General features: G+C 35.4%; 88 protein-coding genes and 1 riboswitch (2 of these 89 cut by a window edge). Of the genes, 30 read left to right on the top strand and 58 right to left on the bottom strand.

Annotated elements, in window-relative coordinates:
* Positions 1-953 carry the 5' portion of a T9SS type A sorting domain-containing protein gene (locus P2W75_RS15245; RefSeq protein WP_276381126.1) on the bottom strand. It extends 7,300 nt beyond the left edge of the window, so the window shows 953 of its 8,253 coding nt (coding positions 1-953); the start codon lies at positions 951-953; its stop codon lies off the left edge, out of view.
* 34 nt (positions 954-987) lie between these two features.
* Positions 988-7,953 carry a T9SS type A sorting domain-containing protein gene (locus tag P2W75_RS15250; RefSeq protein WP_276381127.1) on the bottom strand — a complete coding sequence of 2,322 codons (6,966 nt, stop codon included), beginning with the start codon at positions 7,951-7,953 and terminating at the stop codon, positions 988-990.
* Positions 7,954-8,309: 356 nt separating this feature from the next.
* On the opposite strand from P2W75_RS15250, the gene P2W75_RS15255 reads away from it, so the two are divergent.
* Together P2W75_RS15255 and P2W75_RS15260 are read left to right on the top strand one after the other, a co-directional pair.
* Positions 8,310-8,897 carry a TetR/AcrR family transcriptional regulator gene (locus P2W75_RS15255; protein WP_276381128.1) on the top strand — a complete coding sequence of 196 codons (588 nt, stop codon included), beginning with the start codon at positions 8,310-8,312 and terminating at the stop codon, positions 8,895-8,897.
* A gap of 69 nt (positions 8,898-8,966) precedes the next feature.
* Entirely contained in the window at positions 8,967-9,773 is an 807-nt protein-coding gene (locus P2W75_RS15260; RefSeq protein ID WP_276381129.1) for an SDR family NAD(P)-dependent oxidoreductase, read from the top strand.
* A 51-nt stretch (positions 9,774-9,824) separates the two neighbouring features.
* Here P2W75_RS15260 and P2W75_RS15265 read toward each other — a convergent pair whose 3' ends face one another.
* From P2W75_RS15265 to P2W75_RS15300, 8 genes are all read right to left on the bottom strand, one after another.
* Positions 9,825-11,444 carry an ATP-binding protein gene (locus P2W75_RS15265; RefSeq protein WP_276381130.1) on the bottom strand — a complete coding sequence of 540 codons (1,620 nt, stop codon included), beginning with the start codon at positions 11,442-11,444 and terminating at the stop codon, positions 9,825-9,827.
* Positions 11,445-11,449: 5 nt separating this feature from the next.
* A complete protein-coding gene (locus P2W75_RS15270; protein WP_276381131.1) occupies positions 11,450-12,463 on the bottom strand; it encodes an ATP-binding protein in 1,014 nt (337 codons plus the stop codon).
* Positions 12,456-12,872: an anti-sigma regulatory factor gene (locus P2W75_RS15275; RefSeq protein WP_207295992.1), complete on the bottom strand. Its 417-nt coding sequence runs from the start codon at positions 12,870-12,872 to the stop codon at positions 12,456-12,458. Before P2W75_RS15275 ends, P2W75_RS15270 begins: the two co-directional genes overlap by 8 nt.
* Entirely contained in the window at positions 12,853-13,251 is a 399-nt protein-coding gene (locus tag P2W75_RS15280) for an STAS domain-containing protein (protein WP_207295991.1), read from the bottom strand. The genes P2W75_RS15275 and P2W75_RS15280 overlap by 20 nt, the downstream gene beginning before the upstream one ends.
* Positions 13,252-13,264: 13 nt before the next feature.
* Positions 13,265-14,107 carry an STAS domain-containing protein gene (locus P2W75_RS15285; protein ID WP_207295990.1) on the bottom strand — a complete coding sequence of 281 codons (843 nt, stop codon included), beginning with the start codon at positions 14,105-14,107 and terminating at the stop codon, positions 13,265-13,267.
* 414 nt (positions 14,108-14,521) lie between these two features.
* Positions 14,522-14,851: a DUF4870 domain-containing protein gene (locus P2W75_RS15290; protein WP_276381132.1), complete on the bottom strand. Its 330-nt coding sequence runs from the start codon at positions 14,849-14,851 to the stop codon at positions 14,522-14,524.
* A gap of 130 nt (positions 14,852-14,981) precedes the next feature.
* Complete coding sequence (locus P2W75_RS15295; RefSeq protein ID WP_276381133.1) at positions 14,982-15,725, bottom strand: LytTR family DNA-binding domain-containing protein; 744 nt, start codon at positions 15,723-15,725, stop codon at positions 14,982-14,984.
* Positions 15,722-17,734, bottom strand: coding sequence for a sensor histidine kinase (locus P2W75_RS15300; protein ID WP_276381134.1), 2,013 nt, complete (start codon positions 17,732-17,734; stop codon positions 15,722-15,724). Before P2W75_RS15300 ends, P2W75_RS15295 begins: the two co-directional genes overlap by 4 nt.
* Positions 17,735-17,981: 247 nt before the next feature.
* Here P2W75_RS15300 and P2W75_RS15305 point away from each other — a divergent pair, with 247 nt between their 5' ends.
* Genes P2W75_RS15305 through P2W75_RS15320 form a run of 4 tightly spaced genes read left to right on the top strand, consistent with a single transcriptional unit; the run spans position 17,982 to position 19,959 of the window.
* Positions 17,982-18,437, top strand: coding sequence for a hypothetical protein (locus tag P2W75_RS15305; RefSeq protein WP_207295986.1), 456 nt, complete (start codon positions 17,982-17,984; stop codon positions 18,435-18,437).
* Positions 18,438-18,479: 42 nt separating this feature from the next.
* Positions 18,480-18,884: a hypothetical protein gene (locus P2W75_RS15310; RefSeq protein ID WP_276381135.1), complete on the top strand. Its 405-nt coding sequence runs from the start codon at positions 18,480-18,482 to the stop codon at positions 18,882-18,884.
* Positions 18,881-19,393 carry a hypothetical protein gene (locus P2W75_RS15315; protein ID WP_207295984.1) on the top strand — a complete coding sequence of 171 codons (513 nt, stop codon included), beginning with the start codon at positions 18,881-18,883 and terminating at the stop codon, positions 19,391-19,393. Before P2W75_RS15310 ends, P2W75_RS15315 begins: the two co-directional genes overlap by 4 nt.
* Before the next feature lie 17 nt (positions 19,394-19,410).
* A complete protein-coding gene (locus P2W75_RS15320; protein ID WP_207295983.1) occupies positions 19,411-19,959 on the top strand; it encodes a hypothetical protein in 549 nt (182 codons plus the stop codon).
* A gap of 177 nt (positions 19,960-20,136) precedes the next feature.
* On the opposite strand, the gene P2W75_RS15325 is transcribed toward P2W75_RS15320, so the two are convergent.
* The 6 genes from P2W75_RS15325 to P2W75_RS15350 form a co-directional block, all read right to left on the bottom strand.
* On the bottom strand, positions 20,137-20,736 hold the full coding sequence (locus P2W75_RS15325) for a murein L,D-transpeptidase catalytic domain-containing protein (protein WP_276381136.1): 600 nt from the start codon (positions 20,734-20,736) through the stop codon (positions 20,137-20,139).
* A gap of 246 nt (positions 20,737-20,982) precedes the next feature.
* Positions 20,983-21,795, bottom strand: a complete 813-nt coding sequence (gene metQ, locus P2W75_RS15330) for a methionine ABC transporter substrate-binding lipoprotein MetQ (protein WP_207295981.1) — start codon at positions 21,793-21,795, stop codon at positions 20,983-20,985.
* A 40-nt stretch (positions 21,796-21,835) separates the two neighbouring features.
* Entirely contained in the window at positions 21,836-22,489 is a 654-nt protein-coding gene (locus tag P2W75_RS15335; RefSeq protein ID WP_276381137.1) for a methionine ABC transporter permease MetI, read from the bottom strand.
* A complete protein-coding gene (gene metN, locus P2W75_RS15340) occupies positions 22,482-23,513 on the bottom strand; it encodes a methionine ABC transporter ATP-binding protein MetN (protein WP_276381138.1) in 1,032 nt (343 codons plus the stop codon). The genes P2W75_RS15335 and metN overlap by 8 nt, the downstream gene beginning before the upstream one ends.
* A 275-nt stretch (positions 23,514-23,788) precedes the next feature.
* Entirely contained in the window at positions 23,789-24,259 is a 471-nt protein-coding gene (locus P2W75_RS15345) for a cupin domain-containing protein (protein ID WP_276381139.1), read from the bottom strand.
* The gene (locus P2W75_RS15350) at positions 24,256-25,254 is read right to left on the bottom strand and encodes an NADP-dependent oxidoreductase (RefSeq protein ID WP_276381140.1); all 999 of its coding nucleotides are present in this window, start codon (positions 25,252-25,254) and stop codon (positions 24,256-24,258) included. Before P2W75_RS15350 ends, P2W75_RS15345 begins: the two co-directional genes overlap by 4 nt.
* Positions 25,255-25,346: 92 nt before the next feature.
* Between P2W75_RS15350 and P2W75_RS15355 the strand changes: the two genes are divergently transcribed.
* Positions 25,347-25,724: a helix-turn-helix domain-containing protein gene (locus tag P2W75_RS15355; protein ID WP_207295976.1), complete on the top strand. Its 378-nt coding sequence runs from the start codon at positions 25,347-25,349 to the stop codon at positions 25,722-25,724.
* Positions 25,725-25,975: 251 nt separating this feature from the next.
* Positions 25,976-27,898, top strand: coding sequence for an RICIN domain-containing protein (locus P2W75_RS15360; protein WP_276381141.1), 1,923 nt, complete (start codon positions 25,976-25,978; stop codon positions 27,896-27,898).
* 106 nt (positions 27,899-28,004) lie between these two features.
* Here P2W75_RS15360 and P2W75_RS15365 read toward each other — a convergent pair whose 3' ends face one another.
* The 8 genes from P2W75_RS15365 to P2W75_RS15400 form a co-directional block, all read right to left on the bottom strand.
* Positions 28,005-29,477 (bottom strand): aminotransferase class V-fold PLP-dependent enzyme, encoded by a 1,473-nt coding sequence (locus P2W75_RS15365; RefSeq protein ID WP_276381142.1) that lies wholly within the window; start codon positions 29,475-29,477, stop codon positions 28,005-28,007.
* 57 nt (positions 29,478-29,534) lie between these two features.
* Positions 29,535-30,524, bottom strand: coding sequence for a TlpA disulfide reductase family protein (locus P2W75_RS15370; protein ID WP_276381143.1), 990 nt, complete (start codon positions 30,522-30,524; stop codon positions 29,535-29,537).
* 241 nt (positions 30,525-30,765) lie between these two features.
* Positions 30,766-30,866: riboswitch (SAM riboswitch) on the bottom strand.
* A gap of 286 nt (positions 30,867-31,152) precedes the next feature.
* Complete coding sequence (locus P2W75_RS15375; RefSeq protein ID WP_276381144.1) at positions 31,153-32,238, bottom strand: nitronate monooxygenase family protein; 1,086 nt, start codon at positions 32,236-32,238, stop codon at positions 31,153-31,155.
* A gap of 12 nt (positions 32,239-32,250) precedes the next feature.
* Complete coding sequence (locus P2W75_RS15380; protein WP_276381145.1) at positions 32,251-32,631, bottom strand: nuclear transport factor 2 family protein; 381 nt, start codon at positions 32,629-32,631, stop codon at positions 32,251-32,253.
* A 73-nt stretch (positions 32,632-32,704) separates the two neighbouring features.
* Positions 32,705-33,439 (bottom strand): SDR family NAD(P)-dependent oxidoreductase, encoded by a 735-nt coding sequence (locus tag P2W75_RS15385; protein WP_276381146.1) that lies wholly within the window; start codon positions 33,437-33,439, stop codon positions 32,705-32,707.
* Between the two features lie 6 nt (positions 33,440-33,445).
* Positions 33,446-33,664, bottom strand: a complete 219-nt coding sequence (locus tag P2W75_RS15390) for a 4-oxalocrotonate tautomerase family protein (RefSeq protein ID WP_207295969.1) — start codon at positions 33,662-33,664, stop codon at positions 33,446-33,448.
* 4 nt (positions 33,665-33,668) lie between these two features.
* Positions 33,669-34,223 carry a YceI family protein gene (locus P2W75_RS15395; RefSeq protein WP_276381147.1) on the bottom strand — a complete coding sequence of 185 codons (555 nt, stop codon included), beginning with the start codon at positions 34,221-34,223 and terminating at the stop codon, positions 33,669-33,671.
* A gap of 366 nt (positions 34,224-34,589) precedes the next feature.
* Positions 34,590-35,162 carry a Crp/Fnr family transcriptional regulator gene (locus P2W75_RS15400; protein ID WP_276381148.1) on the bottom strand — a complete coding sequence of 191 codons (573 nt, stop codon included), beginning with the start codon at positions 35,160-35,162 and terminating at the stop codon, positions 34,590-34,592.
* A gap of 163 nt (positions 35,163-35,325) precedes the next feature.
* Here P2W75_RS15400 and P2W75_RS15405 point away from each other — a divergent pair, with 163 nt between their 5' ends.
* Positions 35,326-35,727 (top strand): DoxX family protein, encoded by a 402-nt coding sequence (locus P2W75_RS15405; RefSeq protein ID WP_276381149.1) that lies wholly within the window; start codon positions 35,326-35,328, stop codon positions 35,725-35,727.
* 169 nt (positions 35,728-35,896) lie between these two features.
* On the opposite strand, the gene P2W75_RS15410 is transcribed toward P2W75_RS15405, so the two are convergent.
* From P2W75_RS15410 to P2W75_RS15440, 7 genes are all read right to left on the bottom strand, one after another.
* Positions 35,897-36,664 (bottom strand): LytTR family DNA-binding domain-containing protein, encoded by a 768-nt coding sequence (locus P2W75_RS15410; RefSeq protein WP_276381150.1) that lies wholly within the window; start codon positions 36,662-36,664, stop codon positions 35,897-35,899.
* A complete protein-coding gene (locus P2W75_RS15415) occupies positions 36,645-37,661 on the bottom strand; it encodes a sensor histidine kinase (protein ID WP_276381151.1) in 1,017 nt (338 codons plus the stop codon). Before P2W75_RS15415 ends, P2W75_RS15410 begins: the two co-directional genes overlap by 20 nt.
* A 578-nt stretch (positions 37,662-38,239) precedes the next feature.
* On the bottom strand, positions 38,240-38,974 hold the full coding sequence (locus P2W75_RS15420) for a thioredoxin family protein (RefSeq protein ID WP_276381152.1): 735 nt from the start codon (positions 38,972-38,974) through the stop codon (positions 38,240-38,242).
* Between the two features lie 91 nt (positions 38,975-39,065).
* On the bottom strand, positions 39,066-39,476 hold the full coding sequence (locus P2W75_RS15425) for an organic hydroperoxide resistance protein (RefSeq protein ID WP_276381153.1): 411 nt from the start codon (positions 39,474-39,476) through the stop codon (positions 39,066-39,068).
* Positions 39,477-39,568: 92 nt separating this feature from the next.
* Positions 39,569-40,588 (bottom strand): alpha/beta fold hydrolase, encoded by a 1,020-nt coding sequence (locus P2W75_RS15430; RefSeq protein WP_276381154.1) that lies wholly within the window; start codon positions 40,586-40,588, stop codon positions 39,569-39,571.
* 283 nt (positions 40,589-40,871) lie between these two features.
* On the bottom strand, positions 40,872-41,285 hold the full coding sequence (locus P2W75_RS15435; protein ID WP_276381155.1) for a cupin domain-containing protein: 414 nt from the start codon (positions 41,283-41,285) through the stop codon (positions 40,872-40,874).
* Between the two features lie 387 nt (positions 41,286-41,672).
* Positions 41,673-42,416 (bottom strand): SDR family NAD(P)-dependent oxidoreductase, encoded by a 744-nt coding sequence (locus tag P2W75_RS15440; RefSeq protein ID WP_276381156.1) that lies wholly within the window; start codon positions 42,414-42,416, stop codon positions 41,673-41,675.
* Positions 42,417-42,746: 330 nt separating this feature from the next.
* Between P2W75_RS15440 and P2W75_RS15445 the strand changes: the two genes are divergently transcribed.
* Positions 42,747-43,100 carry a hypothetical protein gene (locus P2W75_RS15445; protein WP_373921644.1) on the top strand — a complete coding sequence of 118 codons (354 nt, stop codon included), beginning with the start codon at positions 42,747-42,749 and terminating at the stop codon, positions 43,098-43,100.
* Between the two features lie 133 nt (positions 43,101-43,233).
* Here the strand turns inward: P2W75_RS15445 and P2W75_RS15450 are convergent, their stop codons facing one another.
* From P2W75_RS15450 to P2W75_RS15470, 5 genes are all read right to left on the bottom strand, one after another.
* A complete protein-coding gene (locus P2W75_RS15450) occupies positions 43,234-46,113 on the bottom strand; it encodes a type I restriction endonuclease subunit R (protein ID WP_276381157.1) in 2,880 nt (959 codons plus the stop codon).
* Between the two features lie 12 nt (positions 46,114-46,125).
* Positions 46,126-46,368 (bottom strand): hypothetical protein, encoded by a 243-nt coding sequence (locus tag P2W75_RS15455; RefSeq protein WP_276381158.1) that lies wholly within the window; start codon positions 46,366-46,368, stop codon positions 46,126-46,128.
* An 18-nt stretch (positions 46,369-46,386) separates the two neighbouring features.
* Positions 46,387-47,673, bottom strand: a complete 1,287-nt coding sequence (locus P2W75_RS15460) for a restriction endonuclease subunit S (protein WP_276381159.1) — start codon at positions 47,671-47,673, stop codon at positions 46,387-46,389.
* On the bottom strand, positions 47,673-49,235 hold the full coding sequence (locus P2W75_RS15465) for a type I restriction-modification system subunit M (protein WP_276381160.1): 1,563 nt from the start codon (positions 49,233-49,235) through the stop codon (positions 47,673-47,675). The genes P2W75_RS15460 and P2W75_RS15465 overlap by 1 nt, the downstream gene beginning before the upstream one ends.
* Before the next feature lie 202 nt (positions 49,236-49,437).
* Complete coding sequence (locus P2W75_RS15470) at positions 49,438-51,888, bottom strand: hypothetical protein (protein ID WP_276381161.1); 2,451 nt, start codon at positions 51,886-51,888, stop codon at positions 49,438-49,440.
* A gap of 370 nt (positions 51,889-52,258) precedes the next feature.
* Between P2W75_RS15470 and P2W75_RS15475 the strand changes: the two genes are divergently transcribed.
* Together P2W75_RS15475 and P2W75_RS15480 are read left to right on the top strand one after the other, a co-directional pair.
* A complete protein-coding gene (locus P2W75_RS15475) occupies positions 52,259-52,675 on the top strand; it encodes an OsmC family protein (protein WP_276381162.1) in 417 nt (138 codons plus the stop codon).
* A gap of 96 nt (positions 52,676-52,771) precedes the next feature.
* Positions 52,772-53,551 (top strand): alpha/beta hydrolase, encoded by a 780-nt coding sequence (locus P2W75_RS15480; protein WP_276381163.1) that lies wholly within the window; start codon positions 52,772-52,774, stop codon positions 53,549-53,551.
* A gap of 126 nt (positions 53,552-53,677) precedes the next feature.
* On the opposite strand, the gene P2W75_RS15485 is transcribed toward P2W75_RS15480, so the two are convergent.
* The 3 genes from P2W75_RS15485 to P2W75_RS15495 form a co-directional block, all read right to left on the bottom strand.
* Complete coding sequence (locus P2W75_RS15485; RefSeq protein ID WP_276381164.1) at positions 53,678-54,646, bottom strand: hydrogen peroxide-inducible genes activator; 969 nt, start codon at positions 54,644-54,646, stop codon at positions 53,678-53,680.
* 307 nt (positions 54,647-54,953) lie between these two features.
* Positions 54,954-55,436, bottom strand: coding sequence for a MarR family winged helix-turn-helix transcriptional regulator (locus P2W75_RS15490; RefSeq protein WP_207295951.1), 483 nt, complete (start codon positions 55,434-55,436; stop codon positions 54,954-54,956).
* Between the two features lie 2 nt (positions 55,437-55,438).
* Positions 55,439-55,930: a GNAT family N-acetyltransferase gene (locus P2W75_RS15495; protein ID WP_276381165.1), complete on the bottom strand. Its 492-nt coding sequence runs from the start codon at positions 55,928-55,930 to the stop codon at positions 55,439-55,441.
* Positions 55,931-56,098: 168 nt separating this feature from the next.
* Here P2W75_RS15495 and P2W75_RS15500 point away from each other — a divergent pair, with 168 nt between their 5' ends.
* The 9 genes from P2W75_RS15500 (at position 56,099) to P2W75_RS15540 (ending at position 70,743) form a co-directional block, all read left to right on the top strand.
* Positions 56,099-56,446, top strand: a complete 348-nt coding sequence (locus P2W75_RS15500) for a helix-turn-helix domain-containing protein (protein ID WP_207295949.1) — start codon at positions 56,099-56,101, stop codon at positions 56,444-56,446.
* A 309-nt stretch (positions 56,447-56,755) separates the two neighbouring features.
* Entirely contained in the window at positions 56,756-57,001 is a 246-nt protein-coding gene (locus P2W75_RS15505; RefSeq protein ID WP_207295948.1) for a hypothetical protein, read from the top strand.
* Between the two features lie 527 nt (positions 57,002-57,528).
* Complete coding sequence (locus P2W75_RS15510; RefSeq protein ID WP_207295947.1) at positions 57,529-58,071, top strand: phage tail protein; 543 nt, start codon at positions 57,529-57,531, stop codon at positions 58,069-58,071.
* Positions 58,072-58,112: 41 nt separating this feature from the next.
* Positions 58,113-58,652, top strand: a complete 540-nt coding sequence (locus P2W75_RS15515; RefSeq protein ID WP_276381166.1) for a phage tail protein — start codon at positions 58,113-58,115, stop codon at positions 58,650-58,652.
* Between the two features lie 13 nt (positions 58,653-58,665).
* Entirely contained in the window at positions 58,666-59,205 is a 540-nt protein-coding gene (locus P2W75_RS15520; RefSeq protein WP_207295945.1) for a phage tail protein, read from the top strand.
* A 60-nt stretch (positions 59,206-59,265) separates the two neighbouring features.
* Positions 59,266-60,396: an ABC transporter substrate-binding protein gene (locus P2W75_RS15525; protein ID WP_276381167.1), complete on the top strand. Its 1,131-nt coding sequence runs from the start codon at positions 59,266-59,268 to the stop codon at positions 60,394-60,396.
* Positions 60,393-61,331, top strand: a complete 939-nt coding sequence (locus tag P2W75_RS15530) for a formyltransferase family protein (RefSeq protein WP_276381168.1) — start codon at positions 60,393-60,395, stop codon at positions 61,329-61,331. The genes P2W75_RS15525 and P2W75_RS15530 overlap by 4 nt, the downstream gene beginning before the upstream one ends.
* Positions 61,332-61,347: 16 nt before the next feature.
* Positions 61,348-69,849 (top strand): T9SS type A sorting domain-containing protein, encoded by an 8,502-nt coding sequence (locus P2W75_RS15535; RefSeq protein ID WP_276381169.1) that lies wholly within the window; start codon positions 61,348-61,350, stop codon positions 69,847-69,849.
* A 57-nt stretch (positions 69,850-69,906) separates the two neighbouring features.
* Positions 69,907-70,743 carry an outer membrane beta-barrel protein gene (locus tag P2W75_RS15540; protein WP_276381170.1) on the top strand — a complete coding sequence of 279 codons (837 nt, stop codon included), beginning with the start codon at positions 69,907-69,909 and terminating at the stop codon, positions 70,741-70,743.
* Between the two features lie 72 nt (positions 70,744-70,815).
* Here P2W75_RS15540 and P2W75_RS15545 read toward each other — a convergent pair whose 3' ends face one another.
* Complete coding sequence (locus P2W75_RS15545) at positions 70,816-71,025, bottom strand: hypothetical protein (protein WP_276381171.1); 210 nt, start codon at positions 71,023-71,025, stop codon at positions 70,816-70,818.
* Positions 71,026-71,255: 230 nt separating this feature from the next.
* On the opposite strand from P2W75_RS15545, the gene P2W75_RS15550 reads away from it, so the two are divergent.
* Complete coding sequence (locus P2W75_RS15550) at positions 71,256-71,912, top strand: DUF6766 family protein (RefSeq protein WP_276381172.1); 657 nt, start codon at positions 71,256-71,258, stop codon at positions 71,910-71,912.
* Between the two features lie 157 nt (positions 71,913-72,069).
* Here P2W75_RS15550 and P2W75_RS15555 read toward each other — a convergent pair whose 3' ends face one another.
* Complete coding sequence (locus P2W75_RS15555) at positions 72,070-72,423, bottom strand: hypothetical protein (RefSeq protein ID WP_276381173.1); 354 nt, start codon at positions 72,421-72,423, stop codon at positions 72,070-72,072.
* A 195-nt stretch (positions 72,424-72,618) separates the two neighbouring features.
* On the opposite strand from P2W75_RS15555, the gene P2W75_RS15560 reads away from it, so the two are divergent.
* Together P2W75_RS15560 and P2W75_RS15565 are read left to right on the top strand one after the other, a co-directional pair.
* The gene (locus tag P2W75_RS15560) at positions 72,619-74,199 is read left to right on the top strand and encodes an FAD-dependent oxidoreductase (protein ID WP_276381174.1); all 1,581 of its coding nucleotides are present in this window, start codon (positions 72,619-72,621) and stop codon (positions 74,197-74,199) included.
* A gap of 28 nt (positions 74,200-74,227) precedes the next feature.
* A complete protein-coding gene (locus P2W75_RS15565) occupies positions 74,228-74,986 on the top strand; it encodes an SDR family oxidoreductase (protein ID WP_276381175.1) in 759 nt (252 codons plus the stop codon).
* Between the two features lie 4 nt (positions 74,987-74,990).
* On the opposite strand, the gene P2W75_RS15570 is transcribed toward P2W75_RS15565, so the two are convergent.
* Entirely contained in the window at positions 74,991-76,592 is a 1,602-nt protein-coding gene (locus tag P2W75_RS15570) for a Na+/H+ antiporter (RefSeq protein ID WP_276381176.1), read from the bottom strand.
* Positions 76,593-76,780: 188 nt separating this feature from the next.
* Between P2W75_RS15570 and ribB the strand changes: the two genes are divergently transcribed.
* On the top strand, positions 76,781-77,443 hold the full coding sequence (gene ribB / locus P2W75_RS15575) for a 3,4-dihydroxy-2-butanone-4-phosphate synthase (RefSeq protein WP_276381177.1): 663 nt from the start codon (positions 76,781-76,783) through the stop codon (positions 77,441-77,443).
* Positions 77,444-78,013, top strand: a complete 570-nt coding sequence (locus P2W75_RS15580) for a Crp/Fnr family transcriptional regulator (RefSeq protein ID WP_276381178.1) — start codon at positions 77,444-77,446, stop codon at positions 78,011-78,013.
* 205 nt (positions 78,014-78,218) lie between these two features.
* Here the strand turns inward: P2W75_RS15580 and P2W75_RS15585 are convergent, their stop codons facing one another.
* Both P2W75_RS15585 and P2W75_RS15590 read right to left on the bottom strand, forming a co-directional pair.
* Complete coding sequence (locus P2W75_RS15585; protein ID WP_207295931.1) at positions 78,219-79,913, bottom strand: ribonucleoside-diphosphate reductase subunit alpha; 1,695 nt, start codon at positions 79,911-79,913, stop codon at positions 78,219-78,221.
* A 17-nt stretch (positions 79,914-79,930) separates the two neighbouring features.
* Complete coding sequence (locus P2W75_RS15590) at positions 79,931-80,905, bottom strand: ribonucleotide-diphosphate reductase subunit beta (RefSeq protein WP_276381179.1); 975 nt, start codon at positions 80,903-80,905, stop codon at positions 79,931-79,933.
* Between the two features lie 766 nt (positions 80,906-81,671).
* Here P2W75_RS15590 and P2W75_RS15595 point away from each other — a divergent pair.
* From P2W75_RS15595 to P2W75_RS15610, 4 genes are all read left to right on the top strand, one after another.
* A complete protein-coding gene (locus tag P2W75_RS15595; RefSeq protein WP_276381180.1) occupies positions 81,672-83,162 on the top strand; it encodes an ankyrin repeat domain-containing protein in 1,491 nt (496 codons plus the stop codon).
* Positions 83,163-83,297: 135 nt separating this feature from the next.
* Positions 83,298-83,783: a DUF2271 domain-containing protein gene (locus tag P2W75_RS15600; protein WP_276381181.1), complete on the top strand. Its 486-nt coding sequence runs from the start codon at positions 83,298-83,300 to the stop codon at positions 83,781-83,783.
* Positions 83,784-83,810: 27 nt separating this feature from the next.
* Complete coding sequence (locus P2W75_RS15605) at positions 83,811-85,994, top strand: PepSY domain-containing protein (protein ID WP_276381182.1); 2,184 nt, start codon at positions 83,811-83,813, stop codon at positions 85,992-85,994.
* A gap of 61 nt (positions 85,995-86,055) precedes the next feature.
* Positions 86,056-87,033 (top strand): FAD:protein FMN transferase, encoded by a 978-nt coding sequence (locus P2W75_RS15610; protein ID WP_276381183.1) that lies wholly within the window; start codon positions 86,056-86,058, stop codon positions 87,031-87,033.
* Between the two features lie 102 nt (positions 87,034-87,135).
* Here P2W75_RS15610 and P2W75_RS15615 read toward each other — a convergent pair whose 3' ends face one another.
* The 14 genes from P2W75_RS15615 to P2W75_RS15680 all read right to left on the bottom strand — a co-directional run.
* Positions 87,136-88,347 (bottom strand): DUF4272 domain-containing protein, encoded by a 1,212-nt coding sequence (locus P2W75_RS15615; protein WP_276381184.1) that lies wholly within the window; start codon positions 88,345-88,347, stop codon positions 87,136-87,138.
* Between the two features lie 233 nt (positions 88,348-88,580).
* A complete protein-coding gene (locus P2W75_RS15620) occupies positions 88,581-90,980 on the bottom strand; it encodes a sugar-binding domain-containing protein (protein ID WP_276381185.1) in 2,400 nt (799 codons plus the stop codon).
* 348 nt (positions 90,981-91,328) lie between these two features.
* A complete protein-coding gene (locus tag P2W75_RS15625) occupies positions 91,329-94,862 on the bottom strand; it encodes a malectin domain-containing carbohydrate-binding protein (protein ID WP_276381186.1) in 3,534 nt (1,177 codons plus the stop codon).
* Positions 94,863-94,958: 96 nt separating this feature from the next.
* Positions 94,959-97,688, bottom strand: a complete 2,730-nt coding sequence (locus P2W75_RS15630) for a glycoside hydrolase family 20 zincin-like fold domain-containing protein (protein ID WP_276381187.1) — start codon at positions 97,686-97,688, stop codon at positions 94,959-94,961.
* A 153-nt stretch (positions 97,689-97,841) separates the two neighbouring features.
* Complete coding sequence (locus P2W75_RS15635; RefSeq protein WP_276381188.1) at positions 97,842-98,726, bottom strand: sugar phosphate isomerase/epimerase; 885 nt, start codon at positions 98,724-98,726, stop codon at positions 97,842-97,844.
* Positions 98,727-98,935: 209 nt separating this feature from the next.
* Positions 98,936-100,081 carry an exo-alpha-sialidase gene (locus P2W75_RS15640; protein WP_276381189.1) on the bottom strand — a complete coding sequence of 382 codons (1,146 nt, stop codon included), beginning with the start codon at positions 100,079-100,081 and terminating at the stop codon, positions 98,936-98,938.
* Between the two features lie 143 nt (positions 100,082-100,224).
* Positions 100,225-102,975, bottom strand: coding sequence for a glycoside hydrolase family 78 protein (locus tag P2W75_RS15645; protein ID WP_276381190.1), 2,751 nt, complete (start codon positions 102,973-102,975; stop codon positions 100,225-100,227).
* Between the two features lie 162 nt (positions 102,976-103,137).
* Entirely contained in the window at positions 103,138-104,715 is a 1,578-nt protein-coding gene (locus P2W75_RS15650) for a glycosyl hydrolase family 65 protein (RefSeq protein WP_276381191.1), read from the bottom strand.
* A gap of 401 nt (positions 104,716-105,116) precedes the next feature.
* Positions 105,117-107,567 (bottom strand): glycoside hydrolase family 95 protein, encoded by a 2,451-nt coding sequence (locus P2W75_RS15655; RefSeq protein WP_276381192.1) that lies wholly within the window; start codon positions 107,565-107,567, stop codon positions 105,117-105,119.
* A 160-nt stretch (positions 107,568-107,727) separates the two neighbouring features.
* Positions 107,728-109,146 carry an acetylxylan esterase gene (locus P2W75_RS15660; protein WP_276381193.1) on the bottom strand — a complete coding sequence of 473 codons (1,419 nt, stop codon included), beginning with the start codon at positions 109,144-109,146 and terminating at the stop codon, positions 107,728-107,730.
* 203 nt (positions 109,147-109,349) lie between these two features.
* Positions 109,350-112,130: a glycoside hydrolase family 78 protein gene (locus P2W75_RS15665; protein WP_276381194.1), complete on the bottom strand. Its 2,781-nt coding sequence runs from the start codon at positions 112,128-112,130 to the stop codon at positions 109,350-109,352.
* 188 nt (positions 112,131-112,318) lie between these two features.
* Positions 112,319-114,184: a six-hairpin glycosidase gene (locus P2W75_RS15670; RefSeq protein ID WP_276381195.1), complete on the bottom strand. Its 1,866-nt coding sequence runs from the start codon at positions 114,182-114,184 to the stop codon at positions 112,319-112,321.
* A 72-nt stretch (positions 114,185-114,256) separates the two neighbouring features.
* Entirely contained in the window at positions 114,257-115,174 is a 918-nt protein-coding gene (locus tag P2W75_RS15675; RefSeq protein ID WP_276381196.1) for a glycoside hydrolase family 43 protein, read from the bottom strand.
* Between the two features lie 101 nt (positions 115,175-115,275).
* A protein-coding gene (locus tag P2W75_RS15680) for a glycoside hydrolase family 28 protein (protein ID WP_276381197.1) crosses the window boundary here: on the bottom strand, positions 115,276-115,343 show its end. 1,504 nt of this gene lie beyond the right edge of the window; 68 of the gene's 1,572 nt are visible here — the last part of the coding sequence; its start codon lies off the right edge, out of view; the stop codon is at positions 115,276-115,278.

A 115,343-nucleotide genomic window follows, 5' to 3' on the forward strand; every position in this document is an offset into this window, starting at 1 on the left:
TTGTCTGCGCTTCTGTCCCCGCTTTGTGTTAAAGTAGCGCGGATAACTTCTGTTGAATTCTCATCAATCGTTTTTTTATCTAAAACCAAATACAGTTTTTTCTCTAATAGAATACTTCCTGCTGCTGTTACTTTATTATTGGTTTTTAATTCTTCTGGTTCTTTTACAGAAGTATTGGCAATTACATTGATTCTCACTTTTACGTTACCTTCAATTCCTAATACTTTTGGAAGATTAAATACAGCGCTTCGGCTTACAGATTTCTTTTTGTCTAAATCTTCATTATATGAAACGGTACCCAAATTGTATTCGATTCCGGTTTGATCCGAAACAATACTGATTTGCTCAATCCATCCGCCAGAAGCAATACGATCACCAATATTATCAACTGACCATGAAAGGGAAATTTTTCCTTCTGGAGAAATTTTAGATTCGGTTGCAGCAATTCCTGAAACGGTTAAATCCGGAAATTGTGCCGGAGCAATTGTCAATTTTCCATTTACATGGTTTGAACCAATATCTGTTGCATTTTTAGAACTTAAAACTACTCCTGACAAATCTAAATTATGGGTTTGCCCCGAAGTATAATTTAAAGGAATTTCTATCGGAATTTGCAATAAAGTTCCGTTGTTTCCTTTAAAAGGTGTACTGGTCATTGAAAGAATAATAAAGTGATAGTTTCTTGGATTATTCTTTTCAATGTTCACATAAACAGCATGATCGCCTTTTCGGCTTTCGATAATTTTGCTGTCTTTTTCGCTTACGATCAATCCCTGCGGAAGGGTCAATGTAAACTCGGCTCCCACTACTTCATCGGCATTAGCCAAATCTATTGAAATCACCGATTTGTCTCCGGGACCTGCTGACACGTCTAATACTTTTAAACTATTCTGTGCATAGAGAAATGTCCCTAAAAATAGGAAGATAAAGACCAGAAAAGGTTTTATTTTCATTGTTTTTAATTCGTGTGGTATCATTATAAGTCGTTTATTGTATTAACATTTTTCCTTTAAAAGTCACAAGCCCTGATGAAAGCTGGGTTTCTATCGTGTAGATATATACGCCAGATGCCATTTCGTTTCGTTTGAAGGAAAGTTCATGGTTTCCTTCAGACGTTTCAAGATTCGATTGTGTGCGGACTAATCTTCCCTGCGAATCAAAAACTTTTAAGACTGCTTTTGATGCATTTTCCGGTAAATAATATTTGATTACCGTAGTGTCTGTAAATGGATTTGGATAATTTAAAAGAGATGTTATTTTCGCTGCTGGATCATTATCGTCAACTCCTAAGTTTTTCTGCGTTATGGTATAACTTAATTCCTGAGCTTGCTGATTTGAAAGTAAAGCCGAAACAATATTTGTTTTCGAAGACACTTTGGTAATAGCTTGTTTTCCTGAAAGCGAATTATTCATTGAGAATGCAACGATACTCACTTCTCCGTTGCGCTCCCCAACTGAAGCTGTAAAACCAATATCTGAAAGCAATTCTTTAATTTCTGATTTGCTAACGTCTTTTAAACGAATATCAAAACTTGATGCTGAAGCTGACTGATTGTCGATATACAACACATCGTCTTCAATGCTCAATACAACATCTGAAGAACTTTCTAATGTTGGACGTTTGGTATTGGCTGGTTTTTCAAGTGTTCCTGACTGAATTTTATTAATCAAAGCGATAATATCCAATACATTCAGGTTTTGATCTTTATTGATGTTGGCCGCACCAAAGTTGAAAAAGTTTGGTTTTTGACCTAACATATAGTTCAATGATGACTGAATATCCAGAATGTTTACAATTCCGTCTAAATTAGAATCTCCTTCTCTATACGTAATGGTGTACGTTAAAACGCTGTTTCTAGCTGCACCAGCAATTTGTCTCAATTCTAATGTTTGGTTGTTCGGAACATTCCATTCGCTGAAAATACTCGTTAGTTTTAGACCTTCTCCAGAAACGGTTACGGTTTGGAAATAATCTTTCAGCGTCATATTGTACGACTGAGACGTATTGAACAACGAATTGGTATGATCGTAACGATTGATTTTATTGTCTTTTAAGACTGCATTTAGTGTCAAAGGCAATTCTCCTAAATTGATTTTCTGACGATCAATTTTAAAGTTTACTGAAACTGCAAAAGCGGCATCTATTCCTGTTAATGCATTTTCTGAAAGATCAACTGTTTTAAGTTTTGTAATTTTCGAAACACTTTCAGGAATTGATCCTGTTAATTTATTGCGGGTTAAATTTAGGTTTTGCAATTCCGTAAACTTTCCTAATTCTGAAGAAATGTTTCCAGTTAAATTATTATCGGGAAGGTTGATTGAAACAACGTGTCCGTCATTTGTTGTAACACCTTTCCATTTTTTCTCATGCAGATTGTTTGATGAAATGTCCCAAGGTTCTTTCCAACCTGTTCCTCCTGCACTTTGAAAGAAAGCCACTAAAGCATTGTATTCTGCAGCAATTAATGGTGTTTCAGAACCGTCGGCAATTCCTTTAAATTGTAAATAGGTTCCTTGCGATGTTCCGTTTTTCTGCCAAATCGTAATTTTTGCTCCTGCTGGAATGCTTGAAACAGAAATATTGGGGAATGTTATCGCATTGTCAACTGCTGTTGCTTCAGAAATTTTAAAATTGTTTGCTTGCAATTCAAACTGGTATTTACCGCTGTAATCTTGTGCTGCATCGTTATAAGAAGCAATAGCCGGAATATCAACATTTATTTCGTCGCCTTTCAAATATAAATACTCATCTTTTGCAATTACTTGACCTCTTAAGTTTACATACACATTGGCAGCATTATAGGTAAATGGTTTTTCCAACGAATCAAAACCGTTGTTTGATAAATCAATCTGTTCAATGTTTTCAAATTCATTTAAATGTCCCGGAATTGTTCCTTTGTATAAGTTTCCAGAAATAGAGAATTTTTTCAAACCAGAAATGCCATATAAAACCGGAATGGTACCGCTGAATTTATTGGACTGAACGTTTAATGTTTTTAAATTTGTCAGTTTTCCTAAATCTGCTGGAAGCGATCCTTCAATAGCGTTTGATTGAAGATTCAAAGTTTCCAAATATGTCAGGTTTGATAATTCAGCTGGAAGTGTTCCAGATAAATTATTGGCAGCAAGACTTAACGAAACTACGTGCCCTTCTTTTGTTCCAACTCCATACCAGCTAACTTCATGCAGTTTGTTTTGCGAAATATCCCATTTCTGAGTCCACTGTGCTCCGTTTGTGCTGTTGTAGATTTTCTTCAAAATTTCGAATTCTTCGTCGGTTAACGGTTTTCCAAAAACAACTTGCGTGTAATTAATTGAAGTTTGCTGAGCCGTTCCATCATTCTGAACAATTCTAATTTGATCCGTCAATTTAATTCCGTACAAAGCAATATCCTTGAATACTAATTTTCCTTCGGCGTTTGAATAATTCGACGTTTTGTTTACACCATTGATGTAAAGTGTAAAATAGTTTTTGTTATTGATAACTCCTCCATTTGCATTAAACAGGAAAGTCGACATTACCGGAAGGTTGATAACCAATTCGTTCGCTCCCACTTCGATCGTTGGAATGGTAATCGTTTGATATGAAAAATCAACCGTTTTTAAAAGTGGTAAATGTACCAATGCTTCATCGGCATCTTCAATGTTGTTATTATTTAGATATAGTGTTTTTAACGATTGAAGTTTACTCCATGAAGAGGTTATTTTGCCTTTTAATTTCGTATATCTTAAATCAAGCACTTCAAGAGCCTCTAATCCAGAAATAACGTTTAAATCTGTTGTGCTTAAATCTTTTGAATAATTTCCGCCATAAAGTGAAAGGTTTTTCAAATATTTTAAATTGCCAAAAGATGCCGGAATCGCTCCCGAAACATTGTAATTGTTATTCAGGTTCAATCCTGTTACGTGTCCGTTTTGGATACTTACTCCGTACCAAGCGCCTTCGTGCAAATTATTAGTCGAAACATTCCATTTGTTGTTCCAGCTGGCTCCGTTCATGGCGTTGTAGAAATCAACTAAAGCCTGATATTCAGCATCTGAAACTTTTGGCTGATCTACTTTTACATTGGTAAAATAAACTCTTGAATCGTACGATGATTGTCCTGCATTATCATAATCTTGATACAAATACAATTCATCTCCGGTTCGCAAAGAAGCCAGATAATCTGCTGGAATGGTAATCGTTCCGTCGCCTGCTACTCTAAGTGTGTTTCCTACTTGGTTTCCATTAATAAATAATCGAAACGGTCTTTGTGCCGAAAAATCATTTAATGCTCTGTTGTAAAGCATTGAATTTGGAAGGTTGCTTACTTTTACATCTACACCTTCGTATAAAAAGTTTTCTACACTGATATTTTGAGAGGTTATTTCTAATGAAACCTGATTTGACAATAATCCTTTAATATCTGAAACTTTATTGTACGAAAGGTTTAGAGTTCTTAAAGTGGTTATTTTTTCTAAATCTTTAATTAAAACTTCAACTTGATTGTTGTACATATTTAAAGTTACCAGAGAAGTTAGATTTCCGGCAGAAACTGGAATGGCTTTGATCTGGTTGTACGATAAGTTTACGGTTACTAAACTCTCCATCCCGCCAAAAACTTCTGGAAGAGCTGTAATAGCATTCGAATCCAGATATACTGTTTTCAGCTTTTTAAGTTTTCCCCAAGATTCTGGAAGTGCTCCCTTTATTTTGGTGTATCTTAAATCTAAAATTTCAAGTGATTCCAATTCAGAAAGAACGCCTAAATCTGTTGTGCTTAAATCTTTTGAATAATTTCCGCCATAAAGCGAAAGGTTTTTCAAGTATTTTAAATCCCCAATCGATGCTGGAATCACTCCCGAAACATTGTAATTATTATTCAGGTCAAGTCCGGTAATGTGGCCGTTTTCGATACTGATTCCGTACCAGCCGCCTTCGTGTAAATTATTGGTCGAAACATCCCATTTATTATTCCAGTTGGCACCATTCATTACGGTGTAAAAATCAACTAAAGCCTGATATTCTTCGTCAGGAATCTGTGGAAGATTGATTTTGATATTGGTAAAAAATACTCTCGAATCGTATGAATTTCCATACACACCGTCATATTGCTGATACAAATACAATTCGTCTCCTGTTTTTAATGAAGAAAGTAATGATGCTGGAATAGTAATACTATTGTCTGCTGCCATTACCAAATCAGTTGCGATCTGGTTTCCTCTTAAAACTAAATTGAACTTTCTTAGAGAAGAGAAATCATTTTTGTTTCGATTATACGAAAGCATATTGGGCAGGTTTTCGACTTTTACATCGGTACCTTCATAAAGTATGTTATCAATATTTATATTTTGAGAATTTAAATCCAGATTTATCTGAGTGTTCAAAAGTCCTTCGATTTTAGAAACTCGGTTGCTTGAAAGTCCAACTGTTTTTAAAGTTGGTATATTTTCAAGTTCTTTAATCAGGGTTTCAATTTTATTATAAGCCAGATTTAAAGTTTCTAATTTCGTCAGATTTCCTATTGATACCGGCAGTGCTGTAATTTGGTTTGAAGTAGCTTCAAAAAATACCAAAGATTCCATTTCGCCCATAGTATCTGGCAAAGTGGTAATACTGTTGTTGCTTAAATAAACTGTTTTTAATTTTTTCAATTTATTCCATGAAGACGGGATCGTTCCTGAAATACTAGTCGATCTTAAGTCTAATCTTTCTAAAGCATCTAAATTTGAAAATACATTTAAATCTGTTGTGCTTAAATTTTTACCATAATATCCGTAAAGCGAAAGATTTTTAAGGTATTTCAAATTCCCGAAAGAAGCCGGAATTGCTCCCGAAACACTGCTTGTATACGTAAGGTCTAATCCGGTAATATGACCGTTTTCGATACTTACACCATACCAAGCGCCTTCGTGTAAATTATTAGTCGAAACATCCCATTTATTATTCCAGTTTGCCCCTCCCATGGCATTGTTGAAATCTACTAAAGCTTGATATTCGGCATCTGGGATTTTTGGCTGATCTACTTTTACATTTACAAAATATACTCTCGAATCGTATGAAATATTTCCTGATCCTGAGTCATATTGTAAATACAAGAAAAACTGATCTCCTGTTTTTAAAGTCGAAAGATAGGCCGCAGGAACGGTAATACTTCCGTCGGCTGCCATTGTAATATTACTTCCTATTTGATTTCCGCCTACATACACGGCAAATTGTCGTCTGGCAGAAAAATCATTTTGGTTTCGGTTGTAATTTACTATCGATGGTAAAGACGGAATCACAACATCGGCTCCGGTATAAACCAAACCTTCAACGTTAACACTTTGCGTGTACAAATCAAGGTTTACCTGATTGCTAAGCAAAGCTGCAACATTTGATATTCGGTTAGTTGAAAGATTCAAAGTCTTTAACGTTGCAATATTTTCCAGTTCTTTTATTACTGCTTCGATCTGGTTGTACGATAAATTTAAAGTGGTCAGATTCGCCAGATTACCAATTGAGGCTGGAATACTTTTAATTTGATTTGAAGAGGCATCAAAAGAAACCAAACTTTCCATTTCGCCAATCGTTTCTGGCAAAGCTGTAATTGTGTTATTTCCTAAATTAACTGATTTAAGTTTTTTCAATTTACTCCAAGAAGCAGGAATGGCTCCTGTTGTACTGCTTGATCTTAAATCTAAAGTTTCAAGAGACTGCAGTTCTGAGTACACATTTAAATCAGTAGTACTTAAGTTTTTATTGTAATATCCGTAAAGTGAAAGATTTTTAAGATATTTCAAATTCCCGAAAGAAGCCGGAATTGCTCCCGAAACCCCGCTTGTATACGTAAGATCCAACCCTGTAACATGTCCGTTTTCGATGCTTAAACCTGTCCAAGCTCCTTCGTGAAGATTATTTTCGTTTGTATCCCATTTATTGTTCCAGTTTGCCCCGCCCATAGCGTTGTAAAAATCAACCAAAGCCTGATATTCAACATTTGAAACTACGGCCTGATTTACTTTTATATTGGTAAAATAAACATTGCTGTAATGTGCAGTCGCAGCATTTCCGTCATATTGAAGGTACAAATACACCTCATCTCCATTTTTTATACTTGACAAATAAGATGCAGGAATCGTAACACTGCCATCCTGAGCAACTGTAATATAACTTCCAATTTGAGAACCTCTTACGTAAAGGGAAAGCTGTCTTTTAATCGAAAAATCACTGCTTGCTTTATTGTAATAGACGATATTAGGCAAATTGTCTATCTTTAAATCAATTCCTTTATACACAATGTTTGCCAGGCTGATGTTTTGATAATACAAATCAAGACTTACCTGATTTCCCAGCAAACCCACAATAGTCGAAATCTTGTTATTGGATAAACTTAGCGATCGTAAAGCTGTTAAGTTTTCAAGTTCTTTGATAAGAACTTGTATCTGATTTTGTGATAAATCTACAGTAACAAGGCTTTCCATTTGTCCAAATTCTGCCGGAAGCGCTGTAATAGCATTGTTGCTTAAATAAAGTGTTTTCAGCTTTTTAAGCTTGGACCACGATGCCGGAATTGCTCCTTTCACCTTGCAATATCTCATATCTAAAGTTTCCAAAGCTTCTAATCCAGAAAGCGAACCCAGATCTGCGGCACTGAAATCTTTTCCATAACTTCCGCCATAAAGAGAAAGTGTTTTAAGGTATTTTAAATTCCCGAAAGAAGATGGAATTGTACCAGAAATATTACTCGTTCCAGAAAGATCAATACCAGTAACGTGTCCGTTTTCGACCGTTACCCCGTACCACGCTACTTCGTGCAGGTTATTTTCTCTGGTATTCCATTTGTTATTCCAGTTTGATTCACCCGCAGCTTTGTAAAAATCTACTAAAGCCTGATATTCTGAATCCGGAATGGGAATATTTAAAGTATTGCCGGCAAAAAGAGAAAGACTGCTAAAAAACCATAGCAATCCAAAAAGTAGTTTTTTATCCATAGATAATTTTTTAGATAGACAATATTTTGAAAGTAAATTCGTTTTAAAAAAGCAGCGTAAAAGTAGGAAAAACACAGCGGTATTTCTGATTAAACAAAAGTTAACAAATTTTAAATATTTGATTATCAATTACATGAATTATAAAATTACCTGTTTACAGGTAGGATTTATCTGTAGTAAATAGATATACAGACCGCACATATTTATATCTATTAATACTTATCAAAAAGCCTTATTTTACTCTGATTGAGGCATAATTCTTCCTTCTTGAACTGAAAAAGTGTTTAAAAAATATTGCATTTAATTTGCATATATGACCAATCGGTCATATATTTGCATCGTAAATACTACCACTCATGACAAAAGGTGAAGAAACCAGACAATTTATTTTAGAAAAAGCCGCTCCTATTTTTAATACAAAAGGAATTGCAGCTACTTCTATGAGCGATATTATGGAGGCGACCAAATTGTCTAAGGGAAGCATGTATGTTCATTTTGAAAATAAAGAAGTTTTAGCCTGCGCCGCAGTAGATCATAATATGAAAATACTGAGCAGTAAATTAGAAAATAAAGTAAATTCAGGGAGTACTTCTCAAGAAAAACTGTTTGCTTACATTGACTTTTTCAGCAATCCGTTAGCTTCTCCAGTTACTGGCGGTTGTCCGCTCTTGAACTTTGGAACGGAAGCTGATGATACCAACCCAATCGTAAAAGAAAAAGTAAACAATGCCATCAAACGCGGACAACAACTTTTGACTTCTATTATTGAAAAAGGGATTACTGACGGAGAATTTAAATCTGAATGGAATGCAGCTGAATTTGCCACTATGCTATTTGCCATGCTCGAAGGCGGACATTTAATGTCTAGAGTTTCAGGCAGTAATGACAAAATGAAAGTCATTACCCAGGCCCTTAAAAAAATAATTATCCAAAACAGCATCTAATTTTTTTTACCACAAAAATGACCGATCAGTCATATTTAAAATTTAATAATAACTATAAAAACAAATACAATGTCAAAAACAATTTTAATTACCGGAGCATCAAAAGGATTTGGAAGAGCCTGGACAGAAGCTTTTTTAGCAAAAGGATATAACGTAGCAGCAACTGCAAGAAACGTAAATACATTAAACAATTTAAAAGAACAATATGGAAATGCTGTTTTAACGCTTTCACTTGATGTAGACAATCGTGCACAATCACTTGAAGTTGTAGAAAAAGTAAAACAACATTTTGGAACTATAGATATCTTGATTAACAATGCGGGATATGCACTTACAGGTGCAATTGAAGAAGCAAACGAACAAGAAGCCAGAGCACAGTTCGAAACTAATTTCTTTGGAACTTTATGGCTTACTCAAGCGGTACTTCCTATTATGAGAGCACAAAAAAGCGGACATATCATTCAGGTTTCATCTATTTTAGGAGTTGGAACTTTGCCAACAATGGGACTTTACAACGCTTCAAAATTTGCAATTGAAGGGTTAAGTGAAACTTTGGCAACAGAAGTAAAAGCATTTGGAATCAATGTTACTTTAGTAGAACCAAACGGTTACGAATCAAATATTTGGCATACCGGAATAAGCAGTGAAAGCAATCCTGTTTATGATGGATTAAGAAAAGCTTTTGCAGAAGGAGAAACTTCTTTTGGAAAAGTAGCGGCAACAGTTCCAGCAATTGTAAAATTAGTGGAAACAGAAAATCCTCCTTTGAGACTGCTTTTGGGAAAAGTGGCACTTCCTTTCGTAAAACAACACTACGAACAAAGATTGGCAAATTGGGAAAAATGGAACGATGTTTCTGTTGAAGCTCATGGATAATTCCATCTTATGTAATAAAAAAGGCAGTCTAAAAACTGCCTTTTTTATTTTCTATTTTTTAGGAAGATAAATCCAGAATGTGGTTCCTTCTCCGGGCTTACTGCTGAAATTAATCATACCGTTGTGATTTTCAATAATTCTGCGGCATAAAGCAAGTCCTATCCCGTTTCCACCGTATTGGTCACGTTCGTGCAGACGCTGGAACATATCGAAAATCCTTTCGGAATATTTGCTGTCCATTCCAATTCCGTTATCAGCAATTGATATAACATGATAATTTTCTGCCGAAGTTACTAAGTTTACATCCTTAGGAACATCTTCGTACGATACGGTAACGGTTGGCAGTGAAGTATTAAATTTAAGTGCATTATTAATCAGATTGTAAAATAACTGACGCAGCTGTGTATCAAGTCCAGGCACCACTGGCAGCGGATTTACATTTATAATCGCATTTTTTTCTTCGATTACCATACTTAAATCTGCCAATACTTCCTGAAGAACAGCATTTAAATCGACTGGTTCAAAATATTGTTCTTTGTTTTCTATTCTAGAATAATTAAGAACATCTGTAATTAGATTGGATAATCTTCCAGCCGCCAAAGTGATTCGGTCAAAGTAATATTTTTTCTTTTGATCTTCACTTAAATGTTCTCCCGCACGAGAAAGCATAATCATAATTTTTCGAAGCGGTTCCTGAAGATCGTGGCTCGCTATATAGGCAAATTGTTCTAATTCTTTATTTTTGAAACGCAGTTTGGAGTTTGCACTTTCAAGTTCACGCTGAATTGCTTTAAGTTCTGTATTGTCTTTCAGCGTTTCAACGATCATTTTCTGCGCATTTATATCTACAAAATAGACTAACCAGCTAGTAAAACTGCCGTCTTCTGCTTTGTTTGGAATAATGGAAACCAAGTGCCAGATATAATCTTGACCTTTTTTAATTCTGGCTTCTCCAATATAATCTGATTTGTTTTGTTTGGCTCTGTTCCACCCTTCCAAAATTTCTTCTATATCTTGAGAATGAACAAAATTTCCCAGCGTTCTTTTATCAAAAATAAGTAATGGCAGGCTAAGATAATTTTCTAATGACTCATTCACCAGTAATACATTATTGCGCTCGTTAACTACGCAAATTAATACTGGAATTGTATTGGCCAATCGCTTGTACTTATTCTCGCTTTCAGCCAGTTTTTCAGAAAGTGCAATAAGTTCTATATTTTTCTTTCTAATTTCATCATACGGAGATAAAGGCGGTTCAAATTTAAAGTAATCTATTAGGCTTTTTATCTTAGTTTCAGAAAGAAGCCCCGGCGCTGTTACGGGCTGGCTTATTTTGGTTACCGACTGATTATTCGCATAACTATATTCGATATGTCCCGAAATTTTAGAAGCATAATTGAAAGCTTCTGGACTGCAGCTTTTTAAATCTACAGTATCTGTAATAACGGCTACAATTTCTTTTTGGGTTGCTTTAATAATATTAATCCCCAATACAAGCAGAGAATCAGTTCCTTTCGCAATAGAACATCTGGCAATCTCAGAAACAGCTGTCGAAAATCTCGTCTGGAAAGAAGACGGCATCCCGCACATTTCAGCAATTTTCATACACCGTTTATGGGCCAGAATTAAGTCCATTTCGTTGTCAAGGTTTATTTGAATAATCTCTTTCATCGCATTTAGATTATTTTACCAACCAAAATTGTAGCATCGTCAGTTCCTCTTATATTTTCTTTAAATAAAGAAGCCGCTATAATTCCCGGGCTTTGCTTAAAAATTGAAGTTAAATCGTTTAAATTCCATCTTGTACGTAATCCATCACTGTGCATAACAATAATCTGATGTTTTTTAAAAGGTACAATGGTGCTGTTTAAAGTACGCGGAATATTATGTCCAATAATTCCGTTATAAGCTGTATAGGTTTTATTCTCTAAACCGGTATAAATGCGGGTATTAATATTTCCAATCCCACAAATATTCCATACTTCAGCTTTATAATCTACTGAAGCTATTGTTGCTACCAATCCTCTGGTTTTCTTTACTTTAGAATGTATTTCTCTCAGCACTTCTGTGGGATTCCATTCAATTGTTTGTCTAAAAACTTTAATTGCGGCTTCAACGGCTTCATTTGCACTTTCGCCATGACCTAGTCCATCTCCCACAAAGATCTGAAAACCTTTGCTAGAATGTTTTACATAATACCCATCTCCGCATAATTTTTCACCTGGATAATTAACAGCAATTGTTGTGTAATTAAGTACGTTTTTAAGTAAAGGAGGATTAAATTCTGATGTTTCACAGATTTTAACATATTGAACACAGCCCCAGTTTTTAATGGAATAAATTTGGAAGTCATTGCTCAATCGTTTAATTGAGCCCAGTCCGTGTCCGAGTGTATTGGAAGAAGAATAGCCATCATTCATTATTTTGGCTACATTGTCAAATCCAACGCCATTATCGAGACAGTAAATCTCTATAAGGTTTTGATCATTTTCTACATGAGCTCTGTATAAAAGCTCTCCGCCATTGGCGTATTTAATTAAGTTTGAAGTTAATTCTGCAACAATAATATCCGTTTCGGCAGCCCTGTGAGCGCTAAAACCTATTTGAAGGGCAAGATTGTGTATTTCTCTTTTTATAAAAGCAATTAGACTTCTATCGTCTATTTTATAAGTGGAAAACGTATTATCCATTTTTCCATTTTGTTATAGTAACGGTAGTACCGCTTCCTAGTTCTGATTTAATGTCAAATTCATTGACAAGTCTTTTTGTTCCCGGCAAACCTAATCCAAGGCTTTTTCCTGTGCTGTAACCATCTTTCATAGCCAGACTAATATCTGCAATACCCGGACCATTATCAATAAAAGTTACGCGCACGCCATTTTCACGGCCATTACTAACCGATTCTATAATGACTTTTCCACCTCCTCCGTATTTCAGAAGATTACGAACGAGTTCACTGGTTGCCGTAATTAATTTGGTTTGATTAAGAATACTCATACCAACCCTAACGCCGTACTCTTTTACACGGTTGCGCAACGGTACAACGTCTTGTTCTTTTACAATAAGAGCTTCTTCTTTACTATTCGTTATCGTCGTCATACTCCTGCTCTTCGTTATCGCTTATGTGCATTTTTGAGCGAAGTAAATCCATACCTTTTTCTACATTTAAGGCACTTATAACTCCATTTAGGGACAAACCAAGTTCAACCAATGTAATAGCAACTGCTGGCTGCATTCCTACTACAACTGTTTGTGCATCTAATATTTTTGACATTACAGCTATGTTTCCTAAAATACGTCCCATAAACGAATCGATAATAGAAACTGCTGATATATCAATTAATACGCCTTTTGAACTATGTTTACTAATGGTATTTATTAAGTCTGACTCCAAATTTTCTGCCAGCTGGTCGTACAAATCGACTTGTATGGTAACCAGCAGAAAATCCCCCATTTTTAGTATAGGAATTCTTTCCATATTCTTAAAAATCTTATTCTACAATTTTCTTTCTTTTCACAACATTCAATTGCAACATTTCGAAAGCAGTTTGTAAAGCACTTGCAAGAGATGCTTTAGTAGTAATACCGCTTAAATCGATTCCTAAGTGAACTACTGTTTGTGCAATTTCTGGACGAATACCGCTTATGATACATTCTGCTCCCATTAAGCGGGTTGCACTTACAGTTTTAATAAGATGCTGTGCTACTAGAGAATCTACCGCAGGAACACCAGAAATATCCAAAATAGCAATTGAACTTCCTGTGTCAACAATTTGCTGTAAAAGGCTTTCCATTACAGTCTGAGTTCTTGAACTGTCTAAAGTCCCAATAATTGGCAGGGCTACAATGCCGTCCCAAACTGCAATAACTGGAGTTGAAATTTCGCTGATTTCATCGATTTGTCTGGCAATTACATCTTCTCTTCCTTTCATAAAGGCTTCAAAAGTCATAATCATCATGTTATCTAAAATCGCATTTAATTTTAAATTGGCATCATAAAGCTGTGCTGGATCTTTTATCAATTCAGACAAGACTTTCGAACAAGCTTCTTTAAAAGATATTAAATATTGAGCATTTTCTCTTGGTGAAAATCCACGTTTTCCTCTCGATGAAGAGATTCCCACAATAAGATCTTGAACTTTTTCGAGTTCATTAGAATTTTCGAATTTTTCATCAGATTTTGACAAAGCAGTTAAAAAGAGTGAAGCAAATTCTTTTGACTCTTCTTCTTCCATTGCTCCATCGGTAGATCCACTATCTAAAAGAATTTGAGACCATATCGTTAATAATTTGTTTTCGTGCTCTTTCAAGTCGCCCAGTAAGTTGTTTTGCATTTGGATTTTGTTTGGATTGTTCTTTAACAAATATATGATTTTAAATTGATTTTCGGAAAACATTTGTTAAAACGTAATGAATTAAAAATTAACACTTTATTCATAAATATTAATTTTTAACATTTTATAATCAAAATAATGTTAAAAAAATTGCAAAAAACTAGAAATCTAAAAACGCAAAAAGAGACAATAATAATTGTCTCTTCCTTGATTATGAATCAAATTCAAAATTTTTACGGCAGAAAAATGCCGGTTAAAAAAAGCATTTTAGTTTTCTTTTAAAGTAGACTACAAGTTAAAAGGAAATTGGCATCTAAAATGATTTCTTAACATTATCTCAAGGCAAAAAAATGCTTTTGTGAGAATAATGTGCTATCCAAAAAAATTAAAAAATCTAAATAAAGGTAAAATTGGTTAGTTTATAAAATCAAATTTGTCTTCAAACATTTTACCGATTACAGGAATAGGTTTCTTCTGCTCATTTGCCGCATTGATAATTCCAAAAATCCATAAGATTAAAAAGGCATAACCCACAAAACTTAAAAAATAAAGAGAAGGTACTATTGACAAAACAATTGAAAGGATAATATTGACAGCAAATGTCAATAGGAAAATTCCAAATCCTTGTTTTAAATGATAAATGACAAGATCGCTTTTTGGCGTTTCATCTTTGCTTTTTACAAAAGCTATAATCCAGCCAATAATGGTTACATAGCTCAGGATTGATAAGGTTTTATTATTCATGGTTGTCTGTATTTTATACGAACAAAAATAAATACAAGAGATGTAAGCCAAAACGATTACTTTGTTATTGGTAGTTTCCAATTGGCATTGGTAGTAATTGACTATTTAAACTGTCAACAGGCATTCAAAATTAGACTTCATCTTTCATCAATTTGAAAAAGGATTCTTTTTTTCCTCTCGAAATCGGCACTGAAGATTTATCAGACATCATAATCATTCCTTCACGAGAATAACTTAAAATTGCATTTACATTAATTAAATGCGACTGATGTACTCGGAAAAACAAAGGCGGCAGCAGAATGTCTTCGTAATTTTTAAGTGGTTTCGAAACCATAATTTTTCGGCCGTCAATCAAGAAAAATGTCGTGTATGAACCCGAGGTTTCGCATCGTAAAATCTGATCCAATTTTACCACATACATCGCTTCCTGAGTGGGTAGAACCAGTCGGTCAGGGGTTTTAGAAAGATTGGTCTGCAATTCGGTAATCTGCTGCTTTTCAAGAACTCGTTCCTGCAGGATTTCAATACGATCTATAGCGGCTTTCAATTCCTGCGGATCAATTGGTTTCAGAAGATAATCGACTGCGCTGTATTTAAATGCATTGATTGCATGCTGTTCGTAAGCAGTCGTGAATATGAGATGAAACGAATTAAAAGAAATCTGCTGCAAAACATCAAATCCAGTTCCGTCTTTGAGCATAATATCCATAAAAACCAAATCAGGTTTTAATCGGTCAATTATCTTTTTCGCTTCTTCCACTGTTTCGGCGTATCCAACAATCTGGACGCTGTCTCCAGAAACCATTTCGAGCATAATCGACAACGCTTCTCGCAAACGGTGTTCGTCTTCAATAATTATGGTTTTGTATATCATGATAGTATCGGAATATTAATAATTACCACACAGCCGTGTGTATCGGTTACAGGATCTCTTTCACTTACTGTAAAACCTGCGTTTGGGCTTTCCTTCTGCATTATAGACAATCTTTCATCTGTAATCGTAGTCGAAAGTGATTGATGAGTTTCGTTGATTTTTATTTTTCTGGAAGCGGTTAATCCAATTCCGTTATCTGTAATGGTACAGATTAAAGTGCGCTGTTCTTCATCTTCTTTAAAATAAATTTCGATAAGTCCGCGTACATTATTTTCTTGTGGTTTTAAACCATGTTCTACCGCATTTTCTATAAAAGGCTGAATCAATAAAGGTGGAATTAAGATATCTGTTTCTACATTCGCATCACATTCAATTTTATAACCAAATCCGTTGTTTAAGCGAAGCTGCTGCAGTTCGATGTAATTTTGCAGTGTATTGATTTCTTCTTCAAGAGAAATGGTTTCTTTTCGGGATTGTTCTAAAATCTGTCTCGTCAGTTTAGCAAATTTATTCAGATAAGAAACTGCCGGAAGCGTATCTTTCTTCAAAATCATACTCTGGATATTTCCCAAAGCATTAAAAATAAAATGAGGGTCCATTTGCGAACGGAGTAATCTTCTTTCTAATGACAATCTTGCCGCCAGGTTTTCGATGGTTTCTTTCTCCATCAATTGGATTTTAAGTTCGTTATGAACCTGTTCCTGCTTTAGAAGGTCTTCCCTATTCTGATAATATCTTTGACGATAATGATACGATCGGAACATGAAAACCAATCCAATTAATAAAACACCCGCTATTCCGTAACCTAATAACTTATTTTTCTGTTCGAGTCCATTTTCGAGTTCAAGCTGTTTGATTCTTTCTGCTTTTTTGGAAGATTCGTATCTCGCATCAGCATTCTGAAGCATCGATTGCGCAGATTCTTTATATTTTAATTGATTGTATTTTGTAAAAGAGGTATCGTATGCATAATACGCTTCAAAATCTCCCCGCTTTACCGCAACATCTTTGAGAGAATTGTAAAAAGCTGCCATGAGATAATTATCAGTATACGGAAGGCTTTGCTGGTATTTTATTCCGTTTATAAACAAAAGTTCGGCTCTTAGATAATCTCCTTTTTGAGTAAAATAATACCCTTCAAGACCAATTGCGCTTCTAAAAATAATCTTTACATTGTATTTTTTGGCAATGGCGGTCGCTTTTTCCAGATTCGATAAAAAGGCTTTTTCGTTAATCGGTTTTGGGCCTTTCGTATAAAGATCGGCCAGGTTTACATAGGCGATTCCGATAGTACTTTTACTGACGATTTTATCGGCATTTTTTTCGGCTAAAGAAACAGTTTCCAGAAAAAACTTCATTGCCCTTTGCCATTCCTCTTTTCCTTCAGATTCAAGTTTATCACTTAAGAAACTTCCAAAAGCAAGTCTAGCGAATAATTGACTTTCGGGATCACCCGATTTTGAAGCGTGAGCCAATGCCTCTCTGGCGTATTTTTCTTCTTTTTCTGGAGAAGCTGGATAAAAGAGATACGAAATATCGGCAGCAATTTTAGCACATTGATCGTGTGCATTTTCTTTGGAAAATAATGTATACGCTTCCAGCAGATAGTTTATTGCCTGAGATTTGTCGTCTATATACGATTTTAAAGAACCCATTGCTGCAGATGCAAATGCTTTGGCTCTGCTACTAGTTCCTTTTTGTGCCAGATCGTACGACATATCGGCATAATGGATAAACTCTTTTAGATGCAGTAGTTTTCTCTGGGTAAGCGCTAAGTAAGCATAACAAATTGCCTCATCTTCTTTGCTATTGTCTATTTTAGCCAGACGAAGTGCTTGTTTTTGTATTTTAATGCTCGCCGTTGTGTCCGAAAAACGTTTGGCAAATCCTTCTTCAGCCATTTTCTCTACGGCAGAAATCTGAGCCTGAATTACAGTTGTAATAAAGAAGAAAAACAGCAGTACAATTCGCTTTTGTTTTTTGAAATTTATCGTGAAATTTTGTGGCATACATAGTGGTAATTACCGCCAAAGTACAAATTGCGTTCTGACTGACCAAACATTTTGGTATTGTTTTTAATGTATAAAAGTCTTGCTTACAAGTGCTTAAAATCAGTTGAGATGCCTTATGTTTCCTGATATATTTCAGATTTAACCAAATAAAAACCTAAACCATCCGTATGCCAATTTGCGATTGCCAATACTTTTGGTATGAAGTAATCTTGTTATACTAAATTATTTTAAAATCAGAAATATTATGAACAAGAAAATTCTTTCATTCTTATTAATTAGTTTCCTTTTCCTAACACAGATTACATACGCACAGCTGGAAGAAAAACGCACTAAAGTGGAGATTACAGTTAAAGACGGAAATAAAACGATTACCGTTCCTGTACGTACAGCTACAGTGTCTTTTACAAAAGGAATTGCTTCTCAAGATCCATTAGATAAAACCGATAACCGAAATTATTATCTAACGGTTGATTTTGAAAAACAAGATACAAACTTGCTTCGTGCTTTTGCATCCCATAAAAATGGACTTGATGGACAAATTACGATGATTGACACGTTTGGAAAACTTCCAACTAGAAAATTTGAGTTTAAAGGCGGAAAACTAGATAGTTTAAGCGATCAGCTTTCGGCGGATTATACTAGTTCGTACTACTCTATTTACTGTAACCTTTTGATTATTGACGGTGTAACAATTGAATAAATGGAATTGAAGTATTTTACAAAATCCGGAAATCAATTTATCATGAAACGCGATTATAGTTTTGCGCTGGTTATTAGTATTGCGCTTGCCATTTTTGCGGGAGCTGGGATATGGATTAAGGAAATGGCAATGTTTTGGATTTTCGGGATTTTGTCTGTTTTAAGTCTAATATCGATTTGGTCAAAACAAATCATTATTGATTTAGAGCGAAAGGAAATTATCGTAAAAATTGGATTGATTGGAAAACCGTTTCCAATTCCGTTTGAGGATTTTCAAAATTTTGAATTAGTGAGAATCAAACAGTATTTATTGACCACCAATACGTCTTTGAACATCCAATACTTAAAAAACGGAAAAGAAAAATCTGCCATGATTGCACAAGGATTTACGAGTAGATCTATGCAGAATCTGGCCAACGAAATTGATGAAATTATACACGGCGTATGAAAATCTGGGAAAAATATAATTTACAAGAAACGTCAGACCATCTTATTTTTCAACCTTTTAAACCGCTGCAAAAACTTTCGCAGTGGTTTTTAATTGGAATTTTTATAGTTGCCATACTATTTCCTTTACTACGAAGTTATGTTGATGCAGTTGTATTGTATTCTGTTTATATATTGCTGGGATATTTCTTTCTTCACAGTTTGTACGATATTCTGATTAGGGCAAAAATTACATATACATTTGACCTTAAAGAAAAATCAATCTATCGTGAAAGTCCTATTTCTAAAAAGAGAAAAATACTAAAACTCGAAGAAGCTGTTATCTTTGTAAGTTCCGAAATGGGAAGCTGGCATTACAGTATTGGCGCACGAAAAAGCCAATTTGTAAAAAGTTATAGCATTAGTGAAAACTTTAGTTCGGGCAAAAAAAGCGATCGAAAACAAGCTGAATATGAAAATCAGATTCTGGTGAAAATTCAAAATATGATCGACACTTCTACAACCATGTAACATCAATTAATTTAAATATGAAAATTCAGAAAATCATCGCCTTAGTATTTGTATCAACCTTATTGTTTTCATGTAATTTTTTTACTGACAATTCTCCAGAAAGAGTTTTTGAACTTATTGGTTTAAATGCCAACAAGATTCCTAAAAGTTTTGAACGTGTTTTTAAAGAGTATTATCAGCAGAAACAAAACGGAACACTGCAAGCTCTTGCTGAGGATCAAAAATCGATGCGTAATTCTAACTGTGTAGATGCGGTTAATTTTTATTATGGAAATACTTTTAAAGAAGACATTAAAAAAATAAATGCTCTAAGCAAAACAGAAGAAACTGAACCGATTATCAAAGCTGCAATTGATATGTTTGAATATGCCCAAAACATACAAACAAATGATTTTCCTAAAATTGCTAAAATGATCGATGATGGAAAAAGCGAAGAAGAAGTTCTGCATGCCGCAAAAGAACTCGACAACGCAAAAGGAATGGAACTCGACAAAAAATACGAGAAAGTAATGAGTCTTTTATTACCTTATGCTGATAAACACGGCGTGGAGTATAAGAAGTTTTAATTTTAGTTAGAAGTTATGAGTTAGGAGTTATGGGTTATGGGTTGCCATGATCTAAAACTTCTAACTCTTAACTCTTAACTCTTAACTCTTAACTCTTAACTCATAACTCATAACTCATAACTCATAACTCATAACTCATAACTCATAACTTCGAACTCATAACTTCGAACTTCCAACTCAATAATAAATATTCAAAATTATTTTCGATTTCGAATTGTCAATAATTTTTTCCAATTTTTTAAAGAAAGCTTCACTTACCATAGGACAGCCATGACTATTTGAAATGTAATACTCTTGCTCTTCATTTGGAACAGCAGAATAAGAATGAAGTACAATAGCTCTTTTTAAAGCGTTGCTATTAGATTCGTTTAAACCTTCTAGTTTATAGGATTTGCCAAACATCCCTTTGTAGGAACTTCCCACTACATAATTTCCCAGAGAAGTACATTTAGAATTAGGTTCATTGCTGAATTTAAGTTCTCCCCTTACATTGGTTTCAGAACCCACACCATTTGCTACAAGACCTTGATCTATAATTTCGTTACTTTCTAGATCATAAACAAAAAACCGGTTCTTCCCAGACTTAATTCTCATATCAATAAAAAAGGCAATCTTGGTATTATACGCTTTATTTTTAGCAATAACAGCTTTTACATCGGTAAGCTGTATACTTAAACGTTCCATTTCTGGAGATAATGGAGGTGTTTCTATTTTGTTTTCATTTGGAACACCCCAAAAACCAATCATTAAAAACAAAATAAGGCTAAAGTTTTTCATAAAAATTGTTCTTAGAATTAACAGAACAAAGTTCCAACTTCAACCAAACAAAAATTACCCTAAGAAGACTGATTAACAACAAAATAAGACTATTTTTAAAACAAAAAAGACAGATAATAACAATCATCTGTCTTTTTTGTTTTAGGTGTCAAGTTTCAGGTTTCAAGTTAAACTCATAACTCATAACTCATAACTCATAACTCATAACTCATAACTCATAACTTATAACTTATAACTCATAACTATTTACCAACCTTTTACAGCCCCACCTTTAAATTCACGTTCAGCTGCTTTTTCAACTTCTGGAGATTGAAAAGCCTGTAAAAACTGTTTTACTTTTTCTTCATTTTTATTGTCTTCACGGCTTACCACAAGATTTACATAAGGTGAATCTTTATCTTCTACAAATAAAGCATCACGAGAAGGAACCAAACCTGCTGCAGAAGCAAATGTATTATTGATAATCGCAATAGAAACATTGGCATCGTCTAAGGCACGAGGTAATTGAGGCGCTTCTAATTCTAATATTTTCAAGTTTTTAGGATTGCTGACAATATCAGTTACTTTTGGTAGTAAACCAACACCGTCTTTTAATTTTAATAAACCATTTTTCTGTAAAAGCAATAACGAACGGCCTCCGTTTGTTGGATCATTTGGAATAATAACCGTGCTTTCGTTTTTCAACTCAGCAAGCGTTTTTATCTTTTTAGAATAAGCTGCAATTGGATACACAAATGTATTACCAATAATAGCCAATTTGTAACCTCTTTGTTTAGACTGTTCATCTAAATACGGTTTGTGCTGAAAAGCATTTGCATCAATATCGCCTTGGCTTAAAGCTTCATTTGGAATTACATAATCGTTGAAAGAAACCAATTCAACTTCCAATCCGAATTTTTCTTTTGCCACTTTTTTAGCGGCTTCAGCTACTTTTAATTCTGGTCCCGAAGCTACTCCTACTTTTATAAAGTGCGGATCATTCTTTTTACTATTTCCACAGTTTGATAAAACTAGTGCCAATGCCAAAACCCCAGCCGTTTTTAAAATATTTAATTTCATACTATTTTTAATTTTTAATTCTGAATTTTTAATTGAATGTTTATCTATGATCGAATCTTTTTGATAATTTGTCTCCTGCAAACTGAATCACGAAAACTAGAATGACTAGTAATGCTAGAACAGAATTCATCGTCAAAGCATCGTAACCAATATATCCATATTGATATCCTACTTGTCCTAATCCGCCTGCACCAACGGCACCTCCCATAGCAGAATATCCTACAAGCGTAATTAAAGTAATAGAGGCTGCATTAATTAAAGAAGGCAACGCTTCTGGCAATAAAACTTTATATACAATTTGAAAAGGCGTTGCGCCTAAAGCTCTTGCCGCTTCTATTAATCCTGATGGAAGGCTTAACAAACTGTTTTCAACCAAACGGGCAATAAAGGGCGCTGCACCAATACTTAACGGAACTAAAGCTGCACTTACACCAATTGAAGTACCCACAATGGCACGTGTAAACGGAATCATCCAAACGATTAAAATGATAAACGGAATCGAACGAAATACATTTACCACAACCGATAAAGTTCTGTTTAAAACAGGCTGTTCTAAAATTTGATTTTTACGGGTAAGGAAAAGTAAAATTCCAGTTGGAAGTCCCAATAAAAAACCAAAAAAGCCCGATACAAAAGTCATAACAATGGTTTCCCATGTTCCTTTTAACAATAAATCTATAAGAGAATCAGACATAACCTATAATTTCTGTTTTAATATGTTTTGAATTAAAATATTGAATTGCCGCGTCATAGTTTTCGCGTTTTCCTGAAAGTTCAATTAACATGACGCCAAAATTTACCTCGCCTGCCTGATCCATTTGTGCGCTTATAATTTTGAAATCAGTATCGAACAGTCTGGAAACTTCAGAAATAACAGGTTCATTCACTGATTTGCCAGTCATTTCCAGTTTCAATAACGGATTCAGATTTCCATTATCTTCTTTTTGTAATTTATCTTCATAAACACTTGGAATTTCTAAATGCAGTGATGATGAAATAAACTCTTTTGTTAATTCATGTTTTGGATCGGCAAAAATTTCGCCTACACTTCCCTGCTCTATTAATTTCCCTTGGCTGATTACAGCAACTTCATCGCAGATTGATTTTACAACTTCCATTTGATGAGTAATCAACAAAACTGTAATGTTCAGACGTTTATTAATGTCTTTCAAAAGGTTTAAAATAGATCGTGTAGTCGCAGGATCAAGTGCACTTGTAGCTTCGTCGCATAAAAGTACTTTTGGATTATTGGCTAGGGTTCTGGCAATCGCAACCCTCTGTTTTTGCCCGCCCGAAAGACTTGCCGGATAATCATTTGCTTTTTCGGCCAAACCAACTAATTGCAGTAGTTCTAATACACGTGTTTTAATTTCGCTTTTAGGAGTTCCGGCTAATTCTAATGGAAAAGCCACATTATCAAAAACGGTTCTTGAAGAAAGCAGATTGAAATGCTGAAAAATCATTCCTATTTGTCTTCTTTCAATAGCCAGCTCAGCGTTTGATAACTGCATTAAAGCTTTTCCATCAACAATAATTTCTCCTGATGTGGGTCTTTCCAATAAATTGACACAACGGATTAAAGTACTTTTTCCGGCACCAGAAGTTCCAATAACACCAAATATTTTTCCTGGCGGAACGGTTAGCGAAACATCAGACAAAGCCGAAACAATTCGGTCTTTCTGATGAAACGTTTTGGTTACATTTTTTAATTCAATCATTTTATATTCAGATTTGCGAAACAAAAAAGCTTTTCAAACATTCATGAAAAGCTTTTTGAAATAATATCGTTTTTATAGAGAAGCCTTCTAAATGAATTACATAACTGTATTACAGCACATCATGGTACCGCAGTTATAATAATTCTTCATATTCAGACTGTTATTTCTCATTGTTGCTGCAAATTTAAATAGTTAATTTTAATTTTTATATAAAAATCCTTAAAACTTTTATTAGCCTATCAATATGGTAGACTAAAAATCTAAATTACCTGGTTTTAAGCTGATTTAGCGTCGAGTAAAACAGCCAATTGAATACACGGCAAATCGGAACGATTGCTCCACGCATGATTCGTTCCGCGTTGAATTACGATATCTCCTGCCTTCAATAAAGTTTCTCCTTCCTCAACAATCAAATAAATTTCTCCCGAAATGATAATAATATAATCCAAAGTATCCGTTTGATGCATTAACGGATGAGGCTGGCCTTCAGGTGCAACGATTCCTAAATCTTTATCTGGCGGAATTTGTACATACCGAAAATAACTTCCGTTTTTAGGTGTACTGGGAAAAGCAGTATTTTCAATAACTTTTTCTTCAAAATTAGCTGGAGTGCAGTCAGTTGACCAAATATCTGAAATTATCAATCCGGGAAAATGTTCTGAGACATTGGTAACAATTTCATCCTGTTCTATAATTGATTTTCCATTTCGTATTCCGGTTACAACTCTTCTTGGTATTGTTTTCATTTTTTGTTAATCTGCATTATTAATTTTCTTCCGCCTGTTTTATTCTCTCGCAAAATGGTCAGCGCTTTAGTAACCGTTTCGGTATCCAGTTCTCCGACAATAGAAATATTTGGCGGACTAATTAATTCTTTTTCTAATAAATGGCTCAATTCTGTCAATCCGTTTTTATAATAGTCATATTGTTTTTCAATTCCATAAGCATAATTGGAAATATTGTAAATAGTTGCTCCTCTTGAAAAAAGAATCCCACGAGATTCTGGGGTTGAAAAATTTGTAACATCAACATAAACCCCGTTTATTTTTAAAAGTTTTGCTGCAATTTCAGCAACTTGATTTCCAACGAAATCGACAGCAATATCAAACTTTTGATTTCCATTTAAAGCAAGAGCTGTTTCGTAAATGTCATCTTTTTTGTAATTGATGATTTGATCTTGCTTTACGCCGAGATGCAGTAAAGAAGTAATACTTTCCTCATTTCCGGCTGTAACCACGAAATTGGTAAAACCTTTAGCAATAAGCAGTTTAATAAAAATATTTCCTACACCGCCAGCCGCGCCTGTAATTACTATTGAATTGGTTACAGAAACATTCATTCGTTTAAAAGCCTGCAAAGCGGTAAGTCCGGCTGATGGAATTCCGGCTGCTGCTTCAAAAGAAATATTTTGAGGTTTCATAACGGCAATGTTTTCTGGAACACAAATATATTCGGCGTATGTTCCGTTGGAACCCATACTTCCCGATCCGCAGAAAACAGCATCGCCAATTTTAAAATCGGTTACTGCTGTACCAATTTCTGTTATAATTCCCGAAAATTCTCGGCCCAGAATTGGCGAATGAATGAGCTTTCTTTCTGAACCGTTTTCCGTCATTTGATAATCTATCGGATTAAAACCTGAAGCCATAATCCTTACCTGAATCTGATGGGGTTCGGGTAATGGAATTTCTACTGTTTCCAGTTTAAATTCACGATTTTCCTGTAATAGTATTGCTTTCATTTTTATCATTTTAGTTTACAAAAATATGGCTGTAATATTCTATTTTTGTTATGGGTTAACCTAAGGTAACCGGTTACCAAAGAGAAACTAGTATGGCAAAAATTAATGATAACGGGGTGCTTCGCGAAGCCAATTGTTCTGAAGAACTTATGGCAATGCGTGACAGTCTTGATGTTTTAGGCGGAAAATGGAAATTGATGATTTTAAGGTTTTTAACCAATAGAACGCATCAGGTGATCCATTTTAAAAAAATGCAGCGCGAAATTGACGGTATTTCGGCTAAAATGCTCAGCAAAGAACTTAAAGAATTGGAAACCAATTTGCTCATCTCCAGAACAGAGCAAGATACTAAACCAGCAACAGTAGTTTATGCTATTACCGAATATGGCAAATCGGTACTTCCAGTTACAGAAACCTTAGTTAATTGGGGATTGGCACACCGAGAAAAAATTATAGAATCCCTAAAATGATATCTCGCTGTTAATTCAAATTTAGAATTGCAGCTTTACTTCTGTAAATCCCCGTGATGTAAAAAACAATTTCTTTCTCAAGACTCTCTATTTTTCTAATTATATAAGCTTGTTGATATTAGCAAAAACTTAACAAGAAAAACAACAAACACAATCGGTTGTTTAAATCACTTAAATTTTTAAATTAGCAGTAAAAAACTTACTCATAGTGAGGAAGTATTATTTACTAACTAATTAAAACCATTTAAGTTATGAAAAGATTTAAAAAATTACTTTTTCTATTTTTAGTGCTTTTTCCTCTTACGCAATTGTTTGCGTGGCCGGGAATGCCATTGCCTCCTCTGCATGTTGAAGGCAAAAATTTAAAAGATCCATGCGGAAAAAATGTATTACTGCATGGCGTTGCCATAACTCCGAGTCCTTGGTTTAATGGCTGTTCGTATAACCAGTGCCGTTGGGATAATTATAATGTTCAAGGCTGTCTGAATTATAATAATGCTGTTATGGATGCGCTTACAAACACCAGTAACGGATGGAAATTAAATTATATAAGACTTCATATTGATCCTTACTGGACAAATACACCTGGCTGTTCAGCAGGGGAAAATAATATTTCATGTTTTGACTATAATAGATTGGTAACTTATGTAAATCAAGTCATAATTCCTTTAATTAATCATGCCAGAAGCAGAGGATTGTATGTTGTTCTTCGTCCTCCAGGAGTATGTCCTAATCGAATTGCATTTGGTGACAACTACCACAATTATTTAAGAACTGTGTGGCAGTTTTTATCAAACCATCCAAATTTAAAGAATGTAGATAATGTGATGTTTGAATTAGCCAATGAACCCATAGAAATACTGGGAACAAATGGAAATTGGGGTGCAACTGGCGATGAGCATTTTGCCGCTTTACATAATTTCTTTCAAGATTTAGTAAATAAGATTAGAGCGAATGGTGCAAATAATGTTTGCTGGATACCAGGAACAGGATATCAATCTCATTATCAAGGATATCCAAATCATTTGATTACAGGAGGTAATATCGGCTATGCAGTTCATGTTTATCCGGGATATTGGGGAGCAAATGCAGAAAACACGACCAGTTTTAATAATGCCTGGAATGCCAATGTGCAGCCAATTGCTAATATAGCACCTATTATGATCACCGAAACAGATTGGTCTCCTTCTGGCGACCAAACATGGGGTACGGGTACAACAAGCGGTTTTGGTCTGAATTTGAAAGGCAGAATTGATGCTACCGGAAATTGCAGTTGGAATTTGCTTGCTCCAGAAGGGCTGATAACCAATGCAGATCCATATAATGTTACAACCGCTTTTAACAACAGCTGGGAATCTTGCGCTGCGCCAGTTAAACAATGGTTTTCTGAATATGCAAACAATAATATCCCATCGCAAAGCTGCAACACATTAATAAACAATACTGTTTATGAAATTGAATTTAAAACAAACTCAAATAAAGTCCTAGATCTTAAATATGGAACTAATGCAAATGGTACTGTAATCCGTCCTTGGGATAGATCAGGTGCAACTGCGCAGCAATGGATTGCTATTGATGCTGGAAACGGCTATTGGCGTTTTAAATCAAATGCAAGTTCTACAGGACGTGTAATCGATCTTGAAAGCGCAGATGCAACAAATGGAAAATCGATACGACTTTGGGATAATTATAGCAATGATGCTCAGAAATGGCTGGTAACCGATGTTGGCAATGGCTATTACAGCATAAAATCAGCAGTAGATACATCAAAAGGCTGGGACACTGCCAATTGTAATATGGATGGTACAGCAAATCTTCAGCTCTGGGAATATTACGGAACTTCATGCCAATTATTTAAGTTCAATAAAGTTGGAACTACTGCAAAAAGCGCCATTACTAAAAATATTTCACCCAATACTGATGAAATCTCTACTGACGTGCAAGTATATCCTAATCCATCAAAAGGCGGTGAATTTAATATTTATTTCCCTTCATCATCAGATGAAAATTATTCTCTAGCCGTTTATTCAAGTGGCGGCGAGCTATTATACGAAACCAAAAATCTAAAATCGAATACTAATCAAGCCGTTAAAACTAGACTTCCTAAAGGAGTATATTTGGCTAAGATTTCTCAAAATTCGACCGCAACAACCAAAAAGATCGTAATTGAATAGAACAATACTTATAGATTTAAGATTAACTTTATAGTCATATTCATCATTATTTGTTAAATACAAAAACCACTATTTTAAATTAAAATAGTGGTTTCTTTTTCACTAACTAACTTAACTTAAACCATTCTTTTACCTCTTTTTCGATAGTATCTTTTATTTGAGGATTTTCAAACTCATTAGAAACGGGATTATACTCATAATCCTTTTTCCATTTTTTATAATTTAAAGCTACTTTTTCAATCGCATCGCAGATATAAAAAAGTTCTTCATTACTCATAATTGGATGCAATGATAAACGAACCCAGCCTGGCTTATTGGTTTGATTTCGCTGCAGTAATTCATTCGTAATTTTAGCAGATTTCTTTTCATTGATGTTGAAGAGATAGTGCGCGTATGTGCTTGCACAAGACCATCCGCCGCGGACCTGAATTCCAAAACGATCATTTAAAAGTCTAACAATCAAATTATAATGAATATCTTCAATTACAAAAGAAACACAGCCAATACGCTCTGTAGTTAAATCTCCCAAAATAGACAGCCCTTGTATTCGTTGAAGTCTCGAAAAACAAAGATCAAGTAATTCTTTTTCTCTGTTTTTAATATTCTCCACACCCATCTTTTCTTTTAATTCTAAAGCCAAAGCGGTTCTGATTACCTGAAGAAAACCCGGAGTACCGCCATCTTCTCTAACTTCTATAACATCGCTGTAGCAGTATTTTCCCAACGGATTGGTCCATTTTACATTTCCTCCGCCTGGATTATCAGGAAAATCAGATTGGTATAATTTTTCATTGAAAACCAAAATACCGCAGGTTCCTGGTCCGCCTAAAAACTTGTGAGGTGAAAAGAAAATCGCATCTAATTGTTCTTCAGTATTTTTTGGATGCATATCAATTTTGACATACGGTGCCGAAGCTGCAAAATCTACAAAACAAAGTCCGCCGTTTTGGTGCATGATTTTAGCTAATTCATGATACGGCGTAATAATTCCCGTAACATTCGAGCAAGCCGTAAACGAACCGATTTTTATACTTCTGCCAGCATATTTTTTAATTTCCTCCGAAAGAACTTTTGGATCAACCAAATTGTTTTCATCAGGAGGAAGAATGACTACTTCAGCATTGGTTTCATACCACGAAACCTGATTAGAGTGATGTTCCATATGCGTGATAAAAACTACAGGCCGGTCTTCTTCTGATTTTGTTCGAAGAGCCATGATACGCTGTAGTTTAGACAACGCTGCTGTCATTCCGCTTCCAGTTGTTACCAAAACATCTGATTCGCTGGCATTAACCGACTTTTTAATAATGTCTCTCGCATGCTGATAGGCATGTGTAGATGTTTTTCCTGTTTGACTTGAAAGTGAATGCGTATTGGCAATCATTGGACCAATTTTATTAAGCATTATATCTTCGATCGGGGCGTATAACCTTCCGCTGGCAACCCAGTCTGCATACACTAGATTTTGCTCTCCGTAAACCGATTCGAAAGTATGGTTAATTCCTACGGTGTTTTCTCTAAACTTAGAAAAGTAACACTCAGGTTCTGTTGGTTTTGTTGTTGGCTCAATAGCATTCATATCCTTATCATTTTTAATTAACTAAATTGTATTGTCGTTATTTCTTTTGGATTGGTTTTAAATTTTATTCTCCAAAAGACTTTTTAATGTAGATTGTAATTCTTCTCCATGCAGGTTTTTGGCGACGATTACTCCTTTAGGATCAATTAAATAATTGCCAGGAATTGCTCGCACACCATATAATTTAGCAACAGCGCTATTCCAGAAAAGCAAATCAGAAACGTGTGTCCATGTTAAATTATCGTCTTGAATTCCTTTAACCCAATTTTCTTTCTTTTTATCCAATGAAATTGCCACAATATTGAATCCTTTATCATGAAATTCTTTGTAGGCTGCCACAATATTCGGATTCTCTTTTCGGCATGGCCCGCACCAAGAAGCCCAAAAATCGACCAAAGTATATCCTTTTAAATTGTCATAAAGGCGAACTGGTTTTCCATCAGGATCATTGGCAGTAAAATCAGGGGCTTTTTTACCAACAGCTAATCCGTCTAAAACGGTAACCAGTTCTTTTAGTTCTTTCACATAAGTAATGTTTTGAAGGCTTTTGTCTAATAGAGCAATATTTTGTGTAATCTGCTCTGGAGATAATCGATACGACCAGTTTCTATACAGCACATAAGCCGAAACAATAGATTTTGGATTTTCTATTATGAATTTGCTGATTTCAACATCTTTGGTTTTTTTATAGGTTTCGAACAAATCTTGAGAAGCCGAACCTTCAACCACAGAAGCAGTATAATATTTCTTCGGACTTAATTTTACTGTGATCGGGTCTTTCTCAAGGAAAATATACAATGGCGAACTTTCTGTATTGACGCTTAATCCATACAATTCTGGCGTTTTTACTTTTGTTTTAAAACTAAAATTTCCGTCTTTTACTTTTACCGAATCAATCGTGGTAAACATTTTATTGTGAAATTTTTGCAGGTAAACATATTGTACTACAGTGTCGGCAACTGTTCCTTTTAATTGTAAATTGTTTTCTTGAGCCTGAGTTTGAAAAGCTCCAAGAAATAAAGCAAAACCTAATAGTATTTTTTTCATTTTATTTTTAGTTTTAGATTAGACAAAAGGATTTCGGGCTAATGTCAAAAAGCCATCAGCGTATGATATTAAAAAAGAAAATCTAAGTAAAAATTAGTGCTTTCGCATTCGGAAAACCGCCAGACTATTTTCTTCGAAAATTAAATTTAAAAGTTCGTATCCTGCGTACAAAGTCGATTCTGTTTTCATTTTAATACATTTTTAATATCGATGATCTTAAACAGATTTTCTGAAAAAATCTTTCTTATCTGTCCGCATGCAGCGGAAGGATTTAGCACCTTATTCGGCAACAGGTTGCTAAGACTTCACTGGGCCTATTCCCTCAGTCTTTCTGGATAAGTATCATTATATAATTTTTCTGCGATACAAATATATATTAATTCTACCGAATTAGTCAAGTTTAAAATAAGTTTTTTTTATTTTTATTGAAAAGAGATTGATTAAAAGAATCCAAACACCTATAATTAAAGCAATTATACAAAAATATAAATTTGAGAATTTCATCATTTTATAATGTAAATCATGTATCAACCTCAATATAATGAGCCAATTTGATTTTGTATGATAGTAAAAAAAACTCATTTCATAACCGAAATGAGTTTGTCTTGTTAAAATTTACAATTCAAGTTTATGATTTCAATCCTGCAAAATGAGCTGTTGTTTCTTCAATCAAAGCATTCATCAAGGCAGCAGCTTTAGTATGTTTTAAAATTGGCGAAATCTGACCGCCCCAAAATAAAATCATGTCCCATTTCTGCTGTTCGATTGCCGCTTTTCGTAACGGTGCAATAAATGTAGTTTGAAGCGGGAAAGGTAAATATCCGAATTCTTTTCCTGTCATTTGTTTGGAGACACGGCTGGTTAAACCACGCCCGAGTCTTCCTGTATAAGCTCGTGATAAAGTGGTATATTTGGCAGCATCAGAAAACAACATCTCTTTGTGAATAGGCAAAGCGTTTGATTCATCAGTTGCTAAAAAAGCCGTTCCAATCTGTGCTGCACTTGCGCCTAGTGTTAAAGCTGCTGCAATTCCTTTTCCGTCTGCGATACCGCCGGCTGCAATAAATGGCGTTTTTATTTTTTCGCGCATTAACTGCAGTAATACAAAAGTTCCTGTTACAGATGATTCTGCATCAGTTAAAAAAGAAGGACGATGTCCGCCAGCTTCAAAACCAGACGCTATAATCATATCCACTCCGGCATTGTCTAAAAATATAGCTTCGTCTAAGGTAGTTGCCGCTCCTACTGTTACAATTCCAGATCTACGGCATTGTTCTAAAACATCAGCTGAAGGCACGCCAAACATAAAACTGAAAACTTTTGGACGAATGTCTAAAATTACCTGTAATTGGTTTTCAAATCGGGATTGAAAAGGGGCTGGTTTTTCTGGTAACGGAATTTCAGCTTCATCATAATAAGGTTTGAATAAAGCCGCCGTTTTATCGAACTGTTCATCTGTTAAACCTGACTGTGGAATATCGTGGTCTGAAACCCAAAGGTTAATATTATACGGTTTATGAGTTGCCGTTTTTATTTGTTTATCAATTTCAAAAATTTCCTGCGGTGTATTGGTGTAGGCTCCGTAACCGCCCAATCCGCCAGCGTTAGAAACCGCTGCTGTCAGCTCAACTGTTGATAGATTACCGCCAAAAGGTCCCTGAAGAATTGGATAATCGATTCCTAATAGTTCCGATGCTTTTGTATTGTACCACATGAGTGAAGATTTTTAGTTATTGCTTACGTCTGTGAGCATTTTATTTACGATAAGCCATTGTCCGTTTATCTTATGGAAAGATAAAAAATCCCGATAATTAAAGTCGTACATTTTAACATTTAATTCCGCTACAGCGATAGAATTGACTACTCGTATATCAATAATTTCACCTTTAAAAGGTTTACCGGAATCTTTAGGACTTTGTCGGTTTTTAACACCATCCAAATACAAATCAACTGTTTTAAAGTAAGGCTGATTTTTGACATCTCCGAAAAGGAAAGTTCCGGGCTGAAAAATGCTTCCCAAGAGCATTTCATCACCTTCATAAATTCCTTTAAAATAATAGTTTTCTATTGCGTTGGTAATTACTTTTACCGCTTCCTGATTTTCCATTGTACTTGTATTTTGAGCTTTTATGCCCTGAAAACTCCAGAGCATAAAAGCTGTTATTAAAATAGTTTTCAACTTAGTTTAAATTGTGTCCGGCACCTTTTCCGCCATCGACATTGATAATTGTTCCGGTAATAAAATTGCTTGTGGCAACGGTATACACCATTTCGGCAACATCATCAATCTCCCCTACTCGGTTTAGCAAATGAAGTCCTGCATTGGAATCGGCATTGTCACCATGCATTGGCGTGCGAATTACGCCCGGCGCAACAGTATTTACACGGATATTTTGTTTTCCAAATTCGGCCGCTAACTGAATGGTTAAAGCATGGATAGCGCCTTTACTCGCAATGGGAGCTGTAGCCGGCCATCCGCCTAAACCGTGATTTACAAGTGGTGTTCCAATATTGATTACCACACCGTCTTTTTGTTGTAACATTTGCGGTATAACGGACTGAGTTGTAAAATAAGTTCCTTTTAGATTTGTTTTTAAAAACTTATCCAAATAAGCTTCATCAACTTCCAGAAAAGGTTTGCTTTCGAAAATTCCGGCATTATTGATTAATACATCGATAGAACCGAATTTTTGAATTGCAATTGCCGCCAGTTTTTCGCCGGTTGCTTTTTGGCTTACATCTCCTGCAGACATAGCCAGATTATCTCCTGCTCCTAATTCGGCGAAAGCTTTCTCCAAAGTATCTTCATTCAATGAATTGATAACTACGTTATGTCCTTTTTCTAAAAAATATTTTGCGATTCCTTTTCCAATTCCCGAAGCGGCTCCGGTTACGATTATAGTTTGTTTTTTCATGATGTTTTATTTTTTATCGGCTGTAATGCCTTTTTCTCTTAATACTGATACTTGTTCGCCTGCATACCCCCAATCGTCGAGTTCGATTTCCTGAATTACAATATGGGTTAAATGCGGGTCTTTGTTTAATACTTCGGTAATTAAATTGGTAATACCGCTTATTAACTGCTGTTTCTGCTCGCGGGTAACGCCTTCGCGGGTCAGTTCTAGTTTTACGTAAGGCATGATCTTAGTTTTGAGATTGTCCAGAAAAAAAAGCTTCGGCATTGATTGTAAAATCAAGTTCAAAGTCGTTGTAGATTAAAGTGTCTCCCAGATCTTTAAAGAAGTTTCCAGATCTGAATTTGATGTCGTAAAGCGTACGGTCAATTACCAGTTTTCCTGATAAAGCTGCAGTGTTTGAGTGGTTTTGCAGTGATACTTCAAATCCGGCAGGATGCGTGATATCTTTTATAGTCAGATTTCCTTCCAGATAAAAATTACCATTTAAAAGTTCTTTTACATTTAGAATTTCAAAAGATGCGGTTGGGAATTTTTCTATTGAGAAAAAATCATCAGAAGCAAGATGTCCGGCAAACTGTGCATTAGCTGCAGCATCACTTATATCTAAGATTTTGATTGAGGTTGTATCGATTACCACATTTCCTCCTTTTATTTTTCCATCACTAAAGATGAAATTTCCATTTTTGATACCAATTGTACCATTATGTGCGCCGGTTACTTTTCTCCCGATCCAATCGATTCTGCTTTCTGAGCTTACGATAGTATAATTTATTGTTTCCATTTTTATTGTATTTAAAAGTACAATACAAAGGAACGGCGGTTGTCAAAATTGGTTACGTGATGTAGATCACATTCTTTTTTTTGAGTGGCAAAGGTCTAAAGGGACAAAGCTGCAGGGGTTTTTATATCAGCTGTTTTGGTCTCTCACAATTTTGCAGATTGAACAGATTACTGTTTTGCGTATTTTTTTGTTTCACGCAGATTTTGCAGATTTATACAGACACAAATTATCAGCTCAATCTGCAAAATCTGCGAGAGCTTATACTTTAAGCTTTTGCGAGATTAATCACTTTTTGTTTAATCAGCTTAAAGCAGCCAAATCTGCGTGAAACAAAATCATTTTAATCTTAATAATCTGTGCAAAAAACTACGAATTATGAAGTCTGCTTAAAGTTTCTCTGGAAACGCCTAAATAAGCGGCAATTAAATGTTTGGGAACGAGATTGTATAATTGTGGATATAAGGCCAAAAGTTCTTCGTAACGGGTTTTGACATTATTATTCATAAAGGATAAAAGTCGTTTTTGAGAAGCGATATAACCTTTATTGGTTCTCCAGCGGAAGAAATGTTCTATCTGGTGAAACTCAGCGCAGAGTTTTTCGCGGTCTTCGCTGGAAAGACACAAAACCTCAGCATCGGTAATGCAATCTACATTTATAGAAGCCGGAGTTTGATTGTAGAGTGCATTATAATCAGAAGCCCACCAGGTTGGCATAGCAAACTGAAGAATGTACATTTTGATTTCGTCATTAATAAAGAAGGTTTTCAAACAGCCTGAAATTACAAAATATTCATGGTTTACTTTATCTCCTACGCCAATAATAGTCTGACCTTTTTTGAAAGACAAGGGTTTAAAATGAGAATAAAAGTAATCAAACTCTTCTTGTGTGAGTGATACGGTTTTCGAAATATGTTCTTGTAAAATGGCTTTGGCTTCCATCCTTAAAATAAAAATGTTTTAGTTCTGTAAAGTTATTAAATCAGATGAACTTACAGATTGTCTATTTCAGAAATCGATTTGTCCGTTTCACCTAATTTATGATATGAAATCGATCGCCATTGACGCAATTTTGTCCTGTTTAACAACTTAAAAATTTAAAATCATGAATGCAAAAACAACAAAAATTATTTATTGGACAGGAATTATTTTAACTTCTTTATGGTTTGGTGCCAGCGGATTTTTTGAATTGACAACCAACAAACTGGTGTGGGAAATTACACAGCTATTAGGATATCCAGCGCACTTTATTTACATTCTGGGTGTTATGAAAATTTCGGGAGTTATTACGCTTTTAATTCCAAACCGATTATTACGCTTGAAAGAATGGGTATTTGCCGGAATATTTTTTGACATCATATTTGCTTTCTTTTCAAAACTAGCTGTTTTAGGTTTTGGTGCAACAATAGATGCTATTATTGCTTTTGTTATGGTTAGCGTAACGTATGCTATGTTTAGAAGATTATACAGCGTTACCTACATTCTCAATTCGAAGGACGAGAAATAAAAAGCTAAGAAAGGTTTAAATGAAAAAATAAGCAGATCTTTAAAAATAAACATGAAACAAATCTCGTAAAGTATTTACGTCTTTACGAGATAGTTTTGTTATAACTAAAGACAAATCTGGAAAAATTGACACTGATTACTGAGTCAAAAAACTGCATTGATAAAAAAAATTACCTATTCTCCAGCCAGCTTAAAAATGCCGTTGTTTTTTCCTTTCCTACCAATAATTTTTCTTCGGTTGGAATGGTTAATTTGATGATTAATTTTCTTGAAAAGTAATGTTCTGCTTCTCTTATGGCTGAGAAATTTACCAGATATTGTCTGTTGAGTCTGAAAAACTGAATAGGAGATAATAATTTATGAACCTCATCTAATGACTGTGCAATTTGATATTCGGTCTTATCAAAAGTCATGATTGTCGGAGTTTCATTTTTAATGAAGAAAAACGCAATGTTTTCTGTCTGAATCGTTTGGTATTTATTGTTTTTGAAAACCAGAAAACTGCTTTTTCCTGTATTTTCGCCTGTTCGGGTTAAGAGATAATCAAAATCAGGCATCATTTTTTTATTTCTTTGGAAGAAGTTCTTCAACTCTCCCGTCTTTTTAATTGCCTGCGAAATGCTTTCTCTTGAAAACGGTTTCAAAACGTAATCAATTCCGTTTGATTTAAAAGCTTCGATAGCATAATCGTCAAAAGCGGTGCAGAAAATAACCGGAGATAAAACCTCAACATTTTTGAAAATCTCAAAGCATAATCCGTCTGCAAGCTGAATATCCATAAAAATCAAATCGGGCTGATCGTTTTCTAAAAGATAACTCACAGCGCCGTCGATACTCTGAATATAAGATACAATCTGAACGTCGGGTCTGATACTTATAATAAGCTGGCCAAGTGCTTTGGCCGTTTTTACTTCATCTTCAATTATTACGATAGTCATAAATCAGGGGTATTTTAACTTTAAAAAGGGTTTCCGTTTTATCTATTTCAATTTCCTTGTTAACCAAATGCAGAAATCGCTGGTTGATATTGTCCAAACCAACTCCGGTTGACAAAGTACCTCGTTTGAGCTGAATTGGATTTTCGATCACCAGAAATTCATTTTCGGTATATAATTTTATATGCAGAGGTTTATCGAGCGAAACAACATTGTGTTTAATACAGTTCTCAATCAATAACTGAAGCGAAAAAGGCGGAATTGCCGAATCGTACTGCTTTGGATCAATTTCTTTTATAACATCAAATCCGTCTTCAAAACGCGCTTTCAGCAGATATACATACGAATCTAAAATTTGAAGTTCTTCTTTTAAAGAAATCAAATCCAGTTTTCGGCTTTCTAATGTAAAACGATAAAAATCAGATAATTTCAGGATAAAATCAGAACTCTGCGGGTCCTGCATATCCACCATCGATTTCAACGTATTCAAACTGTTAAATAAAAAATGCGGATTTACCTGCTGTTTCAATAATTCGTACTGCGCTCCCAAATTTAAAGCTTTGGTGCGTTCCAGTTCTACTCCCATTTGCTGTGTCTGGTAGTTTTGAAACAGAAGATGCAGGAACATATACACAATGAGGTTGATCAAAACACCGCGGAGTTCGAACATTATGGGCGCATCCATTTTTGACACCTGAAAAAGTTCTTGATGCGCAATTACCAGAATTACCATCAGCAGAATTCCCAACAAAACACTCAACAGCAATTTCCAGTTAAAAAGGCTTTTGTTAGTTCGTTGTGATGAAAATTTTGGTAAACTATAAATGTTGTAATACCAAATAAAAAGAGAAAACAGCAGTGTAATCGAAGAGTTTATAATAAGGTCTCCAGGCGTAGAATCGGCATCAAATAATTTGGGTATTGAAGCCATTACCGCCAGAGCGATAGAGCTTCCCCAAATGACTTTGAGCGAAACCTGAAAGCGTTTTGCTTTTTCCATAATTGTATTTGTTTGGTTATCCTGTTGGTCAAAGATAGGTTTATTTTGAAAAAATTATTTCAGGCTGATTCAGCTGATTTTTATTTTTTTTAAACACATAGAAACATAGTTTTTTGCTTTAAGAATTAGATTAGAGAAAAAACTAGTTTTTACACATAGCTATGTGTACTCAAAACAAATCTTATCTGTCTTTTCAAAAAGTATTTTGTTTTGAAAAAATTATTTCACGCAGATTGCAAAAGAGTTATGCAGATTTAGCTGATATTTATTTTTTAAACACATAGAAACATAGTTTTTTTTTTTACTTTAAGAATTAGGTCAAAGAAAAAACTAGTTTTTACACATAGCTATGTTTACTCAAACAAATGTTGTCTGTTTTTTCAAAAATGTTTTGTTGTGAAAAAATTATTTCACGCAGATTAAAAAGATTAAAGCTGATAAATGCTGATTTTTTATTTCTGACTTAAAAACACATAGCTATTGTTTATTTAAACAAATGAAATTTCTTTTTACGCAAAGCAAAACTATGTCTCTATGTGTTAAAAATTAATGAAGCTTCATCAATATAGAACAAAACCTTAAGCACGTTTTACACCTAAAACAGCTCCTGAATTCATATCCTGTACAAAACCAATAATTTCGAAATCCTGTGTATTGAAATTTTTAGGCAGACGAACTGTTGCTGTTCCTTTTTTCACTTTATTCAAATCAACTGATTGCAACTGACGAACGATTTGATAATGCGTTAAAACACGATTGGCATTTTCTCCTCTTTTTATATTGCTTTTGGCTTCTTTTTGAACCACAGCAATAAACAAACGACTGTTTTTTGAAGTCCCTTCTACACTATAGTTTACTGAAAGGTTATTATCAATTTGATACGTTTCTAAACTCAAAGAAGCAGAAGCAGGTTTGACAAGTGCCGATTTGATTCCGTTTCGCAGACTTGTTTCCTGAGAACCTACATAATCTATTTTTCCGTTAATGATAACCTGAGGTGTGTAAATAGGATCTTTTCCCATGAATTTAGCATAATCGTATTGTCTTTTCGTATAATCGGCATTACTGAAAATATCTTTCCAGCCTTGTTTGTCCCAATAATCTACGTGATAAGCCAATACATAAACATTCTTGTCTTTTAATTCATTCTGAATTCTTCCAGACAATTCATCAGCTGGCGGACAGCTCGAACAGCCTTCTGATGTATATAATTCTAAAAGGGCAAACCCTTTTTTATCTGAATTGCTTTGTGCGAAAATGGTGTTTCCCATTAAAAGAAACAGCATTATAAAAGTGGTAACTATATTTTTCATTTCATTTTGAAGTTAAAGGTTATTGGTTAGGAGTTAAAGGTTAAGAATTAGGTTTCAACAACTCATAACCCCTAACCTATAACTTATAACTTTATATGATATTAATATCTACATAAATATTTCCTCTCGTAGCTTTAGAATACGGACAGGTTTGGTGTGCCTGTGCTGCTAAAGCTTCTGCCGTTTCGCGGTCAATTCCCGGAAGACTGATGTTTAAACGTGCCTGCAATGAATATTCACCTTCTGTTACACATAAATCTATTTCTGCGTCTACAGCTGTTTCTGACGGAAGTTTAACTCCCAATTTTGAAGCGGCGATTCCTAATGCTCCAATAAAACAAGCCGACCATCCTGCAGCAAATAACTGTTCTGGATTTGTTCCCGGACGTGATGATCCCGGTGCGCTTAATTTGATATTTAATTGTTCGTCTGAACTTTGAGAAGCTCCTTCTCTACCGCCTGTGGTGTGTGTTTTTCCTGTGTATAATACTTTTGTGCTCATGATAATTTTAGATTTTAGATTTTAGATTTTAGATTTTAGATTTTTAAAAATCGCTTCGCTCTTTTTGGAATTTAATTTTTAATTCTCAATTTTTAATTTTTAAAGCCAGCTACGTCAATAATTGCTTGTGCAAATGCTTTTGGATCTTCCTGCGGAACGTTGTGCCCAATTCCTTTTAAGATTCTGTGTTCGTATTTTCCTGTGAATTTATTGGCGTAAACTTTTCCATCTGCGAAAGCACCGTCAAAATCACTTCCTATTGTAATCGTTGGAACTTTAATTTCCGGTTTAACAGAAAGACGTTTTTCTAAGTTGTCGTATTTAGATTCTCCAGCTTCCAGAGATTGTCTCCATCTGTAATTGTGAATTACGATTGCCACATGATCCGGATTGTTGAAAGACTGAGCGGTTTGGTCGTAAGTTGCTTTGTCAAAATTCCATAACGGAGAAGCGATTTTCCAGATTAGTTTATTGAAATCGTAAGTGTTTTGAGTGTAACCCTGTTTTCCTCTTTCGGTTGCGAAGTAATATTGGTACCACCAGCCTAACTCAGCTGTTGGAGGAAGCGGTTTTAAATTTGCCTCCAGATTTACGACTAAATAACCACTTACTGATACCAGACCTTTTACACGTTCCGGCCAAAGTGCAGCTACTACAACCGCTGTTCTGGCTCCCCAGTCGAAACCGCCAATTACGGCTTTATCTATTTTCAATGCATCCATAAAAGCGATAATATCACTTGCTAATGCGGCCTGCTGTCCGTTTCTGAAAGTAGCTTCAGAAAGAAAAGTTGTTGTTCCGAATCCTCTTAAATAAGGCGTAAAAACATGATATCCTTTTGCAACCAAAATTGGAACCACTTCGTTATAGCTGTGAATATCATAAGGCCATCCGTGAAGCAGAATAACCGGAGTTCCGTTTGAAGGACCTGCCTCTGTATAGCCTACATTTAATAATCCGGCATTGATTTGTTTTAAAGTTCCAAGTGAAGGGTTTACTTCAATAGTTTGTTTTGAAGCTTGTGCATTGGTTAAAGCCACATTCATAAAAAGAGCTGCGATTAAAACCAATTTTGTTGTAATTCTGTTTGTACTATTTAATAGCGTTTTCATAATTTTATTTTTTGATGAGTTGATTATCAGTTAATTTCTTCGTCAAAGGTATCTTGACAGTTGTTGTTTTTAAAGTAGAAAAAAGGTGAAGCGGACAAAGTTTAGGTTGAAATGGACAATCTTTTAATTGTGAATTGTAAATGGTTAATTGTAAATTGTTATAACCGCAAAGCACGCTAAGATTTTATTTAATGCTTTTGTAAAACGCAAAGGACGCGAAGCTATATGCTTAAAAAACTTTGCGCACTTTGCGGTTAAACCATTCGCAACCTCAAACTTGAAACTACTTTACTAAAGTTAAAACAGGTTTTCCTTTTTCTACAATATAAGTTGCCAGTTCCGAAGCTTTTAAACTTGTATTATTTCTAGCCGAGTGAACTACACCAGCCGGAATAAATAACACTTCACCTGCTTTAAGAGTTACCGGAGCTTGTCCTTCCACTTCGTATTGTAATGAACCTTCAAGCACATAGATAATCTCTTCGCCTGGATGAAAGTGCTTCCCAAAAGCCGAATGTCCTTCAAAATCAATTTTCGCCTGCACCGTTTCACGACCCGTAATACTTAAATCGTGTTTTTGTAAATCAGTGCGTTTTATTCCCGTTTGTGCAGCGATTTGATTCGGAATTAAAAAGGCGATGATTCCTAAAATGACAATTGCGATAATAATCCAGGTTTTTTGTTTTTTAGTTTCCATATTCTTTTGATTTAAAATTTGTTATCAGTTAATTTCTGAGTCAAAAGTATATCGAGAATGCTTCCTACGAAATGAGAAAATAGCCCAAGTGGACAAACTTCTGGATGAAATGGACATCAGAGAAGTTATAAGTTATGAATTATGAATTATGAATTATGAATTATGAATTATGAGTTATGAGTTATGAGTTTGAAATGCGATTAATTTTACCACAGAGAATACTAAGATGTTTTGCTGCAAGACTTAGTAAAAACGCAAAGTTCGCAAAGCTTTGAAAAACAAACCTTGCGAACCTTGCGTAAATCCTAGCGTGCTTTGCGGTTAAATCACAGTATACATTTACATTTTACATTTCACCATTTACAATTCACAATTCACAATTCACAATTAAGCCAAAACCATTCCCCCATCCATAATAAAATCGGCTCCAGTGATGAATTTTGCGGCATCAGTGCTTAAATAGGAAACCATTTTGGCTACATCTTCGGCTTTGCCCATTTCTTTTAGCGGAACTTTTTCGACTACAACCTCCATAATACCTTTTACGGTAGATTCATCTAAACCGACTTTTTTCATCACTTCGGTTTCTGTTGGTCCCGGACTAACCGAATTCACTCTGATTTTTCGTGGCGCTAATTCCAACGCTGCCGATTTCATAACCGAATTCAAAGCCGTTTTACTAGCCGAATACACCGAAGATCCCGGCCCCGGCATACTAGCAGTATTTGAAGACAAAAACACTACCGAAGCACCGTCTTTCAAAACCGGAATAAATTTGCTTAAAGTAAAATACGCCCCACGCAGATTGACATTCATAATACTGTCGTACAATTCCTCCGAAGTTTGCTCAATTGTTCCCAAACCGGCAATTCCGGCATTGATAAAAAGAATATCAACGGCTCCGAAATCTTCTTTTACTTTCGAAACCAGATTTTCAATATCCAAAACACTCGATTGATCTGCTGTAACTAACGTCACTCCCAATTCCTGAGCCGCTTTTTCAATAGCTTCTTTTCGTCTTCCGGTAATGATAACTTTAGCGCCTTGTTCTTTTAATTCTTTTGCTGTAGCATAACCAATACCGCTGTTTCCGCCTGTTATTACTGCAACTTTATCTTTTAAATTGTTCATTTTTCTGTGTTTTTAAATTAACAAGGCAAAGTTAAATCGCAAAACACATTGCTTTTTTAGAGGTATCATCGAGTATACCGCTTTAAGTATTGAAGCTTACATTTTCATTTCATATATTCGTATTGTTTTTTAGGAGCTGTTTCCAGCTGTCCGCTATATCTTTTATGCCGAACAACGGCACAAAAGGATGCCGCTCCCATCTGGGCTAGGACATACATTTTCATTAGAAGTTTTGTGGAAATTTGATTTAGAAACAACATTTAAAAAGTAATATTTTTCTTATTTTTTAAAATATTTTTTGATATCTTTACGTCCCTAAACGTTAAGATAATGAACTTAGAAAAACTTTTGCCCGTGTGGTATGGTGGCGGTATTGGAAACAACTGCAACGCTCTTAACGGCGTAGGACACCTTAGCTACACGGGTTTTATATCCCTAAACGTTAAGATTATGAGCGTAACAAATCTTTCCAAAGAAGCCGAAATCAGGCTAACCAATTTCTTCAATCAAACCGTATCGCCCGAACAAATGGCAAAAGCATTACGACAAGTAAATTTTGTTCTTGCTCTAGGTATTATTCGTGAAAACGAAACCCTTCAGCAAGAAATACTAAAACTAGAAAACAGTTTTTACTGGCTCAATGAACTAGCCGAGATTTTGTGTCCTTATTTGGATGTGGAGTAAGATTGTTTTTTGGTTTGAAATTTTTGAAACCCTTGATCATTTTTTTGATTGAGGGTTTTGTTTTTTTATTTATAATTATAAGGATTATTTCTTAAAACATGTTAATGCAATTGAAACAAAGTATAATAATTTCCTAAGCGATCATTCCTTTAACAAAAACTTCAACATATTCTTTCATCTTAGTGATAATCCTATCTCCAATAACTCTAGCTTGAAGAATGCTAGGTCTATTATCAAGACATTGAAAAACTTCATCTTTTATTGGCTCCCTTCCGCTATATATGTAAGCATCAATTAAAGCTTTAAATTGTGCTTTATCCAAATGTTCTTCATCACATATTTTTCCTAAAGCTAAAACTTTCTGGTCTTTCCAAAACTTCTCAAATTCATCTTCAATCGAATCGCCATCTTTTATAAAAGGCATATTTTCATCTATAAACTTTTGGATTAACTCTCTCTTGCTTCTTAAATTGATATCGCCACTTAACAAATCAATAATAGCTTTTCTTTTAGCATTAGCAGCACTAGAAGTTTTTGTTTGTTTTAATTGCGCTAATAATTTTAAAATATATGCAACATTAACTTTATCTCTATGAATTAATTCTAATTCAAAATCTATATCATCAAGTATAGACGTTTTTTGTTTTTGATTGTCTTGTTTTACCTTTTGATATAAATCTAAATATTTGCCTTTATAATTATTATATTCTTCTTCATCAATTAATAAGTCATCCCAATCAAAATCTGCGTAAGATTGCAAGACATTCATCGCACGCATTAATTTTCTAAAAGCTTGTACAAATAGAGCTTCGTCTTCCTCACTTTCAAGATCATTTACATCTTGATACGTTGGAGTGATTTCTCGTAAATCCTTTAAAGCTTCATCAAATTTCTTAGCAATATCTTCATAAGCTGGCATTGTTACTACTTCAATGGCTTCTTTATTAGAAAACAAAGTGATCGCATCGTCTGTAGCTTTTTTTAGATTTCTAAAAGCTAAAATATTTCCCTGTGACTTCTGCTCACCTAATATTCTATTTGTTCGCGAAAATGCTTGAATCAAACCATGTTGTTTCAGGTTTTTATCTACATAAAGTGTATTTACTTTTTTTGCATCAAAACCAGTTAACATCATATTGACAACAATAACGATATCTAAACGATCCAATTCATCGTTGAAGTTTTCTTTTTCTCGATTTTTTAATCTTTTACTTATATTTTGAAAGTACTTTTCAAATGATTTGTTGTCCTTGTTTGTAAAACTTGTACCATACATTACGTTATAATGTCCAATATATTTTTCAAGTTTATCTCTAGTATGATTAGATTGATATTGTGTTTGTGGCTCAGCTAAAACATCAAAATCTACTTCATCTGCTGGAAGAAAATCCTGAGCTTCATCTGAATCTTCATTTACACCATACGTGAATATAGTTGCAATTCGCAAATCATGTTCTCCTGCTTCTTTCTTCTCTTGGAAAAGATCATAATACTGAATTACATTATCAATACTACTCACAGCTAATAATGCTGAATAATCTCTATTAAATGTTTTTTGATTATGATAGGCAATAATATAATCGACAATTTTATTGATTCTCATTTTAGAATCATATACTTCTTGTTTGTCAATATCTTCTACCTCTATATCAATAAATGTTTTGCTAGTATTTTTGTATTTTCCAACATACTCTACTCCAAAACGTAGTACATTTTGATCTCTAATAGCATCAGTTATTACATATTTATGCAAGCAATTACCAAATAAGTCTTTTGTTGTTCTCTTTCCGTAGTCATTCTTTGACGCATTTTCTGCAAAGATTGGCGTTCCTGTAAAACCTATTAATTGGCTTTTCTCAAAGAATTTAGTTATTCTATCGTGTGTATCTCCAAATTGAGAACGATGACATTCATCAAAAATAAAAACGATTTTCTTATCTCTTAAAGATTCAATATTACTTTTATTTTTTTGAGAAACGGCATTATTTAATTTTTGAATAGTCGTTAAAACTAACTTCGTATTATCTGTTAATTGTTTGATTAAAGATTGTGTATTATCTGTAACATCAACGCTGTCTTTCTTGAAAGCATTGAACTCATTCATGGTTTGATAATCTAAATCTTTTCTATCTACTACAAAAACAACTTTGTAGACTTCGGGCAATTCAACTAGAATTTGGCTTGCTTTAAAAGAAGTAAGCGTTTTTCCAGAACCTGTTGTATGCCAAATGTATGCGTTGTCATTTGAGTTTTTAACCTGATGAATTATCGCTTCAGTTGCAAAATATTGATAGGGACGCAAAACCATCATTACTTTATGTGTTTCATTTAACACAATGTAATGCGCAATCATTTTGCCCAAATGATCTGGATTTAAAAACGAAGCAGTAAAATCCTTTAATTCGGTAATGTTTTTATTATTGGAATCTGCCCAAAAGAAAGTTTGTTTGACAGATTGCAATTTATTGTTGGCTAAATATTTAGTATTGCCTCCATTACTTATTACAAATAATTGTACATATTGAAACAAACCATGATTGCTCCAAAACGAATGGCTTTGGTAACGATTGATTTGATTAAAAGCTTCCTTGATTTCAATTCCTGAGCGTTTTAATTCTATTTGCACTAAAGGCAAACCATTAACTAAAAGTGTAACGTCAAAACGGTTCTTGTAACTCCCTTCTAAACTTATTTGATTGGTAACCTGAAATAAATTCTTATTACTCTCCTCTGTATTAAAAAAACGAACATAAAAAGGTGTTCCGTCTTCTTTATCTAATTGGAAACGATCTCGTAATGTTTTTGCTTTTTCAAAAACATTACCTTTAGCAAGATGATTTAAAATAGCATCAAACTCTTTAGCTGTAAAAGTAGTTTCATTAAAAATCTCTAATTGATTTTTTAGGTTTGAAACCAAAGATTCTCCATCTTGTATTTTTACAGATGTAAAACCTAATCCAGTCAGTTGTTTTATTAGGTTATTTTCTAATACCGCTTCTGATTGATAGCTCATCGGATACTACTTTTATGATCCTAAAAATTCAACATCGTTTAAACCACACCATTTAATATAATTCCTTAAATCGAGTTCATTTACGATATATGGCATTCTTTTTTCAACTCCACTTGCTATTTCACCAAAATTTGAAGCAACTACCCACATTCCAACTTGAGGCACCAAACATAGCTTAGACTTTGCATAATAATTCCCGAGGTGGTGACTAATTTCTATAAATCCAAATTCAAGTAATTTTTCTACTGTTAGCATAATTTTGTTTTTTTTATTTTAAATAAACATCTTCTGCAACAAACCTTTCTTAAAACTTTGCGTTTGTATTAGTTGTTGGTTAACGTTTTCTATTTTTGCATCAATACTCGATAAAAAATCAGCTATTTTCTTTTGTTCAAGCAATGAAGGAAACATAAATTTTAAATTTGAAAAATCAGTTTTATTTATTTGAGGAACTGCTTGAACTCCAGCTAATAATTTAATCCTAATAGCATTGAATTCTAATAATGAAAAAATAAAATTATTACTATTAAAAGAATTAGCTTCTATTGCATTAATCTGCTGATTAGTTATACAATCAAGACCAGCAATTGCAACTTTTCCAATTGTAGAACCTATACATACAAATAATACTGTTCCTTTCTTTAATTTTCTTCCTTTTTCAAATCCTAAATCTGTTAATGTGGTTTTTGTATTTAATACGTATCTTGTACCATTTATATCCGCAGGAGAAACAAACAATTGTTTTCCATTATAATATTCTACGTTTGATGTTGTTGGTGTACTTCCCGTTACAATTTTTCCAACCTCACCCAACTTCTTCTCCTCCCAATCCGGATAATCCTTTCCATTCTCATCTTTAAACCGTAATTTCCCTGCGAACAATTGTTGCATTACGCCTTTTTTGTATTGCTCTAATAATTCTTTTTTGCTGGAAAGTTGCTGTATTTTTTCATCAACCGTACTTAAAAAAGAAGCAATTTTTCGTTGTTCTGCGAGAGTTGGAATATCAAGTTTAAGATTTGCAACTCTATTAGTGGACAAACTCAGTACTTTTGTTCCCTGAGCTATCAGCATTATTTGCTTTCTTAATTTCCAGGATTTCAAAAGATAACTTGTAAATCCCACGAAAGTTTTATCTGAAATTGGTCTAGCTAAAAAGGTATGAAGTCCAGACAATAACTTTACATTACAAATATCAATTAATTCAATTGACTTACCAATATCAGCATAATCTTCAGAAGCATCTGCCATAATTATATCGCCATTTTTACAATATGACTCTTTTTTTATATTAGATAAATCTACATCAGAAATTATTAAAGGGACATTTTCATTTTTCAGATAAAAATGAGTTTGGAATTTTGTATGAATATCCCCGTAATGAATATTATATACTTCTCCTTCGTCATAATTTAATTTATCCCTAGATAATGAATTTGTATTGTAAAATGAATAAAGTTCACCAAATCTTTTTTCTTTCCAATTTTCTTCAAACTCAGGAAAACGCAATTGTGGTGCTTCACTTTTTTTCTTTTCTATTCGTAAAATTGCTGTACTCATTAGAAAGGTGTTTCAATTCCTAGTTCATTGCAAAAACCGACAATGGTTTTATCTGTTTCTTCAATAGTTGCATTCAAAACCTTAATTTCGTTAGCAATTGCATTTATATCAATACTTTCTTCGGCTTCAAACGTATCCACATAACGAGGTATGTTTAAGTTGTAATCGTTACTGGCTATTTCGCTTAAAAGTGCAACACGGCTATATTTTTCTTCTTCGGTTCTGTTTTTGTACGCGTTAATAATTTTGTCAATATCTTCACTTCGCAAAACATTTTGGGTCTTTACCTTTTCGTAATTCTGGCTGGCGTCAATAAATAAAATGTCCTTTGGGTTTTGTCTTTTTTTCTTCAAAACCAAAATACAAGTAGGAATACTTGTACCGTAAAAGATATTCGCTGGTAAACCAATTACAGCATCTAAATAGTTTTTCTCCTTTATTAAATATTCTCGAATATACCCTTCAGCAGCGCCACGAAATAAAACTCCGTGAGGTAAAACTACAGCCATTGTTCCGTTATCATCCAATTGATGCACCATGTGTTGTACAAAAGCAAAATCAGCTTTACTACTTGGAGCAAGTTTTCCGTAATCTGAAAAACGATCATCACTCATAAACAAAGGGCTTGCACTCCATTTAGCAGAAAAAGGAGGATTTGCTACGATAGCTTCAAAACGCAAATCGTAATGTTGCGGGCGTTCTAAAGTATCTTCGTTTTTAATATCAAAACGTTTGTAATGCACATCGTGCATAATCATGTTCATACGACATAAGTTGTAAGTTGTAGGATTCATTTCCTGTCCATAAAATTCACCTACCTTTTTTACTTCTTTTGCCACACGTAACAATAATGACCCAGATCCACAAGTCGGATCGTAAACACTTTTAAGTTGCTCTTTACCGACGGTCACTAATTGCGCTAAAATACTACTTACTTGTTGTGGTGTATAAAACTCCCCTGCTTTTTTTCCCGCGCCACTTGCAAACTTACCAATCAAATATTCGTAGGCATCTCCAAGTACGTCACTATCTGTATTTTCAAGATCAAAATCAATTTCATCTAAATGCGTCAACACACGCACAATTAATTCATTTTTGTCAGCTTCTGATTTTCCTAATTTATGAGAAGTTAAATCTAGGTCAGAAAACAAGTTTCCAAAATCCTCTTCACTTTCAGTCCCCATTGTACTTTGCTCAATATGCGTTAGTACTTTGGATAAATCTCCTAGAATAAAATTATTCTTTCCTCCTGCATTTCCTCTTTTCGTAATTTCAGAAAACAATTCAGATGGTTCCAAGAAAAAGCCTAATTTATCAATTGCTAATAATTTTAATTCTTGCAATAATAGGGTTTCATCAGGATGTCCTTCAACTTCCTTAAAAGTCAACCCGTCTGGTTTTAGTACTTCATTAGCATACAAATCCATTTTTGTACTTAAATATTTGTAGAAAATAAAACCTAATATATAATCCCTGAAATCATCGGCATCCATTTTCCCGCGAAGAGTGTTTGCAATGTTCCAAAGTTGTTGTTCTAATTTTTGTTTTTGTTCGGCTGCCATTAAGCAATTTATTGTTTGTTTATTCTGATATTTTATAAAGCGCTAAAATATCGAATATAAACGGAAGTGAAAAGAGGAAAACCTTAAAGTATCAAAAAAGCTATTTTTTACAATTAACGTTCAACTTATATTCAAAAAAAATCAGGTCTGGCATGCATAAAACACCATTCCTGATTTTTCAAAATATAATTAACCTTTACTTTTATCTTCGGCCTCTAAAGCCCCCTCCGCCACGGAAGCCACTGCCACCCAAACCACCTTGATGCTGGAAGTTTTGAAAATTTCGGGTTTGCGATTCACCGCGGTCTCTTGAAAAAGCAGAGCGATCAAGATCGTTTGTAATATCAGGTCGGCCGGCTTCGCCGAGAGGTTTGTTAGGTTGTCCGAGGGTTTGTTCTGGTCTGTTGAAATTATTACCTTGTGTTCTGTCGGCTAATCGGGTTTCACCTCCTAGATTTTGATTTTTTGGCAGGTTATCACGTTGGATCTTCTCTCCTGCTCCATTGGCACCAAGTCCTTGATTCGGTCTGTTTTGAATTGCTTCACCGGATTTTTTTGTAGAACCTAAAGTTCCTGCTTGCGTCCAGCCACCATTTCCGTTGTTGTAATGACTCCAATTTCCGTTTGCATCTCTTTTATATACATGTCCGTCATGGCCTGCGTATAAATTGTTATTGGTGCGAACAGTCGTTCCTCCACCACGGCGATGTGTAATTACACCTTCTTTTCCGCCTGAGGTTTGATATGCCACTGCGGTTCCGCGTCGGGTTGTGATATGCCCCGTTTGTGCCCATTGGTTTCCGTTTGTCGCTGCCGAATGTCCCCATTGTGCATAGGCATTATGACCTTGATTGGTTCTGGCGTAATTTCCTGTCCACGGATTATAGGTACTTGCCGCCGTACGACCGCCGTACCATCCTTGCACACTTGCAGAACGTCCGTATCTTCCCGTTGCGGGATTGTACCAAGCCGAAGTTCCTGCCGCACCATATGGTCCGTAAACACGTCTTCCGGCCGCATAACCACCCGTCCACGGATTGTAAACGGCTCCGCCTCCGTACGCATACGGCCACGGACGATAAATTGGATACAATCCGCCGTAATACACATAAGGCGGATAATACCATCCTGTACCATACGTCAATATCGCTCCAACAGTAGCACCAATTATAAAAGCACCCAAATAACCCGCCGTTGAACTGCTTTCTACCGTAGTATCGGTTGTGGTTTGGGTTACATACGTCACATTATATACGGGAGAACTTGGCGGAATGGTATAAATTTCTTTCGGAACAGAATCGGCAGTTTTCCAAGGTCCGTTTGGACTTGTCGACATAAACCAAACCGCCTGAAAACATAAATAATACAAATCGCCTACTTTGATGATTTTTTCCTGCGTATTACTTGCATATTGCATTTTTGTACCTTCAATTGGTTTAAACTGAGCTGTGCCACCATCATACGTTACTTTTACTTTGGCTTCCGCATCGGATTTCTTCAAAATAGCCGTTGTAGGAACTTGTGATAACATTACGGCATCATTAGCTTCTTGTGTTCCGGGAACAGACGACAATACATTGGCACGTGGCGAATCTTTCGGAATTTTAGCAAAATCGGCGGGAAGATTATTTCCGGCATACGACCAAGGTCCTGTTAATTCTTTCGATTTAAACCATCTTCCTGATAATAATACATAATATTGTCCATCAGCTTCATTGGCAAAAACATCATTTTCGGTATTGTCGATGTACATCAATTTGGTTCCTTTAATATTAATGAATTTCGGATTTCCGTTTACGGCAATTAATTCCGCAGGTTTATTGCTGTAGAAAACTTCTGGAGCATTCCCAGAAGATGGAGGCGGAATCATTTTTTTGACATCATCAAAATTTTGTTCCGATGGAAGATTATTTAAACCCGAAGGGAGTTTTGTCGTTTTTGTCCATTTGCCTTCAATATTTTTTGAAGTCAGCCAGATGTTATCAACCAAGAGATAATAATCTTTTGCCGTTTTATCAAAAAACAAATCCCAGTTTGTATTCACTACATATTGTATATCCGATTTGTCAATTGGAACTAAAACAGGTTCTCCCTGCACAATAAGCAAAATCGAAGGATTGGTGCTGAAAAAAATGGCTGGAGGATCATTTTTAGCTGTAATTCCTTTTGGCGGACTTTTGGTTTGACTTAAATCAGCCAAAATACGATCAACCGAAATAGGATCTCCACTTTGTGGCAGTGTTTCTTTAAATAGTTTTTCCATTTCGGGAATTTTCTTTTCATCCAAAGCAGGAAATCGTACATCAGTTACTTGAAGGTTTTTAATAAAAGCGCTTCGGTTGTCTTTATCGACCAATGTTTCAGCTTTTAAAGAAGCCACGCCTAAAACTTGTTTTCCATCTTTTGGTGTCAGCGAAAAAGCCAATCTGCCTGTAAGTTCTTTATAATCTTTCCAGTCATCAATCTGAGGCTGATAATAAACGAGTTTTGTACCGTTATTTTCGGCTTCGCGCGGCCAGCCATTATCGGCAATTAATTTAGAATTGACCGTGTCCGATTTTTCGGCGGCTGCAATTATCTGGTCTTTATCTTTTTTGCAGGAGAACAAAACGGTACTCAAACAAACTATAATAATTAGAAAAGCATTTTTCATACATCTAAAAGTTAAGTTATTCATTTAAATTTTATTTATCCGATTGTCTTATAAAAATTGTTTCGAATAAAATTAAATTCACAGAACATATAAATCTAAAATTCAGTCATTTACTTGGTTGCAAATTCTAACTTGAAACCAAATAATAAGGAATTCATCACTCATTATTTGTACCATTGAAATTTAGAAGTAAAAAATGTTATCCTTCACAATATTGGTTCGCGTCAATAAAATCAATAATTATAAATTATTTTTATAACTACTAAAAATTATTAATTTGATTAATAAACATCATCACCATAACTTTGTCTCATCAAAATCAAAGAAATGATTTGAAACATTAAAAAATTAATCTTAAAAAATAGAAATCATGAAATTTACAAGAAGAGCAAATGCAAATTGGAAAGGTACAGGAATGGAAGGAAAAGGAACCATTAGTACACAAAGCACAACTTTAGATAATGCACAATTATCATTTAAAACTCGTTTCGAACAAGGTGTTGGAACTAATCCTGAAGAATTAATCGCAGCAGCACATTCTGGCTGTTTTACCATGCAGTTAAGCTTTTTATTATCTGAAGCTGGTTTTGTACCAGAAGATTTAGATACAACGGCTAAAGTAACTTTTGAAGATGGAACAATTACTTTAATCCAATTAGAACTTACCGGGAAAGTTCCTGGAATCTCTGAAGAGGATTTTCAAAAAACAGCTCAAAAAGCAAAGGAAATTTGTCCTATTTCAAAATTGCTTAACACTGAAATTACTTTAACTGTTACACTTAATTAAATTCCAATATGGAAATTTCAAATTCCAAATCTTTGGAGAAATTGGAATTTGGAATTCAATCTAAATTTTTAATCAAATAATCTAATTTTTTTACACATGAAAACACTATATAAAAGCTATTTAGCATTGGGAGCACTAATTCTTACTTTATTATTTACAACAGCAAATGTAAACGCTCAAAAAACAGTTCCTCAAATTAAAAACGTTGTATTGGTTCACGGTGCTTTTGCAGACGGTTCTGGATGGAAAGGTTTGTACCAAATTTTGACTAAAAAAGGATATAATGTAACGATCGTTCAAAATCCGTTAAGTTCTTTGGAAGATGATGTTAAAGCCACAAATTTAGCTCTTGACAAACAAGATGGACCAACCATTTTAGTGGGGCATTCTTGGGGTGGAACTGTAATTACCGAAGCTGGAAATCATCCAAAAGTAGCCGCTTTGGTTTATGTAGCAGCGTTACAGCCTGATAATGGAGAAAACTCTGTTCAATGGTTACAAACTGCACCTCCTGCTCCAGAAAATGGGGTTTTGGCTCCAGATGATAAAGGAATTGCTTATTATGACAAAGCAAAATTTCATGCAGGTTTTGCAGGTGATTTAAGCAAGGAAGATGCTGATTTTATGTTTGCTTCGCAAGGTACTTTCTATGCTAAAGGTTTCACAACGCCTATTACAAAAGCTGCTTGGAGAGACAAACCATCTTACGGAATTGTAGCAACTGAAGATAAAAGTATTGTTCCGAGTATTCAGCACGCCATGTACAAACGTTCGAATACAAAAATCACAGAAATAAAGGGAAGTCACGTAGTCTTTATTTCACAGCCAGAAAAAGTCGCAAATGTGATTATTGAGGCATCTGTTTTGAAAAAATAAATTTCAATACAAAAATTCCAAACTCTAAACGATTTTAGGGAAAACTCAAAGATAAAATTCCAAATTCCAATTAGTATCTAACTTGGAATTTGGAATTTTTTGATTGGAATTTTTTTGATTGGAATTTTAAGAAACCTTGCTGACGGCTTTAATAAAATAAGGTGAATCGTTCCAGCGTATTTTTCTATAGGAAAAATCTTTTTTGAGTGATTCGGGAAGGCAGTTCCAAATAGCTTCATTCATTTTTTCGAGAAGCAATTTCTTTGAGAACGAATCAGAAACTACAAGGCTTATTTCTCTTACGGGAACTGGTTCTTTAAAAGGCTTGAAAAGCCCGACAGCTTCATTCATTGTCGAAAGCTTTGGTATGATGGCAAATCCCAAATGTGCGCGAACTAGATTTTTTAAGGTTTCGATGGAGTTAATATCATATGTAAATTGTTCTTTTATCTTGTCTGATGATTTTAATCCGCAAATATCCAGAAGCTGTGCATTGTAACAATATTCATGATGGAGTAATAATAATTCGGTTTTATCTCCAGGCTGCATTTCATAAAATTCATCATTCGCCATTGGGTGTGATTGATTCAAATAGGCTACAAAAGGTTCTTTAAAAATAACATGTTCAATTAAATTAGGATTTCCTGTTGGCGTTGCCATTATAGCCACATCAATTGCACCGGTTTCTAAATCCCTCATTAAATGCCCGGTATAACCTTCTTTGATAATGAAATGAACTTTGGGAGCCGCTTCTTTCATGGCTTGAATGAACAACGGAATCAGATATGGTGATAAGGTTGAAATAATGCCGAGCTTCAATTCTCCTTCCAATACATTTTTCTCGTTCACGACAAAATCCCTAATTTCATCTAATTCCCGCAGAATCTTTTTGGCTTTGGTGATAATTTCAGTTCCTAATTGTGTTGGTGTCAGTGGTACTTTGTTTCGGTCGAAAATCTTGATTCCAATTTCTTCTTCTAGATTCTTTAACTGAATGGTAAGACCTGGCTGTGTCACCATACAGACTTCGGCTGCTCTTGCAAAATGACGTTCCTCGTCGAGTGCCACAATATATTTTAACTGCTGAATAGTCATTTTATAATTTTATTTTATAAAGATACATAAATATCAATTTAGCTTATAAAATTATTTTCATCCTAAATATTTCGGAAAGCTGATGTAATTAAAAGAAAGTGAAAGTAATGTTAAATAATGGATTTTTTAAATTTTCATGGAATCCATAAAATAAAACTTATCGTACATGTATAAAATGAGATTTGGGAATGCTGTAAATTCAAATGGAGTAGTTTTTGGAGCATGTTGAGTTTATCATTCTTAAGTATCATTTTCAAACTAAACTATTACAATAAAAAAGCGATCCTAATAGATCGCTTTTTTTTTACTACTCGCCTTCACTTTTTAGTTGTAAAGCTCTTTGTAAAAAACTTTGGTGCATGATTTTGTTTTCGGCTTCTTCGATCGCTTTCAACAAATTATTTTGATTATCGGTGATTTCACTTAAAGCACTTTTCATGACCTCCCAAACGGGTTTCATTTGCAAAACTAACTCCTGCCCTTTTGAAGTTAACTGAATAAGTCTTTTACGTTCGTCAATTTTATCTTTTTTAGATCGAATCAGTTTTAATTTTTCCAATTCCTTAAGTAAACTTATGGTCGATGGATGTGTATAGCCAATTTCATTTGCAATTTCGACTACGCTTAAAGTATCCTTATGATGAAGCGTATAAATTACGGGAAACCATTTCGGCTCAAAGTCAATACCGTATGATTTATAAACCAACGCACCGTCTTTTCTCAGTTGTTCGCTTAAACGCTGTAATCGTGTCGAAATGGCTAGTATTCCTGATTCGTCTATTATATTCATCTTTATTTTCTTATGTTTAAATGACAGAAAACATTATCTGGCGCCATTACAGGGAAATCTTTGGGCAAGGTTTGTTTTTCAATTCGAACAAAATTATTTTTTTCATAAAAACGCAACGCAGCTTCTAGTTTTGTAATGGTTCCCAAATATAAATCATCGATTTGGTTTTCTCGGCAATATTCGATTAAAGTCTCTAATAATTTCTGTGCAATCGAAAATTCTTTTCCACGAAATTCTTTCTTTACAAACATTTTTCGAATGGCTGCTTTATGCTTTTCAAATTTTATTAAAGCGATGGTTCCCACTAATTCATCATCTATAAAAGCGCCCCAAAATCCACCTCCACTCGCGTAATAAAAGTTTTGAATATTGAATAAATCCGGCTGATCTTCTAAGGTAATGGGCACATTGAATTCTTTCTGCTGAATATTGATTATTAAATTGGCGGCTTCGTTTTCGTATTCGTTTGCTATGGGTGTAATTACTGCTTTCATTTTTATATTATTTTTTATAGTACAAAACTACGTAGTTAAATACATAAATGCAATTATTTATGATTTATTTATATTTTTGTATTACTACTGAACTGCTAAAAATATGCAAAGCAATAACTTTTTCTTAATTGAAAAGTTTAGACAGTTAAACTTAATTTTACCATTTTTATGACCAAAAACACAAGAAATCAGAAAGAGGAATTTCAGGCACTTCAGGATACATTGTATGTTTTGGGTGGAAAATGGAAACTGCCCATTATCAATTCAATTTGTAATGGAAACCATCGTTTCAAGGACATTAAAGAAAGTATTCCTGGAATCACTTCTCGAATGTTGTCAAAAGAATTAAAGGATATGGAGCTGAATAATCTTGTAAAAAGAACCGAAGATCCAGATGCTTTAATCCCTATTCTCTATGAATCGACTCCATATTGTAAATCTTTTGGCCCAATAATTTCTGAAATGATTAAATGGGGAATTGCACATCGAAATCATATTAAGAGCCTGAAAGTTTAGGTTTCAATTCTATTTTTATAGCCACTTTTTTGACTAATACAATTTATTTTTCAGAGTATTCTTTCAATTGAAAAATGAACATCTATAGTCCTCATTTTCGGCGAAGGGGCTTATTTATTAGTGCTTTACGACTTATCAACAATAAGGTTGAAAAATTCTTCTTGTGTTTCAAATCATATTATTTGTATTTGTTCTAAATAGATATAGATTTGCAACATCCAAAAACTAAATTATTTATTTAATCGTATGTGTAATCAACCAATACGCAGTAGATCGGCGTATTCCATTATTAATAGAAAAAATTCAATTGTGGATAAAATAAACATTCAAAGATTAAAAAAGACTTTAGCGTATCTCGAAAGTAAGCAGCGTGAGTTAAAAAGACAGCATGAAAATGATACACGAAGTATCGAATCTATGATTAAGTATCTCAAAAAAGACATGATCGATCAATTTCAGTTAATGCAATATGATATTTATATTGAAGACGAAATGAAAAATACCGAAATATTTATTAAAAGCGTTCAGAATATAATCGATGACCATTCGTCTTAATTAATATAATGATTCCTAATTTTTAAAAGGTTTGTTTTATCGAAACCTTTTATACCACTTGTAAACTGCTGTAAATTCTATTTTCATCAAAAGTGAGAGTAGAATTTACAGCAGTTTTTTTATTAGTTCCGATTTATTGCTAAGTTATTTCTTCAAAAACATTTAAGAATGTGATAGCTTTAGAAAGGTTAGTTAATTTCTAAAATAATTCCATCCTATAAGATTTAAATTTAGAAGGCAAAGGAAATTTCGTGACAATAAAAATCCGCTTCATGACATATTTTTCCTTTTTAAGCTATTAGAAATCTAATTTTAACACTGCTTAAGGTTGATAACAGCTGTATACCAGTAATTAAGAGCAGAAGTAGTACATTGTTTTTACTAAAATCACGTAGAAATACCTGTTTTTAAAATACTTATATACAGTAAATTAGCAAATCTTAAACCATGTCAAGGCCTTTTAAACTGTAACCAAGCCTGACAAAATCGAAAAAAAACCTAATAACTAACTTTTAACTAATTAAACTATGGATGGAACTATAGGAGAAATTCGCCATTTTGCGGCAACGTTTGCACCTAGAAACTGGGCTTTCTGTAACGGACAAATCATTGCCATACAAGCAAATACTGCTTTATTCGCAATTCTAGGGACTACTTATGGCGGTAATGGCACAAGCAATTTTAGACTGCCTGATCTCGGAGGACGTATAGTAATAGGAACTGGCACTGGACCAGGAACATCCAATTACACCTTGGGCGAAAACGGCGGAATAAATAATGTTACTTTATTAACTTCAAATCTACCTTTGCACACCCATGGCAGCACGGCTTCTATAGCTATTCCTGCAATTGGAGACGGAGGAAATGCAAATACCCCTGATGGAAACATTCTTGCCAGTGTAGCTAATATGTATAATAGCACATCTCCAGGAGAAGATGATTTAAAACCAGCTTCATTGACTGTTACACTAACACCAACTGGTTTGGGTCAACCTCTTTCAATAATGCAGCCTACTATTGGTATTAACTATATCATTTGTATGTATGGATCTTTTCCAGCGAGAAATTAGTAAAAATGAATTACAACTAACAACCAAAAGATATTATTGATATGGAAGGATATTTATCAGAAATACGCATATTCGCCGGAAATTTCCCGCCACGAGGCTGGGTTTTTTGTAATGGCAGTCAATTACCTATTTCTAATTATGATGCATTATATGCTCTAATTGGCACCACATATGGAGGTGATGGGGTTACTACGTTTAATATTCCTGATTTAAGAGGACGTGTTCCTATTGGTACAGGACAAGGACCTGGATTAAGTCCAATAGTTCTGGGACAAGTTATAGGTACAGAATCGACAACAATGACTACAAATCAAATGCCTGCGCATACTCATGTGGGTACAGGTTCTCTTGCTATTCCAGTATATAAAGGTGCAGGAAATATTGGAGCTCCTACTGATAGTGTTTTAGCTGGACTTACTAATGCTTATTCATCTGCCGCACAAGACAGTGCTTTAAAACCACAAACTGTTACACTTACAGTTTCTGCTACTGGTGGCAATATACCATTTTCTATTATTCAACCTTATCTTTCTACTAATTATATTATTTGCATAGAAGGTATTTTCCCAAGTAGAAACTAAATCTAAAAAAATTATGGAAGGAACAATGTCAGAAATACGTCTATTTGCAGCAAATTTTGCACCAAGAACATGGGCACTTTGTTATGGACAAATTTTATCTATATCAACAAACCAAGCTTTATTCAGTCTTTTAGGTACTACTTATGGAGGCAACGGAGTAACAAATTTTGCATTACCAGATTTTAGAGGTCGTGTTCCTGCGGGAACCGGAGTTCCTTCTGGTATTACTCAATTCCCTTTAGGAGGTCAAATGGGATCTAATACAATAACAGCAACTATTACTAATTTACCAATGCATACCCATGCATCATTAAGCCAAATAAAAATAAAAGCGCTTGCTGATGCTGGTGATACGGGTTCTCCCGAAGATGCCTACTTGGCTTCTATTGCTGGTCTTTATTCTGATCAAACACCCGACGGCAATTTGAGAAGTATCAATCCTTCTATAACGGTTGGGATTGCGGGAGGAAATCAGCCTATGTCAATTCAACAACCTTCTTTAGGTTTGAATTACATTATATGTATTCAAGGAATTTATCCATCTAGGAATTAAAACAACTCCCCATTAACGATTGTTAATGGGGAGTTTGTTAAAAAAATGCATGAAAAATTTATGAAAATAGCTTTACTACTAACTCGATCTGTCATTTACCCTTCAATGTCTTTTGATATTATGGATGGATTTAAATCTGCCTTAAAGAAAATTGGTATTGATAAAAACCATGAAATTGTAACTGCTAGTATAGGAGTTGGAGGCAACAATAAGGAAATTCACGAATGTTGCGAACAACTGCTATTAAATGGTACAGATATTATAATTGCCTACATAAATCCTATTGCCGCCGAATTTATACAGCCTCTTTTTGAAAGTTCTGATAAATTATTGATTGTTTTAGACAGCGGTTATCATTTTCAGTCCTTTGATAAAAAATTATCTAACGTTTATTTTATTTCTTTAGAAGGTACTTTATGCTCACGTGCCATTGTACGCAAAGCTATTGAAGATGGGCAAAATAAATTTGCCTTTACTTGTTCATTTTATGATGCAGGTTACCGATCTCCTTATTCGTTTTCTACTGCTGTTGAAGATAATGGGGCGATGATTAGTTATAATCATGTTACAGCTTTGCAGCGTACCGATTTTAACCTTCAGCCATTAGAGGAATTTCTGGAACAAAATGAGGATGTATCTGTATTCACATCTTTTTGTGGTGATATGGCAGAAGATTTCTTTAGAGAATCTGCTAAATTGAAAAACATTGCTTCCCGCAAAACCTACGGAAGCGGTTTTACTGCTGAGGAATTTTGGATGAGTAAAATTCCTTACCCAGGCTACAACTGGAGTTGTGCAATTCCTTGGTCAACTAATACTTCCAATGAAGAAAATGAAGATTTTGTTTCTACAATGAAAAATATTAAAGATCAAAAAGCGAATGTGTTTTCTCTTTTAGGATGGGAAGCTGCTTTGTTTATTGAAGCATTAAATGGTCTTTCATTAGATGAAATCGTGATTAATTCTCCTAGAGGAAAAGTATATATGAATCCGCATACGAGAACTTCAGAAGCACCTATATATTATGCAACAGTTACTAAAAATGAAGAAACTGGAAATTGTCAATTAGATCATATTTCTATAGCTGAAAATATTGAAGAAGAACGCGAGAGACTTCATTATCATGTTTTAGCCCTTCGAAATGAAACTACAAATTCTTGGTTTAACTCTTATCCTTGTTTAGAATCATGAATCCAATACGCGACATAGTAGTTTTATGCAATAATAGACTAGCTTTTCCAGCTATCCAAACGCTTCACAGTCTTGGCCGTCTTCATACTATTGGAGTCCCTACAGACAATGAAGATGTAAAAGCATTTTGTTCACTTTTTGCGGCAAAAACAGGTATTAGTTTAATCTGGATTGAAAAGGCTAAACTAAAAATTCAGTTAGAGGAAATTACCAGAATTCCAAATCTAAAAAATATCTTCACAATGACTTTTCCATGGAAAATTCCGGAAGATATTATAGAGAAAAATCCTGATATTTTTTACAATTTTCATTATGGATTATTACCCGAAATGCGCGGAGCTGATCCTGTTTTTGAATCTATAAGAAAACAAAAAAGCGAGACTGGAATTTCTGTTCACGCAGTTGAAAAAGAAATCGATAAAGGAAAAGTAATTTTAAAAAAGACACTTCCGTTACATGCTGATTTAACTTACGGAATGCTTTGTACTAATTTATCATATCTGGCTTCCTATATCTTACCCGAACTTTTTACTTTATTACACCATAATAATAAAGGTTTACCGCAAGATGAAAGGCTGGCAAGCTATTACAAAAAACCTACGATTACGGATGTAACTATTCAATGGGAACATCAAGATTCAAAATCAATTCAGGCTTTAGTAAATGCATGCAATCCATGGAACAAAGGAGCTTATACACAATGGAATGGTCTGAATATCCGCATTTTAGAAGTTTCTCAAACCCATACCGCTACAAATAACTCCAAAACTCCAGGTACCATTTTAGAAATAAATGAAAATAACGGACTTATTATACAATGTTATAATAACACACAACTTCGAATTAATACGGTCTATACAGACGAAGGATTTATGAGTGGGCATAAATTGCTCGCTTTTGGCATAAAAAACGGCGAACAATTTGCCACTCTATAATTTAACTAATCTAATTATGAAACATTTTTACTCACGAATTAAAAAATTCTTAAATATCGCCTTATTTCTGGGGATATTTCTGCAAAGTTACTTAGGTACTTCCCAAACAACTTTGGCAAAAGGAGATATTATATTCACTGGATATGATTCCAGTGTCAATGCATCAGATATCGATTCTTTTTCATTTGTAGCTCTTGTACCTATATCAGCAACAACAGTTATTTATTTTACAGATAGAGGATATTTTGAAGATGGTTCCTGGAGAGCCGCAGGTGCTTCAGAAGGAACTATTTCATGGACAGTTTCAAATGCTATTGCAGCAGGAACAGAAATTACTATCAAAGGAAATACTGTAAGTACTTTTAATTATAGTAGCGGCATAACTGCCTCAAATGGATCTATTGCTATTACGGAAGGAACTATGGCTCTTGCCACGGGATTAAGTTTATCAAATATTGGTGATCAAGTCATTTCTTTTCAAGGTGGTAGTGGATCTCCTGCTGGTGTTGGGGCTAATATGGTTAGTGGTTTACACTATTACTATTGTCCAACTGGCGGAGGAAGTACACAAGCACATTGGGATCAAGACCTTTGTGCTAATGGAACCGCTGGTTCAATAATACCTCCAGGACTTATTGGAGGATTTAGTGCTTTTTATTCTGCTGAAGGTGGTACTACTACCTATACATCAGGTAAATTTAATGGTTCTGGTAATCTTACCACTACAGCCAACATTAGGACTGCCGTTATGAATATTAATAACTGGTCTAACTCAGCTATTTCACAAACATTACCAACTGGTGCCGCTTTTCTTAGCGCACCTCCTGTAGTTACTGCTAATCCTTCGAGTGTTACAGTGTGCTCAGGAAGCAATACTGCTTTTTCAGTATCAGCTACTGGAGCCACAAGTTATCAGTGGCAGGTAGATACTGGAAGTGGTTTTGCTAACCTTTCAAATGGAGCTCCTTATTCAGGAGTTACTACAGCTACTCTTACAATAACAGGCGCAACATCTGCAATGAATTTATATCAATATCGTTGTGTTGTTACTGGTGCTGGTTCTGTAAACTCAACTGCTGCAACTTTAAGTGTTCCAACAGCTATATCATCTTCAGTCCAGTCACAAAGTAATGTGAGTACTTATAACGGTACAAATGGTTCTGCTACTATAACTGTTTCTGGTGGTACTGCACCTTATTTTTATTCTTGGGCACCTTCGGGAGGAACTTCGGCTACAGCCACTAATCTTTCAGCTGGCACTTATACAGTGACTATTACCGACAGTACTCCTAATGGTTTAGGAGGTTGTACTGCAACTCAAAATGTAACGATTACGCAACCTGCAGGAGTAAGTGCTTCTACAAGTGCCTTAAGTGCTTTTAGTTCTTGTTCCGGTTCAGCTTCTACTCCACAGAGTTTTACAGTAAGCGGAGGCAGTTTAACTTCTAATTTACTAGTATCTGCCCCAATAGGTTATGAAATTTCTACTTCATCAGGGGGAAGTTATTCAAGCAATATTTCTTTTACTCCTACTGCAGGAACAGTAGCTACCACAACAATTTATGCCCGATTATCTAACACGGCATCAGGAACGCCTACAGGAAATATTACGGTTTCATCAAATACGGCAGTTACCCAAAATGTAGCTGTAACAGGAACTGTTAGTGCTCCTCCAGCGATTACTTCTCAACCATCTGCAAGTACCATTTGTGCAGGAGCTAATACTACTTTCACCGCTACAGCTTCAAATGCTACAGGGTACCAGTGGCAGGTAGATCAAGGCGCTGGATTCAACAATATCTCTAATAATGCACAATATTCTGGAGCTACTACAGCAACGCTTACTATAACGGGAGCAACTGCTGGAATAAGCGGTTATTTATACCGTGTAGTGGCTTCTGGATCATGTGCTCCAAATGCAGTTTCAAGTAATGTAGCACTTACTGTAAATTCGGCACCAGCAATTACTTCTCAGCCATCTGCCAGTACTATCTGTGCGGGAGCAAATACAAGTTTTACTACTACCGCTTCAAATGCTACAGGGTATCAGTGGCAGGTAGATGAAGGAGCTGGATTTAATAATATTACTAATAACGCACAATATTCTGGAGCAACTACAGCAACGCTTACCATAACTGGAGCAACTGCTGGATTAAACGGTTATTTATACCGTGTAATAGCTTCTGGAGCATGTACTCCAAATGCGGTTTCAAGTAATGCAGCACTTACTATAAATTCGGCACCATCTATTACTTCTCAGCCATCTGCAAGTACCATCTGTGCGGGAGCAAATACTAGTTTCTCAGTAACGGCTTCTAACGCTACAGGATATCAGTGGCAGGTAGATCAAGGAGCTGGATTTAATAATATTTCTAATAATGCACAATATTCTGGAGCAACTACAGCAACACTTACTATAACTGGAGCAACTGTTGGAATAAGCGGTTATTTATACCGTGTAATTGCTTCTGGTGCATGTACCCCAAATGCAGTTTCAAACAATGTAGCTATTACTGTAAATTCGGCGCCTGCTGTTACAAGTCAGCCATTTGCAAGTACAATTTGTGCTGGAGCAAATACTACTTTCTCTGTAGCTGCAAGCAATGCAACAGGATATCAATGGCAAGTGAACGAAGGTTTAGGATTCACTAATATTTCTAATAGCGCTATTTATGCTGGTGCTACTTCAGGCACACTTACAATTAACAGTGCAACTGCCGCTATGAATGGTTTCTTATACAGAGCTATTATAAACGGGGTTTGTTTACCAGATGCAACATCAAATAATGCAGCTCTTACTGTAAATTCTGCTCCTGCAATAACATCACAACCATCTGCAAGTACTATTTGTGCTGGTGCTAATACTACTTTTAGTGCAACGGCAAGTAGTGCAACGGCATACCAATGGCAGGTGAATCAAGGAGCTGGTTTTACCAATATTGCCGATGATGCAACTTATTCTGGATCAAATACAGCTACTCTTTCTATAACTGGAGCGACCAACGGGTATAACGGTTATTTGTATAGAGTGGTTGCCAGCGGAGTATGTTCTCCTTCTGCAACATCTCTTACTGCAGCACTAACAGTAAACTCTGCTCCTGCAATAACATCACAACCAACCTCAACTATAGCTTGTATTGGTTCAAATACATCTTTTACTGCAACTGCTTCAAATGCAACTGGATATCAGTGGCAGGTAGATCAGGGAGCTGGTTTCACGAATTTATCAAATGATGCAACGTATTCAGGTGTAAATACAGCTACACTTTCTATTACTGGCGCTACTGCAGCATTAAGCGGCTATTTATACAGAGTGATTGCCAGCGGAGTATGTTCTCCTTCTGCAACATCATTCAATGCTGTATTAACTGTACCTTCTATAACAGTAACTTCAACTCAAGTTGATGTTTCTTGTAATGGAGCAAACAATGGATCATTAACCGTAACCCCATCAGGAGGATCAATTCCTTACACTTATCTATGGTCAAATGGAGAAACAACAGCGTCTACTGCAAATCTGGCTCCAGGAAATTATACGGTAACTATTAAAGATGCTAATCTTTGTGAAAAAACAGAAAACTTTACTATTACAGAACCAACTGCTTTAACAGCTTCTCAAGGAAACATAAACAATGTAAGCTGTAACAGCGGTGCCAATGGTACTGCAACTGTAATTGTATCAGGTGGAACTCCAGGGTATACTTACTCATGGGCACCTTACGGAGGAACTTCGGCTACTGCAACAGGTCTTTCTCAAGGAACATTTACAGTAACGGTTACAGATGCAAATGCTTGTACTACTACTCAAAATTTTACAATCAACGAACCTCCTATATTAACTACAACACCATCACAAACCAATATACTTTGTAATGGAGGTGCTACAGGATCTGCTTCAGTAACTGTATCTGGAGGAACTGGTGCTTATTCTTATTCTTGGATTCCGTCTGGAGGAACTGCTGCAACCGCAACAGGACTTACTGCTGGAATTTATACTGTAACTGTTACAGATGCAAATAATTGTCAAATAAATCAAAGTTTTACGATTACTGAACCTGCAGTTCTTACCGTGAATCCGGTAGCCGCCACTAACATAGCTTGTTTTGGTGAAAGTACTGGATCTGCAACAGTAGCTGTATCTGGAGGAACCGGTGCTTATTCTTATTCTTGGGCTCCATCTGGCGGAACTGCTGCAACTGCAACAGGATTAACCGCGGGTACTTACACAGTAACTGTTACAGATGCTAATGGATGTATCGGAACCCAATCTTTTATTCTTACTGAACCTTCAGCAGCACTATCTGCTAGCAGCTCATCTACACCTGTAAGCTGCAATGGCGGTAGTAACGGAACTGCTACTGTAGTTGTATCTGGAGGAACTCCTTCATATACATATTCATGGGCTCCATTTGGAGGAACTGCCGCAACTGCAACAGGATTATCTACAGGAACTTATACGGTAACTGTTACAGATGCAAATGGATGTACAATTACTGAAAACGTAACAGTTAACAGTCCTTCTCCATTTGTAGGTACAATTAATAAAACCGATGTATCATGTAATGGTGGATCAAATGGAACAGCTACTATAACTGCTTCAGGAGCAACTGCACCTTATACTTATCAATGGTCTCCTTCTGGTGGAACTGCTGCAACTGCAACAGGATTAGCTGCTGGAACTTATACGGTAACTGTTACAGATGCAAATGGATGTTCGTATCAAGAAACCGCAATTATTGATCAACCAGCCATTTTAGATGCTGCACAATCTCAAACAAATGTACTTTGTAATGGTAGTGCTACTGGTACTGCTACAGTAACTCCAACAGGAGGAAGTGGTTCTTATACATACTTATGGTCTCCATCTGGAGGAACCGCTGCAACAGCAACAGGTCTTACCTTAGGAAATTACTCTGTTTTAATTACAGATGGCAATGGATGTTCGATTTTAAAAAACTTTACAATCACAGAACCATCAGTATTAACAGCTACTACAAGTCAGATAAATGCTACTTGTACTGTTGGAGGTGAAGCAACAGTTAATCCTGCTGGAGGAACTGCTCCTTACTCTTACTTATGGTCAGATGGACAAACCTCTGCAACTGCAACTGGATTAACAGCAGGAAACCATTCTGTAATTATTACAGACAGTAATGGTTGTATAATAGGTAAAAACTTTACAATCACAACTACTAATACGTTAGTTGCATCAACATCACAAATTGATGTATTATGTAATGGCGGAAACACAGGTTCGGCAACAGTGGTACCTTCTGGCGCTGCTGGACCATTTACTTACGTTTGGGCTCCATCTGGTGGAAATGCAGATACAGCAACTGGATTAACTGCTGGCAATTATTCTGTAACTATTACAGCTGCTAATGGATGTTCAATCGTTAAAAACTTCACAATTACTGAACCTAGCGCTATTAGTATTACTCCTTCTCAAATAAATGTTACCTGCCCTTCAGGATCAAATGGTTCTGCAACGGTTAGCGTAACAGGAGGAACTGGATCATATACTTATTCATGGGCTCCTTCTGGCGGAACTGCTGCAACAGCAACAGGATTAGCAGCAGGAACTTACGTGGTAACTATTACAGATGCTAACGGATGTACAGCAACGCAAAGTTTTACCATAACACAACCAGACCCAATCTTAGCAACTGTATCTCAAACTGAGGTTTCTTGTAATGGAGGTGCAAATGGAACAGCAACATTAACTGTAACAGGAGGAACTGGGACATATACATATGCTTGGGCTCCTTATGGCGGAACTGCTGCAACAGCAACAGGATTAGCTGCCGGAACGTATACCGTAACTATTACAGATGCTAATGGATGTTTAAAAACAGAAAGTGTCACTATTACTGAACCAGCTGTTCTTAGTGCTTCAGCATTAGTTCAAACCAATATTTTATGTAATGCAGGAACAAATGGTTCTGCTACAGTAAGTGTTACTGGAGGAACTGCTCCTTATACTTATTCATGGGCACCGTACGGCGGAACTGCTGCAACAGCGACAGGACTAGCTGCCGGAACGTACACCGTAACCGTTACAGATGCTAACGGATGTACAGCAACACAATCTTATACAATTACTGAACCAACGGCTCTTGCTGCAACAAGTTCTCATACTGATGCTTCTTGTAATGGAGGTGCTAACGGAACAGCAACTGTCGTAGTGACTGGAGGAACAGGAGCTTACACTTATTCATGGTCTCCTTCTGGTGGAACTGCAGCAACTGCTTCAGGATTATCTGCTGGAACGTATACAGTTATTGCAACGGATGCTAATGGATGTACAATTTCTGAATCTGTTACAATTACTGAACCTACTGCAATTTCTATCACATCTTCTTCTACAAATGTTTCTTGTAATGCAGGTGCAAATGGTAGTGCTTCAGTAAATGTTACCGGTGGTACGGGTGCTTATACGTATTCTTGGGCTCCTTTTGGTGGAACTGCAGCAACTGCTTCAGGATTATCTGCTGGAACTTACACGGTAACAGTTACAGATGCTAATGGATGTACAGCAACAGAAACAGTTGTGGTAACAGAACCAGCTGCAATTTCTGCGGTAGCTTCTCAAACAAATGTTTCTTGTAATGGTTCAAACGACGGTTCTGCAACAGTTACTGTAACCGGAGGAACAGGTGCTTACACGTATGCTTGGTCTCCTTCTGGCGGAACTGCAGCAACAGCAACTGGATTAGCAGCTGGAACTTACACAGTTACAGTTACAGATGCTAATGGATGTTCAACATCAACATCAGCTATTATTACTGAACCAAGTGCTCTTTCTCCATCAATAACTGGAACAAACGTTTCTTGTAATGGTTCTAATGACGGTTCTGCAACAGTTACTGTAACTGGAGGAACAGGCTCTTACACGTATACTTGGTCTCCTTCTGGCGGAACCGCTGCAACTGCAACAGGATTAACTGCTGGAACTTATACAGTAACAATTACAGATGCTAACGGATGTACAACTTCTGGAAATGTAACAATTGGAACTAATCCAGATACTACTGCACCAGTTCCAACTTTAGCAACTCTACCTCAAATCACAGGAGATTGCTCAGTACTGGCATCACAAATTGCGATTCCAACTGCTTTAGATAATTGTACAGGAACAATTAACGGAACTACTACAGATCCTTTAACTTATACTGCTGCGGGAACATATACTATCACATGGAGTTATGATGACGGAAACGGAAATGTTTCTACTCAGCTTCAAACTGTAACAGTAAATGCTTCTCCTCTTGATGCGGTAACTTTCAGCAATGCTCAAGTTACTTATGACGGAACTGCACATTCAATTCAGGTGGCTAATCTTCCAACTGGAGCGACTGTAACATACTCTGCTAACAACGGAGCGACAAATGCCGGAACATATGCAATTACTGCAACTGTAACACCAGCATCTACTTCGCCAAACTGTTCTGCAATTACGCTTAATGCGAATCTAGTTATCAATAAAGCGCCACAGCAAATTACATTCAATGCAATTCCTGTTAAAACGCTTGGATTGAATAATACTTTCAATTTAGATGCGGTTTCAGATTCAAATCTGCCTGTAACATATACATACACTTTCGATTCACCAACACCAGCTGCAACGGTTACGCCTTCAGGTCAAGTAACAATGACCAGCTCAGGAGAAATATTAATTACTGCTCACCAAGCAGGAGATAACAATTATCTTCCAGCAGCAGATGTTTCTCAATTATTGGTAATCTTAAACAACAATGTTGACGTTACCAGAATTACTATTGGAAATAAAGTTTTCGATAATCCTGCAAAAACAATTACACATGTATTAGCTTGTGGAGAAACAAATCCAAATATCACGGTTCTAAACGAATCTGGTGCTGTTATCACTCCTTCTGCTAACTTTACGATTCAGACTCCTAAAGCAGGAATCTACACTCAAGATGTAACAGTTACTTCTCAGGACGGAACTTTATCTGCAACCTATACAATTACAGTAGAAAAACCATTTAATTTCTTTGATATTGTACAGCAAAAATTCAACAACGTTCTTCTTGTGAACAATAATCCACAAACTAACGGAGGTTATGAATTTACAGCTTACCAATGGTTTAAAAACGGACAATTGATCGGAACCGGACAATACTATTCTGCAGGAGAGACAATTACGTCTTTATTAGATCCAAATGCACAATATATGGTGAAAATGACAACTAAAGATGGTAAAGTTTTACAAACTTGTCCAACTCAGATTACATTGAAAAATTCGCTTCAAGCTAAGCTTTACCCTAACCCAATCGAAACAGGAAAAGCAATTACTATTGAAGCTGATTTCCCAACAGAAGAATTAGAAAAAATGCAGATCAGTCTATTCTCTGTAAGCGGTCAGTTAGTAAAAACTGTTCAATCTTCTTCTGCTAAAACTGAAATACAATTACCTGAAACAGCTGCAGGCAATACGTTACTTGTAGTTCTTGAAACTCCAAATATTAAAAAGTCTTTCAAAGTAATTGTAAAATAAATAAAACCATGCCGGTGTTGTTTCAAACACAGCACCGGCATAATAAAATCTTAAAAGATGAAAAAATATATAACATCACTTGCTATGATAACGGCGCTTTTAACAGCAGGTTTTAATAGCTATGGTCAGGATAAAAAACAGGAGTTTTCAATTTCAGTAGGAGGTCCATTTTCATTTGTTAAATCTACAGGAGGAGAATATGTTCCTGGAAATGGAGTCAGTGCTGGTCTTCGTTATTCCTACTATTTAAATGAAGGTTTAAGTATTGGAGTTGGAGTTGAATATCAGACTTATAATACCGATATTAAATTTGGTTCGATTTCTGGCAGATACAATGCTGTAGATGCCGAAAATGAATCTTTTCAATTCCGATATAAAGCTGCAAACTTAAGAGAAGAGCAAAAACTTGCTTATATCAATGTACCTATTGGAATTCAGTTTGAAACTCCAGGAACTACAAAATTATATCTAGCAGGAGGCTTTAAAATAGGATTTGCTTCAAGCGGCAGTTTTCAAACCAAAATGGGCAATCTTACAACAAGCGGTTATTATCCGCAGTACAATGTAGAATTATTCAGTCCTGCTTTTGCCGGTTTTGCCAGCACTAATGATTTAAAAACGTCTAAACAAGATCTAAAAACAGATGTATCGTATTCTGCTACAGTTGAAACGGGTTTAAAACAAGTAATTGGAAGCACAAATTCTATTTACATCGGACTTTATTTAGATTACGGACTAAACAATATCTACGATAAAAAAGAAGCCAAAAATCTTGTACAGTACAATCCAGATCTGCCGGTAGAATTAAAATACAACAGTGTTTTTGATTCTGGGGCTTCACACAATATGAGATTAGTATCTTATGGATTGAAGATAAGATTTGCCATGCGTTAATCTTAAAACGTTTATCATAAAAAAAAGAGCTGTTTAATTAAACAGCTCTTTTTTTTATGGATTATTTATATTCTATTTTTTAATAGAATCAGTATTAATTTTTGTGGCAGCAGTATCAATAACAGTTGTTGTATCCACTTCTGGTCCAACAGTATCTACTGTATTGCTAATACTGTCATTTTCGTAAGAATCAGTATTTGTGGTTTCGTTCTTCTTACACGAGAATGCTAATCCTGCTAATACAAGCAGTAATGCAATTTTAGTTTTTAATAGCGTTTTCATAATAATATCTTTTTAATTTATAATTAATTCATAATCTAATATTGTTAAAATTAGAACTCTCACATATAAAATTGTTATACAATTTCCTGTATCAGTTATAAAAATCAAAGAATTTATACTATTCACATAATATGTTTAAAAAATCCAATGCAAAAACTGTAAATCAAAAAATAAATTGTGTAAAGTTCTAAACGTAGTATTTGAGAACTTTGAAGAAAAACACGATAAAAATGAAAACATTTTTTAGAAATAACGGTTTATCTATCTGCTTTTTTCTGCTGTTTATGGGTTCTTTTTTAGGCCAGATTATATTTGGATTTGAAGAACATAACAAAGAATTAATAGATGAAGGAGCAAACGCAATAAATTTTGCTTCTTACCTATTATCAGGGCATTTTTACCAATCTACTTTTGAAAATTGGGAGAGCGAATTTCTTCAAATGACACTATATGTAGTGCTGACTATTTTCTTAAAACAGAAAGGATCATCTGAATCCAAGAAAATAAATGAAATAGAAGATGTTGACCGCGAACCAGATCCTAACAAAAAAGAAGCTCCATGGGCTGTAAAAAAAGGCGGTTTTATTTTGAAAATTTATAAACATTCGCTTACCATCGCTTTATTTCTTTTATTTCTCATTTCATTTATAATTCATTTTTACGGAAGCCTTAAAGATAAAAACGAGCAGCTGCTTCTAAAGGGAGAACCTTTAGAAACCACAGCATCGTATATTGGACATTCGAGATTTTGGTTTGAATCGTTTCAGAACTGGCAGAGCGAATTCTTATCTGTTTTCGCCATCATTATTTTATCCATTTATTTACGCCAAATAGGCTCTTCACAATCAAAACCAGTCGATGCGCCTAATATGGAAACTGGCGGATAATTTTTTAAATTTTAGTCTGCAGTTTTCAGTTTTCAGTCACAATAGGCAGTAATAAAAATGGGAAAACCAAACTGACACCTTACTTCAAAATAAAAACCTCTTTGCTTTTCTAAACAAAGAGGTTTTTAACTTTTAATTCAATTCTTATATACAATTATTATTTTTTCTGATTCTTCTTTTTCGCTTTAATTTCAGGTTTTATACTGTCTTTTTGAACTCCAGAAGACTCCGTATAAGTTGAACCATCTTGTGGACTTTCACCTGGACCAATTCCAGTTCCTTCTGTACTTCCTGATCCTGTAGTTCCCGTGCCCATCGTTTCAGAATTCGCAGCATTTTGAGTACTGCCCGCACCTGTACTTGCAGAATCGTCTACTTTTTCAGTGCTGTCAATTGGCACTGGACTTGTTTCAATTTCATCACTGTATCCGTCTTTGTTATTTTTACACGAAAATAACAGCGCCACAAACACGGCAAGAGTTATCATTTTAAATTTCATTACTGTTTTCATAATAAGTTGTTTTTCGGGTTGTAGAATAAACACTAAATAACTATTAATAAAACTGTTATGCTTATAGTATTTTTCAAAATTCTTACATAAAACCCGACTGGCAATCCTGTAAAATGCAAAACTTAAAGTTGTAAACATTTCAAAATAGATGTTACTAGTTTTGAAATGAACGCATTACATTAAAAAATAATAATCATGGACAATTCATATAAAGATATAAATGAAGGAAGTATAACCTCTGGAGACAATGTTTCGTTTTGGATTGATTCTACAGAAATTATTGCTTTCGAAAAACCAAGTCAAGATGTCCGTACCGATATTTTAATTATTGGCGGCGGTATTGCCGGACTTACAACAGCTTACAAACTTGTAAAAGCTGGAAGAAAAGTAGTTCTCGTAGAAGATGGTTTTATAGGCAGTGGCGAAACAGGAAGAACAACAGCGCATTTAACCAACGCTCTTGATGATCGCTATTATTATCTTGAAAAAACTTTCGGGAAAGAAACAGCATCACTTGCTGCACAAAGCCACAGTGCTGCTATTGATGAAATCGAAAAAATAGTAACCGAAAACCAGATTGAATGTGATTTTAAGAGAGTAAACGGATATCTGTTTCTTCATGAAACGGATAAAGAAGAAAATCTCGAAAAAGAATTTAAAGCTTTGCAAAACGTAGGTTTAGAAACGACTTTGTTAGATCATATTCCGTCGATGGCTGGAGGGGAAAACAAAAAATCGATCGAATTCAAAAATCAAGGACAATTTCATATTTTACATTATTTAAAAGGACTTGCAGAAGCAGTTGTTTCACTTGGAGGAACAATTTATACCGAAGCACATGCCGAAGATATTACTAAAAAAGGTGCAAAAGTAAACGGTTATACGTTTACTGCAGATCACATTGTTGTGGCAACTAACTCCCCTATTAATGATCTCGTGACCATGCACACCAAACAGCATGCGTACAGAACGTATGTAATCGCTGGAAAAATTCCAAAAGGAAGTCTGCCCTTTTCTTTATGGTGGGACACAGGAAATATGGATGCCAAATGGGTCGCAAAACCATACCATTATGTTCGTGTAGAAAATTTTGACGAAAACTATGATTTATTGATTTCGGGTGGTGAAGATCATAAAACCGGACAGGCAGATGAAGAAAATCTTTCTGAAATCTCACGTTATGATAAACTCGAAGTCTGGACACGAAAAAATTTTCCTATGCTCGATGAAATCACTTATAAATGGTCTGGCCAAGTTATGGAACCAGTAGATTCTCTAGGTTTTATGGGAAAAAATCCTGGAGACAAAAACATTTATATTATTACCGGAGATTCAGGAAACGGAATGACACATGCAACCATTGGAGCATTGATTGTAAGCGATATGATTCAAGAAATCAAAAATAAATGGGAAGACATATACGATCCGTCCCGAATTACTTTTAGTGCAGCAGGAGACTTTTTGAAAGAGGCAGGAAATATGGCCAAACAATATCTGGATTGGATTGCAGCTTCAGATCTTGATAATGTTGCCGATTTAGAAGCTGGAAACGGCGGTGTTCTTAATGTTGGATTACGAAAAGTTGCCGTTTACCGCGATTATGACAATTCATTGAAAGCCTTTTCAGCCGTTTGTCCGCATTTGGGCTGTATAGTACAATGGAATTCAGATGAAAAATCATTTGACTGTCCGTGCCACGGCTCCAGATTTGCTGCCGACGGAACAGTAACGAATGGACCAGCACAAAGCAATTTAGGACCAATCAAAGTAAAGTAAAGTAAAATAATTAATTAAAAAATAAGCCATGGAAATTTTATCAAACTACTTTAGTCAAAATATTGCCCAAAAACGCATAATCGTAACTGGTGGTACAACAGGAATTGGAAAAGCCATTGCTGATTTATTAGTGTCTCTGGGAGGTCGTGTTCTTATTTTCGGAAGAAATGAAAATGATTTAAACAACGCCATGCACGACATCAAAAGCAAATCATCATCTGGAGAAATTTACGGTATTTCTGCCGATGTAACCAACAAAGAAGATATTCGTATGATTTGGGAAAGAGCTGATCATTTATTTGGAGGTATTGATATTCTAATCAATAACGCCGCATTGGGCGCCGAAAGCATCACCGATGGAAACTACGATGAATGGAAATATATTTTAGAAACAAATGTGCTGGGATATATGGCTTTCGCCAGAGAAGCGGTTGATAGAATGACCATCCAAAAATCTGGACATATCATTAATATAGGTTCTATGAGCGCAGAATCAAAAGAAAAAAGAAGTCCCATTTATGTCGCTACCAAAACCGCAACAAGAGGTTTCAGCACTTCTCTTCGAAAAGGAATCAATGCACTTGGAATAAAAGTAACCCTTATAGAACCCGGAGCAGTAACCAGCGACATGCAGCAGGACCCTAAAGAAGTACAGAAAGAAAAAATCAAAAAAATGGAAATGTTAAAAGCAGAAGATATCGCCATGAGCGTTGCTTTCTGCCTGTCACAGCACAAACGCTGCGACATTGTAAGCATGCAGGTTAGACCTCACTTACAAATGATTTAAAATGTTATTCTTCATACATTTCCATCCAAAGTCGGGTTTCTTCAAGGTCGAGTTCTTTTTCTATTTTGCGAAAGACTTCTTCATTGACTGAACCCGCTTTGTGCATTGCTTCCAATTTTCCTCTTTCTACATTCAAAAGATCAATCTGCAGTTTGGTAAATTCATTAAAAATCTGTCCGCCCAATACTTTTCCATTTCCGAAGAAATTCGCAGGAAGTTCCGTCTTTTGCAAACGATTAAATTTTACTTCATATTTACTTTTAATGTTGTGAAGCAATTCATCATCCAGCAAAGAAAAATTATCTTCAATATGCGTAATGGTTTCCGAAACAATCATATTACGAATATTATATTCTTCTGCTAAAATAGAATACGGCTGCACTTTTAGCTTTTTAATCATCCACGGAAGTGTAAGCCCTTGAATTACTAAAGTCGAAAGAATTACACAGAAAACTAGATAAATAATCAAATTACGAAGTGGAAATTCTTCAGTTTTATTCAGCATTAACGGAAGTGCCAGAGCCGCGGCCATCGAAACTACACCACGCATTCCAGACCATCCGAAAATAATCATATTGCGATAATCAAATTCTTCTTTTTCACGGATTTTTCTGCTCAGCATTCTCGGAATAATTGTCGCTGGAATCACCCATAAAAAACGAACCACAATCACCACAATACTAATCACAGAACCCCAGATAAACAATGAATTCCCTGAGTAATTACTGATGCCTTCAATAATCTGTCTTAACTGAAGTCCTATTAAAATAAAGATCAAACCGTTGAGAATGTTATTTAAAACATCCCAAATGGTATTCGTCATAATTCGGCTTTCGTGAGAAAAAATAGTACCAGATCTTGCCGCCAGAAAAAGTCCTGTTGCCACAACCGCTAAAACCCCAGAACCGTGAAAATGTTCTGCAATTAAATAAGAAGCAAAAGGCGTTAATAACGTAAGCGTTACTTCGATAATATCATCGCAAACAAATCTTTTGTGAATGTAATACATTATAAAACCAACAGCCAATCCCACTGCGATTCCTAAAACCGACATCAAAACGAAATTTAATCCGGCCTGCCATAAAACGAAATTTCCAGCTGTAATTGCTGTAAGCGCATATTTATACGCCACAAGACCACTTGCATCGTTTACCAAACTTTCGCCTTCCAAAATAGCTATTAATCGTGGATGAAGTCCTAAACCTTTTGTAATAGCTGTTGCCGAAACCGCATCGGGAGGAGAAACAATAGCACCAAGTAAAAAAGCTAACGGCCAAGAAATATCATCTATCAGCCAATGTGTAACTACAGCCACTAATCCAGTTGTAAAAAATACTAAACCAACGGCTGCTAAAGTTATCGGGCGAATGGTTTGCTTAAATTCAGACCAGCTCGTATGCCACGCTGCATGATATAAAAGCGGCGGTAAAAAAATGATAAAAACAATTTCCGGACTCAACGCTACAACAGGAAGTCCCGGAACCACACTAATGATTACCCCGCACATCACCAAAACAATAGGTATTGGAAAATTATATCGTTTGCTGATTAAACTTAAAAAAGCTACGCCAAAAAGCAACATAATAATTACGGTGATATTTTCCATTTATGAGTTCAGTATTTATAAGTTTTGGAGATTATTTACGGGCACTAAATTACTATTTTATGAGAATTAAATTAAAATATCATTAAAAAAATACCTCTTGATTTTATTGACTTATATCAAACTTTTACATTCTTGACAACTGTACTTTTGAAGCTCGATAATTTTTAAAAAGTTCAAAATAAATATCCATGATAAGTACAGAATTAAATCCGTTGGTGCAATTTGGAATCACTTCCAAAGAACGTGTTGAAAACGCTTTGAAACAACTTAAAAACGGAAAAGGAATTATACTAACCGATGACGAAAACCGAGAAAATGAAGGTGATCTTATATTTTCTGCCCAGCACATAAATGTTCCCGATATGGCTTTAATGATCCGTGAATGCAGCGGTATTGTTTGTTTGTGTTTAACCAATGAAAAAGCCAGCGAACTGGAACTTCCTTATATGGTAAAAGAAAATACCAGTAGTTTTCAAACTCCTTTTACCATAACAATAGAAGCTAGAAAAGGCGTTACAACAGGAGTTTCTGCAAAAGACAGGATTACAACCATTAAAACTGCTATTGCCACAAATGCAAGACCTGAAGATTTAGCCAGACCCGGGCATATTTTTCCGCTGCGCGCAAAAGACAACGGCGTGCTTGAAAGAAACGGACATACTGAAGGAAGCATTGATTTAATGAAACTCGCCGGTTTACAACCCGAAGCCGTTCTATGCGAATTAATGAACGAAGACGGCAGTATGGCAAAACTGGACAAAATCGTTAGCTTTGCACAACAACATGATCTTGTGGTTTTATCTATTGAAGATATTATTTATTACCGCAGATTCGTTAGAGATTACAAGTAAATGATATACGAACAACTCGGTCATTATATTCGAAAAAGCATTGATGTTTCTGATGAAAATTTAGAAACCATCCTCTCCTATTTCAAACCCATTAAGAAAAATAAAAACGATATTTTACTGGCTCAGGGACAAATTAGTCATGAAACTTTTTTTGTTGCTAAAGGCTGTCTGCGTATCTTTTTTATTAATGAAGAAGGAAAAGATGTAACCCGATATATTGCCTTCGAAAATCAGCTGGCAACTGCTTTGGTTAGTTTTATTACCAAAATGCCTGCCGCTGAAAATATTCAGGTTGTTGAACAATCAGAATTACTGGCGATTTCTCATGAAGATTTTAATCATTTAATGAAAATTATTCCACAATGGCGTGAGTTTTACAGCAATTATCTGGAAAAAGCATATGTAAACAATACCAATCGTTTAATGTCGTTTACCACAATGGATGCTTTAGAACGTTACAATCAATTATTAAAAATAAATCCTGCCATTGTAAAACGACTTCCCAATAAGATTGTCGCCTCTTATATCAATATTTCGCAGGAAACTTTAAGTAGATTGAAATCGAAATGATTTTCTTAAACACATAGGAACATAGATTTTCTTTGTGTAGAAAGACATTTCATTCGCATCAATTCACATAGCTCTGTTTGAAAGCGAGCTTTTTTACTATGTTCCTATGTGTTAAAACCTTTTTTATACAGTTTAAATCTGCTTGAAATCTTTATCCTCGGTATTATAAAAAAAGCCGAATCTGTTGAGATTCGGCTTTTGATATTTATGATTCACAACTGCTGCAAGTAACCAGACTTGTAACCAATTCTTTCGAAACACTTTGGCTTCTTTGGTAATACAAACTTTTTACTCCCAATTGCCACGCTTCAATCATTAAACGGTTTACTTCTTTAATTGGAAGTTCTGCTGGAATATTAAGATTTAAACTTTGTCCTTGATCTACAAACTTCTGACGAATGGCGGCTTGTTGTACAATTTCTAACTGACTGATTTCTTTAAACGTTTTAAAAACATCTTTTTCTTCCTGAGTCAATTGGGTCATGTGCTGTACACTTCCTCCGTTCAACATAATACCTCTCCAAACTTCTTCATTATCCAGACCTTTTTCTTCCAGTAATTTTGTTAAGTATTTATTCTTACGCATGAAATTACCTTTGCTTAAACCCGCTTTGTAATAATTACTGCTAAAAGGTTCAATTCCTGGAGAAGTCTGTCCTAAAATTGCCGAAGATGATGTTGTAGGCGCAATTGCCATTGTGGTTGTATTACGTCTTCCGTATCCTTTTAACAATTCAGGTTCGCCATAAATTCTGGCTAATTCCTGAGTGGCTTTGTCGGCTTTTTCACTAATATGTTTGAATATTTCAGTGGTTTTCATTTTAGCCTGCATTCCTTCAAATGGAATCATGTTTTTCTGCAAATACGAATGCCATCCTAAAACTCCTAAACCTAATGCACGGTGTCTTTTAGCAAATTTATTAGCACCAGAAAGATAATAATCCCCTTCTGTTTTTTCGATAAATTCCTGTAATACAGCGTCAAGGAAAAAGATTGCTAGTTTTACTGCTTCAGTATCTTTCCATTCATCATAAAGTTCCAAGTTCATTGATGAAAGACAGCAGATAAACGATTCGTCATTTGTTGACGGAAGCATAATCTCACTGCACAAGTTACTTGCATTGATTCTCAAGTTTTGATCTTTGTAAACCTGAGGTTTATTTTTATTTACGTTATCGCTAAAAAAGATATAAGGAAGTCCTTTCTGCTGACGGCTTTCCAGTACTTTTGCCCAGATTTGTCTTTTATCGCCATCACCGTCAATCATTTCCTGCATCCAGTAATCCGGCACACAAATTCCGGTAAACAAATTTTGGATTGGATTTCCAATGCTTTTAATTTTCAAAAATTCCTCAATATCTGGGTGGTCAATATCCAAATACGCTGCAAATGCACCACGACGAACACCGCCTTGAGAAATAGTGTCCATTGCCGTATCAAAAAGTCTCATAAAACTTACTGATCCGCTGCTTTTTCCATTATCGGTTACGGCGCTTCCGCGTTCACGCAATTCACCAAAATAACCAGAAGTTCCACCTCCAATTTTGGTCTGCATGATCACTTCACCTAATTTATGTGTAATTCCTTCAATTTTATCCGGAACGTGTACGTTAAAACAAGAAATCGGCAAACCTCTTTCGGTTCCCATATTTGCCCAAACCGGAGAACTGATACTCATCCATCCGCGTTCGATCATTTCTACAAATGACTCTTTTAATTCGGGTTTGTATAATCTTCTGGCTGCTGCTGTACAAATTCTGTCAATTGCACCTTCAACAGTTTCACCTTTCAAAAGATAACCGCGATTTAAAATCTGTTCACTTTCAGAGTTCTTCCACCACATTTTGTTTCCGCTTTCCTGCGAAATACTGTTTACTTCATTTGTATCTGTTGTATTCATAATATATTGTCTGCTTTTTAGAAAAGGTCGTTTGCCGTTATACTCTTATCGTGTTTGGTATATTCTACTGGTCGTTTTGCAAAGAAATCATCCAAACTGTTGGCAAAAACTTCTTCTTCAAACCAAGCAAGCGCTTTGTAGTCTTCAGCTGGAACATCAAAAATGATTGGAATATTAATTTGTTTTAAACTCTCATCAATTCTAAATTTCATAAAATTAACAAGATCACCTTTTTTAATACTTTCAATTTCACCTTCTTCAAATATCCAGTCTAATATGTCTGATTCGACTGCGATGGAATCTTTAACCGTTTCTCTGATAAGGTTTAGCGTAGCATCATCAAAATATTCTGGGAATTCTTCTCTGATTTTATTAATAATATAGATACCGCCGTTAGCATGAATCTGCTCATCGATTGAAGTCCAAGCAATAATATTACTCACATTTTTCATGTAGCCTTTAAATCTTGTAAAAGATAATAAAATGGCAAACTGGCTGAATAAAGAAACATTTTCTATAAGAATACTGAATAAAATCAGCGAAACCATATATTTACGATTGTCCTGAGAACGAGTATCTTTTAAAACATTTGAAAGATAATCAACACGTCTGCGAACTACAGGAACGTCAAGAAGTTTTTCAAATTCATCATTATAACCTAATACTTCCAAAAGACGCGAATACGCTTCAGAATGTCTGAACTCACATTCTGCAAAAGTAGTTCCTAATCCGTTAAATTCCGGTTTTGGAAAGTGCTCGTAAATGTTTCCCCAAAAACTCTTAACAGCAACTTCAATTTGTGCGATCGCCAATAAACTGTTTTTAACAGCCGTTTTTTCAGCTACCGATAGATGAGCATGAAAATCCTGAGTATCAGCAGTAAAATCTACTTCGGTATGAACCCAATACGCTTTATTTATGGCTTCTGTAAATTGTAAAACCTCTGGGTACTCAAAAGGTTTATAATTGACTCTTTTATCAAATATAGACATAATATATAGTATTAAATGGTGACTATGAGAAATAGAAAACAACAGGATTTTGGGGAAGGATAACTGCGATTTCTATACCTACAAAATTAACCCCTCAATCTCGATCAGGCTATCTTTTGGTGTTAAAAAACCGAACAATTATCAACAGTAAAAGTAAGGAGGAAAAAACATTAAAAATACAATTTATTAACAGCTGTATAATTTTGCGTAGTCGTCGAATTATCAGTTATTTATACTAGATCTAAATAGATTTGTCAACAAAAATTACAAGAAAAAAACCAAGAAGCAAAAAACAGTTATCAACAGCAGCATTTAAAAATTGATCTTTTTCAAACCCATTTTACCCTTTTTAAAACGTCAAATTCTACTTAAAAAGCTGCTCGACTATTAGCTAAAAAAACATGTATTTTAAATTATATGGAAAATCGAATTAAGAATAAAACACTAATTTACAAATAGTTATAAATTATATTTTCGTAATCTGCTTAAAATCAAAAAGAAAAAAAATTGTACGCGTTAAACTAAAACCAACAACAATTGTCTAAGCACTTGTTTTTTATCAAAATAGAATAAAATCCAAAGCGCAAAAGCATATTTTAGATTAAAATAGAATTAAATCGCATCAGAATTCAACTTTTTACCAACAATAAAACTTGCTTTAAAAAGATTAATCTTTACATTTGCCTTTATTTTGATTTATTCTAAATAGATATATTCTCATTCATAATTTTTTGGAATTTGATTCCGAATAACAACATACCGAAATATGAAAAAAAATCTTTTTATTTCTTTAGCATTTGCTGCTATTTCATTGGTTAATGCACAACAGAAAAATTCACTTTTAGAGCAGTCTTTCTGGAAAACTACACCTGATGTAGAAAAAGTAAAAGCTGAAATTGCAAAAGGAAACAATCCAGCCGAAGCCAATGCCAATGCATTTGATGTTACTACTCTGGCAATCAACAACGATGCACCTTTTACTACTATCAAATTTTTATTAGACCAGCCGGGAAATACCATTACTAAATTAACCCACGATAATCGTATTTATTTGCACTGGGCCGCTTACAGAGGAAATACCGAATTAGTTGAATATCTTATAAATAAAGGTTCTGATGTTAATTTTGAAGACAGCCACGGAACTACTCCAGCTGATTTTGCCGCTTCAAACGGACAGTCAAATCCAGCGATGTACGATGCCTTCTTTAAAGCGGGTGTTGATCCAAAGAAAAAATATGCAAACGGTGCCAACTTATTGCTTTTAGCTATTGCTTCTGATAAAGATTTAAAAGCTGCAGAATATTTTTCAACAAAAGGAATGTCTCTAAAAGACGTTGACAATGAAGGAAACACCGCTTTTACATACGCTGCAAGATCTGGAAATATTACCCTTTTAAAGAAACTTATCGAAAAGGGAATTAAACCTACCGATACCGCTCTTTTAATCGCGGCACAAGGAAGCCGAAGAGAAACAAATCCAATCGAAACTTATAAATATTTGGTTGAAGAAGTAAAAATAAAGCCAACTGCCCAGAACAAAGCAGGACAAAATGTATTGCACATTTTAGCTGGAAAACCAAATCAGACTGAAATCATTAAATACTTTTTAGCGAAAGGTGTTGATGTAAATAAAGCTGATAAAGAAGGAAATACACCTGTAATGTCTGCAGCATCAGCAAAAGAAACGGCTGCTTTAGAGCTTTTTCTTCCAACAGCAAAAAATATCAATACTCAAAATTCAAAAGGAGAATCTGCTTTGACCTTTGCCGTACGATACGGAACTCCAGAAGCTGTAAACTTACTTTTAACAAAAGGCGCTGATGTAAATGTAAAAGACAAAGACGGAAACAACTTGGGCGTTTATTTAGTACAATCTTACCGTCCGGCAGGAAGAGAAAAAGAAACTGTTAATCCTTTTGAAGCAAAAGCAAAATTACTTCAGGACAAAGGTTTAAACTTAGCCGCAGCACAAAAAGACGGAAACACTTTGTATCATTTAGCAATTACTAAAAATGATGTTTCGCTTCTTAAAAAAATCACGGATTTAAAAGTAGATATCAACGCTAAAAACAAAGATGGATTAACAGCCTTGCACAGAGCTGCTATGATTGCCAAAGACGATTCTGTTTTAAAATATCTTATTGAAGCAGGTGCTAAAAAAGACGTAACAACAGAATTTGATGAAAGCGCTTATGCTTTAGCAAAAGAAAATGAAGTGCTTACTAAAAGCAATATCTCTGTCGAGTTTTTAAAATAAAACAAATTATTAATACAGCCATATTTGAAATTCCAAAATCCAAACTTATTTTTGGAACTTCAAGTTAATCAGTTGTGAGACATAAGTAATCTTTATATCTCACAACTTTAAACCTTAACTTATATATTATTTACAATGAAATCAATATTAAAAATTGCTCTTGCAAGCGCTTTTATCTTTTTACTTTCTTTCCAGACTAACGCACAATCAAGCAAATACAAATGCATGCTGCAAATGAACAATTATATGGGAGAAGGCGCCTATATTGTAGTTTCTTTAGTGAATGCAAATGGCGAATACGAGAAAACGCTGTATGTAATGGGCGATGATAAAAAATGGTATAAATCATTAAAAGAATGGAATAAATTTCATTCGGTTCAAAAATCAGATGATATCAGCGCTAAAACAGGCGCTTCTGTAACTGGCGGAGACCGCAGCGTAACGACTATCGAAATTGAAAATTCTAAAATTAATAAAGGATATAAACTACGTTTTGAATCTGCGGTAGAAGATCAAAAATATTATGTAAGCGATCTTGAAATTCCGCTTACTACAGAAGGTCTTGCAGAAAAAACAGATGGAAAAGGGTACATTAAATACGTACGATTAAACAAAATATAATACGATTACATTTCTAGAATACACTCAATGACTCTTTCTTTCTGGCGTTACGCACATTTAGCTCTGGCTTTATTTTCTTCACTTTTTTTGCTTTTGGCTTCGGTAACCGGAATTATTCTGGCGGTCGATGCAGTTCAGGAAAAAACACTTCCGTACAAAGCACCTGATTTTGATAAAATAACACTGGGAGAAACCCTGCCAATTCTAAAAAAAGCGTATCCAGAAATTACAGAACTAAGCATTGATTATAATCAATTTGTAACGCTAAAAGCCATTGATGCTGATGGAAATGATGTGAATGCGTACATCAATCCCAAAACAGGAAAAACACTTGGAACTCCGGTAAAGAAAACCGAATTCATTAAATGGATTACAGGACTTCACCGTTCGTTATTTCTTCACGAAACGGGACGTTTTTTTGTGGGAGTTATTTCTTTTTGTTTATTACTAATATCAATTTCGGGTTTTGTACTGGTTTTAAAAAGACAGCGCGGCATCCGAAATTTCTTTTCTAAAGTAATCAAAGAATATTTCGCGCAATATTACCATGTTGTTTTAGGAAGGCTTGCTTTGATTCCTATTTTTATTATTGCCTTAACAGGAACGTATTTGTCGCTGGAAAGATTTAATTTCTTTATGGGTGATGAAAAAGCAAAACCTGTAAAAACAGAACTTTCGGCGAAAGCCAAAACAACTTCTGTATTTAAAACTACTTTATTATCAGACGTTAAAAAAATCGAATTTCCTTTTACTGACGATCCTGAAGAATATTACATCATCGAACTGAAAGATCGTGAAATTGAAGTCAATCAGGTTACTGGAGCTGTAATTTCAGAAAAGCTTTCACCTATGACGATTCAGTTTGCCGATTTGAGTCTTGATCTTCATACCGGAAGAATTAACGGAATCTGGGCTGTAATTCTGGCAATTGCCTGTATTAATATTCTATTCTTTATTTACTCAGGTTTTGCCATTACTTTAAAAAGAAGGTCTAGCCGAATTAAAAATAAATTCAAAGCCAGCGAAAGTACTTTTATTCTTTTAACAGGTTCTGAAAACGGAAGTACTTTCAGGTTTGCTAATGCAATTCAGAAGCAATTAATCAGTCAAGGACATAAAGCGTTTATAACCGAATTAAATCGTTTTTCGGTATATCCAAAAGCAGAACATATCATTGTTTTTACATCGACGCACGGTTTAGGTGATGCACCTTCTAATGGAAATAAATTTGAAACTCTAGTAGAAAAACAAAACCAAAAGCAGAAAATCAATTTCTCGGTTGTAGGTTTTGGTTCTAAATCGTATCCTGATTTCTGCGGATTTGCTATTGAAATTGATCGGCTTCTTGAAAAACAGCCTTGGGCAGAACGTTATTTGGATTTACAAACTGTAAATGACAAATCAGCTTCTGAATTTGTAGAATGGGTAAAATTGTGGAGTACCAAAACTGGAATTTCGCTGGCCAATACACCCTCTTTATACAATCATGTTCCGAAAGGCCGTCAGAAACTAATGGTTTTAGACAAAACTCCAATTTCTGAAACTGAACATACTTTTATTCTGACTTTAAGAGCCAATTCTAGAACTAAATTTATTTCTGGCGATTTATTAGCTATTTATCCAGCAAACGATACGAGAGAACGCCTCTACTCTATTGGAAATCATTCTGGTAATGTACAATTGGTTGTAAAACTGCATCCAAACGGATTTGGTTCTGGATATTTAAATAATCTTGAACCTGGCGATGTTATTAAAGCTCGAATTTTGAAAAATCCTGCTTTTTATCTGCCAAAGAAAGCTCCAAAAGTTGCTTTTATATCAAACGGAACCGGAATTGCTCCTTTCCTCGGAATGATCGAACAAAATAAAACACAACAGGAAATACATCTTTACAGCGGTTTCAGAATGGAAACACCCACACTTCTGGCGTATAAAAAGTTTGCCAAAGTGATGAAACAAAAACAGCATCTGGATCAATTTCATGTCGCTTTATCGCGTGAAGCTAAACAGATTTATGTAATGGATCTGATTAAAAGAGATACTTCTTTTTTCATGGATTTATTAAAGAAAAACGGTGTTATCATGATCTGTGGTTCGCTTGCCATGCAAAAAGATGTTGAAAACGTTCTAGATATTTTATGCAAAGAAAATGGTCTTAAAAGTATTTCTGATTATAAAAACAATGGTCAGATTTTAAGTGACTGCTATTAAAAGATTTTAGATTGCAGATTTTAGATTGTGATTTTAAATTGAATTTAGATTATTAATTGTTATGAATAGATTCTTATTTCTATTTACTTTAATCTGTTGTTTTGTAACAAATGCTCAGGTTTTGCGAAAAAAGACAACGCTATTAATGGGCGGACGTTTCGATATCAGTATTGTTGATAAAGATTCGCTTTCGGCATTACAAAACATTGATGTTGTAATAGCTGAAATCACTCGAATTGAAAATCTAATCTCCGACTGGAAACCGGATTCTCAGGTTTCAAAAGTCAATCAGAATGCTGGAATTCAACCCGTAAAAGTAGATCGAGAAGTTTTTCAATTGACACAAAGAGCCATTAAACTTTCGGAAATTACAAACGGCGGATTCGACATAAGTTTTGCAGCAATGGACAAAATCTGGAAATTTGACGGCTCGATGACCGAAATGCCTTCGGCGGAAGCCATAAAAAAATCAGTGGAAAAAGTCGGTTATCAAAATATTATTCTAGATAGTGTACAGTCGACTATCTTCCTCAAATTGAAAGGAATGAAAATTGGATTTGGTGCTTTAGGCGAAGGTTATGCAACCGATAAATGCCGCGCCATGATGATTGAAAAAGGCGTACAAGCTGGCATTATAAATGGTTCAGGCGATATGAGCACCTGGGGAAAACAGCCTAATGGAAAAGATTGGAAAATCGGAATTACAAATCCATTTCATCCCGAAAAACTTTTAACTGCTATTCCTTTAAAAGAAGGTGCCGTAACGACTTCTGGCAGTTATGAGAAATTTGTTGTTTTTAACGGAAAACGATATTCACACATTATCAACCCAGCAACAGGTTATCCCGCAACTGGTTTGTGCAGTGTTACCGTCTTCGGACCCAATGCCGAAACTGCTAACGGATTAAGCACATCTATCATGGTTTTAGGACAAAAAGAAGGATTACTTTTACTTCAAAAATTCCGCGATTACAGCTGCATAATGATTACCGATAAAGGAAAAATCATTAAATCGAAAAATTTCTCGTATAAGTTGTAAATTAAGTTATGGGTTAGTGAGTTATGAGTTATGAATTATGAGTTATGAATTATGAGTTATGAGTTTGATGCAAAATCTAACAACTAACAACCAACAACAAATTTAAGTATCACAAGTAACATCATCCCAATCCTGATCTAGGTAATGAATGAGCCAATTGAGCGCATATTGTCTTTCGTACACAATTCCCGGATTGATGTTTTCTATTTGTTTCCCTTTGATTCTTTCGTCTACGCAGGCCCAATTGTATCTGTAATACAAATCGGCTGCATCTAAAATTTCTTTTTTAGACCGAACTTCATTCACAGCATTTATAAATTCAAAAGGATCTTTGTCTTTTCCTACAGGATGATTTTCTGCACTGATGTTTTCTAGATTACAAAATTCATTTGGAAAATCAAGCGTATCGACTTTTTTCAAAGCCCACATTAAAGTCCAAATGCCTTCGCATTTCCAAGTTTCGTACATTTTTTTGTCTTCCGTCGGATTTGCTAAAAACTCTTTTTCGCCTTCTGTTACCAATTCCCAAAGTTTATAATTCTGTAAATAATCAATTGCTTCTTCAGGCGAAATACTATTGAAAGCAACCAAATTTGTAACAGCCAAAACACTTACTCTTTCTGCAATTTCTTTTGCTGATCGAATTGTAGTTTCTGTTTCAGATTCAATACAAGGCAGATGTTTGTTGATTTTTATATTTTCTCTTTCCAGAATTTCTTCATTCTTGGCTTTTCTTTCTATTTGATCTTCGTCTAATTCCGCTTGATCGTTATCAAAATACTCCGAATTGATATGAACTTCTAAATCTTCAATTTCACATTTACCTTCTGTATCAATAATCAAATTCAAATCTTTATCTAGAAAATGCTGGGTTTCAGATTTACTAATAATAGTATTCGGCTGCACAAATAAAACGGCATCAAATTCTTTTGCCAAATCAGCTATTATGGCATTTAATTCTTTAATTTCTCCTTTGTCCTCACGAATTGAAAATTCAGAATTCAGTGTTTGTATTTTATGCAGAAAAAGCCCTTTTACCTTTTCATTTTCAGTTGGCAGTGAATCAACAAATCCATACAAACCTTTTAAATTGGCTGTTAATTCAGAATCATCTACTTGCGGAATTTGATAAGAAGGAATAGCTCTTTCTCTATAGAAAATAGTAACTTTTTTTGATGGACTTAAGATTCCGCCTTTTACTTCAAATTCGAGGTTTTCACCATTAGCAGAAAAAACTCCTTTAGGAACATGCGAGAGAAAAATTTCTTTGATTTTTTCTAATCCTAGATGATGCGAATAAATGGTACAAATCATTTTACGGCTTTTAAAATATTATTTTGGCTAATATAAGTTTAATTATACAAAAAAACACAAATAATACTTCAAAGCATATTATAAAAAATCTCGCAAAGTCGCAAAGGCACAAAGATTATATAAAAATTAAACCATATAAGTTATTTAAGAATCAATTAAGTCAAAACTTAAAATCTCTTTAACTTATATGGTTCAAAAAACTTTGCGTCTTCGCGACTTTGCGAGCAATAAATCTACTCTACTTTTACTTCAATAACAGAAGCTTCTAAATTTCCAGTTGTCGCCTTCAACTGAATATTCTCTTTCTCCCCATTTGATTGAATAATCGCAATACATTTTCCGTTAAAAAGCTTGCAAGAATTGGCTTTAAACGATTCCAAATTAGCTTGATAACCATTATCAACTCCAACTAACTTTCCTCCGCCAGTTACTTCAAAATTAACTAAATCCATTGCGTTTGGAACTAAATTTCCATTTTTATCTAACATAGAAATCGTTACATAAACCAAATCGTAAGTATCATTTTTGATGGTAGTTTTATCTGCTTTTAAATCCAATTTAGCAGCTTCTCCTGCCGTGCGAATTTCTTTTTCTAAAACTACTTTTCCATTCTTTCTAGAAACGGCTTTTAAAGTTCCTTGTTCGAATTTCACTTTCCATGAAATATGCAAATCATCATTTTGTTTGGATTTCTTTCCAAGAGATTTTCCGTTTAAGAATAATTCCACTTCATCGGCATTATTGTAATACGCCCAAACGTTGATTTCCTGATCTTTTTTCCAGTTCCAATGCGGTAAAATATGAAGAACCGTTTTATTCGACCATTCGCTTTGGTACATATAATACACATCTTTCGGAAGTCCGGCCAAATCCACAATTCCGAAATACGAACTTCTCGCAGGAAACGGATACGGATCTGGTTCTCCGATATAATCAAATCCTGTCCAAATAAAAGTTCCCGCCATGAAATCCTGACTTTTAATGGTTTTCCAGTTTTCTTCGTGCGTGGCGCCCCAGTACGATTTCACCTGATCGTAAGCCGAAACGGTCCAATCTGCATTTCCATCAAACGGTGCTCCGTGTTTGGTTGGCCAAGCTTTAATAACATCCGATTGATCGTAATGTCCACGCGTTTCTAAAGCCGAAACACTTTCTGAAGCCAATATTTTTTGTCCTTTAAATTTAGTTGGGAAATCTTTATAATCTTCGTGTTTGTAATTGAATCCCAAAAGATCTAAAGCACCTGACTGATAAATAAAGTTTTTCTCTATTACATTTTCTGTCAAAGCAGAAGTTACTGGACGAGTGGTATCTAACGATTTTACAATCTTAGCCAATTCTCTCGTAATGGCAATTCCTGTGCTGTCAAACTGTTCTCTAATTTCGTTTCCGATACTCCACATCATAACCGACGGATGATTGCGATCTCTTTTGATAAAATCTTCTAAATCCTGTTTGTGCCAAGCATCCCAATCTTTGTGGTAATCGTTGGTTACTTTTTTCTTTTTCCAAACATCAAAAGCTTCGTCCTGAACGATGAATCCCATTTCGTCACACAATTGCATCATTTCTAAAGAATGTGGGTTGTGCGACATTCTAATTGCATTTGCCCCCATTTCTTTCATCAGCGTTAGTTTTCTTCTAACGGCGTGAATATTTTCTACAGCTCCTAGCGCGCCATTATCATGATGCAGGCAAACACCTTTAATTTTGGTTGGAACACCGTTTAATGAAAATCCTTTTTCCGAATCAAAATTAAAATATCTAAATCCAAGCGGAGTTTCGTAATTGTCAATTAGTTTCGATTTCTCATACACTTTTGTAATGACTTTATACAAATACGGATTTTCGGTATTCCATAATCTTGGCTGTTTTACTTCCAGATTATGAATCTTTTTTTCTGATGTCTTTGCTCCGATTTTTTCTGAAGAAGTCATATTGGCAACTTCTACATTTTTATCGTCTACAATCGAAGTAACCAATTTAAATTCTTTCGCAGAAGCATTATCATTATCAATCGTAACTTCAAAATGCACTTTCGCTTGAGCTGAAGAAACTTCAGGTGTTGTTACAAAAGTTCCCCACTTCGCTACATGCAATTTTTCGCTCGCCACCAATCTCACATTCCTGTAAATTCCAGAACCTGTGTACCATCTTGAGTTGGGTTGAGCATCGTTGTCTACCTTAACTGCAATAGTATTGGTCTGTCCATAATTTAAATACGCGGATAAATCATATCCAAAAGAAATATAGCCATTCGGACGCATTCCTAATGATTTGCCATTTATGAATACTTCGCTGTTCTTAAAAACACCATCAAATTCAATTGAAATTGTTTTACTTTTCCAACTGGTAGGAATTGTAAAAACTTTTCGATACCAGCCTTTACCAGCAGGTAAAAAACCCTGCGCTTGTTTGGTTTTAGCCTCTTTATCAAAAGCGCCTTCAATACTCCAATCGTGCGGCAATTGAAACGTTCTCCAATCTGATACATTAAAATTAGCATTTATTGCTTCTGGATAATCTCCTAACTTGAAGTTCCAGTTTTTGTTGAAGTCTTCGACAATTCTAGCTTGTTTTTGTGCAAAAATTGATACCGAAAACAATAATGCAAGTGTAATTTTTTTTAACATATTTTTATTTTTTCTCTCGCAAAGTCGCAGATTCGCAAAGTTTTTTTTCTTAACCATATAAGTGATATAAGAAAATTTAAGTTTGGCTTAATTGAACTTATATCACTTATATGGTCATTTCCTTAGCGACTCTGCGTCTTTGCGAGATTATTTCATTTTATTTCTTTAACCTTGAGATCTAAATGTTCATACTACATTTTAGACGCACTGCAGTGCGTCTCTACGTGACAAATATTAAGGAATTACTTTGCGTGGGCTTCGACTTCGCTCAGCCTGACAAACTAATACATAATCAAAAGAAAACCTTTGTCCCTTTGTTACTCTGTCACTTTGTCCCTCACAAAAAACCTACTGAAATTCAAAATTATCTAACAGCAACCCTTTCAAATCATCTCCTTCCAAAGTAATTTTATAGGTTCCTGCGTTGATATAACCTCCTGATGTTGTGTTTAAAATTTTCCATTTTTCTGGTGAAGGGAAAAATTCAATCGTGTCGTTTCGCATTAAAATTCCGTACGCATCTTCCATTTTAAACTTCACTTTCATTGGTGTTTCGTTTCGATTCATAAAGCGGAAACGCATTAAATAAATTCCTGCAACACCTGGTTTTACTTCAAACTCGATGCTGTTATTGGTTTTCTTTGTAAACTCCACATAATCTGCTTTTTTGAAATTTCCTTTTTCAATTCCTGTTCCAGTTGTTTTTGTTTTTTCCGCTTCGATGATTACCACTGGTCTTGAATCGTCTTTTTCACCCATATCATACGTTGGAGCAACGACAATTGTTGAAATTGTCTCCCCATTATCAAAAAGAACTTTCTCGCCTTTGCTTACTTTTTTAGTGAAAACATCAAAAGAAATTCCGTTGCTGTTTTTCGCTTTTTCTTCTATCTTTTTATAATCTGAAAGTCCTTTTAATGCCTTTATTTTATCATCAACTAAAACATAAATAGTCGATTCTTCCTTTGCTGTAAACGAACCTGAAACTTTTGAATCAGATGAAAACTGTAAATAATCTGCACCAAATATTTCAGAAGGTAATTCGGTAAAAACAACCTCAGAATTTGAATACTGTTTCGAATTAAAATCCAACCAAGAAGCAACTCTATTTATTGATTTATCATAATGGTTTAAAAATAGATTTTCAATGTTTTTCGGAGATTCACTAGCTGGTCGTGCGTGATAATCTTTGGTACCGATTGCAATTGCAGAAATTATGGCTTGCCCCGCTTTTACATTTGGAAACGAAATTTTAATTTTTCCGCCAGTGCTTTTAACTTTAAAAGTTTTCTTTAACGCTTTATCATGTCCTGCTTCTGCCCAAATATCAAAATTTTTTAAAACTATATTGTCATTAATGGCAACATCAAATAATCGCCAGCCTTTGCAGTCTAGTCCTCCACCTTTTCCGTACCATGGTTCTGAGAAATACAATTCGATTACATATTCTCCGTCTGGCGCTGGAAATTCATAACGTAATTTATCAATTCCGTATCTGAAATTCTGAAATAAAGCTTGATCTTTTGTACCGTTAACAGGATCAAAACTGCTTCTTTGGCTTGCAAAAAAGTCAGGAAGCTTCTCAAAATTATCGGTCCAAGATAAAGATCCCCAAGTATTTTGTCCGCTTTTGTGCGTGTCGGCCAGCCAAGTATTTCCGTTACTATCTGTGAATTCTGAACCTCCGCAATTAACTCTATAAATGTAATTTAAACCGCTTTTTGCTTTTAAAATATCGCTTTTATCAGGAGTTAAAGATTCTAAACTTGGTGCTTTTGGAAGCGTATTCAAAACGATATAATCTTTGGCAACCGCCTTTCCGTTTACATATCCAACTGCATATAAAACATTATACTGAATATTGACATTGTTAAACTGAAAATGTTTTCCGATTCCGGGATTCTTCAATTTTCCAAGTGAAACTTTATTTACGTCATTAAACAATTCTACTTCGTCACAATTCGAGTAAATATCAATTCCGTTTTTGATACCCGCTTTCTCCCAACGGCTTGGCCAAGTGTGCGAAACGATATACACCATCGGATTGGTTTTGTTGGAAACATAATTGGCGCGGTACATGTAATATGCATCTAAAGGTTCGCCCCAAATCGTGAAAAGTCCTTTGTAATTTACGGGTCCGACTTTGTCAATATCTCTAAATCCTTCGCCATTTTGAACGCGTCCCGGATTTTCATGCGAAGCAAAAAGCCAGTTGAATTGTCCCGCAATTTTATCTCTTACCGATTCAGCTTCTCTCACTTTAATTTCCATTAATTGGGAAAAACGGTTTTCGCTTAAAGTTCCTTTTTGATCGAATTCGCCTTCTGTATGCAAATCGGCAGAACGCCAAGCTCCGTATTCGCCATTTAATAATTGCGTAGTCATTTCGAGATGATACTTTAACGGATCTCCGCCATATGTTCCTGACCAGTTTTGAACCACATTCCAATCTGTTCCTTCCCCTCCATTACAAGTCGTCACGATTCTTTGTGAAGCTGATAACGGATCCATTTCGCGGATAATCTGCGTACATTCTTCTGCAAATTCCTTCGGAATCGTGCTTTCATTCTGCAAGCCCCACATGACAACCGACGGATTGTTTCTGCGTTCTTTAACCCATTCTCGCAATAAGGTTTTGAAATTTTCTTTGAATTCTGGTGTATCGTACCAAATATGCGCCGAAAACTGACTCCAAAATAAGATTCCGTTTTCGTCTAATTCTTTTTGATACAATAAATTATGAGGCTGGTGCGCTTCGCGGAAAGCGTTAAATCCGCCTGCTTTGATTTGTTCTATTCTGGCGTGGATTTGTTCATCTGAAAAGGCGTGGCTGTTTCCAATTTGATGTTCGTATTCACAGACACCGTTTATAAAGACAGGTTCGTCATTAATAAAAAAACGATTGTCTTTTCCATCACGACTCACTGGCCAGCTTACCCAACGAATTCCGTAAGGCGTTGTCAATTGATCGATTATTTTTCCATTCTCAAAAACAGAAGTAACCAATGTATACAAATAAGGATTAGACGGCGACCATAATTTCGGATTTTGAATTTCTGGTAAAGTCTGAGCAACCGATCTTATTTCGCCCGAAGTATTTTTAATCGAACTTTTTGAACTTACTATTTTCTTTCCAGAAGCATCCAAAAGAACATTTTCGATGGTTAGATTTCGGTCTGAAGTTCCGTAATTTTTGATTTCTGTAGTTGTAAGCAAAATCGCTTTTTGTTTGGAAACCGATTTGTCATTCCAGATATGAACACCAAAAGGTTCGATTCTAACATCGTTTGTAATCACCAAAGAAACAGGTCTGAAAATCCCCATTGGCTGAGAACCTTCTGAGAATCCCCATTCGCCAGAACAACCTCCGCAAACCCAAGGAAGATCGGCAATAAAAGAAGGATGCGAAGCTTTTACTAGAATCTGATTTTCTTTTTGTAACGAAACGGCTTTGCTAATATCAAGCGTAAAAGTGGTTCGACCGCCCTTGTGTTCGCCCACTTTTTTCCCGTTTACCCAAACTGTGGCGTAAGAACTAACGCCTTCAAAAAACAAAAAGAGCCTTTCGCCTGCAGTAGTTTTGTCAAGTTTTAAGGTTCTTTTGTACCATGCCGTACCGTGTAAATTTCCATGTTTTGTTCTTCTGAAACCATAATACTGATCCCAATTGTGAGGCACACTAACCTGCTGCCAATTAGAATCAGTTTTTGGATTTTCTACAAAATCTTCTTCTTTCAGCGGAAGATTATCCAAAAGAATGGTTTCCCAAGATGAATTCAGCGAAAGTTCCTTTCGGATTTTCGCTGAATTCTTAGTGCTTTGACTCCAAACAAAGCATGTACTTGAAAAAAAACAAAAAATAAAAAAAACTATTCTGTTCATATTTTCTATTTCCTGCAAGGTTTTCAAAACCTTGTAGGTCTTATTTTTTAGATTCATTTAATACCTAAGGTTTTGAAAACCTTGCAGGAACGTAGATTAATAAAACAACCAATCCACTGCTGCTTTTTCTCCTGCATCAATATAGCCAACATCACGCGGTGTAATGTTCTGGTCTGCATCGATAAAACCTAAAATCAATACTTTTCCTTTTCCTAAATCCAATTTATTTTCTCCTGGCTGGAAAGTATACGTATGAATATTTACACGAGGCAAATCTTTCAAGTTCATCGCACTTGCCAGAATCACTTCGGCTTGACCATGAGCATTTCCTGCGGCATCGGTTTCTAAACTTGGCGGCAATAAAAATCTCTTTTGATCTGAATTGAAATATCCAACCACTAATTTAACCGCTTTTGTATTTCTAAACTTCAAATGTGTTCCTTTTTCGTTTTGGTCGTTTTCAACAAACGAATATCCTCTTAAGTTTTGAAGTTCTGGAGCAATTTTTGTCAATTCAGAAATATCAGTTCCGTATACTTTAGTTCCTGTTTTAACTAAATAACTTCCCGGTTTTTCATCGATAAAAGTTACTTCTGCCGTTTTCCAAGGTTTTCCTTCTTTGCTTTCTACTTTTCCATCTTTCGAAGATTTAAGCTTCTCTAGATTTCTTTTGAAATTAGCCAATTCACGCTCGTAATGTGGTAATAATTCAGCCCAAGTTTTATTGTTTCCGTCGTCTCCTCCAATCGGAATTCTACGTTGTGCTGTTTGCATACTGTTGGCATAGTAATAGGTATCTTTCGTTAGTTTTACCAATAATTCGTAATATTCTAAACTTTTTTCTAAATGAGGAGTTGCTTTGTCTAAATCGGCAATATCATTTGAATAACTGTATCTTAAAACCAAAAGGGCTGCTTTTACTTTTTCTGAAAAGAAATCGGCGAAAGCTTTGTAAGCATGAATATCATTTTTAAGACGTGCAAATTCTTCTTTTTCTTTCGTTACGCTTGCTTCGGCCTTGTCGATGGCTTCAACAGCCAATCTTCCGTGTTCCGTAATTTCGGCAATAATCTGCGTTGGAAGTTCGCCAGAATGCGGTTGCCCGTTCCATTCTTTTTTAGCATATTCTAAAAGCAATTCGCCCGCTGGCCCGCAAGATTCGTGGAAACCTGGATACACTCTCCATTTTGACGGATTCACCAATTGGCTTTCGAACATTCCTAACAATAAAGTTTGTCTGTTTCCTTCTGTGATTCCGAAACGTCTTAAGGTTTTTGGAGCTATTTCTCCTGTTTCTTCGTATGCTTTTAAAATATTATTGGCTGCTTCTTGTGTCGTTCCGAATTTCGCTGCTAAATCTTTATCCCAATATTTTACTTCTTCATTTCGGTCTCTTTGACTGTCCCAAGCATATCTTGCCCAAGCTTTGTACCAAATCCAATCACGATCCATTTCTAACAAACGTTCGCCTGATTTTGTTTTATCGGCAGAATACGGCCAATCCCAGTAAGAAGCTTGCGGATATAAATGTAATGCATTGGCTCCGTGTGCACTGTGCATTGCTTTTACTGTCTTTTGAATAAAGTCCGGAGAACCATATCTGAAAGGTTCTAAGTTGGCCAAAATGTGAACGTTCTCAATATGAATTGATTTCAAGGCGCTCAATTGTTTGTGCGTTTCTCCCCAAGGTCCGCCAGGTGTGTAAGTCGTTAAAGACTCTCCTGTGTATTTGCTTTCTGTATAAAGGTTTTTGTATAATGGAAGCGATTTCTCCATCACCAAAGGTCCGTCTGTATCGTGAGAACGAAGAATAATCGGCGGTTCTTCTGTTTTTCCTAATGCCTGCAAACCATCGCGAACTCCTGGAATAATTGTTTTGGTAAACCATTCAACATCATCATCAACTGTATTAATTGCTTCTCCCAAACAAACCATTAAACCAACGTTTGGATATTTTTCGATGAAAGCGGCAATAGATTTTCTAGTATAATCAGACAATAAAGGCGTAATTGGTCTTGAACGATCTTGCGTTTTTATGTTGTAATGCTCTGCAAAAGGCTTAGAAACAATAATGTTGTAGAACATCTGAATGACCCAAATCCCTCTTTTGTTGGCTTCAACCGTTAAGAATTTATAGATTTCTTCATTCTTTTTAAAATCTTCATCGCTAACTTCAACTGCAAACGGATACTCTTTCAATTTTACCAAAGAAGCAAACGGATGTCCGTTCCATAAATACAAAGAGTTCATGCGGTTGTCTACCAACATATCTAAATATTTAATCCAAAGTGCTTTATCGTAAAACCAAGGGAAAGTTTCTGGTGTATACGGATATTCGTAAACATCGCGTCCCGGAAGATAAACTGGTTTCTGCATTCCGATACAAGCACCGCGTAACACCATTTCTGGGCTGTCTTCGATATTTATTTCTGAAGCAAGCTGACCTGAAGTTTTAATTCTATCCGCCAATTCTAAAGCTCCGTACAAAGTACCACTCGCATCTGTTCCTTCAATGTAAATTATATTCTTTTGAGTACGAATTAAAAAACCTTCTTTCTTTGTTAATTTGCTATCATCGATTTTAGCGCTTTTCGCATTCTTTTTCCAAAATTCAGTTCCTTTTTCTCCAATAACAATTACTTTATCTTTTGAACTTTTTAATTTATCGGCAGAAGCAACGGTAAAGCCTTTTGCCGAAAGTGTTTCTGATAATTTTTCTGCTCCAAATTTTGCTCTTGGCGAATTGGCATCACTAACAATAGTAACGTTTTGCGCTGTCGCGAAAGAGACGTAAAAGCATAAAAAAAGTAATTGTAAATATTTCATAGCATGCTGTTTTGGGTATTCTATTTAAAACAATCTGCTTAATCTGCTAGATCTGCGGGAAAAATTTAACTCTCGCAGATCTAGCAGATTTCGCAGATTTATAGTGAAAAAATGTGCTGTTTAACTTTTACTTATTTTCACCAATATTTTTATTTAATTCTGGAAGATTTTCTTCAAATAAGCTACGTTTGCTCCGTAATTGGCTTTTACATTATGCACTTGTGTTACGTCTCTAGAACGCTCTACAATCAGCCAGCCGCTCCATTTCATCTCATCTAAAGTTTGTTTGATTTTTAGCATATCGATCGCAGGATCTTTTTCTAACCAAAATTGATCGGTATTTGAAGCGTGAATCTGAGCTATATATTTCTTTCCTAAAATCTTTAATTCTGAAGAAATATCTCTTTTATTGTCTAAAGCATTCGCAAAGTTGAAAGAGCTTTTAATGTATTTTGAATCCACTTCATCCAAAAGTTTTTTCTCTTCTGTAGCATCCAAAGAAGTTTCAATTGCAATTACACCGCCAATTTTCCCCACTTCTTTTCCTGCCCATTGCAATCTTTTAATTAATTCTGGTCGCAATTCTGGATTTTTAACCAAATTGGTTTGCGTTCCTAATGGTAAATACGCCACTTTTACTTTCATATTTTTCATTGCCTGAATACAATCGTTAATCATGGGTGTAATTTCTCTTGTAGCAAATGATTGCGCGTAAAATCCAGACATGGCAATGGAACTGATTCCAACTCCTGTTTCTTTTGATTTATCTAAGAATTTTTGTCTTTCTACAGGATCGCCCAGTTTGCTGTCAAAAGTTGGTCTGTTTCCTAAACCTCCCATGTCTAGTTCGATTCCGTCTGCTTTTAATTCAGCAGCCAAACCAAAGGCTCCAAGTTTTTGTCTTTTCAAAATCATCCAGTCGCAAACCGCCACTTTGTATTTTTGCTTTTTGTTGGAAGACTGAGCCGTTGCACAGCTGTTAAATGTTGCTGATATCGCAACAAATAATACAACAATTAAGTTTTTATTTAGCTTCATATTTTTGATTTTACCATTAAGAGATTAAGAAAATTAAGCTTTAGCACTTACTGTTTTTACTATTAGAAGATTTAAGAGAATTAAGCTTAATGTTCTTTTAAAAAAAAATCTATTAAGCGCAACAACTTAATTTTCTTAATGCCTTAATGGTTTATTTTTATTAAACACAGCAACTTAACTTTCTTAATCTCTTAATGGTTCAATTAATTTTACTCTTCTTCCGCTTTTACAGCTGTTACCACTTTTCCTTCTTCACCTGGCCAAACACCGTTTTTGATTGGAAGTGCCACTAATTTACTCGGATCAACTTTTACGTATTTCAGTTTTTCTCTTCTCCAAGTGTACACGATATGCACCATTCCATCAGAGCTTTGAATCACTGACGGATAAGAGTATTGGCTAATTTTTGAATCTTCTAAAACCAAAGCGGCGTTCCAGTTAATTCCGTCTTTTGAAACCGAAACATTCAAAGGCGTTCTTGGCCCTTTTGCTTCTTTTCCTGGAGGAAGAACATGATTGTAAACCAGTAAATGTCTTCCATCTTTTAAAGTTACTGCATCTGTTCCTGAGTTGTTATTTGGAAGTCCGATTAATTCAATATCCGACCACGTTTTTCCATTGTCTTTTGAGAAAGTGCTAAAAATCGCTCTGTTTCTGGTTCTTCCAATTGCTTGAATGCTTCCATCCTTGTGGAATAAAATACTAGGCTGAATTGCATTGATTTTTTGTTTCCCTCTTGGAAGCGTATCGCCCATTACCCAAGTTTTTCCAAAATCTGGAGTAGATTCCATACGAAGTCTCCATCCGTCGCCTTCTATGCTTGACGGACATAATAAAGTTCCGTTGCTTAATAAAACAGGCTTGTTTTTGATTGGTCCTAAGAAACCGTCTGGCATTTTTTGAGCCTCCGACCATGTTCTTCCGCCATCAGATGAAGTTCTGATTACGCCCCACCATTCCGATGGTTTTGGTCCGATTTTGTAAAAAAGCATTAAATCGCCACCTGGAATTTGATATAAAACCGGATTCCAAGTTGGTAATCTTGGCCCTTCTTTCATTACTCCATCAGCTACTTTTACGCCTTCGTTCCAAGTATCACTTCCTTTTGGTTTAATGGCAACGTAAATGCAAACGTCAGGATTTCTTTCGTGAGTTCCGCCAAACCAAGATGCAACTAAATCACCATTTGTAGCTTCGACAATTGTAACCGCGTGACAAGACGGATATGGCGCTTTATCGTAGATAAACTGATCTACAAGAATCCCTTCTTTCCAAGTCTTTTTTTCTAAAGCCGATTTACAGCTTCCTAAAAGGAAAAGCCCAAACAATACAAATGCTAATTTTGTTATCTTCATTCTAAATTTTATTATGAATTAAAATTTTCGATAATAAATACATTCCTACTATTATTTTATGGAAAAATATTTATTAAGTGTAAAAATAACACCCAAAAATTAACAATGTATCCTGTACTGTCCCGAAATAATTAAAATGAAACTTATTTAACGCTTATCGCAAAATTTCCTGACGAAAGTGTTACCACAACTTGATTCTTATCTGTAGAATAAGCATAAGAAGTCTTATCTAATTTCTGTTTATTGATTGAAACAGAAGAAATATCACTCGCAGGAAGATGCACAACAGCAGAAGTATTCGCAGGAATTGTAATATTCCAAACTAAAGCCGTTTTATCTTTTTTCCAATCGCTTTTGATCGTTCCATAAACCGATTCGTAAGAAGCATTCACATACGTCAATCCCGCATTGAAATCGGGTTTCATGATGATTTGTTTGAAACCTGGAGTTTCAGGATTACTTTTGATTCCTGCCATATTTTCGTAATACCAAATCAGTAAATCGCCCAAAAGCATGACGTGGTTTTGCGAATTCATGGCTGGATCTGCCGTGTTCCCGTTCCAAAGTTCCCAAATAGTCGTTGCTCCGTTTTCTACCATATAACCCCAACTTGGATACGTTTTGTTTGATGCTAGTTTGAAAGCCAAATCACCTCGCCCGAAATTGGTTAAAGTTCGCATTAAAAACTGCGTTCCGACAACGCCTGTGCTTACATGACCATTTTTCGTCACTTCAACTTCATGAACCAAATTTTCGAATATTTTGGTTTGAAGTCCGTCCGGAACCATTCCAAAAGTTAGAGGCAATAAGTTGGCGGTTACGGTATTATTGGCGTAACTATTATTGTTTTTGTTTAAATATTTAGCGTTGAATACTTTCTTGATTCTAGAAGCCAAATCATTATAATGCTGAATGTCTTTTTCTGCATTCGCAATCACTGCAAATTTCTTCATGATATTTAAAAGCTGATAATAGAATGCGCTAGAAATCAATTCGCCATCTGTTAAACGAGCAGGATCTTTGGAACGGATTAATTCTAAAGATTCTGGCGGAACACACCAATCGCCGTATTTATCTTTCGTCATTAAATCATCAACCAGATAATTTTCTTCCATATAATCCATCCATTTTTTCATGTACGGATATTGTTTTTCTACCACTTTTGCATCTCCAAACTGCTGATATAACATATCTGCAACTGTGATATACGTTCCTGGCCACGTTACATTGTCGCCGTAATAACGCCAGAAAGCAGGTGCCACATCTGGAAGTCCGCCGTCTATAGTTTGCGAGTATTTAATATCGTCTAACCATTTTACATATAACGTCTGATTATCAAATAAAAAACTTTCGCCATAAGCGCCTGTTGTTCTGTCTCCCAACCAAGGCTGACGTTCGTTTCTTTGCGGACAATCAATCGGCATTCCTTTGTAATTTCCGCTGATTCCCCACCAAGCATTCTTAAAAATCTGATTCATAATTGGGTTTGAAGAATCGAAAGTTCCTGTTGTTTGGATGTCATCATAAACTACTTTCCCAACAAAATTTTCTACCGTTGGTTTGGTAGCAAAACCTGAAATTTCAACAAATCTAAATCCGTGGAAAACAAAACGAGGTTCCCAAACTTCTTCTCCTTCGCCTTTCAAAGTGTAAATATCTGTAGTTTTCGCATCACGTAAATTGGCAATGTACAGCGAACCGTCTGGCTGAAGCGATTCAGCAAATTTCATCGTAATTTTATCGCCTTTATTTCCTTTGACTTTCAACTGCAACCAGCCCACCATATTTTGTCCCATATCCAAGATATAAGTTCCTTTTGGTGTTTGTTTTATCGAAATTGGTTTTACTTCGCGCTTCACTTTCATATTAGCCGACATCTGCCCTTCGTAAAATCCGCCTGGCTCTTGAACATATTCTGCCAAAAGCCATTTTTTATCATCAAAATTGATGGTATTCCAGCCTTTCATTTCTTTACGCGCGTCGTATTCTTCTCCGTCGTATTCGTTGTTTGATAAAATTGGTCCGTCAGTTGTGATTTTCCAAGTATCATCGGTTCTAATCACATCCTTACTTCCATCTGCATATTCCACAAACAATTGCAAAGCCATTTTCGGATACCCAAAAGTTTTGATTTTATACGGTTTATAATCCTGACGCATGGTGAAAAAACGTCCGTTTCCCAAAATCGTTCCCAATATGTTTTTGCCTTCTTGCAACTGCGAAGTCACATCAAAAACATTGTATTTTACATTCTTCGTATAATCCGTCGGAACTGGTGCTAAAACCTGATCTCCAATTTTATTTCCGTTAATGTACAACTCATACAAGCCCATTCCCATGATGTATACCTTGGCATTTTTGACTTTCTTTTTTAGGTTGATTTCTTTTCGAAGATAACGTGCCGATAATCTCGAATACTGTGAAATACTATCGCCCGGAGACGTTTTTTCATAACCAATCCATCGCGTAGATTTCCAGTCGGCATAAGTCAAAATCCCGATACTGAAATGTGCATTTTCTTTAGATTGGATTTCTCCTTTATTGGTAAAAACAGTTACTTTCCAGAAAACATCTTGTCTGTTTTCAAGTTTTTTTCCATTATAGATTACGTTTACAGAAGCATCGCTTTCTACTTTTCCACTATCCCATAAATCACCATTTCCTGCATTTAGTTTTTCTAAACTTGAAGAAGCTACAATTTGATAAGCTGTTTGTTTTACATCGTTTATAGACGCTTTTATTTTCCAGCTTAGTCTTGGCTGTAAAACATCAATTCCTTCTGGATTGGTCAGCATTTCGCATTTTAAATCACTCACCATGATTTTGTTTTGGGCTTTCGCCGAAATGGTGAAAAGTAAAATGACTAAGGTAAGATGTAAAAAAAACTTTTTCATGGTATTATTTTATTGTCTTTGCGATGATTTTTATTTCACGCAGATTTGGCAGATTTAAGCAGATATTCGCAGATTTTATTCTTTGATATGAAACAAGATTAAGGATAAAAAATCCATTTTAATCTGCTAAGATCTATTTTAATCTGCGTGAAACGATTCGATTTACTTAGAAATCACTCTTTCCAATTTCTCAGAAAAAGCAATCTCTTTTCCGTTTTTGAAAACTCTAAAGCCTTTTCCTTTTTTATATTTTTCTCCTGTTTTGTCCCAAAGAATCGTAATAATATTCCCGTGATACAAAACATTATCCAGACAAAACCAATCCCACTTTTCTTGCGGAATCAACGGATTTACTTCAATCTTTTCATCTGCTCTCGGACGTAGACCAACCAATCCTGTAATCATCAAATCATTGAAAGTCGAGTGATTGTAATAACGGCTTCTTTCTCTGTCGCCCATTAACCAATAACCCGTCGTTTCGTCTAAATATTCGCCAAGATAAGGTTTTCCTCTATAATACTGCGACTGTACATACAGTTCCATTTGCTTGAAATAATCTGGCTTTGCCACAAAATCCTGATTGTAATTATTTAAAACATTCGCCATAGCAGTCAAAGTCTGCGAACTTGCAAAAGGCCAAATCGCACCATCCCATTCGCAGGTTCCTGTCCCATGAGTTCTAAAACGCGGACTTCTTCTTTCTGCCGTTGTTAAACCAAACGGAGCCGAAAATCCTTTTTCATCTTTCACCTGTTCCCAGGCTTTTTCAAATCCTTTTCCTTTTTCTGGAAGATTAAAATACCACGGAATAAATCCAATCGCTTCACGAACTTGTGCCAGCGTATCTTTTTGGGTTAAAGTTTCAAAGAATTCACTTTTTGGATTCCACAATTTGGTTTCTACTAATTGCTGCAAAACGGCAGCTTTCGCTTTAAAATTTTCTTCCGTTTCCTTATCTCCTTTCAAGGCAGCCATTTTAGAAATCGCCACAGCATTTCCGTACATGTAACTGTTAATTGTCGGTCTTGCATTTTGTACTTTTCTTCCTCCGCTTAAAGATTCTTCCATTCCGTCTTTTACATCATGCTGCCAAAACAAACCATCCTTGCGCTGGCGATCTTTTTCCCAAACAGCATAATCGGTAACCATATCTGGGTACAAATCCAATAAGAATTTTTCATCTTTATTCACCAAATAACGATTGTACAAAGCATCGGCTGTCCAACTGCTGAATTTATACAATTTGTTCATCGGTTTTCCATCATTTCCTCTATACCAAAGTTTCACATCCTGCTCAATGTATTTCGGATCATGAACCCATCTGAATTCATTGATGTGATGCCCCAAAGCACAGCTTATCATATTGTATTTATCGGCATACGATCGGTCTACCAAAAACTCCGTAATCGCAAATCCTTGCGGTGTATTTTTAATATGCTTGCGAACGCTCCACCATCTGAAATAATAGATTTCTTCGAAGTTTTGCTGCGGACATTCAAACAACGGAATATTCTTTTCCATCCAAGTCCAAGCGCTGTCATTTGGAATGGCAAATTTTAAGTTTTCATCTTCCATCGTGTTAAAATAATCCACATAATGTTTAAAATCTTTTTCCTTTAAAATAGCTGATTTTCCTATTTGTGAAGATCCTACACCAGATTTGCAACTGCTGTTTAAGCAGCCAATAATAATGGAAAGAGCTATTATTCTATGTTTGAAATTTGTCAACATCTTATTCATTTAATTTTAATATTTTGGGCGTGTCCCTCCGGGTCGTGCTGTCCGTTCCCGCTTTTTTTGTTCGGCTGACCCGAGCGGTAGCGAATTGGCGAAGCAAAACGCCTCACAAAAAAGAGCTCCACTTCCATCACTCACGCAAAAGAAGTTCTCGTTTTCTCAACACCTCTATTTCTCCTGCAAGGTTTTCAAAACCTTGTAGGTATGTTATTGAATCCTTTTGGCTAAAGCCTTTTGCCACATAATTCCTAAACCTCCAGCTAAAGCTGGAGGCAATTCATTTTTTTTCACAATCCTCTCATTATAAAATTAGAATTGCTATTTCATACCTACAAGGTTTTGAAAACCTTGCAGGAACTACCTAACTTTTATATTTTCTTATATTACTTATATGGTTCAAAAATTTAATTCCCAGTAAAAGTATACGTCTGTCCTGCTTTCATATTCACGTCGTAAACATTGTAATTTGGCAGTTTTACTTTTTCTAGTTTTGCTTCACTCGAAATAATTGGTTTCTTCACTTCAACATCATAAAACAAAGGATTTGTGTTTTTTCCTTTTGCTTTTTTAATCGAAGAACCGCTTAACGTATTTTCTATTTTCAAGCGACAGTTTCCTCCAATTTTCGAATAGATTTTTAAAGTCGAAACTTTATTGTTTTTCCAAGTCATATCGATTACAAAACCGCCTCTTGCCACTAAACCTTTTACGCTTCCGTCTTTCCAAACCGTTGGCAGAGCAGGTAATAACTGAATGGCATCTTCTTGACTCTGCATCAGCATTTCGGCAAAACCGGCAGTACAGCCAAAATTTCCATCAATTTGAAAAGGCTGATGCGCATCTAACATATTTGGATACGTTCCTCCTCCCTTTCTTTGGTCAGCCGTTACTAAATGCAATTGGTCTTGAATCAATTTATAAGCATGATTTCCATCTAATAATCTCGCCCATAAATTCACTTTCCATCCCATTGACCAGCCTGTAGATTCGTCTGTTCTGTAAATCAGCGATTGTTTGGCCGCTTGAAATAATTCTGGTGTTTTTATTGGCGAAATCTGATTGCTCGGGTACAATCCGTACAAATGCGAAACGTGTCTGTGATTGTCTTTCGGATTATCCCAATCGTCCTGCCATTCTTGTAACTGACTGTGTTTTCCAATTTTCATTGGAGGCATTTTAGCCAAAGCATCGCTTACTTTTTTTGTATAAGCTGCGTCTGGAGAAACCAATGCCGAAGCTTCTATAACATGCGTAAACAAATCAAAAATCAGCTGATTGTCCATTGTTGTTCCTGATGCAATTGTAGCTTTTCCTGTTCCGCCGGCGTGTGTGTTTTCTGGAGAACTTGATGGGACGACAACCAAATATCCTGTGTTTGGATCCAGAACCATAAAATCCAAAAAGAAATCGGCAGCGCCTTTCATGATTGGATAAATTTCTGCCAAATACTTTTTATCTCCTGTATACAAATATCTTTCCCATAAATCCTGGCAAACCCAAGCACCGCCTGTTGGCCACATCCCAGAAGCAGCTGAATCTACAGGAGCGGTTACACGCCAAATATCAGTGTTGTGATGCAAAACCCATCCGCTGGCATTGTACATCATTTTTGCCGTTTCTGCTCCTGTAACACTTAATTCTTTTGCCATTTGAACAAACGGTTCGTGCATTTCCTGCAAATTAGTTACTTGTGCAGGCCAGTAATTCATTTCGGCATTGATGTTTGTCGTGTATTTGCTGTCCCAAGGCGGTGTAACCATATCGTTCCAAATTCCTTGTAAATTCGCTGGCTGTCCGCCTGGCTGAGAACTCGAAATTAAAAGATAACGTCCAAACTGGAAATACAAAGCGGCCAACTGCGGATCGAATTGTTTCGAGAAATCTCTAATTCTTTCATTTGTTGGTTGCTTAATCAACTCATTCGAACCTAAATCTAAAGAAACTCTGTTGAAGAATTTTTGGTAATAATCAACATGCGCTTTTTTGATTTCGTCAAAACTTTTTGGCAAAGCCTGTTCTAAAAACGATTTGCTTTTCGCAATTTCGTCCCCAGAAATATCTTGGTAGTTTTTAAAATTGGTTGCAATCGAAATGTACAACACAACTTCATCGGCTTTGTTGATGCTTAAAACACCGTTGCTTGCCTCAATTTCTCCGCCTTTGTTTTTGGCTGTAAGTCTTCCTTGAAATTTTACTTTTCCTTTTACTCCTTCAAAATTTGTTCCAACTCCCGAAAGAATGATTTGATTTCCTTCTGTTGAAGCGACCGTTTTATCAATCGGACTGTTCATGAAAACGTTGCACGTAATCTGACCTGGTTTACTCGCAGAAAGTTTGACCATAATAACCTGATCTGAAAATGCGGTTAGAATTTCTCTTGTAAACTCAACTCCATCTACTTTGTATTTTACTTTTGCCGTAGCATTGCTAATGTCTAAATCTCTGTAATAATCAGTGTATTTTTGATGTCCTGCAAATGAAATATAAACGCTTCCGAAAGTCTGATACGGCATTCCATCATTGGTTTGCGACATGATATCTCTCGTAGCCAAATCTTGCGCTTCGTCAAATTTTCCGTCAAAAATAAGCTGTCTTACTTTCGGCAAAGCCTCAATTGATTTTGAATGTGCATTGCTGTTTGGAGAACCTGCCCAAATGGTTTCTTCGTTCAATTGCAAACGCTCAACTGCTGGATCACCAAAAACCATGGCACCTAAACGTCCGTTGCCTAATGGTAAAGCTTCGTTCCAGATAGCTGCTGGTTTATCGTACCAAAGCTTTAAGTTGTTTTGTGCTGTTGCAGCAAACGAAAAAATTCCAAAACAGATTGCTGTGATTTTAAATTTTAACTTCATATTGTATATTTTTTTTCGCCACGAATTCACGAATTTTCTCTAATTCTACTTTGTGTCTTATTTCTCTAATTTTTACCAAATCTATCATGCAATTTTATTTGATTAAATTTGAGATAATCATCCCACAATCCACGTCAAAAAATAATTCGTGAATTCGTGGCTATTTTTTCACTTCGTAAACCTTTAGATTCTTTTCTCCGAACATTTCATATAATTTGTTGATGTCTTTTAGAGCATTTTTAGGCAGTTTTTCTCCTTTATCTCCAAAAACAAACAACTTTTCTTTTGGCTCAATTACACAAGTCGACTCGTCGATTTCGCCCTTATCGTTTTTCACTTTATTCAAATCTAAATCTAAATATTTCGCCATAAACGGATACAAAGCCATGCGCTTCGAGATTCCGAAATCGTGTCCTTCTTTCGCAAAATGAGCATTCTCCACTAAGTCTTTCTTGCCGTACAATTCATATGTTCTTTGAATGAAAGGAAACTCCAATTCTGGCACTGCCAATGTCCAATCTTTCCCATCTGAAACAATCAATTGCGGTTTTGGAGCCATCATGGCTGAGATTTCGGCGTTGTTTGTCCCATTTCCGCACAAGTGGATTCCGCGTCCGCTTTCGCATGGACATCCGCCTGAAAAGTGAGACGAAACCATCACAACCGGAGCTGAAACTTTTACTCGGTCATCAATCGCGGCTAAAAACATGGTGTGCGAACCTCCCCCAGAACCTCCTGTAACGCCGACTCTTGTCATATCTGCATTTTTAACGGTCGCTAAATAATCTAAGAAACGAATTCCTGTTAAGACCTGAACTGTCGATGCAATGCTGTTTCTGTGTGTTTCTTCAGGGAACTGCAATAGCGATTCTCCCCAAGCAAATAAGTCATAACCCACAACAATTGCTCCCATTTTGGCCATCATGGCACATCTGTACTGTTCGTCTTTTCTATATCTTCCATCGCCAAAATGCCCATCGGGAGTTAAGATAACAGCTGCTTTTTTATTTAGCGGATACGGTTTATAAATTGATCCCGTTGCGTAAACCCCTGGCAAAATTTCCAAAGCAATATTTTCAACACTGTAGTCTTTGTAAATTCTTTTTGGAGTTAAAAGTGGTTTAGATTTTGGCATTGGGGGAGCCTTTTCTAATCCAAATGAGGTTATCATACAAGCTTTTAACTCCGCTTTACGTTTTTCCCATTCTTCTTTAGTCGAATAAAGGCTTTCTAGGTAAAATAAACGCTCTTTTCCTTTATCGACAGAAACTTTATGGTTTTCATATTTACGAATGATATAGGTTCCATCGGGTTGTTTGAAATACATCAATTCAAATGGAGCCAAAATATTGGTCAGCGAAAGCGCTAAATTCCCTGGTTCAATTCTCCAATCGGCATAATCCAGTTCTTTTCCTTTTAATAATCCTCTGTCATCATTGATTGTAACCTTAAAAATAGTCTCGATTTTCTTTAAGGTTTCTGATACTGGTTTTCTAAAATTGGTATCAGAAGTGCTTTGTGCATTGGCAAATGTCAAAGCGAAAATGGAAACGAAGATGATTAATTTTAAATTTTTCATTATTAAATGTTTTTTGAATTGCCTCCAGTTTTAACTAGAGGAAAACAAATTGATTTTCAAAATTGGCTTTAGCCGAACTTACCAATTTGGCTAAAGCCTTCTAACTTGCTTTATTTTGTACCCTCCAGTTAAAACTGGAGGCAATTGATTTTATTTTTTTTGAGCTTACTTACAATTCATAACTCATAACTCATAACTCATAATTACAAACTACATTCGATATTATAAATTCCAGAACCTAATTCTAAAATCTGCTTTTTATCTTTTTCATTAAAACTTGCCTTAGCTCTTTTATCATTAATTTTTATTTCTGAATTCTTAGCAATAGGCAATTTTATCGTCGCTGTCGTATTCACAGGAATTTGAACTTTTAGGATAAACTTGCCCTCTTTTTTCTCCCAAGAAGAAGCAATTTTTCCATAAACCGATTGATAATCCGCTTTTGCGAAAGTCATATCGCCAACCACTTCAGGCTGAATAAAGAAATGTTTGAAACCCGGTTTTTCTGGATCGGACATAATTCCGGCTAAACTTTGGTAAAACCATTCTTCAATTTGTCCTAACATAAAGTGATTCCAAGAATTTCCTTTTGTAGGATCCCACTGTTCGGTTAAAGTGGTCAAGCCAAATTTAATCTGAAAACCATAACCCGGTGCATCATAATGGTTGTGCATTCTGAACATGGTTTCGTTCTCGCCGTTTCTTGCCAAAGTTTGAAATAAGTAACGATTTCCAACATCTCCTGTTGTCAAACGATCGCCTTTTTCTTGTATGTCAGCCAATAAATTTTGCATAACCGCTTCTTTATACTGCGGTTCTACGATATTCATAAAAATTGGAACAGAGTTGCTAAACTGACTATTCGTTCCGTATTGTTTGGTTTCTGGATTGAAAAATGTTGCGTTGAAAGCTGTTTTTATTTCAGAAGCCAATTTTTCGTATTTCTCAAAATCTTCTGTTTTGCCTAATAATTTAGCCGCTTTGGCGGTCAAATATGCTCCGTAATAATAATGCGAAGTCGCCGAAAGTGCAATCGGACTGTTTTTTGAATATCCAGCAGCATGAGTTCCGTAATCATACCAATCGCCCAAACCGTGAGAAACGATATGATTTGTCGCTTTTGTTTCTAGATAATCAACATACTTTTTCATTACGGGAAAATATTTTTCTAATAAGGAAGCGTCTCCGTAGTACTCATAATACATCCAAGGCAGGATAACGCCTGTAACGCCCCATTCTGGAGAATCGGTAAAATCGCCACCAAATATGACATATTCGGGAACAATGGTCGGAATTAAACCGTTATCTCTTTGTGAATCTGAAATGTTCTGCATAGTTGCAGGAAAGAAAGTCTGCAGGTTATAATTGAACATTAGACATGGACCATTCAACTGAATTTCTTCCAACCATCCCAATTTTTCACGTTGCGGACAATCGGTAAAAACACTTTGGAAATTGCTTTTTATCGAATTGTTTATCAGTTCGTGTGTTTTATTGAAAATGGCATTCGAACATTCAAAACTTCCTGCTTCTCCAGCCGAATTGTAAATGAAATTCGATTTTAAATCTATCAGAGTTGGAAGCTCCTTATTTTTATCTTCTTTATAGTTAATATTTTCAATTTGAACATATTGATAACCGTAGAAACTAAATTTTGGTGTCCATTCTTCTACTCCGTCTCCTTTTAAAGTGTAATCGTAATAATAGGGTTTTCCAGATCTTCCCTGCGCAATTGTGCCTTCTTCATTTAATCCTTCCGCAACCCAAACACGAACGGTTTGCCCTCTTTTTCCTTTTACTTTAATGGTTGGAAATCCAGAAAGATTTTGTCCCATATCAAAGACATAGAAATTCGGTTTCAGCTCTTTTACGGTTTTAACTTCGTATTGTTTCTGAATCGTAACTGGCGGCGCCGTCTGCGGTCTTAAAATTCCTTTTGGCGCTTCTTGGATCACTACTTTTTTCCAATCTCTATCTTTGAAACCTTTTTTATTCCACTCCTTTTGTTCTAGGTTCGAATTATAATCTTCTCCTCCGAAAATACTATTATAGGTAATCGGACTTTTACTGTATTTCCAAGTGCCGTCTGATTTTACAACTTCTTCTGAACCATCATTATATTTGATTTTCATTTTGAAGAATAAAGTCGGCGGACCAAAACTCACAAAGAATTTGGTATATCTCTCCGCCAGTGTATTGTACATTCCGTTTCCTAACAAAACACCAATTACGTTATCACCTTTTTGAAAATCTTTGGCACTTAATTCGTAAACATTGTAATTAACTGTTTTGTCGTAATCTGTCCACAAAGGTGCAAATTGGCTGTTACCAACTTTTTTACCATTGATAGTCAATTCGTAATGTCCTAAACCTGAAATATAAACAACGGCTTCTTTGATTGCTTTTTCTACTTCGAAAGGTTTGCGAAGCATGATACTTCTTCTGGAAAGAGAATCAGAAGCGTTGATAATCGAATCTTTCTTTTCTCTTTTATAAGTTGCACTATGAAAGTTTCTTCCTTCTGGCAAATGACTATCAGCTTTTGTAATCGCACCAATCCAAGTTGGATTTAAATCGGATTCTAACGGAGCGGTTCTGAAAGAAGCGTTTCTACTCCATTTTGAAACTTTTCCATCTTGATTCCAAACTTTCACTTTCCAGAAATATTTGGTTTCGCTTTTTAATGGTTTTCCGTTATAAACAATATGCAGGTTTTTATCGGTATTTACTCTTCCTGTATTCCAGATATCGCCATCGTCATTGTTTAGTTTTTCTTCTGAAGAAGCTACTAAAATCAAATAAGCAATTTGTGATGCATCTGATTCTTTTGAAATCAACTGCCAGCTTAATTTTGGCTGATTCTCTACAACTGCTAATGGATTTTCAGTCATTTCTGTTGTTAAACGTACGGGCAGAATTTGCCCTTTAGAAACTACAGTTACTAAGAGGAATGCGGTTATTATTATGCTTTTGAAAAACTTCACTTTTATATTTTTTTTCGCCACGAATTGCTTCGCCAGTTCGCTGTCGCTCGAGTCACGAATTAACTCTAATTTTTCTTTGTGTTTGATTTTTCGAATTTATACCGAAATATTAATTCGATTAATCTGTGAAATCATTTTAATCTGTTGCAGAAAAAAAATAAATTCGTGAATTCGTGGCTATTTAATTTTTATATTTTTTTAGTAATCAAAGATTCGATATTGAATACCGCTTCAGGGATTTGTTTTCCGGTTTGAGGCAGATCGTCGTAATCGTCTATGTCTGGCGCTGTGTCTGGATTTGGATTATGTCTTTGCTCTCCCGTGCGGAACATAATTCGTTCAAAACCATCTGTTGGCGCATACAATATCTTGGTTGATTCTTTTTCGTCGTTTACTTTTACGGTGTATGAACGGTTTTTAGCGTCTAATTTTACCGCAATTTTATATATTTTATTTGCTTCGTACTTGGCAATAGTATTAAAACGCGCTCCCGTTTTTACTTTCAATTGTCCGTCGCTGTCAAAAACCAATCTTACTGATGGCAAACCTTGTTTATTTTGGAATTCAATCTGCAATAAACCATGATTATTTTGTTCTGGCATTACAGTGAAAACAGCTTCCATTTTTGCTGCGAACGGAATCACTCTTTCCGCTCGAGAATAGTCAAAATAATCCTGATCTCTTAACGTCAGCCATTTTTTGCCATCGGCTTTCTTTTCAATTTTTGTCGAAGCCCAAGAAAGATCATACGTATTCCATAATTTCAATTCTTCTCCGTTTGGAAGCGTATTGAAAACATCGTTTACATTTTCTGTCACCACCGAAGTTACTGGAACTGGAATCGACGCCACCCAAATATCTTCTTTATTCATGCTGTATCCCACCCAGATTTTTCCGTCTGGCGGAGTTCCATCTCCTTCTGTGATGCCGCGTACATATTGTGGTCCTGCAGATTTGTAGTTTCCGCCGTAGCGCATCGGACTAATTTCTCCGTGAACCAACAATAAATCTTTATAATTTAATCCATCATCACTTGTAGAAATTGCCAAAGGCCAACGGTATTCTGACGGATTGTAAAGCGTTGCATAACGATTATCAGACGTTTTTTGTCCCCAGATTTTAGCATTACTGTTTACAAAACCTGGTGCACGCAGTGGCATATAATCCCAAGATTTTCCTCCGTCTCTACTGATCGAAGTTAAAGCATGTTTCCATAAACCAACTACATTTCCATTTGGCAAATGGTAATAGCTAAATGCTTTGTATGGTTTCTGTAACGGAATCAATTCGTCGTCGCGATCGGCTTCTTCAACCCATTGCTGTAATAGTAACGGATTGGATAAAATTTCTTCGCAGGCTTTTTTGAATCCTTTATCTTTTGATGCGGTATAAAATGGGAATTTCGATTTCGATTTATCCCAAGTTTTATTGTATCTGATGAAATAGATTTCGCCAAAACTTCCATCTTTTTTGATTTCGCGAATGACACGTCCAATTCCTTTTCCATCATTTGGGTCGTCTTTTTCATCCATTGCGATTCCGTAATACGCCAAAGCAAAAAGTCGTTTGTCTTTTGATGTATAAAAACCCATTCTTTGATGCATAATGGCATCCAGATCTTTGGCAACGCCTTCTACACCTTCTTTTTTCCATCCGTCCGGAATTCTGTAAATCGGGAAAATAACTTCTGGTTTTGTCCAAGTTACCCCGTCTTTAGAACTCATGATTAAAGTCTGACTCGGCGGAATATGTTCGCCAGAAGGATCGCTTAAATAATGCAGGTAAAAGGTATTATTCCAATATGCCATCATCGGCTGGTGATTGTATGTCCATCCAAAACCGTCTGCTTTTTCTGGATGTTCGCGGCTTGCACGCATGATTTGTGTGGCGTGAACTCCAACTGCCGGACTTAACATTCCGTGATGGTAATCGATGTTTGAAAGTGTTTTGCCAACATAACGCACGGTGTCGTTTTGTGCATTTACAGCCGTACCAATCAAAAGAATTGCGGCTGTGGTGATGATGTTGGTTTTTATGTTTTGGAAAGTAATCATTCTTTTATTTTTTAATCCTGATTAAACCAGACAGGTTTTGAAAACCTGTCTGGTTTCTAGTGAGAATAATTTTTATTTTTTATCAATTAATCCTTTCAAAACTTCGCTTGAAATTGTTGTAATCGTTCCGTGTTTGTGTCCTTCTGGAAGACTTATTTTAGATGAAACATCTTCAAAATGAACAAAATCTGAAGTGCTTAAAGCTTTATAATTTTTTGAACCGTAATTATCATAATACAACAGCCAATTTTTACCTACTTTCACCACTGTTGGACCTTCTGATAAATATTCGGTTAAAGGTTCAGAACTTTTTTCAAACGGACCTAAAGGCGATTTTCCGAAAGCTACTTTTATGTTTCGCATTGGTCTTGTATTGTCTTTTAAAACCAAAACATACTCTTTCTTTCCTTTTTTGACAATCACACAGTCAATTACACTGAAACCTGGATCGTAATATAATTTTGTATCCGAAAAAGTCTTGAAATCCTTGGTCGTTACATAATACATTCTGTGGTTGTTTTTCTCGTCTTCTACCCCTTTTGGAAATCGAAACGGAATTGTCGATGCCCAAATAATGATATATTCCTTTTTTACATCGTCATAAAAAATCTCTGGCGCCCAAACGTTTATTACTTCAGGCTCGTTTTTCATTACGGGGATATATTGTTGTTCTGACCAATGCATCAAATCTTTTGAACTGGCATAACCGAAACCATTTCCGCCTTTCCAATCGGTTGTCCAAACCATGTGGTATGTTCCGTCAGCTCCTTTTGTAATTGAAGGATCACGCATGATTTTACTGGCTCCGATTTCTGGTTTTAAAAATGAACCTTCCAAACCTTTCCAATTGTAACCGTCTTCGCTGTACGCCAAATACAAACCTTCTGTTGCTGGTTCTCTAAACGATGTAAAAAGATAGAGTTCTTTCTTTTTCTGCGCGTAAGATACTGCAAAAAGTGAAAAGGTTAGTATGATGAATATTTTTTTCATGTCTTATTTCGTTCTCCTGCAAGGTTTTCAAAACCTTGTAGGTATTTCTAATTTCTAAAGCTAAACCTACAAGGTTTTGAAAACCTTGCAGGAACGTGGAATTATTCTGTAATCGCTTTTTTATCTAAAGAAGCTCCTTTTTTAATTTTCGTTATTACGTTGTTTAAAA

Source organism: Flavobacterium sp. H4147 (assembly GCF_029360735.1).
In the GTDB taxonomy this organism is placed as follows: domain Bacteria; phylum Bacteroidota; class Bacteroidia; order Flavobacteriales; family Flavobacteriaceae; genus Flavobacterium; species Flavobacterium endoglycinae.

Bases quoted from the DNA above. Each gene is read 5' to 3' on its own strand.
- P2W75_RS15250 (WP_276381127.1), bottom strand. From the start codon at position 7,953: ATGGATAAAAAACTACTTTTTGGATTGCTATGGTTTTTTAGCAGTCTT.
- P2W75_RS15255 (WP_276381128.1), top strand. From the start codon at position 8,310: ATGACAAAAGGTGAAGAAACCAGACAATTTATTTTAGAAAAAGCCGCT.
- P2W75_RS15260 (WP_276381129.1), top strand. From the start codon at position 8,967: ATGTCAAAAACAATTTTAATTACCGGAGCATCAAAAGGATTTGGAAGA.
- P2W75_RS15265 (WP_276381130.1), bottom strand. From the start codon at position 11,444: ATGAAAGAGATTATTCAAATAAACCTTGACAACGAAATGGACTTAATT.
- P2W75_RS15270 (WP_276381131.1), bottom strand. From the start codon at position 12,463: ATGGATAATACGTTTTCCACTTATAAAATAGACGATAGAAGTCTAATT.
- P2W75_RS15275 (WP_207295992.1), bottom strand. From the start codon at position 12,872: ATGACGACGATAACGAATAGTAAAGAAGAAGCTCTTATTGTAAAAGAA.
- P2W75_RS15280 (WP_207295991.1), bottom strand. From the start codon at position 13,251: ATGGAAAGAATTCCTATACTAAAAATGGGGGATTTTCTGCTGGTTACC.
- P2W75_RS15285 (WP_207295990.1), bottom strand. From the start codon at position 14,107: ATGCAAAACAACTTACTGGGCGACTTGAAAGAGCACGAAAACAAATTA.
- P2W75_RS15290 (WP_276381132.1), bottom strand. From the start codon at position 14,851: ATGAATAATAAAACCTTATCAATCCTGAGCTATGTAACCATTATTGGC.
- P2W75_RS15295 (WP_276381133.1), bottom strand. From the start codon at position 15,725: ATGATATACAAAACCATAATTATTGAAGACGAACACCGTTTGCGAGAA.
- P2W75_RS15300 (WP_276381134.1), bottom strand. From the start codon at position 17,734: ATGCCACAAAATTTCACGATAAATTTCAAAAAACAAAAGCGAATTGTA.
- P2W75_RS15305 (WP_207295986.1), top strand. From the start codon at position 17,982: ATGAACAAGAAAATTCTTTCATTCTTATTAATTAGTTTCCTTTTCCTA.
- P2W75_RS15310 (WP_276381135.1), top strand. From the start codon at position 18,480: ATGAAACGCGATTATAGTTTTGCGCTGGTTATTAGTATTGCGCTTGCC.
- P2W75_RS15315 (WP_207295984.1), top strand. From the start codon at position 18,881: ATGAAAATCTGGGAAAAATATAATTTACAAGAAACGTCAGACCATCTT.
- P2W75_RS15320 (WP_207295983.1), top strand. From the start codon at position 19,411: ATGAAAATTCAGAAAATCATCGCCTTAGTATTTGTATCAACCTTATTG.
- P2W75_RS15325 (WP_276381136.1), bottom strand. From the start codon at position 20,736: ATGAAAAACTTTAGCCTTATTTTGTTTTTAATGATTGGTTTTTGGGGT.
- metQ (WP_207295981.1), bottom strand. From the start codon at position 21,795: ATGAAATTAAATATTTTAAAAACGGCTGGGGTTTTGGCATTGGCACTA.
- P2W75_RS15335 (WP_276381137.1), bottom strand. From the start codon at position 22,489: ATGTCTGATTCTCTTATAGATTTATTGTTAAAAGGAACATGGGAAACC.
- metN (WP_276381138.1), bottom strand. From the start codon at position 23,513: ATGATTGAATTAAAAAATGTAACCAAAACGTTTCATCAGAAAGACCGA.
- P2W75_RS15345 (WP_276381139.1), bottom strand. From the start codon at position 24,259: ATGAAAACAATACCAAGAAGAGTTGTAACCGGAATACGAAATGGAAAA.
- P2W75_RS15350 (WP_276381140.1), bottom strand. From the start codon at position 25,254: ATGAAAGCAATACTATTACAGGAAAATCGTGAATTTAAACTGGAAACA.
- P2W75_RS15355 (WP_207295976.1), top strand. From the start codon at position 25,347: ATGGCAAAAATTAATGATAACGGGGTGCTTCGCGAAGCCAATTGTTCT.
- P2W75_RS15360 (WP_276381141.1), top strand. From the start codon at position 25,976: ATGAAAAGATTTAAAAAATTACTTTTTCTATTTTTAGTGCTTTTTCCT.
- P2W75_RS15365 (WP_276381142.1), bottom strand. From the start codon at position 29,477: ATGAATGCTATTGAGCCAACAACAAAACCAACAGAACCTGAGTGTTAC.
- P2W75_RS15370 (WP_276381143.1), bottom strand. From the start codon at position 30,524: ATGAAAAAAATACTATTAGGTTTTGCTTTATTTCTTGGAGCTTTTCAA.
- P2W75_RS15375 (WP_276381144.1), bottom strand. From the start codon at position 32,238: ATGTGGTACAATACAAAAGCATCGGAACTATTAGGAATCGATTATCCA.
- P2W75_RS15380 (WP_276381145.1), bottom strand. From the start codon at position 32,631: ATGGAAAATCAGGAAGCGGTAAAAGTAATTACCAACGCAATAGAAAAC.
- P2W75_RS15385 (WP_276381146.1), bottom strand. From the start codon at position 33,439: ATGAAAAAACAAACTATAATCGTAACCGGAGCCGCTTCGGGAATTGGA.
- P2W75_RS15390 (WP_207295969.1), bottom strand. From the start codon at position 33,664: ATGCCTTACGTAAAACTAGAACTGACCCGCGAAGGCGTTACCCGCGAG.
- P2W75_RS15395 (WP_276381147.1), bottom strand. From the start codon at position 34,223: ATGGAAACAATAAATTATACTATCGTAAGCTCAGAAAGCAGAATCGAT.
- P2W75_RS15400 (WP_276381148.1), bottom strand. From the start codon at position 35,162: ATGGAAGCCAAAGCCATTTTACAAGAACATATTTCGAAAACCGTATCA.
- P2W75_RS15405 (WP_276381149.1), top strand. From the start codon at position 35,326: ATGAATGCAAAAACAACAAAAATTATTTATTGGACAGGAATTATTTTA.
- P2W75_RS15410 (WP_276381150.1), bottom strand. From the start codon at position 36,664: ATGACTATCGTAATAATTGAAGATGAAGTAAAAACGGCCAAAGCACTT.
- P2W75_RS15415 (WP_276381151.1), bottom strand. From the start codon at position 37,661: ATGGAAAAAGCAAAACGCTTTCAGGTTTCGCTCAAAGTCATTTGGGGA.
- P2W75_RS15420 (WP_276381152.1), bottom strand. From the start codon at position 38,974: ATGAAAAATATAGTTACCACTTTTATAATGCTGTTTCTTTTAATGGGA.
- P2W75_RS15425 (WP_276381153.1), bottom strand. From the start codon at position 39,476: ATGAGCACAAAAGTATTATACACAGGAAAAACACACACCACAGGCGGT.
- P2W75_RS15430 (WP_276381154.1), bottom strand. From the start codon at position 40,588: ATGAAAACGCTATTAAATAGTACAAACAGAATTACAACAAAATTGGTT.
- P2W75_RS15435 (WP_276381155.1), bottom strand. From the start codon at position 41,285: ATGGAAACTAAAAAACAAAAAACCTGGATTATTATCGCAATTGTCATT.
- P2W75_RS15440 (WP_276381156.1), bottom strand. From the start codon at position 42,416: ATGAACAATTTAAAAGATAAAGTTGCAGTAATAACAGGCGGAAACAGC.
- P2W75_RS15445 (WP_373921644.1), top strand. From the start codon at position 42,747: ATGAACTTAGAAAAACTTTTGCCCGTGTGGTATGGTGGCGGTATTGGA.
- P2W75_RS15450 (WP_276381157.1), bottom strand. From the start codon at position 46,113: ATGAGCTATCAATCAGAAGCGGTATTAGAAAATAACCTAATAAAACAA.
- P2W75_RS15455 (WP_276381158.1), bottom strand. From the start codon at position 46,368: ATGCTAACAGTAGAAAAATTACTTGAATTTGGATTTATAGAAATTAGT.
- P2W75_RS15460 (WP_276381159.1), bottom strand. From the start codon at position 47,673: ATGAGTACAGCAATTTTACGAATAGAAAAGAAAAAAAGTGAAGCACCA.
- P2W75_RS15465 (WP_276381160.1), bottom strand. From the start codon at position 49,235: ATGGCAGCCGAACAAAAACAAAAATTAGAACAACAACTTTGGAACATT.
- P2W75_RS15470 (WP_276381161.1), bottom strand. From the start codon at position 51,888: ATGAAAAATGCTTTTCTAATTATTATAGTTTGTTTGAGTACCGTTTTG.
- P2W75_RS15475 (WP_276381162.1), top strand. From the start codon at position 52,259: ATGAAATTTACAAGAAGAGCAAATGCAAATTGGAAAGGTACAGGAATG.
- P2W75_RS15480 (WP_276381163.1), top strand. From the start codon at position 52,772: ATGAAAACACTATATAAAAGCTATTTAGCATTGGGAGCACTAATTCTT.
- P2W75_RS15485 (WP_276381164.1), bottom strand. From the start codon at position 54,646: ATGACTATTCAGCAGTTAAAATATATTGTGGCACTCGACGAGGAACGT.
- P2W75_RS15490 (WP_207295951.1), bottom strand. From the start codon at position 55,436: ATGAATATAATAGACGAATCAGGAATACTAGCCATTTCGACACGATTA.
- P2W75_RS15495 (WP_276381165.1), bottom strand. From the start codon at position 55,930: ATGAAAGCAGTAATTACACCCATAGCAAACGAATACGAAAACGAAGCC.
- P2W75_RS15500 (WP_207295949.1), top strand. From the start codon at position 56,099: ATGACCAAAAACACAAGAAATCAGAAAGAGGAATTTCAGGCACTTCAG.
- P2W75_RS15510 (WP_207295947.1), top strand. From the start codon at position 57,529: ATGGATGGAACTATAGGAGAAATTCGCCATTTTGCGGCAACGTTTGCA.
- P2W75_RS15515 (WP_276381166.1), top strand. From the start codon at position 58,113: ATGGAAGGATATTTATCAGAAATACGCATATTCGCCGGAAATTTCCCG.
- P2W75_RS15520 (WP_207295945.1), top strand. From the start codon at position 58,666: ATGGAAGGAACAATGTCAGAAATACGTCTATTTGCAGCAAATTTTGCA.
- P2W75_RS15525 (WP_276381167.1), top strand. From the start codon at position 59,266: ATGAAAATAGCTTTACTACTAACTCGATCTGTCATTTACCCTTCAATG.
- P2W75_RS15530 (WP_276381168.1), top strand. From the start codon at position 60,393: ATGAATCCAATACGCGACATAGTAGTTTTATGCAATAATAGACTAGCT.
- P2W75_RS15535 (WP_276381169.1), top strand. From the start codon at position 61,348: ATGAAACATTTTTACTCACGAATTAAAAAATTCTTAAATATCGCCTTA.
- P2W75_RS15540 (WP_276381170.1), top strand. From the start codon at position 69,907: ATGAAAAAATATATAACATCACTTGCTATGATAACGGCGCTTTTAACA.
- P2W75_RS15545 (WP_276381171.1), bottom strand. From the start codon at position 71,025: ATGAAAACGCTATTAAAAACTAAAATTGCATTACTGCTTGTATTAGCA.
- P2W75_RS15550 (WP_276381172.1), top strand. From the start codon at position 71,256: ATGAAAACATTTTTTAGAAATAACGGTTTATCTATCTGCTTTTTTCTG.
- P2W75_RS15555 (WP_276381173.1), bottom strand. From the start codon at position 72,423: ATGAAAACAGTAATGAAATTTAAAATGATAACTCTTGCCGTGTTTGTG.
- P2W75_RS15560 (WP_276381174.1), top strand. From the start codon at position 72,619: ATGGACAATTCATATAAAGATATAAATGAAGGAAGTATAACCTCTGGA.
- P2W75_RS15565 (WP_276381175.1), top strand. From the start codon at position 74,228: ATGGAAATTTTATCAAACTACTTTAGTCAAAATATTGCCCAAAAACGC.
- P2W75_RS15570 (WP_276381176.1), bottom strand. From the start codon at position 76,592: ATGGAAAATATCACCGTAATTATTATGTTGCTTTTTGGCGTAGCTTTT.
- ribB (WP_276381177.1), top strand. From the start codon at position 76,781: ATGATAAGTACAGAATTAAATCCGTTGGTGCAATTTGGAATCACTTCC.
- P2W75_RS15580 (WP_276381178.1), top strand. From the start codon at position 77,444: ATGATATACGAACAACTCGGTCATTATATTCGAAAAAGCATTGATGTT.
- P2W75_RS15585 (WP_207295931.1), bottom strand. From the start codon at position 79,913: ATGAATACAACAGATACAAATGAAGTAAACAGTATTTCGCAGGAAAGC.
- P2W75_RS15590 (WP_276381179.1), bottom strand. From the start codon at position 80,905: ATGTCTATATTTGATAAAAGAGTCAATTATAAACCTTTTGAGTACCCA.
- P2W75_RS15595 (WP_276381180.1), top strand. From the start codon at position 81,672: ATGAAAAAAAATCTTTTTATTTCTTTAGCATTTGCTGCTATTTCATTG.
- P2W75_RS15600 (WP_276381181.1), top strand. From the start codon at position 83,298: ATGAAATCAATATTAAAAATTGCTCTTGCAAGCGCTTTTATCTTTTTA.
- P2W75_RS15605 (WP_276381182.1), top strand. From the start codon at position 83,811: ATGACTCTTTCTTTCTGGCGTTACGCACATTTAGCTCTGGCTTTATTT.
- P2W75_RS15610 (WP_276381183.1), top strand. From the start codon at position 86,056: ATGAATAGATTCTTATTTCTATTTACTTTAATCTGTTGTTTTGTAACA.
- P2W75_RS15615 (WP_276381184.1), bottom strand. From the start codon at position 88,347: ATGATTTGTACCATTTATTCGCATCATCTAGGATTAGAAAAAATCAAA.
- P2W75_RS15620 (WP_276381185.1), bottom strand. From the start codon at position 90,980: ATGTTAAAAAAAATTACACTTGCATTATTGTTTTCGGTATCAATTTTT.
- P2W75_RS15625 (WP_276381186.1), bottom strand. From the start codon at position 94,862: ATGAACAGAATAGTTTTTTTTATTTTTTGTTTTTTTTCAAGTACATGC.
- P2W75_RS15630 (WP_276381187.1), bottom strand. From the start codon at position 97,688: ATGAAATATTTACAATTACTTTTTTTATGCTTTTACGTCTCTTTCGCG.
- P2W75_RS15635 (WP_276381188.1), bottom strand. From the start codon at position 98,726: ATGAAGCTAAATAAAAACTTAATTGTTGTATTATTTGTTGCGATATCA.
- P2W75_RS15640 (WP_276381189.1), bottom strand. From the start codon at position 100,081: ATGAAGATAACAAAATTAGCATTTGTATTGTTTGGGCTTTTCCTTTTA.
- P2W75_RS15645 (WP_276381190.1), bottom strand. From the start codon at position 102,975: ATGAAAAAGTTTTTTTTACATCTTACCTTAGTCATTTTACTTTTCACC.
- P2W75_RS15650 (WP_276381191.1), bottom strand. From the start codon at position 104,715: ATGAATAAGATGTTGACAAATTTCAAACATAGAATAATAGCTCTTTCC.
- P2W75_RS15655 (WP_276381192.1), bottom strand. From the start codon at position 107,567: ATGAAGTTAAAATTTAAAATCACAGCAATCTGTTTTGGAATTTTTTCG.
- P2W75_RS15660 (WP_276381193.1), bottom strand. From the start codon at position 109,146: ATGAAAAATTTAAAATTAATCATCTTCGTTTCCATTTTCGCTTTGACA.
- P2W75_RS15670 (WP_276381195.1), bottom strand. From the start codon at position 114,184: ATGATTACTTTCCAAAACATAAAAACCAACATCATCACCACAGCCGCA.
- P2W75_RS15675 (WP_276381196.1), bottom strand. From the start codon at position 115,174: ATGAAAAAAATATTCATCATACTAACCTTTTCACTTTTTGCAGTATCT.